Below are 115,343 nucleotides of genomic sequence, written 5' to 3'. Positions count from 1 at the left end.
GCAAAAGTAAGGTCTTTATCATCAGCTAACAGCTCTATAATACTGGCAAGCTCTTTAGTGAAATCTTTTATGGAAACTGTTTTTAGTGATAACTCAAGCCTGTCTCTGTCTAGCCTGTCCAAATCAATAATATCGTTAAATATATTACCAAGAGTAATACCACTGGCGTAAATCGTACTCACCCAAGCAAACTGCTCACTTGTCAGATCAGTATCACGTAACATTCTGCTTAGACCAACAATGCCATTAAGGGGCGTTCGCAACTCATGACTAATTGTGGCAATAAAAGCAGTTTTGTCTTTACTGGCTTTAGCCACCACATTCTCAGCCTGTTTACGCTCAGTGATATCCCGCCCAAAAGCAAGAATACCAAGGCGAGTATTGTCTGAGCTGTAGAATGGCACCTTACGCATTTCATAAAAGCGGCGGCGTCCATCAGCAAATCGCAACCATAGTTCTTCGGTAATACTGGCATTATTTTCGAGCACGTCTTGATCACTAGCAACCACTTGTCGGGCGAGTTCTTCGTCGTAAACTTGGTGGGGCGTTAAGCCAATCAACTCTTGTTCGGTTTTGCCAGTCATTTGTTCAGCAACACGATTGCAGCCGGCAAATTGCCCTTCTTGATTACGGTAATAGATTAAATCTGGAGAGGCATCGATAATCGAACGCAGTAAAGTAGATAGGCGTAATGCTTGTTGTTCTTTTTCAGATCTATCAGTGATTTCACGCTCGAGGTCAGTGAACACATTTTCTCGCTCTAACTGGGCATTTTTTCGCTGCTCAATTTCATGGTTGAGTTGCTTGATATTATTCTGCAGAGTGTGATTCAGTAACTCATCTTCCTTTCGCAATCGCTCTAACTCAGTAACCGCCTCTGCAAGACTCTCTCTGGAGCGCACCAACTGTTTAACTAGCTCGCTAAAAACCCATAATACCCAAGGCGCACTGAGTAAAGTCAGTACAATGGCAATTAAGAAGTCTTCAGTGTGAGCTTGGTCACTGAAAAACATTCTAAGAAAATAGGTGCCAGAGAAGGTGAATATTAAAGTCAAAATAACGAATAAAACACTTGTCTTTACTGCGCCAAAACGGTTGATAAGCTGAGCAATATTGATAGCCCATGGGTCAACTGAGGTCTTTTTTGTCGTCTTATTCGTCATAACGAGTGGGTCTCAAACATCTGTGGTTCTTGCCAATTCGCGACATGCTAGCAAGAATATTACAAGGATCAAAATACTAGCCCAGCATTAAACTGTAAATCTAAAGCTTCCAAAGACTATTTATTCATTTTATTTAAATATTAATTCAATGCGCACCAAGCTGTAAAATGAAAAAAACGCCTTTTTTTAACGTTTTAATAACAACTGGCACTGTTTTTAAGCTTTTATATATAGCTTATAACCAAGCCACAAAAAAATCGCACACCATTGAATTAAAAGAACTTTTGATACTTATTAGGGCCTTCGCCCTGAAAAATATAAAATACACCATATAAGAGAATTGATTTATAAAATAATCCTCGGTATTTTGTACGAACTGCTTAGTATAAATATTCGATACTTGACTGGTATCCTCAATAATAATCACGACCGGAAAATAAGTATCAGGGCATGAAGCCATCTCACGTTCATACACGTATTTAGATGTATGATTAGCAATAACAACATACAACACCCTGCCCAGTCGAAGGTTGAAGGAGTCTGCATTAATGAGTTTATATCATCCTAATGATTCAAAAGATAATTGTGGTTTTGGCCTCATCGCTCACACTAAAGGCGAGCCAAGTCATAAATTGGTCAGTACCGCAATTGAGGGGCTTGACCGCATGCAGCACCGTGGCGGTATCGCTGCTGATGGCAAAACAGGCGATGGTTGTGGTTTATTGCTGCAAAAACCCGACGCATTTTTTCGCAAAATAGCTGAACAGCAAAATTGGAAGCTAGGCAAAATGTACGGTGTTGGTGTGATTTTTCTTAACCAAGACCAAGCATTAGCTGACTTGGCCAAACAGGTCATCACTGAAGAGTTAGAAAAAGAGACGTTGGCTGTTGTTGGCTGGAGAGTTGTGCCTACAGATAACTCAGTCTTAGGTGATCTTGCGGCTTCGTGTGTGCCTCAAGTTGAACAAGTATTTGTTAATGGGCCATCAGGATGGCGCTCTCAAGATTTAGAACGCCGTTTATTTATGGCTCGCAGACGGGCAGAAAAACGTCTATCTAATGACGAAGATTTTTATATCGCAAGTTTGTCTAGTCTAGTCACAATATACAAAGGCCTAGTTATGGCCGGCGACTTACCTCGGTTTTATTTAGACTTAGCCGACGAAAACATGAAGTCAGCTATTTGTGTGTTTCATCAACGTTTTTCAACTAACACGTTGCCACGTTGGTCATTGGCTCAACCATTTCGATATTTGGCACACAATGGTGAAATTAATACCATCCGTGGTAACCGCGATTGGGCACAAGCCCGAACCGGTAAATTCAAAACACCTTTGTTACCTGATTTGGCCGATGCCGCACCTTTTGTGAATGAAGTGGGTTCTGACTCATCTTCATTAGACAATATGTTAGAGCTATTCTTAGCTGGCGGCATGGATTTATTCCGTGCAATGCGTCTATTAGTGCCACCTGCTTATCAAAACAACAAAACCATGGATGAAGATTTAAAGGCCTTTTACGAGTTCAACTCCATGCACATGGAACCTTGGGATGGCCCAGCAGGCATAGTATTGACTAATGGTCGCCATGCAGCGTGTAATCTTGACCGTAACGGACTTCGTCCCGCACGTTATGTCATAACTAAAGACGGATTGATTACTTTAGCTTCAGAAGTGGGTATTTGGGACTATAAGCAAGAGGATGTGATTGAAAAAGGTCGTGTCGGACCAGGCGAAATGTTAGCCATAGATACTGAGACGGGGAAATTGTGGCGCTCAAATGAAATAGATGATGATTTAAAAAGTCGACATCCATACAAAGAGTGGTTGGATAAAAGTATTCGGCGTTTAACACCCATTGAAGAATGTGATGCGCCTGAAATCGGCAAACGCATGTTCGATGATAATATGATGAATACTTATTTAAAACAGTTTAATTACAGTTATGAAGAACTTGAACAAGTAGTCAAGGTTTTAGCCAAAGATGGTCAAGAAGCAACAGGTTCGATGGGTGATGATACGCCTATGGCGGTTCTTTCTGGAAGAAGCCGCACTATTTACGATTATTTCAGGCAACAATTTGCTCAGGTAACGAATCCGCCTATTGATTCTTTACGTGAAAATCACGTGATGTCTCTGGCTACTTGTATTGGCCGCGAAAAGTCTGTGTTCACAGAAACATCAGGGTATGCTGATCGCGTATTGTTTGACTCACCTATCATGGTGTATACCGATCTTAAACAGTTACGTAACTACGATCCTGAACATTATTATTCTGAAGTAGTCGATCTTAATTTTCCACCAGAAGAAGGGCTTAAGGCAGCAATTAATCGAATATGTAATGAGGTAGAACACTTAGTCTCACACAAACGTGCTGCGTTTGTTATTTTATCAGACCGAGCCATTAAAACGTCACGCATACCTATACCAGCAGCCATGGCTGTGGGTGCAGTGCAGAAGCGGCTAGTAGACAAAGGCTTACGTTGCGATGCAAATATAGTAGTAGAGACAGCATCGGTCAGAGACTCACATCACTATGCGGTATTGATCGGTCTGGGTGCTACAGCAATATATCCATTCTTGGCATATGAAATTATTGAACAGATGTGTGAGTCTGGACATTTAGATATGACCCCAATGCAAGCGACTGTTAATTATCGTAAAGCGATAAACAAGGGCCTGTACAAAATTATGTCAAAGATGGGGATTTCAACTGTTGCTAGTTATCGCAGTTCGAAATTATTCGAAGCAATTGGTATTAACAGATCAGTAATGGACATGTGCTTCAAAGGCGTGCCAAGCCGTATTCAAGGTGCTGACTTTGAGGATTTCCAACAAGATCAAGTTAATTTAAATCGTGTCGCTTGGTTAAAACGTAAAAATGTAGACCACGGCGGGTTATTAAAATACGTACACGGCGGTGAATATCACTCTTACAACCCTGACGTAGTCACAACACTACAAAAAGCCGTGATAAGTGGTGATTACCAGGATTACCAAAAATTTAGCACCTTGGTAAATGAAAGACCAACTGCTTGTTTACGTGATTTATTGGCTTTATCACCTGATTCAGAAGCCATCTCGATTGATGAAGTTGAACCTGCAGAAAACTTATATCCACGCTTTGACACGGCAGCTATGTCAATTGGTTCTTTAAGTCCTGAAGCTCACGAGTCTTTAGCTATCGCTATGAACCGTTTAGGTGGTAATTCTAACTCGGGTGAAGGTGGCGAAGATCCAAAACGTTTTGGTAATGAACGTAACTCAAATATTAAACAAATCGCATCAGGTCGTTTTGGGGTAACACCGCACTATTTGGTCAATGCTAAAATCTTACAGATAAAGGTTGCACAGGGTGCTAAACCTGGTGAAGGTGGCCAATTACCGGGTGATAAGGTTAACAAGTATATTGCTGAACTACGTCATTCGGTTCCCGGAGTCACGCTAATATCTCCACCACCACATCATGACATTTATTCTATCGAAGATTTAGCTCAGCTAATTTTCGACTTGAAACAAGTGAACCCTGATGCGCTAATTTCAGTGAAGTTAGTGTCGGAGCCAGGTGTAGGTACTATCGCTTGTGGTGTTGCTAAAGCTTATGCCGATTTGATTACTATTTCGGGTTATGACGGCGGTACAGGTGCCAGTCCATTATCTTCAGTTAAATACGCAGGTAGCCCATGGGAATTAGGTCTTGCAGAAACTCAGCAAGCTTTAGTAAGCAATGGTTTACGCCATAAAGTACGAGTGCAAACAGATGGTGGTTTAAAAACCGGTTTAGATGTTGTTAAAGGTGCTATTTTGGGTGCGGAGAGCTTCGGTTTTGGTACTGGGCCAATGGTTGCTTTAGGCTGTAAATATTTACGTATTTGTCACTTGAATAATTGCGCGACAGGTATCGCTACACAAGATACGAACCTACGTGATAATTATTTCGCGGGTTTACCTAATATGGTAATGAACTACTTCAAATTTATTGCACAAGAAGTGCGTGAAATTATGGCATCAATGGGTGTACGTAAATTGGATGATCTGATTGGACGTACTGATTTATTAAAGATATTAAACGGCGTAACGGCTAAACAGAACAAGTTAGATCTCAGTCCTATTTTAGCTAAACCGTTAGCAGGCGACCACACTAAACTCTTTTGCAGTGAAGGCGCTAATTCACCTGCTGACAAAGGTGATTTAAATCAGTTGCTGTTAGCCGATTTAACAACAGCGGTGAAAAACAAAACCGGAGGAGTGTTTAATTATCCTATCCGCAATACTGACCGATCTGTTGGCGCTATTATCTCTGGTTTAATTGCCAAGCATCACGGTAATAAAGGCATGGACGAACATCCTATCAAACTTAACTTCACCGGCACTGCCGGACAGAGTTTTGGTGTCTGGAATGCTGGCGGTTTAGAAATGACCTTAGTGGGTGACGCAAACGATTACGTAGGTAAAGGTATGGCCGACGGTAAGCTGGTGATCCATCCGCCTAGAGGTGTTAGCTTTAAGTCAAATGAAAGTGTGATAGCAGGTAACACCTGTCTATATGGTGCAACTGGTGGTAAATTATTTGCTGCAGGGCTTGCTGGCGAACGCTTTGCAGTGCGTAACTCCGGTGCTATAGCCGTTGTTGAAGGCATAGGTGATAACGGTTGTGAATATATGACTGGCGGTATTGTGGCAGTGCTTGGACGCACTGGTGTAAACTTTGGCGCGGGTATGACCGGTGGTTTTGCTTATATTCTGGATGAAGAAAATGATATTGAGCATCGCGTAAATGGTGAATTAGTAGAGCTTATGTCTATCGAAGATAAAGTGATTTTGATGGAACACTTGCGAGGTTTAATTAATCAGCATTATGAAGCAACAGGCAGTGAACATGCTCACAAAATATTAAGCAACTTTGCCGCATATTTACCGAAATTCAGACTGGTTAAACCAAAAACCAGTGATGTTAAAAATTTACTTGGTCACATAAGTCGGTCTACTGCCGAACTACGTGTTCAAGTGCAATAAGGGGTATTTCATGTCTAAAAATGTATACCAATTTGTTGATGTAGAGCGTATTGATCCACCTAAAAAGCCCTCCATCCTCAGACGTGAAGAATTTGCTGAAATATATCAGCCCATGAGTGATACCCAAGTAGCAGGTCAAGCTGACCGTTGTCTTGATTGTGGTAACCCCTATTGTGAATGGAAATGCCCAGTGCATAACTTCATTCCACAATGGCTAAGCCTAGCAAATGAAGGCCGAATTTTTGAAGCTGCGGAATTATCGAGTAAAACCAATACATTACCTGAGGTATGTGGACGTGTATGCCCACAAGATAGATTGTGTGAAGGTGCCTGTACCCTAAATGATGATTTTGGTGCGGTGACTATCGGGAGTATTGAAAAATACATTACCGACACTGCCTTTAAACAAGGTTGGCGTCCGGATATGTCCAATGTTGTTAAAACCAACAAAAAAGTCGCGATTATTGGCGCAGGCCCAGCGGGATTAGGTTGTGCAGATATCCTAGTGCGTAACGGTGTAAAACCTGTTATTTTTGATAAATACGAAAAAATTGGTGGTTTATTAACGTTTGGCATTCCGTCTTTTAAGCTAGAAAAAGAAGTCATCGCACTGCGCCATGAAATCTTTGCTGAAATGGGTATGGAGTTTGTTCTAAATACCGAAATAGGCAAAGATATTCCTTTCGATGATTTATTAAAGGGTTACGACGCCGTTTTCCTAGGTATGGGTACTTACAAACCTATGCAAGGTGGTTTTGATAACGAAAAAGCACCAGGTGTATACGAAGCTCTGCCTTACCTTATTGCCAACGTTAATCGCCAATTAGGCCTAGAAAAGCTACCCGCTGACTTTATTGATATGAAAGACAAAAAAGTATTGGTGTTAGGTGGTGGTGATACCACTATGGACTGTGTCAGAACGGCCCTTCGCCAAGGTGCACCTGATGTTACTTGTGCTTATCGTCGTGATGAGGAGAGCATGCCAGGCTCACGCCGTGAAGTCGTTAACGCTCGTGAAGAAGGTGTGAATTTCAAGTTTAATCTTATGCCACTGGATATTGTGGTGGATGCAAACGGCCAAGCCATGGGTGTGAAGATGGTTAAGACCGAAATGGGTCAACCCGATGCCCAAGGCCGCCGCCGCCCAGTCATGATAGAAGGCTCTGAACACGTGCTTGAAGCTGACGCAGTAATCATTGCTTTTGGCTTCCAACCTAGTCCAGCTAGCTGGTTTGGCGATTACGGGATTATATTGGACGAGAAAGGCCGGGTACGCGCCCCGAAACATGGCAAGTTCGCATTCCAAACATCGAACCCTAAAATATTCTCTGGCGGAGATATGGTACGAGGCTCTGATTTAGTGGTGACTGCCATTGACGAAGGTCGCAACGCTGCTGAAGGTATATTGGATTATCTAGGCGTATAAGCGTTTAGATACATAAGGTAAATAGAAAGAAGGGGCTTGCGCCCCTTTTTTGATCTTAGGCGAAAAAAGTAAAAATATTTTAAACCACAGAGGACAAAGAGCGCTTCGCTACACAGAGGAACAGACTTCAAAATTCACTTTTCTTTTCCTCTGTGACCTCCTTTTCCTCGGTGGTGAGCAATCTTTTATTTCGTAATGGTCAGGATTTTCACCACTGAAAACACAGAGCGCTGCGCTACACAGAGGAACAGATTTCAAAATTCACTTTCTTTCCTCTGTGGCCTCGGCGCACTTATTGGAATCATTCAAGACCTATGTCAAAACGCTTCCTGCTGCTTTGTCCTCTGCAAATGCGACTTCAAAGTCAATTGGTCAATATTTGATGTAACAGCAAGTTATGCAGCTTGCTGTTGCAACTCTAATAATGCGTCTTCAATTTCCTGAGTAATGATAATCTCAAAATCGGTAAAGAGCGCTACAGGCTTTAAGTTTCTTCCTTCCCCTTTTTCGAGACGAACGAACCCCTTATCGCTCAGTGATTTTAAAGTATTTGAAAGGTTGGACTTTTTACGACCAGACAGTTCTGCTAGCGCAGAAACGCTGTCAGGACGTTCAGTATCGATTAGCCTTAATAGTGCTATATTGTCCGGGTTCAAAATTTGAGAGATAGCATTAAGGGAGGTATACCAAACCTTAGGCTCGTTTTCATGAGGTGTATACTTCCCCTGAACAATAGCCAGTACTCTTGTACGTATAAGTTCTTCAGACATGATGCCTATTCTTGCTTTCATCATTTTTTGCCCTCTATTGCTTCAATCGTTGTATCAATGCCACTAAAAAAATCATTCAACAAGGTTGCACAATCTTTAAATTCATAAGGTGTACCCATATCGATGGCTGACTTATGTACATGATCATAATCATACCGTTTTGCTGCGAAACCTTTCCTTTTAGCTGGCTTCACGGCATGAGCATTGTCTAACCCAAAAACACGCTTATTGTATGTGTTGTGCAGCGTGAGGTTATAGCGAATACCATGAGGTCTTTCCTTGGTTGGTTGCACTTCCCAAGCTTCTATTTTCCACCAATAAGCATCATCTCTATGAGCTTCTGTGCCGTGCAGCGCTAAAAGATTGTCTAAGCCGGTATCCAAATGACGCCTCATTTTTATGGTTATGACCAGACTATAACTATAGTTGACTTATTCGTCCAACAATAATCAGTTGTGGTAAAGAATTATTGACTCTATATTCACAATTGTTTTCTAGTGAAAGATTTGTTGCTGGTAATCACTCTAGACTAACTATTTTTACCAACCAATATCTAATAGATAAAACTACTCAGCCAATTGTTTGGCTGAGTAGTTTTCGTGTGGTGTGGTAAGTTTCGGGATTTTTCTAAGCCATAAACATTCGAAAGGAGAATGGCTTAGGCTTGCGCTCCTTTTTTGATCTTAGGTGAAAAAAGTAAAAATATTTTAAACCACAGAGGACAAAGAGCGCTTCGCTACACAGAGAAAAGATTTAGAATTTAAAAGACTCATCATATTTTTGTTTTTCCTCTGTGGCCTCATTGTCCTCGGTGGTGAGCAATCTTTTATTTTGTAACGGTAATATCTACCCACACTAATCGATGATCCGACGAACTCTGTCGGTCTTTAATTAAACGAAACAAAGGATCATCTGGTTTAGGCCAAAATACGCCACTCCCCTTCACGTTAAGTGATGTTGAAGGTAATACATAATCAGCTCGCATTGCCCATTCGGCGGTATGCCTTGCTGAATATGGGTTATCGGGCGTATGAACGCTGCTCCTTTTTAGATCTTAGACGAAAAAAGTAAAATGTTTTAAACCACAGAGGACAAAGAGCGCTTCGCTACACAGAGAAAAGATTTAGAATTTAAAAGACTCATCATATTTTTGCTTTTCCTCTGTGACCTCATTGTCCTCGGTGGTGAGTAATCTTTTATTTCGTAACGGTAATATCTACCCACACTAATCGATGATCCGACGAACTCTGTCGGTCTTTAATTAAACGAAACAAAGGATCATCTGGTTTAGGCCAAAATACGCCACTCCCCGTCACGTTAAGTGAAGTTGAAGGTAATACTTAATCAGCTCGCATTGCCCATTCGGCTGTATGCATTGCTGAATATGGGTTATCGGGCGTATGAACGCTGCTCCTTTTTAGATCTTAAACGAAAAAAGTAAAAATGTTTTAAACCACAGAGGACAAAGAGCGCTTCGCTACACAGAGGAACAGATTTCAAAATTCACTTTTATTTCCTCTGTGGCCTCAGCGCACTTATTGGAATCCTTCAAGACGGTGAGCAATCTTTTATTTTGTAACGGTAATATCTACCCACACTAATCGATGATCCGATGAACTCTGTCGGTCTTTAATTAAACGAAACAATGGTTCATCTGGTTTAGGCCAAAATACGCCACTCCCCTTCACGTTAAGTGATGTTGAAGGTAATACATAATCAGCTCGCATTGCCCATTCCGCAGTATGTTGTGCCGAATGCGGGTTATCGGGCGTCTGAACGTTGCCACCTTCACTTTGTGGCACAATTGAATCATTCACTAGCGAATGCTCAAGTAGCCCTTGTATGCCGCTCTTGATGCCATCACCTTCAACTGGTGAGGCATTTAAATCACCGGCGATAACAAAGTGCTCACCTTTAAACCCGCCTCGTTTTTGATTGTCATCGTAAATATAAGCAGATTGTTCACTGCCAGATAGGTAATCAGTCCAAAAACGTATCTCATCGTGGTTACGTTTACCATTACGATTTTCTGGACCATCAAACACGGGCGGCGTGGGATGACTGGCCAGTAAATGAATGCTGCGATTACCTACTTTGATTGGAATATCCCAGTGGGACTTAGACGACAACCGCAATATTTGCTGCGCATCTTGGTTGTAATATGGCACCCCGTTTTCGTCCTTGATAGTTGCCATTAAATTACCTGGCATATCTTTCCACAGGAAATGTTGAAAGGTTCGAATTTGGTTAAATTGAATCGGATGTTTACTTAGTACCAACATGCCATAGTGGCCTGGAAAAAAGCCGAAACCAAAGGCATCACCTTTAGTGCCAGATGCTATGCCGTCTTTATCTAGATCCAATCCAGAATCAACACCAGTATTTACCGGAGCACTATAGAAATAAGGGTAATCAATGGGCTTATTTTTATTCTGAGATTCATTTAGATAATGCGTTATAAAATTCTGAGCGTCTGTTGCTGACTGGGTTGAATAATCAAACTCATTTAAAAGAACGATGTCAGGTCTTAGCCGCTGAATAATGTCTGCAATGTTTTTAATCTGCTTATGCTCACCATTACATAAATTGCTTTGCAACTCATCTCCTAAAGGTGCCTGATCCTGTTCAACATAATTTGTGGCCTCCATACTGACATTAAACGTGGCAATTCGAATACTTTGACTATTTGACGACATGCTGAACACCGTTAATATAAAAATGAGAAATGTATACATCGTTAACCTTTTGGGCATTGCAAAAAAAAAGCCGATCATAAAGATCGGCTTTTAAAGTGACTCATAATTAACTAAATAATCATTAAAATTCGTATTTCAAACCAAATTGAATCTGCCAAACAGACTGCTGACGTACTCTTAAGTTCTGAATACTGCGGTTGCTGTTCAGATCAAAATACTCATACTGACCATCGACGATCTTAGCCGAAACAACGTCGCGCTCGTATTCATATTCAGTAACCTCAACACGACCCCAGTCAGAGTTAAGAAGGTTACCAAAGTTCTCAATATCTAAGAACAAATTGAAGGTGTGATCTTTATTAAAGGCTGGCAGTTCTTGCTTGATACGAATATCCATAATAGTTGACCAAGCAGAGTTGTCATTGTTACGTGGAGCGATGCCACCCGCATACTGTGCTAGCTCTGAACTATTAATGTAATCAAAGAACGCTTGCTGCGCAGCAGCATCACCCTCGAATGAAGTCGAAGCAAAAATCGGATCATTCGGTCCACTTGGAACATAAAGTAAGTGACCGGCGTCATCATTACGGCTTTCACGTGAACAACGACCGCCGCCTACATCAAGCAGACATGCATTGTTTTCGTTGAAAGTATAACTGTAAGGTTGACCGGTACGACGGGTCATGAACATTGATACTTTGGTTTCGTAACCAGCGATGAACTCTTTTGTCCAGTTAGCGCGGATTTTAAACAGGTGCTCAGTTTGGAAACTTGACGTTCCTACACGTGGTGATTGGCGATCAAATGCAGCAAAATCAGAGTAGTTAGATGTCGCTGTTGACGATGTGCCATATCCGATATCTTCAACATCTGAATAAGTGTAGCTAGAGAACATATCGAACTCACCGTATTCCGTATCCCAATCGTTAGTCGCTGATAGCGCGTACAACATACTATCACCACCACCGTCGAATGAGCCGACTGCGAGGGCTTCAGGTCCATCGCTACAGTCATAAACACCACGTCCATCTGGTGCGGTCGCTACAGGGTTTTCACAACGTTGGTCATACCAATAAGTCGCATTATCTAGCTTGTTGTAGAGGAAATCTGCAGATAATAACCAACCTTCGCCTACCACCGGAAGGTCGGCATAGTAAGCAGCGCCAAGACTGACCTTCATTGTGGTTGGAATTTCGAACCCTGGGGTCAGTGTGTTAACAGAACCATCTGGCGCTACGTTTGCCAGCGAATCAAGAACATCCTGCGGAATGTACTGACCCGTTGCGGCGTCAGGTGTTGTTGGAACTGTGTAAGGTCCTCTGGAACCTCCAAAATCGTCAACGTCGTCAGAAATCACACCATCGTTAGAATAGCTGTTTGAAAGCCAAACTCCAGGTGATCCACCAGAAAAGCGACCAATTCCACCACGAACAGTGATGTCATCTGTAGCCAACCACTCAAACGAAATTCGTGGAAGAAACACATCCAATCCATCGATATCCGTTGTGTTGGAGTAACCATAGCGATTTATAAAGTTTTGATTTTCTCGAATTTCACCTTCAGACTCGTACCAATCATAACGGATACCCGCATCAATACTCAGGTCTGAATTGACATCCCATGAATCCTGTATGTAAAGAGAGTTTGAATTATAACCCCAAATAGCACGCAGATCGTTTTCATCGTTGCTGACGGCATTCTGATATAATAGAGCAGAAGCGTTATTGTTGCGCAGATCATCAATACTGTCAAAAAGGTAAGAGCCTTCCGAATTTTGAGCGAACAAGTTATCTATATCCACTTCTTCTCTCTCGAAACCGCCTTTGATTATATGATCGCCGACTGCGTATGTAGCCAAAAATTTGTACTGTAAGAATTCCTGATCTAGTGAATTACCATGACGGAAACGGTCTGGGCCGATTGAAAGATAGTTTTCATCTCCATCAAGTTCACGCAAAAATACCGCAAAATTAGGAAATTCAGCACCATTTAAAGAGTCCTGACCTGTAGCTTGCGTGGTACTTGCAATCTTAATTTGGGTCGAAAAGTTTTCTGTCCAGTCAGAAAATACGTGACCAATAAAACTCTCTACTTTTTCTGAGCGGTCATACCAAGTTGAAGATGCACCGATAACATTGTCTGACGCTAAAAAGTTGTTACCGTTTTGCTCATTAATGGCGTTTCCTTCCGTCCTGAGATAGGTGAACTTTGCACGGTGATCAGCACTAATATTCCAATCTATGTTGGCAAGGATTTTTTCATCTTCGGCAGGGCCTATGTTAAAATCACCAATGTCGAAGCCCCAAAGATCCGAAACAATCTGACCAACTTGAGCCACATCGTCAAGTGTAATACCTGCTTCTTCGTTAAGCGCACCTGAACCTACTGGACCATCGTTAAGAGGAGCAACTTCCTCAAACTTGTCGTAAGCAATGAAGAAGAAAAGCTTATCTTTTATGATTGGACCACCAAGTGTTCCAACAAAAGTATCTTCTTCAAAAGTAAGATTGAAGTCGTCGTCGCCGTTTTTATCGCCACTCAATGAGTCGCTTGTATGATAATAGCCAACCGACCCTTTGAATTCGTTGGTACCAGATTTAGTAACGGCATTAATAGTACCGCCAGTAAAACCGTTATATTCAACATCAAAAGGTGCAGTCTGGACTGAAAGAGATTCGATGGCATCAAAAGAAATCGGAGAACCCTGGGTTGGATAACCATTTGCATTTAGACCAAAACGGTCGTTCAAAGCAACACCGTCTACCGTTAACGAGTTAAAGCGGCTGTTTGCACCCGCGATCGTTAATGATTTATCTCCATCACTCGAAAAGTCTACTGAAGCAAACGGATTTAGCGCAGCTGCGTCTGTGATATCGCGATCAATCGAAGTCACTTCGCCTAGTGCTTCGATACCAAGATTAGTGCTTAGCCCATCATTCGAGAAACCGGCCACTGCACTATTACTGCCAGTTATTTGAATAACTTCCGTATTGTTTGTCTCTTCTACCGTAACAGGGAGTGAAAACGCCTGATCTAGCGATAGATACAGATTATCATATTGTACAGGGGTGAATTCCCCGCCACTGATCTTAACTGAGTAAGGGCCACCAACACGCAGACCGCGCGCAGAAAACACACCACTTTCATTTGTTGTCGCAGTCGACACAGTACCAGATGGAACATGCGTAATAGTGACAGTCGCGTCAGAAAATATAGTTCCTGCTACGGTTGCAACATTACCACGGATAGAAGAGGTTGTTGATTGCGCCATAACAGCAGACGATAGTCCTACCGACATAGCGACTGCAATCGCGATGCGATTGAGTTGTGTTTTTTTAAACATTATGTGTTTCCTAAGTTTTATATGTTCTGAACGTATGGTCAGAACTGTTGTCTGTATAGAATGCCATTAGGCTCTGCCGATGGCTTGGCTGATCGATTCAAATCGATTTCTCATTCCGTTAGACGCAAGTCTAACAGATTAATTATGACACTTTTATTACGGTCGTAACAGTGTTGGTGTAAATTCATCAAACTGTCGCATTTCTTCGTCAAAATCACACAAGTTCGCAACATGTTTTAACATAAAGCTTACAAACCTGACCAAGAGGTCAAGTGTAAAAATCTACATTGTGGACTGACTTTTAGCAAGTTCACTGGTATCTTTCGTACCAATTTACTTATTTAAGAAACGGTTTGGTATGTCTACCCCTTTAGTTATTGCCATTTCAGGCGCATCTGGTTCTGGTAAGTCTTTGTTTACTGAGAATTTATTAAAAGAGTTTTCTGATGATGGCAAACCTGTACAAATTCTCAGGGAAGATCACTATTACCGCTCTCAAGATCATTTACCCATGTCTGAACGTGAAAAAAATAATTATGATCACCCAAAAGCATTTGAACATGAGTTATTAGTTGACCATTTAGAAGCATTAATAAACTGGAAAGCGATCGAATATCCTCATTATTGTTACAAGACTCATACTCGTCTCGAGCAAACGGAACACTTGATTTCAGCACCCGTCATTATCATCGAGGGAATTATGTTGTTAGCAAATGAGGCCTTGCAGCCTTTATTTGATATTAAAATATTTGTCGATACGCCCTTGGATATTTGTTTATTACGCAGAATGAAAAGAGACATTGCCGAAAGAGGCCGTACCCTAGAGTCTGTGGCTAACCAATACGAGTCAACTGTTAAACCTATGTATCACCAATTCATTTCACCCAGCCGCTTTACTGCTGATGTGATTGTCACTCAAGGCGGTAAAAACCGGATTGCACTCGATGTGATTAAATCTCATATTCAACAAAGCTTGCTGTAACTTCCAAGTGCATGCTGCTCAAATAATAATAAGAAAAAGGAAAAAGTATGGTTAGTCTAATTGGCGTTGCATTAATGCTATTTATTGCATTTCTATTTTCAGCCCACAAAAAAGCCATTAACTGGCGCACTGTGGGTGGTGCATTTGCAATTCAAGCTTCGGTAGGTGCGTTGGTATTATATTTTCCGCCTGGAAAAGAATTTTTATTAACATTAACCATTTATGTTCAAAATATTATTAATTACAGTCAGGACGGGATTAATTTTATTTTTGGTCCAATGGGCGATAAGTCCATGGGGTTTATCTTTGCCTTTAACGTGTTGCCGGTCATTGTGTTTTTCTCGTCACTGATTTCGGTTTTGTATCATCTTAAGATCATGAATATAATCATTCGCACAATAGGCGGTTTTTTACAGTTTTTCTTAAAAACCAGTCGTCCTGAATCAATGTCAGCAGCCGCTAATATTTTTGTTGGTCAAACCGAAGCGCCACTGGTCATTAAGCCTTTTATCCCGAACTTAACCCGCTCCGAGTTATTTGCAGTCATGGTAGGAGGTTTAGCTTCTATCGCAGGTTCGGTAATGGCAGGTTATGCACAGATGGGGGTGAATATCGAGTATCTTCTGGCTGCCAGTTTTATGGCAGCCCCGGGTGGTTTGTTGATGGCTAAAATTATTATTCCAGAAACGGAAAAATTTAATAATGAGCTCAGTGAACAAGAAAATAAAGACAATGAGTATGCCAACATTTTTGATGCTGCGGCCAGTGGCGCTGCATCAGGTTTACACCTAGCATTAAACGTAGGCGCGATGTTATTAGCCTTTATTGGGTTGATTGCCTTACTCAATGGTTTAATTGGTTGGGCAGGGGGATTATTTGGTACAGAAGCATTGAGTTTTCAGGTCATTCTTGGGTATCTTTTCCAGCCTATTGCTTGGGCGCTTGGAATACCTTGGGTAGAGGCGAATATTGCCGGTAGTTTTCTTGGCCAAAAAATAGTCGTTAATGAGTTTGTCGCTTACCTAGATTTCTTACAAAATCAAAACGAGTTGTCACCCCATTCTCAAGCAATAGTGATATTTGCCCTCTGCGGATTTGCAAACTTCTCGTCTATTGCAATATTAATGGGTGGCATAGGGGCATTGGCCCCAAATAGACGAAAAGAAATTGCTCAGTTAGGATTGAAAACAGTATTAGCAGCCACGTTGGCTAATTTTATGAGCGCTGCCTTAGCCGGTTTTTATCTTAGCCTTTAAACAAATTTATATTGAGAGAGAAAAATGATGGAACTAGTTGCAGTGGATTACAAAGCGCCCAATGCCGACAAACTTTTTGTAGAGTCTTTGCATAAAACTGGCTTTGGTGTCTTGAAAAACCACCCTATTAGTCAAGACAGAGTCAGTAGTATTTATGATCGCTGGCAGGCTTTTTTTAATAGCGAAGAAAAAAATCAATATTCGTTTAATAAAGAGACTCACGATGGTTTTTTTTCGACGGAAATATCTGAAACGGCAAAAGGCTTTAAGAAAAAAGATATTAAAGAATATTTTCACTTCTATCCCTGGGGACGTTGCCCAGATGCATTAAAGCAAGAAATAGCAGATTATTATCGAGACACCAATGCATTAGCTTCAGAGTTACTGGGATGGGTTGAGAAGTATTCACCACCAGAAGTGTCAGCTAAATTCACACAATCGCTGTCAAGTATGGTGACCGATAGTGAACAAACCCTGCTACGTATTTTGCATTACCCGCCTTTAGATGGCTCTGAAGAGCCAGATGCAATACGCGCTGCTGCCCATGAAGATATTAACTTGCTCACATTATTACCATCAGCCAATGAACCTGGTTTACAAGTGAAAGGTACAGATGATTCATGGATAGACGTGCCCTGCGATTTTGGTAATTTAATTGTCAATATTGGCGACATGCTTCAAGAAGCATCAGGTGGGTATTTTCCTTCAACGACTCACAGGGTTGTCAACCCACAAGGTAGCGATCAAACAAAAGCACGTGTTTCTTTACCACTGTTTTTGCATCCCAATCCGGAAGTCGTGTTGTCTGAAACATACACAGCCAAAAGTTACCTGAAAGAGCGCCTTGAAGAGTTAGGTGTCGCTTAATCTAACACCTGATAAGAATAGCCGCCTGGGAACCTAATTAGGCGGCTTGTGCAGCAAAAATGCAAAACTCATGCATGAATCAAATATTTAAAAATTACGTAGAAAGTCTAGTTTGTGTTGATACTTGTCTTCATCTTGACGATTATTCGCTTTATTTTTGGCTTGTTTAAGATATCGTTTGCTTTGTTGCAACTCACCAATTTCGAAATAGGCTCGAGCCAGTCCGAAATACACCTCATGCTTACTTCTATCTAAAGCCAAAGCTCTTCGAAAATGCCCCAAAGCTTGATCCCAATGTTCTTGCTCCATCTCTTGTTCACCTAAATTTACATGGTAATAAGGATTGCTGTTTCGCTTAGATTCAACTTTCGCCAAAATCTCCTCAGCTTCTCCTTCTCGCCCGGTAAACGTATACAAATAAGCCAAATTTTCCCAAGCAGTTAAACTATCAGAGTTCAGCCCCAATGCATGTTGGTAGGTTTTTTCAGCCTGGTTAACGTACCCACTTAATCGATACAAAATGCCAAGATTCACCCATCCTGAATCAAAATCAGGGTCAAGTAATAGAGCTTCGCGAAAATAGGCGTAAGCGTAGGTATAATCTTTTCGCAACAAAGCATCGGCACCTTTATTATTATAAAACATTGCCATTACAGCTTGTTTACTCACGATTTTTTTTGGCAGTCCACTTCTTGATGATTGGGGGTCGAAATCAACCTGAAAACTGCGCTTGTTAAGCATGAAAACACTTGGATCATGGGGAGCAAACATTTTTAAATTGATATGCCCATTTAACAAGCTAAAACCCGCCTTTCTTGTCCAAAATTCAGGGATCATAATTTCCTGAAAGTCAATGTAAAAGCCCGCTTCAGTTGCCATTGCATAAGTCATGATAGACATCGACAAACAATTTGCTGCACGAGAATGAAAGGTCTCATTGGCGGTGTTGTTGGCATCGCCCTGATAAAGTAAATTGAGATTTGAGCGATCAAAGATGCCTCGCACCAATGCTTCCATTTGATCAATTTTATTTGTCATTGGTTTAATTGTTGATTTTAAAAATGCTTTAGCTTTGTCATCTAATGTAAAAATGTCCTGTTCTGACTCTATCTGGATTTCCGAAAAACCAACAAAGCCTTGATCGTATAACAATGACTCAGATGGAGTGACATAGACGCTAGTAGACTGACATGCACAAAAAGACAAAGAGATAACGAGTATAATTAGAGCATTCTGGATACATGAAGTTAGCTGCATTGGATGCACTCCACCAGTAAATTAACATTATATTAACATAGCTGTTATAAGGAATAACTGCTAGTTAATTCAACGTAATAAACAGCGGGTTTATCCTGATTTAAGGGTTACTAACATGTCAATTTTCCCTTGGTATGCGGCCTGTTCCTGTTGAGTTCTTGATTTTTTTTTAGCAAGCTTCAAATAATGATAACTGCGTTGAATATTACCTAATTCAAAATAAGTTTTACCTAACCCAAAGAATACTTCGTGAGTACTTTTATCTAACTTTAAAGCTTGTTGATAATGCTTTAGCGCAATTCGCCATTGTTGTTTTTCAAACGCTTTATCGCCCATATTAATATGAAAAAAGGGATTATCGGCACGTTTACGTGTAACCCGATCCACAATATCGTTGGCTTTTTCATCATGGCCCATATATCGATATAAATAAGATAAATTACGCCAAGCAGTTAAGTTGTTTTTATCTTGTTTGATGGCTCGCAGGTAGGTTCTTTCAGCAAGCTCATAGTGACCTGTGAGTCGATACAAATAACCTAAGTTCGCCAGAACAGAAGACAGGTCAGGGGATTGCAAAAAAGCAGATCGAAAATAAGCATATGCTTTTACGTAGTCTTTTTTTATTAGTGCATCTGCACCTTTGTTATTATGAAACATGGCGACAACTTGATTAAGCTTAAGCAGTGTTTTAGGGAAATGCTGTCGGGTAGCTTGTGCATCAAAATCGACTTCAAAGCCTCGTGTGAAAAATTGAATATGCTCCCGACTAGAAGGGGGTAATATCTGCAAATTAATATGCCCATTTAGCAAACTTTGCCCTTCTCTCATTGTCCAGTACTCTGGAATTTCAATATCTTGAAATCGCACACTAAAACCTAGCTCCTTAGCTAAAGCATAAGTCATAATTGACATTGAAAGGCAGTTGGCAGCTCTATTGTGAAAGGTTTGATTGGCGACGGTGTTCGCTTCAGCTCGATACAATAAATTTAAATCTGAACGAGAAAAAACCTGTTGCACCAGTGCTTGAATTTGTTTTTTGGGTTTAAATACGCCTTTTATCGCTGATTTAGCAAAGGCTTTAGCTTCATCATTCAATTCGAAAATTTCTGTTTCACTTTCTACAATGACACTTTCAAATCCTGCAAACCCTTGATCATACAGCAACGTTTTATGACTAACCGATATTTTTGGAACCGCCTGACAACCAATAAACATCATAGCTATTAGTAAAATACTGAAGCGTTTCATAGCTCACCTAAAGTTGATAATAAGGTTGTCGAACTTTCAGCAATATAATGTATTATTTTTGATTTACTCGAAGTTCAAACCTTTGAGTTGTTTTATAACACTAGCAGACGTATTAGACTTAGGTTCTATTGATCTTAACTAATTGTGAATAAAGAAAACGATATGAAAATTGCTATTTTAGGTGCCATGGATGAAGAAATAACCTTGATCCGTGCATCTCTTGAGAATTGTCAAGAACAAAATTTTAATCATCTTACTGTATATATTGGCAAACTTGGTGAAGTCAATGTTGCTTTGGTCAAATGCGGAATAGGTAAAGTGGCGGCATCTGTTTCAACTAGTGTTGTGATCCATCATTTCGCTCCTGATTTTGTTATAAATACAGGTTCGGCTGGGGGTTTTTCAAGTCACCTCAACATTGGGGACATTGTTATAGCTAATGAATTACGACACCACGATGCTGACTTAACTCACTTTGGTTATGAATTAGGTCAAACCGCAGGTATGCCAGTATATTTTGAGTGTGACAAGGTTTTACTTGAGCATGCTGCTAATGCTGCAACTAGCCTAAAAGATGTACAAGTACAGCAAGGGCTCATTTGTACCGGAGATTCTTTTGTTGGAAGTGATGAAGCTGCAGCCGTTATTAGGCAAAATTTCCCCTCTGTCTGTGCGGTAGAAATGGAAGGTGTAGCCATTGCTCAGAGTTGCCATTTATTAGGCACACCATTTTTGGTCATCCGCTCACTGTCTGATATTGCTGGCAAAACATCGACGGTTTCTTTTCAAGCATACCTTGATCAAGCGGCTAAAAATTCGGCAACATTAGTGATGCAAACTATTGCAAAATTAGCCTAATGCAAAGTGTCATCAATAGCTTATTAAATGAGCAGATTTTGCCATTTTGGGTATTGTTATTGATTATTTTAGTAGAACGTTACCTACCTTGGCCTGACAAATTCCACCCAATCAGCTTTATAAAAGTCTTAGCAATGGGCATGCAGGCTAAAGTACTTTCGCCCGAGCGAAATGCTATTCAGCAGCAAAAAATATCAGGCGCTTTAGCTTGTATCGTTTTACTGCTACCTTTTTGTACTATCTTAGCGGTGTTTAAATACTTATCTGAGTATCCTATTTTTTTTGAAGGGTTAATGCTTCTTGTTGCTTTACGCTTCCAAGATATTCCTAAACAAACCCGCCGTGTCTGCGCTGCGTTATCAAAACAGCAAAAGATGTTAGCGCGACATGCACTATCACAAATAGTCAGAAGGGAAACGGAGAAAATGTCTCCATTAGGCATGGTCAAAGCCAATATCGAGTCATTACTACTACGATATAGTTATCAGTATTGTTCAGTGATTTTCTGGTATCTGCTAACAGGGGGAGTTGGCGCCCTGATCTATCGTTTAGTCTACGAATTATCTTTGTGTTGGAATACTAAATTAGCTAAGTTTAGGCATTTTGGCCAACCTGTTCGTTACGTTGTTAATATACTGCAGTGGTTACCTAGTAAGCTAGCGAGCCTGAGTGTTGTGATAGCGGTTAACATTAGCCAAGGCTCAGCTGCGATATTCCAGCGTATTAGCTATCAATGTAATCATTTATTTATTTTAAACCTGTGTGGAGCAAGTTTAGGAATAGAACTAGGTGGTCCAGCCTACTACGAACATAAAAAAGTACGCGCTAGAAAATGTGGTGGAAACAGACAAGTGATACTAGCCGATAACACCAGAGCTTTGGTTGCAATAAATCGAGCAACATGGGTATGGTTAACCTTGTATTTTTTGGGGTGTGCAGTGTCGTTTTTAATCGCTAGATGACAAAATGCTAACTTGTATTGGCTTGTCAATTGCTGCTGATCAATTGCTGTTTGTTAATTACTAATATCCTTTACAGGCTGCAACCCACTATTTACTATCAGAACTCACTCAACAAGACGGAGAATATATTGTGTTAAAACAGGTTACCTTTTGGATATTAAGCTTACTAAGTTTTTCGGCCTACTGCTCCAACGTCAGCAACATAAGCCAACAAGAATTGCTCGAAACAAATACAAATAGTGTGGTAATAGTAGACGTTCGCACACCTGAAGAATTCCAACAAGGACATGTACCGAATGCGATAAATGTTCCCTTGAGTGACATTATTGACAACCCTGCCATTTTGACCTCTTACAAGGAAAAACCCATAGTGCTTTATTGCCGTTCCGGTTACCGAGCGGGCAAAGCAGCCGAGGCTTTACAAAAAGAGGGTCACCAAAACCTTCGCCATCTTGAAGGTGATATGCAGGCTTGGTTAAAAGCAGGCTTGTCTGTAGAAAAGTAACGTTTATTAAGTAGGTAAATTCAGTTTATGGATATCACCCTCACCACGCCAGCAATGCTGTTTCCGGCCATATCGTTGTTACTGCTAGCTTATAGCAACCGTTTTTTAGCACTTGCTAGTATCATCAGAAACTTTGACATAAGTGATAGTAACGAAAATGATCAGGGACAAATCCAAAGCCTACGCGCACGCATTCAATTGATTAAAAATATGCAAGGTGCTGGCATGGGGAGCTTTTTCTTATGTGTATTATCCATGTTAGCTATTTATGCTGAATACCCAACGATAGGGAGCACAATATTCGCCGCTAGCCTAGTGTTACTCTTGTATTCACTTTGGCTGTCAGTAAGAGAAATACATATTTCTGTCGAAGCCCTAGATATGCATTTGAGTCACTTGAATTTACCCGCTAAAAAACGTTCGTGGAATAAACCCAATATCAATCGGTAAAGCTTAAGCTGCGAGCTTTCGAGTTGCGAGATTCTAGCAAAAGACAAAAAAGCAAGCTTCGCGGCGTCCACATGATAGTTTCTGTCTTGAATTTATGTTCCCCAACTATTACTGCCATTTAATTATTCAATCGCCATGGATAGGCGATTGCAATAGATATTGTTGTTTGCACAAATTAGGGATTACGCCAGTGAAAACGCAGCTGTCTTTGCTTTTCTCTGAGAACATCTCTGTGGATCAATCTTTTTCTTTAAGCTCGTCGCTCGAAGCTCGTGGCTCGAAACTTATTTAAAGGTTATGCGAGCAAATTTGCGTTTACCAATCTGCAACACCGCCTGTAAAGGTTGAGTAAACTGATGTTTAGCATTATCGACTTTGTCACCATCGATCTTAACTGCACCTTGTTTGATCATTCGCATAGCATCAGAGGTCGAGTTAACTAAACCGGCGTCTTTTAAAACATTAGCGATCATCAATCCTTCGCCAGGCAATACAAATTCAAATTCTGGCATCTCATCAGGAACAACATTTTTCTGAAAACGTTGGATGAAATCTTGATGTGCCGACTCTGCATTCTGTTCGTTATGAAATCGCGAAATTAACTCTTTCGCTAAATCTATTTTTGTGTCTCGTGGATTCGCACCCTCTGCCACTTTTTGTTTAATGGCTGCAATTTCATTTTTAGGTTTAAAGCTCAACAATTCATAATAACGCCACATTAAATCATCAGATATAGACATCACTTTGCCAAACATATCGTTTGGTGCATCGGTAATCCCAATATAATTTCCCAAAGATTTAGACATTTTTTGTACACCATCCAACCCTTCAAGTAACGGCATCATCAATACTGTTTGTTGTCTTTGACCTTCAGATTTTTGTAACTCTCTGCCCATTAACAGATTAAATCGTTGATCGGTGCCACCCAATTCAACATCGGCTTCTAATGCAACTGAGTCCCAGCCTTGCACCAGAGGATAGAGAAATTCATGGATCGCAATAGGTTGACCACCGGCATAACGTTTTTTGAAATCATCCCTTTCCAACATTCGCGCTACCGTCTGATTAGAGGCCAGTTTTATCATGCCTGCAGCACCCAATTTTTCCATCCATTGAGAATTAAAACGAATGGTGGTTTTTGCTGGGTCAAGGATTTTGAATACTTGTTCTTTATAGGTTTCAGCGTTGGCCAACACATCTTCTTTAGTCAGCGGTTTTCTGGTGACATTTTTACCGGTTGGATCACCAATCATGCCAGTAAAATCGCCAATTAAAAATATTACTTCATGACCAAGTTGCTGGAAAGTACGTAACTTGTTGATTAATACCGTATGACCTAAATGTAAGTCAGGTGCGGTAGGATCGAATCCTGCCTTAATTTTTAATGGTTTACCTTCTTTTAGTTTAGCAATAAGCTCATCTTCTAATAATATTTCTTCTGCTCCGCGCTGAATTTCAGCCATCGCACTTTGCCAATCTGACATGTTTATAACCTTGTTAAAAATCTTTTATTTATCTTATTCTTTATATTTTACTTGCCAAGCCCAAGCAATGAAAGGGATAAGGTATTTTTTACGGTAACTAAAAGTGATTACCTACAACCAATAATCGGTACAAATACCGAACTGCAACTGGAAAATCTGTTGTAATCCATATATTCTGCAGTTAAGTATCAATAATTGTGTTGTATCTGTGATTAAAAAGACCTTTAAAAATATGCCTAAACCCCACAGATGGGTGATGTCTGCGGTTGCAGGATGTATGTTGATCTTGTTTCTTTTACCTTCTGAGCCAGTCAGTGCATACAAAAACTCAGCCTCTATTTTAGAAGTCGGTAAACGTTATGCACTAGAAGTGAACTTTAATAATTTACCTGTAGAAAACATTTCTGGTCTTGAAGAAATAAATGAAGCGAAGTCAGTGGTTGTCAAAAAAGGCGATAATTTGGCCATGATATTCAAACGCAGCGGGTTGTCTCCACAGCAAACCTACCGTGTCAGCAAAGCAGGAAAACTGGCTAAAAAACTCCTGAAAATAATGCCAGGTGATGTATTAGAGTTACAGATAGATCCACAAAGCCAGTTAATCTCATTGCAGTACCCATTTTCAAGCACAGACACCTTAGTTGTTACTAAAAGTGAAGACAATACCTTTACCAGTAAAATTGAAACCATCGAAGTAGATGCCCGTCTAAATTATACTCAGGGTGATGTCACCAGCAGTTTCTGGAATGCGGGTCTGAAGGCCAATTTAACCGATAACCAAATCATGCAAGTAGCAGGTATTTTTGGTTGGGATATTGATTTTGCCTTAGGCCTTAGAGCCGGCGATAGTTTTTATGTGATGTTTGAAGAACATTATATCAATGGCGAGTTCATTGAAAATGGCGACATAGTCGCCGCGCAATTTGTCAATCATGGTGAAGCGTTTACAGCGATTCGTTATGATGATGGTAATTTTTACACTCCTGAAGGCAATAGTATGCGCAAGAGTTTTTTGCGCGCGCCAGTCAACTTTAGGTATATTAGCTCAAGTTTTAAGAAAAACCGTATTCACCCCGTAACAAAACGCTTGAAAGCACATAGAGGCGTAGACTACGCAGCTGATCGAGGTACGCCGGTTATGGCTGCTGGTGATGGCAAAGTAATAAAAGCAGCTTATGACAAATACAATGGCCACCATGTATTTATTCAACACGGTGAAAAATACGTAACCAAGTATCTACATTTTACAAAGCGCACAGTAAAAAGAGGTCAAACAGTTAAGCAAGGGCAAGTCATTGGTACTGTTGGTTCTTCAGGTCGGGTTACTGGTCCACATTTACATTATGAGTTTTTGGTCAATGGGGTGCATCGCAACCCACGCACCGTGAATTTACCAAAAGCAGAACCCATAGCAAATAAAGAAAAAGTTAAATTTACTGATATTGCTGCAATCAGATTACAGCAATTAAATAATAACAAACGTGTTATGTTAGCAATGAATTAAGGGCAGCTATGCCACATCTATATCTAGGATTGATGTCTGGAACCAGTATTGACGGGGTTGATGCAGCCCTGGTAGATTTCTCTGGTTCTCACCCTAGGCTATTAGATTATCGAACCATGCCTTTTCCATCTTCTTTATCTGATGAATTACACCAACTGAGCGCACCCAGCGATAATGAAATAGAACTACTAGGTCGTGCTGACAGGGCTGTGGCTGAGGTGTTTGCTGAGGCTTCACTGCAATTGATTAAAGACAACTATGTTCGCCCCGATCAAATCGTAGCAATTGGCTCACATGGACAAACCATTCGTCATAACCCCTTCGGTGAACATAGCTTTAGTTTGCAAATTGGTGATCCTAACACCCTAGCAACATTAACAGGCATTGACGTAATCGCCGACTTTAGGCGAAAAGACATCGCCTTAGGAGGCCAAGGTGCCCCCTTAGTACCGGCTTTTCACAAAGCCGTGTTTGCCAGCCCTAAAAAATCAAGGGTTGTGATCAATATTGGTGGTATTGCAAATATTACCTATCTACCAAAAAACGACTCTGATGACATTATTGGTTACGATACAGGCCCTGGAAATACCTTGTTAGATGTTTGGTGTAAGCTTCATACTGGGCAAAATTATGATGAAAAAGGGCAATGGGCGGCTCAGTGTTCTGCAGATCCTGAGTTGTTGCAACTTTTAAAAAAACATCCGTATTTTTCAGCGCCAGCACCCAAAAGTTGCGGCCGTGAACAATTTAACCTGCCATGGTTGCAGCAAAACCTAAGCAGTATGAGTCGCCTTATCGATCCACAGGTTGTGCAGGCAACATTAGTCATGTTGACCACCTACACAATTGCCAAGCAAGTTTTACAATTTAAAGATGTTGAGCAAGTGTATATCTGTGGTGGTGGAGCTCAAAATGAGTTTTTAGTAGAAGAACTCGAATCTGAACTACATGAATGTGAGTTATTCACCACAGATGAACTGGGCGTAGAAGCCGATGCGGTAGAAGCTATGGCGTTTGCTTGGCTCGCCTATGCACATATTAATAAAATACAAGGCAGTATTGCCAGCGTGACGGGTGCAAAACGAGGGGCAATATTAGGCACTTTTTGTCCAGGTAAAGAATCGTGATCGCGAAACGCCCGCTAGATAAAACAGACATCGCCATTTTAGCGGCCTTATACAAAGACGCCAGAATGAACAATAAAGACATAGCTGAATTGGTTGGACTGGCACCGTCTACATGTCTTGAGAGAATTAAGAAATTACAAAGCGAACAGGTGATTAAAGGCGCACAGTTAAACGTCGACTTTCAAGCCTTAGGTGGCAATATTCAAGTGATGATTTCGATTCGTCTTTCTGATCACAGTCGCCCAACAATCGATACTTTTCAAAAACAATTGGCTTTATTACCTGAAGTAATAAGCCTTTATCATATGGGTGGCGAAAACGACTTTTTACTCCATGCGAGTTTGGGTGATACAGAACATTTAAGAGATTTTGTGTTTAATGCCATTACCGCAAGAAAAGAAGTCAACCATGTTGAAACGGCTCTGATTTACGACCAAATAAACGGAACTGTTTTGCCTAAAGTTTGACTTGTACTCTTCCATTTTAAAGTGTGATCTAGTTGCGTTCTCAGCCAATTTACTTTCGGGATTTGGTCAGAACATAATTTGGATAATCAATTAGCTTTGCTTTTCTCTGTGCTCTCTGCGCCCTCTATGGTTCAAATATCTTGTTCTTTGGCTTTTCAACTACAAAAAATTTAACCACAGAGAACAAAGGAGCGTCGGGCGCCGAGCGCTGCGCTACATAGAGGGAAGAAATTAAGATGAATTGTTATTGCAGCTCGAAATATTCAGTAAAACATTTATACAGCTGAGTGCCGCTTAACACAGAGGCGGAGGGGAAATGTAAAATAGCCACCAAATCACAAGGGGCTAAGATATCTGTTGTGGCTCTATCTGTATCTAAATTATCGACATTAAGCACCCTGGCGAGTACTCCGCCTTTTTTAACTATATCACCAGGTTTGGCGATATATTCCACTATGCCACCTTGTTGGGTAAAAAGTGTCTTGTAGTTATTTAGGGTGACGGCCTTGCGTGACATCTGCTCAGGTAACGTTGAACTTTCGGGTAAACATCCCTTGGCAGTCAAATAAGTCAGAATGCTTTTAGCGTCATATTCGCCATTTTGAAAACTGATCACCTCTTGACTACCCATCTCTAAAGTAAATGCCTCAACTGCAAAATCAATCGGCTGTTGACGTTTACTACTGACTAAATCTGTTAGCAACCACCATGGGCAAAAAGTGGCTTCATCCAAGGCGCCTGAAAACACATTGGGCATAAAGATAACATGGGGAATATTAAACAAGCTAGCGGAAGCCTTAGCATATTCAGGTACGTAAATGTGCCGTGTTGATACGGGGCCATTATGCAAGTCCAGAACATAATCTGCGTCAAATGCCAATTGTTGCAGCTTTAAATTAAGGTGTTGGGCTAAACCGATACCCCAAGTTTCACTTAATCTAGCTTGTAATTGTTGTTTCATTTTTTGTCGAAAACGAGATTTTATCGACTCAGTAGACTCTTCATCATCAATGCTTTGTGCAAACTCATGGATAAAAGCATCATCATAGTAATAACCACGATTCCAATTTGTACCATTAACAGGGTCAAAACGCCCTAACGTATATTCACCTGCTTTGATGTTGGTGCCTACCGGATTACAATTGGGAACCAATAACACTTCCCCACAGATAGGCAGAGTTTTAAGCCATTGAATAAGTTGATAAATAACCACATTACCTTGAACTTCGGCACCGTGGATTGAACTCTGGATATAAACCTTTGGGCCAGGCTTCTCACCAACAAACCGATACAAAGGCACATTCATATTTCTCCCAGATGCGTTTTGGGCCACCACTAGGTGTTCTTTTAACAGCTTGTTCATGCAACTCCTGCGTCCTGTCGAAAGGCTCTAGGCTCTAAGCTCTAGACTTTGGAAAGTGAGGGGATATAGATTGACGAACCCCATTCCCCCAAAGAATAGCTTGGTTAAATAAGCTATGTAGCAGCTTTTGATCAATGTTTAGAATTTTTGAAATTCTGATCACCTTTAACCAATTCCCACTTTCAAAAGCTTTGACTAACATCAAATACACAGATAAATCATTTTGACCGCCACACAGAGCTTCTTTAACCTCATCAACTAAAGGCAACTTCTCAATCAACGACTCCATTTTTTGGTCAAGCAAGGCGTCCAACATTGAAAACAAACCCACTAAAAATGCTGTAGGTGGGTTATTGCCGATATTTTGCTCAGTACCTAATAGATCGCAAAATTTTGCTCGCACCAAAGATAAATGGAGCAACTCTAACGGTTTATCATCGTTTAAATTGGCCAAGGCCAGTAAAGCAATAAACTTCTTAATTTCTACTTCACCCATATAATTAAGAGCATGTCGTAATGAAGTGATTTTGTAGCGTTTGTTGATCGCGGGGTTATTGATAAATCGCAAAAGCATGTAAGACAAACCCACATCGTGCTCAATGACACTATTAACACTTTCTACATCGAATGACTCACTGGAACTAGCGCCCATTAATTCGACTAAGGTGAGTTTGGATGTAGGTAGATTTTTATTTGATACCGTTATTGGTCTAGCGAAGAAGTATCCTTGAAAATAATCGAAACCCATATCACTAAAAATACTGAAGCTGTCTTGTGTGTCGACTTTATCTGCAATCAGTTGCACATTCGCATCAATAAATCGATTGACATTTTTTGACAAAAAATCAAGATTTTCAAAGTTAGTATTCACTTTAAGCATATCAATAAAAGGTAGATACTCATTCCAACTTGGCTCTAGACTGGAGTCTTCCAAAACGACTTTATAACCCATTTTTTTAACATGCTTACACATATCTAAAAGTCTATTATTATCGCTGCGGTCAGCAACTAACTCCACTACCACATTTTCTGGATTAAGATAAGCTGGCAAGCCACTGAGCAGTGTCTCAGGTTGGAAATTAATAAAAGATTTTTTGCTGCAAGAGATATCATCTAAATTAAGTGTTTGATAATTTTTGGCGATGAGCTTAGTCGTTTCCGCATCTCTTTCTACACTTGGATAGCAATTATTTTTACCATCTCTAAAAAAAAGCTCATAAGCAAAAACTTCTTTGTGTCTATCTAATATTGGTTGGCGAGCTATAAAAGCAAACATATTCGTCCTGTCTAAGTATTTTCTTTTTGTGGCTATTCGCTAGGTCAATAGTAGCTGACCATGAGTATTGATTAATATGTTTTAAAGGTTGTTTTTTTGGTTATCATAGCACTAAAAAAAAAGGGGATGTATACACCACTGTTTATTAAAGTAATTTTGCAATTAATCAGCCATAGATTGTTGCATTGCGATGCCCCACTTTAATGATTCATTTTAGAAAACTTGGGGCATTTTCAAGTCTAGTGATAATTGTTTCGAAATATTGACGATTCCCTTTCAGGAGCCACTTTCAAAGGCTCTAATTAAAGTAAAGCTAAAAATTGTGTAACTATTCAGGTCGCGCAGATGAAAAGATGTCAGGAAGCCTGCCCTTGAACAATAGTCGCAACGCCTCACTTGCTGAAACATCTTGCTTGCGACAACTGGATATGTAACTGCGAAGCAAACAAAACATATCCGCACCGTTTTGACTTCTGAAACATCCCGATATTTTTTGATGTACTTTTGTCATTCGAATATCGTTTTCCCCTTGATTGTTAGTAAAGGGGACATCTTTTATTTCGATAAATCTAAGCGCATCATTTTCAAATTCTCTGAGCCGTTCAAGCAAGGCGCGCGCTTTGGTTCGTTTTAAACGACCCCGTTGTCCTGCTGGTCGGTCCTCCTCATTTGGTGGCGGACACTCCTTATCACCCTCAAAGAGTATTTCACGGTACTGTTCTCTGGCGACGCGGGCAGACTCTGGCGTTAACTTACCGTCATTATCCTTCACGTCCTGACAAAGCTTGGTCAGCAGTGCACGCATTTCATTGGCCCATTTCTGCTTGTCTTGCTCCCACGCTCTTTCCAATTCTCTCAAATGATGGGCATTGCACAGAGAATGTTCACATAGGATATATTTGTAGTAAGGTTTCCAGTGGTCATGGCACAGAATGCCCGTAAAGCATGGCAGTATCTCGGCCGCATCCATGGCCTCTTTCCCACGTTTATCGTGGGCATGGAAATACGTCCAGGTAAGTGATGAGGCACAATGTAACCAACGCCGCTTGCCGTTAATGTTGACGCCTGTTTCATCAACATGCAGCACGGGTGATGCTCGTAGTGCGGCTTTGATCCGATCCGCGGCACCTGTTTGCTCAATTAAATCTGACGCTTTTTGATTGAAGTTAAACAAGGTTCCCGCACTGATCGGAATATTGAGTTGATCGGAAAAATACTCTTCAATACGTTTATAAGGCAGCAATTGATATTGTGACAGGTAAACCGCGTGCGCTTTAATGCCATCGCCATATTGGATAGCACTGTTAACACCTTGTGGAAACTCAGCTGTGAATTTCTTGCCTGTTTCGTTGAGCAGTATTTGCGCTCTGTATTCGGTGACCATGCGTGATATTTCTATGTCAACCACTTGACGACACTGGACGCCAGCATCACGATACTTCCCAGGAGGCAATAGCGCCCTGTTTACGGGAATATCCTTGACTACATCGGGCTCTTCGAACGGGCTCAGCGTTTTACCCTCCCGCCCTTTCTGGCCGCCGGCCGGATTGTCAGATTTAGTCCTTGAATTCTTCTTTCTATCAAAATCTGTGGAGGGTGGTTTACTGCTGTTTTGGCTATTTAGTCCTAATCGATTAGCAAGCAAAGACACAACCAGCATGATCAATTCAATTGCCGCTCTTAAGGCCGGCGAAATTGATTTATCCTCTGTAAGCAACTTTTTTGTTGAATCGATCACACTGTCGATTTCAATGCCGTCAATCTTCATTGGTTAATAACTAAAGTGATATTAAGGCAAGTCTGACATCCTAGCGGGATCAGTCAATACGATCGCTGGGATCGTCAAAATATATTTTCATGAGGCTGAATAGTTACAAAATTGTTTTAATTCATTTTCATCACCACATAATGCAACCTTATTATTTATATTTATAGGTGGGTTATTAATTTAAAGTATGTACCTTGCTGACATTTCTATTAAAGGGGGTCGTTGATCCAAAATATACCTTTCAACCGTACTACAATGTATCTTAAAATCTACACCAACAACATGGAAATGTTTTTCGAACGGGTTGAAATAAATATTTAAGTCACAACCTATACACTTGGAATTTTTTCAAAAAGTAATGGTCTATTTAACGTGGCCAGATAATTCTAAATATAATGGAATCAATTTAGGTCGCAGAGCAGCTTTTTTTTTGCTAGAATCGCGAGCCAAAGTGGAATACGAGGTAACTATGAGTACAGATTTACGCGCGCTGACATTAACCGTCCCGCAGACGGGAAGTATCGAAACTTACGTTCAAGCTGTAAGTAGCATTAATATGCTTAGCGCTGAAGACGAGCGTGGATTAGCTGAACGTTTACAACAAGACGATGATTTACAAGCTGCCAGAAAGCTTATTATGTCTCACTTACGTTTTGTTGTTCACATCGCAAAATCGTATTCTGGTTATGGTTTGCCGCAAGCTGATTTGATTCAAGAAGGTAACATTGGTTTGATGAAAGCAGTGAAACGCTTTGATCCTACGGTCGGTGTTCGCTTAGTCTCTTTTGCTGTGCACTGGATAAAAGCCGAGATACATGAATTTGTATTAAAGAACTGGCGTATCGTTAAAGTTGCAACTACCAAGGCCCAACGTAAGTTGTTTTTCAACCTACGTAAGAACAAGAAGCGTCTCGGTTGGTTTACCCATGCAGAAGTTCAAAAGGTTGCAGAAACGTTGGATGTAAGCACCAAAGAAGTGTTGCAAATGGAAGCTCGTATGAGCAGTCATGATCAAGCTTTCGATTTGTCTGCTGATGATGATGAAAGTGGTAGTTTTGCACCAGTACAATTTCTTGAAGATAAAACAACAGATGTAGAATCTGATGTTATCAATGCTGACTGGGATTCGAATGCATCCGGCAGATTGTACGCTGCACTCAAAACACTTGACGACCGGAGCCAACATATCATCCAAACTCGCTGGTTGTCAGATGACAAAACAACCTTACAAGACTTAGCTGATAAGTATCAAGTATCTGCTGAGCGTGTTCGTCAAATTGAAAAGAACGCGATGAAAAAGCTACAGACTTCGATGGTTGCTTAACTGCATATTGATAAATCGACAGTTATATAAAAAGCGCGAATATCGCGCTTTTTTATTGCTCAATAATAAATTCAATCCTCAGTTTAGCTATTGGGCAATACCCAAAATACTCCAGAAAATTCAGCGACAGCGTTATCACCGTCTAAAATAGCAACATTCAGCTTAATCTGGCATTTTTTATTTTTACTCAAAGGTTCCAATTTACCACTCAGGGACTCAATATTACACAACGCTCTTGGCTGCATAGTAATAGGTTTATGATAATGAATGTTACCGTCACCTAACACAATTTCACCATCTAGCCCCTTTTCTTTAAGCTGCAAAAATATCATGCCCCAACCAGTCAATGTTGCCAGAGAAAAAATGCTGCCCGCGAACATAGTGCCATGAAGATTAATATTTTTATTCAAAGATGCCCGATTCTCAAGAGTACGTCCGGTATATTGATGTATTTTGATACCCATTTGTTTACTAATAGGGATAGTGTCATGCCAAGTGCTTTGAAGTAACTTGCACCATTTTGGATGTAACAGAATACTGCCTGGATCGGTGAGTTTTTTCACCATTTGCTGACGTTGTTGCTCTCCTAGCTCTTTGGGTGCGCCGCTTTGTGCTTTAAACCCCAAGCTGGTAAACAACGCGACAGATGCCTGGGTACTGTTGGTTACAATGCGCACCGCCCCCTCTGCTCTGGCTACTGCCTCTAAAGAGGCAACTAACATTTTTGCCAACCCCTTGCCTTGGTAGTCTTTTTTAACTGCAATATGGCGCACTTGGGCTTCTTCTGCCGAATTCATATGTACTCGGCCAACGGCAATCACATCGCCATCAGGGTTACGGATCATTCGATGTTGACTGACTTGTTCGTATTCATCTTTTTCAGAGCCTTCAGGGTATTTCCAAGGCTCTCTTAGCATTTTCCAACGAAATGCAAAATAGTCAGTAAAATCTTGTTCACTCGATGGCGTATCAATTTTATACATCTGATCAAGGCTCCCCATGTATTTATTTGGCTGAAGACAGTTAACCTCAACAGTAGCGGGCTATTAGAAACTATAAATCGGGCAGCGGCAAATTATACTTGTAGTTGAAAAGTGACGGGGCCATCATTCAACAATGAAACCTGCATGTCTGCACCAAACTCTCCTGTTTGGCAAGCCATCCCCTTGGTTTGGCAACATTCGATAAAGTATTCATATAGGGCTTCACCTAACTCAGCAGGCGCGGCACTGGAAAAACTTGGGCGATTACCACTTTGTGTATCTGCGACTAAAGTAAACTGTGAAACAATCAGCAATTCACCTTCCACTTGCCATACATTAAGATTCATTTTTCCTTGTTGATCGGAAAAAATACGATAATTCATCACTTTCTGACTCAGTTTTTGTGTCTTAAGTATATCATCACTTTTTTCAACCCCCAACAACACTAAAATGCCTTGACCAATTTCACCGATAGTATGCCCAGCTACTTCTACTTTAGCCTGTTTAACCCTTTGAATTAGGGCAATCATTGCTGCTCCAACCAAAATGTAGCCATAGATTTACTGGCGGCACATAAGGCTTGAGTAATCATTTTCTCACCCGCACTATGCCCGGATCCGGGAACGATATTAAGTTGGCTATTTTGCCACTGTTGGCTTAATGAATAAGCAGCTTCAATTTTGCATACACAGTCATACCGTCCATGAATAATAGTCGCGGGCAGATGTTGTATTTTATCAATATTTTGCAAAATAAAATTTTCAGGAATAAAACAAAGATGTTTTATGTAGTGGCATTCCAACATAGCCAAACTAATAGCTCGATGCACATCTGAAACCAGTAAGTCCTCATCAAACTGGCAATGAAGACGGCTAATTCGAGCTTCCCACAAACACCACGCCTTGATAGCCGCCATTTTTTTCACTTCGTTATTACTATTAAATATTTGGTAATAGGCATCAACGATCATTACATCGGCAGGTCTACTTTCTATTGGTGCTAGAAAGTCTTGGTAATATTCTGGGAAGAGCTGCGCAGCGCCACCTGATGCCTCTAGATACCAAGTATAATCTTGCTCTCTTGCTAGAAAAATCCCACGTAAAATAAGCCCTATAACATTTTTGGGTTGCCGAATTGCCACCAGCAAAGCCAATGTGGCCCCCCAAGAACCACCAAATAACACCCATTTTTTAATCTTGAGATGTTGCTGGATCAAAAGTACATCGTCGACCAAAGCATGACTGTTATTATTATCAAGTTCGCCAAAAGGAATGGATTTCCCACACCCTCTTTGATCAAAACCAATTATCCAGTATTTATCAGGGTCAAAAAATCGGCGGTAATCCTTTCCAATCCCAGCCCCAGGGCCCCCATGTAAGTACAACACAGGAATACCTCTGGGATTACCTGTTTGTTCCACATATAATGAATGTTCGTTCGATACGGCTAACATTTCTGATGTAAAAGCTTGAATATCGGGGAAGAGTTGAGTCATATGAATTTACATATCCCATTTGTTTATTTTTCTGTAATGATTTAATTTACTACATATACCCATGAAAAATTATTTTATTATTAACGGAGACAGAATATGTCAGGACAAGGTTCAGGTGGTAACGTATTAGCCGCAATTTGTAGTTTTTTTATTCCCGGATTAGGTCAATTGGTACAAGGTAGAATTTTAGCTGCCATTTTATTTTTTGTGTTGGTGAGTGTCAATTATTCTCTAGCCGCCACAGGAATTTTATTTTTTATGGCTATTTTCGGTTTTATTTTTCATGTCTGGGCCATCATTGATGCTGCCCGATATAAAGGTTAACGATGAAAAAAATTATATTAGTATCATTACTCATTTTCTTAGCTGGATGCCAAAGTGCATATTATGCTGCATGGGAAAAGGTGGGCGTCGAAAAACGCGATATCTTAGTTGACAGAGTAGAAGACGCAAAAGATTCTCAAGAAGATGCCCAAAAGCAATTTAGCTCAGCATTGGATGAATTTAGTCAGCTAATTAACTTTAACGGCGGCGAACTGCAAGATGTATACAGCCAACTCAAAGATGAATTTGAAGCCAGTGAAGAGTCTGCCAGCACATTATCAAACCGCATAAACAAAGTAGAGGGTGTTGCAGAGGCATTATTTGATGAATGGGAAGATGAGCTAGAAAAGTATACCAACGCCAAACTTAAGCGTGAGAGTCAGAAGCAATTAAAAGATACCCAAGGTCGCTATACTTCTTTAGTTCGTACTATGCGTAAAGCTGAGAGCACTATGGAGCCCATCTTATCTGCATTAAGAGATAATGTGCTGTATTTGAAACACAATCTAAACGCCAGTGCCATAGGCGCATTGCAAGGCGAGTTTAATGGAATAAAGAAAGAGATTAAACAGTTTGTATCAGAAATGAACAAAGCAATTGCTGAATCAAATAGCTTTATTTCTAGTATAAAAGGCCAATAATTAAGTTAGGCTCAACTGCCCCTAGGATGGCGAACTGAGTTCGTCATCCTCTTCAACAAACATGTCTTGTGCTTCATCGTTTAAAAATACTTCCAATACATGGGTCATCTCTGCCCCAATCAATACCACCACCCAAGACAAATACACCCAAACAAACAAAATTGGGATCACCGCTAAAGCACCATAAATCAGTTGATATGAAGGAAAACTTGTTACGTATAAGGCAAACGCTTTTTTGCTGGTTTCAAATAACACAGCCCCTACTAAGGCTCCAAATGCTGCATGTTTCGGATCAATTTTTTTGTTTGGCACCAACATATAGATAAGAAAGAACGCACCAACAGACGTAATAAAAGGCACTACTTTCAGTATGGTAGTCGTCACACCAAGCGTGTATTCTTCGGCTGAATTGGCCAAACTCACTAAGTAAGTACTTAATGCTACGCTTGACCCCATCAAAAGGGGGCCTAGTGTCAGCACCATCCAATAAATCGCAAAGGTAAAAATTATTGGTCTTTCACTTTGTGATTGCCAGATACTGTTAAGGGTTTTATCGATATTGGATATCAGCATCAATGCGACGACCATCAAAGACAAGATCCCGATTGCCCCCATTCCAGATGCGTTACTCACAAACTCCGTGACATAGGTTTGTACTTGCCCACCTGCATGAGGTACAAAACTACTAAAAATAAGCTCTTCAAGTTCACCTCTGGCATCGGCAAACGCAGGGAAAGCCGACAATATAGTAAAAAACACCATGATAAAAGGCACAAGAGACAACAATGATACGAAGGCTAAATGGCCTGCTGACACCGTTATTTTGTCTTGTTTACAATGTCTAACAAACAGCAAAAAGAAATTTTTTGCTGTGATTAACCCTTGTTTTAGTTTTTGAATGTCAAAAGTATTCGTTTGCATGGAACGACACCATTAGTGATTTCAGTGATTACTTGCTTTTAGTCTGCTCTAACACCCAACATATGGCAAATAGCGTAACTCAATTCACTTCGGTTAAGAGTGTAAAAATGGAATTTCCTCACTCCTTCTTTAGCTAAAACTTTGACCATATCCATAGAAATGTTAGCCCCCATCAAATTACGTGTGGTCTGATCGTCTTTATCTAAACCATCGTACATTTTATGTAACCACTGAGGCACATGTACATTGGTAAAACCAGCGAAACGTTGCAAAGTTTGATAATTGGTCACAGGCAATATTCCTGGCACAATATCTAAATCAATCCCCGCGGCCGCAGCGCGATCACGAAAACGTAAAAAGACTTCAGCATCAAAGAAAAACTGACTGATCGCTTCGGTAGCACCAGCATCGGCTTTTCGTTTTAAATTGAGTAAATCAAATTGGCTACTGGGCGCTTCTGGGTGTTTCTCAGGATAAGCGGCTACTGCAATTTCGAAGTCTGCCACCTCTTTTAGCAATGCGACTAAATCAGAGGCGTAAGACTGAGGCTTTTCAACACCTTCTGGTAAATCACCTCGCAATGCGACAATTTTTCTGATCCCGCTTTTCCAATAATCTTTGGCAATTTCAATGAGTTCTTCACGGGTTGCATCCACACAGGTCAAATGGGGCACAGCCTGAATGCCTGTCTCAGCCTGAATACGTTTCACCACATCATGGGTTCTGTCTCGTTCACCACTATTAGCACCATAAGTCACAGACATATAAGAGGGCTTTAGGGGCGCTAAACGCTCTACAGATTTCCACAACGTTTGTTCCATTGACTCGGTTTTAGGTGGAAAAAATTCAAAGGAGACATCAATCCCTTTCACCTCTGATAATGATTGATTTAATGCATCTATCCCTTGTGCGTAAGACGCCATGGGTAACTCCAAAATTTTTAGCCGTTTAGACGTCTAAAATAAACTTTGAACATAAAGACGTCAAGATGTTTAGCAGTCTATCATTGACCTTTTGCCCGTATTGTTTAGAATTTCAATGCATAAGAAAGACAAAAGATTAAAAAAATGGCTAATTTGACAAAATGGAACGGTGAATATATTCACCCTTACGCGGAACACGGTAAAAAAAGTGAGATGGTGAAAAAAGTCACAGTCTCTATACCCCTTAAAGTACTGAAAGTACTCACCGACGAGCGAACTCGCCGTCAGGTGAATAATTTGCGTCATGCAACTAATTCTGAATTATTGTGTGAAGCATTCTTACATGCTTTTACCGGTCAACCATTACCCGATGATGAAGATTTAGAAAAAGACAATACTCAGCTCATTCCCAAAGAAGCTAGAAAACTTATGATGGAGATGAGCTTAACTAAAAAAACAGAAGAAGACTAAATGCCTGAAAGTAAACCCTGAGTCACAGACGTTCATTTAAAACCTGAGAATTTTACGACTCTAAAATACCCTAGACATAATCGTATTTTCCACCTTTTTCTAAGGCCGCTTGATAAGCAGGTCTTGCATGAACTTTTTCAACAAACTGAGTAATGTTGGGAAAGGATTTGGTATTACCTCGAGCCACTGCTGCTTCAAGTGGAAAACTCATTTGTATATCCGCACCTGATAACTCTTCACCTGCGAACCAAGCGTTATGTGTTAAATGACTTTCAATGTAATCCATGTTTTTGGCTATTATCGGACCGTAATAAGCCGCCATTAATTGATCAACAATCTTATTGGCAATGATTTTAATAAAAAAGGGTTTGGCATTGGCTCTGACTCTATCCAGCACTAATTTAGCGACTAAAGGTGGCATCAGTGTGCCTTCAGCAAAGTGCAGCCAGTATGTATATTGCCTATGTACCTCAGTACCACGCTTGGGATCGGTGAGTTGCCCCTCCGTTCCCTTTTTGTAATAGGTCCCGATTAAATATTCAATTATGGCGCCAGATTCAGCCACAGTGATATCCCCATCGGTAATGATCGGGGATTTACCTAAAGGGTGAATTAATGTCAGTGTGTTAGGTGCTAAATTGGTTACGCTATCTCTTTGATAGAGCTTAACTTCGTATTCTAGATTTAGCTCTTCTAGCAGCCACAAAATGCGTTGCGAACGGGAATTATTTAAATGGTGAAGTATAATCATCTAGCTTTCCTTAATAAAATATTATGAACGTTTTATACGCTTATACCTATACCACTTTAGTTTCAAAATTTGGATGTATATGCGTACTTTTTATTCACGCCTCAACCCCACCCGTTCGCCTGCCTCTATAACTTGCTGCTTTATCCATTGCCACAATTGTGGGTTAGCCTTTTCAATAACAGCATTTTTAAGTAATATTTGGCTGACAGAAACATCGTGGTCAATCCAGCTTTGACAGCCGTTATAAAGGTTTTGTATCACAGGCATTAACCTGTCTATAGCTTTAGCAAATTGCGCCTCTGGCGTTTCAGCTTGTTCAAAGTCAATCCAGAGTTTGAGATAAGCTTTTGCTTGTTCATTAGGCAAGATAGCAAAAATTCTTTGTGCCGATACCAATTCATTTTCATAGTCATTATGGTTAGCATCATAGGCGAACTTATCACCCGTATCTATTTCTACAATGTCATGTAACAACAACATAGTGACGACTGTTAATGGGTCTGGACTTTGCTCTGCGTAGGGCAAAAGTGTTAACGACAACAAAGCAATTTGCCAACTATGTTCAGCGCTATTTTCATAACGTGATAAACCAACCGGTTTAATTTTACGTTCAACATTTTTTAATTTTTCAATTTCGACGATAAACTGGGTGATAGCTTGAAAATTTTCAGTCATTTATTGCTCTCTGAATTAGGGACAAGGAACGTATTAAAGTAAATTAAGTGAATCGAACGTTTATTTCCCAGCTGGATCTAAACTCGAAAAATATGCAGATAGATTGTCAATATCGGTATCACTTAATCCCGTGGCCATAGGTGTCATTACCATATTTTTGCGATCGCCATCACGAAATGCTTTTAACTGTATAACCAAATACTGTTCTTTCTGTCCAGCTAGGTTAGGATACATGGGGATCATAGAAATACCATTGTTTCCATGGCACGCTCCACAAGTCACAGATTTAGATTTGCCTGCTGCAATATCTGCTGCGAGTATTGGTTGCGACACTAGTCCAGCTGCAGCAAAAACAATGCTTAATATATTAATGTGAATTTTTTTCATGTTTGATCCTCAGTGTTTCACCCAAATGTATGAGTAGATAATGAATGTTATTAAATAAGCGTTTTATATGAAGTTAGAGTACTCGTTTGCTGAAGAACTTACTGCACTTGGTAGTGAAGTCAAGCCAATTAAATTGATAAACTCACGCTTAGCAGTTTTTAATCACAGTCTTGCAACAGAATTAAACCTCCCGAGTGAATGGCAACACGAAAGCCATTTATTCAACGCGATGTTCGCTAAGCATGGTGTATTGAATCACAGCTCTATGGCACTGAAAAAGCCATACGAAGATATTGACGAGTACCAAAAATTCTCTGCACTTCCCCCCGATTGGGGAAAAGAGTTAGAAATATCCTGCAGTAGTTAGGAATATCATCTTTGGATCAGCTTAGATATTTTTTCAAAAGTAGTGGCAATCACATTCAATATACGCCAACGTATATCATGCGTCATACCGTCAGGACTACCATGAAATCACTCTACTCTATTGGTTTAATGTTATGTTTTTTATGTGCTTTTTGGCACTCAAAAAACATTGCATCAGAGCAGTTAGTGATATCAAAGCAAAACTCTCATATTAATTTACTGGGTAAAATTGACTGGTTGGTGGAAGACAAAAGCTTACAGTTATCAGACATTCAACATTTACAAGATTGGCAGACCGGCTATTTGCCCAATCAAGTCAACCAAGATAAAAGCCTATGGGGGAAGTTCAACATTGTGTTTGATGACCCTGACGAGGAGCAGTATTTTTTGACAGTTGGCAATCCTCAATTGGATTATGTTGATGTTTTTTTATTGGATGAAAAAGATCGTATCTTAGGCTCTTACTTAATGGGAGGTAATCGAGATTATTCAAAACGTGCTTTAAAACACCGACTATTTATTACCCCGATCGGTGCAGAACAACAAGTGGTAACGGTTTTTATAAGAATTAACGACGATGGCCCATTAGTCTTCCCTGTAGATCTAGACAAACAATCTTCATTGGTCGAAAGAGAACAACTGCTTTTAGCAATCATTGGTTTTATTAGTGGTGGGCTTGCTTTGCTTGCCTGTTATTTTTTGATTACTTACATCTTTATGCGCAGTCCCGTGCGTTTTTGGTTTGCTCTTTCCAGTGCCGCATTTTTATTATTATTTTTAAACACCAAGGGGGTATTGGGTCAAATAACAGGTATTACTGCCTACATATCCAATCTTAGCTGTGCACTGCTTGGATTATTATTATTAACCTCAGCAAAAGTCACTTTTGCCATATTAGAAAGAGTCCCGACTGTCTGGCGATATGCTTTATATAGTTTTGGATTTATTACTCTGGGAATGACTTTCACCCCGGATAGCGGACTGCAAATAACATTTTCAGCATTGATGGCGGCTTTATCTGGGACGCTTATCGGGTTACTAGCATTTTTCTATCATAAACCTGATAAAAAAACGGCTAACTTAGTTGGTTTGTTAGGGCTTACTTTTATTGCCATAAGTGGCTTTGGACAAGTGACGTTATTTTTATCTGGTATTCCACTAACGCAAAAGATATCCCTGATATTTACTGTGTTAATTATGTTGGGCATTATGATAATCGCACTAGCCATTGAAGCTCATGAGCGCGTACTAACATACCGTCACAACATGCAACAACAACTAGCAATTAAAGATCTGCAACACTTTTATGACTTATTCAGGAATTCCGCAGAGGGGTTATATACTTCCAGTCTGGACGGTCAACTAATAAGCGTTAATCCTGCCATGTGCAGCCTGTTTGGTTATCTCGACGAAGCTGAGATGTTGAGGGAAATACATAATGCCGCTCAGTTTTATGCTACTCCTCAAGACCGTGCGATTATGCTTGGAGAGATACATAAAAGCGGTAAAGTCATTGGTAAAGAAATAAAAGGCATACGTAAAGATGGCAGTGAATTTTGGTTTGTAATCTCAGGGCAAATCAAGCGAGAGCACGAAAAACAGTACCTGTTTGGTTCAATATCAGATGTAACCGATCGAAAACAGTCAAATATTAGTCTGGAATATTTGGCCACACACGATTCACTTACGGGAGTCTACAATAGACGCGAATTTGAACGGCGACTTCAAAGTGGTTTGCTTAAAGCTCAAAATCAAAACAGTGATTTAACACTACTTTACATGGACTTAGACCAGTTTAAGGTGGTTAATGACACCTGCGGGCACAAAGCAGGCGACTTATTAATCAAGCAATTATCACAAAAACTTGATGCAGTAGTGTTGGGAAAAGGTATTTTGGCAAGACTTGGTGGTGATGAGTTTGGTGTATTACTTGAAGGGGATAATGCACAAATGGCCTACTTGCTGGCCAATAAACTGCTCAATGCTGTACAAGAATTCCGTTTCATTTGGGAAAATCGCATCTTCACATTAGGTATTAGTATTGGCCAAGTGCCTTGGCAGCCTAATATCAATTCGCCAGAGCAATTATTAAGTATGGCCGATGCGGCCTGTTATTTAGCCAAAGAGCGTGGGCGTAACCAAGTACATACTTATTCTGCGGAAGATGAGCATATGCAGCGCTATGAGTCTGAAATGTCTTGGGTGTCACATATCAATCATGCCTTGGAAAACGACAGCTTTGAGCTGTATTACCAACATTATCAAGCGCTGAGTCAACGTATAGAAGGTCATCACTATGAAATATTACTCAGAATGCGGGATCAGGAAGGCAACATTGTCCCTCCCAGTACATTTTTTCCCGCTGCCGAACGTTATAACCTCACTGCACAAATAGACCGTTGGGTAGTAGAAAATTATTTTTGCTGGTTGGCAGATAACCCCAAACATAACGCTGAACTGACGCGAGTCAGCATTAACCTAAGTGGTCACTCATTAGCAGATAAAGAGCTGAAACTATTTGTTTTAAATGCCTTTGAAAAGTACAAAATTCCTTATGCAAAAGTATGCTTCGAAATTACAGAAAGTATGGCCATTTTAAAGATGGATGAAACCTTAGAGTTTATTAATACCTTTCACAAATTGGGGTGTTTGTTTGCCTTAGATGATTTTGGTAGTGGATTTTCTTCCTATAGCTATTTAAAAAACTTGCCCGTCGATCAGGTCAAGATAGACGGTGGTTTTGTAAAAGACATCCTAGTTGACCCCGTAGACATGGCTATGGTTAATTCAATTAAAGACGTGGCCAAAGCCATGGGAATGGAGACAGTCGCCGAGTTCGTAGAATCAACGGAAATCATGGTGGAGCTGGGTAAAATGGGGGTTGATTTTGCCCAAGGATATGGTGTTGCTAAACCTAATGCACTGGCTGATTTTACTCGACATAGATAATCTCACGCTATTGTAAAAGACTGATTCATGCCCATATAGTGATTTCTTTAAGACAAGATTGTACATAAACTCGAATGTTGTAGTACGCAGTAAATGGGTATATAGCCCGTAAATTTCCCCTAATTAAGTACGTTTTACAAATTATGAAGCCTAAATCAGAGCAGTATCAATATGTTAGTTCGGCCAAATTACCTACTCATTGGGGTAAATTTCTTATTCATGGTTTTATTGATAATGAACTAGCCCAAGAACATGTCGCCCTCTCCTACGGTCAATGGGATGCAGACGATATTGTGCCTATTCGTATTCATTCTGAATGTTTAACTGGGGATGCGTTATTCAGTACTCGCTGTGATTGTGGTGCTCAACTAGAAAAGGCGTTGGAAAATATTGTTCAGCAAGGTAAAGGTGTCTTGTTGTATTTGCGTCAGGAAGGCAGGGGCATAGGGTTACTCAATAAGATCCGTGCCTATCAGTTACAAGACGAAGGCATGGATACAGTCGAAGCAAATGAACACTTGGGTTTTGATGCTGATATTAGGGATTATGGTATCTGTAAGTTGATGTTAGACAAATTGAATATCAAAAATGTCAACCTCATGACTAACAACCCCAAGAAAAGTTTAGCTCTTTCCAACATGGGAATTAACGTGGCCCAACGAACTCCCATTGATCACGGAATAACCGATGAAAATCGAAACTACATTCGCACTAAAACAGAGAAGTTAGGTCATCAGTTTGATAAGGAACTGCTTAAATAGTCAGTGAATATTCAGCCATGGTTAAGGCTGGCAAACGTATAACCTAATCTACAGTCTTAAATGTTGCCTATACTTTTCGGTAGCATTGGATTTTCGATTAAAGAAGGAAAGGGTTATGCAAAATCAAACCAAGTACCTATTCATTTATATATGTGTTTTATGCCTATTTGTAGGCAGCGTTGTGCAACTTGCTCAAGCCCAAGATGAATCAAGCTCTCAAACCTCTGAATCTATCGTGCTAGATCAAGCACAACTTGATCAAATGTTAGCGCCCATTGCCCTTTATCCTGACACGTTACTCTCACATATTTTGGTGGCATCAACCTACCCTTTAGAAGTGATTCAAGCCGCTCGTTGGCGTGCAGCAAATGCAGACTTAGATGAACAACAAGCTCTCAATGCAGTGGAAGATAAAGGTTGGGATCCCAGCATCCAAGCCTTAGTGCCGTTTAATGAACTATTACAGAAACTCAGTGCAGACTTGGACTGGCTACAATCCCTAGGTAGCGCGTTTTTAGTGAATGAACCGCAGATACTAACAAGCATTCAAAACTTACGTCAAAAAGCCTACCAACAAGGAAATTTAGCTAATAATGACTATGTAAATGTAGCCCAAGAAGAGGGTGAGATTATTATAGAAACGGTACGGGAAGAAGTAGTCTATATACCCTACTACGATACGCGCGTTGTTTATGGCAACTGGTGGTGGCACAACAATCAACCTTATTATTGGCATAGACCAGCACACAGTATTTTTAATGCTGGTTTGTATTGGAGTATAGGGTTTAACATTCGCCCCAGCTTTTATTTTGGTGGCTTTAATTGGCGTAATCGTCATGTTGTAGCTAACTATCACTACCGTAGTAATGCTAACAGATACTGGTCAAATAACCACAACAGACGTCAAGTGGTTCGGGTTAAAGAATACCCTCGCTGGAGTCATAACCAGCAACATAGACGGGGTGCACAACATCGAATTAATGGTCAGCGTATTGTGCGAACCGTTAATGGTGGCGACAAAAGACAAAGCTACCAACAGCTTGATAAGCAAAGAGTGTTAAATGTTAATGATTACTCAAAAAGACATAACAAAAGCAATGCTAAGCAGTTCAAACAAGCCTTAGGTAATCAACAACACACTGCCCGTCAAACAAAAACGGTTAAGACAGATAATACGGATGCGTTAGTGACGAATAAACAACGGATTATCAATCAAAATAAAAAGCATCAAACACAAAAAATGAACAGTAAGTATCGCCCTACCAAAACAGTTAGAGTTGAAAATAAGCAGAGAGATAGCGAATATTCACACAAAAAGGTATCGATAGGCTCGCAAAGTAACCAAGTAAAACGCTCCACAGTTAACACTCAACATAAAACGAGCAGTTTCAAACCGAATAATCAAAGTAGTCATAAAAGTAAAAACTATCGAGTTAGCTCAAATAAACAAAACAAGTCCAGGCCGATAAAAGTTTCTCGTCAAAGTAAAAGTAAAAGTAAACAAAGATAATTCGCTATTGAAAACAACAATCTGCCCACGTTATTATTCTTAAAATATAAAATGAATATGTGGACATTTTTTTGCGAACTTTGCGAATAGTAATAGATAATCTAACCCATCCCAAAGTACTAGCACTGCGCGCCAACATTTAAGTAGGTGGGTTGCCGCTCACTTACTAGAACATATTATTCGTCAAGCTAAAACCCGAGGTTTAGAGCGCTTAAGTTTAGAAACTGGCTCACAAGTCTTTTTTCAACCCGCCATTGCACTTTACAACACTTATGGTTTTGAGTTTTGTAACCCCTTTGCACACTCTAAAGATGATCATAATAGTAAATTTATGACATTGGCATTAGAGAGTGCTCACTAATTTTGGTAAAATACTGGATATGTTAAGCTTGTATAAGTTACGCAGCAGATGAATTTTAAAGGTAATCATATTTTGTCGGTCAATCAGTTTGACCGCGACGCGATTGAGAGAGTATTTAATGTAGCTCACCAAATGTTGCCCTATGCAAAGCGGAAAAAACGTACAACCGTATTAGATGGCGCTATCTTAGGTAACTTGTTCTTCGAGCCTAGTACCCGAACAAGAGTCAGTTTTGGGACCGCATTTAATTTGTTAGGGGGTGAAGTGCGGGAAACAACAGGGCTAAGTAACTCCGCTTTAGCAAAGGGGGAGTCTTTATACGACACGGCACGAGTTTTAAGTGGTTATTCCGACATCATAGCAATGCGTCACCCTGATTCTGGCTCTGTGGCAGAGTTTGCAGAAGGTAGTCGCATACCTGTAATCAACGGTGGCGATGGTGCTAATGAGCACCCCACTCAAGCATTATTAGACTTGTACACTATCCAAAAGGAATTGCTCGATCATGGAAGTAGTATTGATGGTATGCACATCGCTATGATTGGCGATTTAAAATACGGTAGAACCGTGCATTCGTTGTCAAAGTTATTATGTTTATTTAACAATGTTCGTTTTACGTTGATCTCGCCTAAAGAATTAGCCATGCCGACTGCGATTATTGATGCGATCGAGAACGCAGGTCATCAATGCAAAATTACGGATCAGTTTGAAGGCATTGTAGACGCAGATATTTGTTACCAGACACGGATTCAAGAAGAACGTTTTCCTTCTCAAGAAGAAGCCAACCAATACAGAGGAAAATTTCGTTTAAATCAACAGATTTACACCAAACATTTTCAGTCGAAGACAGTTATTATGCACCCATTACCTCGCGATTCTCGAGCAGAAGCCAATGAGCTGGATAACGATTTAAATCTTAACCCTAATCTCGCCATTTTCCGGCAAACCGATAATGGCGTTTTAGTGCGTATGGCATTATTTGCCATGACCCTTGGGGTAGAAAATATTGTTACACAGTTTGATCGAGAAGTACTTTGGCACGTAAATAGTTAGCTAATAAACAAATGACCACCAAATGATCAGTAAATAAATTCACTTAATTAAAGAAGTCACTATGCAAAAATCAAAAAGCCTTTTCGCACGCGCCAAACAACACATCCCCGGCGGCGTGAATTCCCCAGTTCGAGCCTTTAAGGCAGTGGGTGGCACACCACCTTTTATCAGCAAAGCTGATGGCCCCTATATTTTTGACGTAGACGGCAAACGTTATATCGATTACGTGCAATCTTGGGGACCTATGGTGTTAGGCCACAACAATCCTGTTATTCGTCAAGCCGTGATTGATGCAGCAGCCAATGGGTTAAGTTTTGGCGCACCGACCGAAGCAGAAGTGCTCATGGCTGAAAAAGTCAGTGAACTCGTACCGACAATGCAAGTGTTACGTATGGTGAATTCAGGCACAGAAGCAACCATGAGCGCCATACGTTTAGCCCGTGGCTTCACCAATCGCGATAAAATTTTAAAATTTGAAGGGTGTTACCATGGCCATGCCGACTCGTTACTCGTAAAAGCCGGCTCAGGTGCATTAACCTTCGGCGTACCTAGTTCACCGGGTATTCCGGCTGATTATGCTAAACATACCCTCACTGCAGATTTTAACAATCTCGACTCTGTGACTTATGCATTTGAACAACATCCTGGCGATATCGCCTGTATTATTGTTGAGCCTGTAGCAGGCAATATGAACTGCATTCCCCCTGTTGATGGTTTTTTACAAGGTCTTAGAGATATTTGTGACCAATACGGTGCTTTACTTATTTTTGATGAAGTCATGACTGGCTTTCGTGTAGCCAGAGGTGGCGCTCAAGAAAAATACAATATCAAACCCGATCTTACTTGTTTAGGCAAAGTAATCGGCGGTGGTATGCCAGTAGGCGCATTTGGTGGAAAAGCTGAAATCATGAGGCATATTTCTCCTGATGGACCGGTATATCAAGCAGGCACATTATCGGGTAACCCCGTCGCAATGGCGGCTGGTTTAGCCTCTTTAGGCGAAATTGAGAAAGAGGGTTTATACGAGCAACTCACACAAACCACGCAAACCTTAGCAGAAGGAATGAAGAAAATAGCCAACAAACATGGCATTCCAATGTCGGTTAACTATGCAGGTAGCATGTTTGGGCTGTTTTTTACTGACGTAGAACGCGTCATCAATTATCAACAAGCCACTAGTTGCAACATCGAACAATTTAATCACTTCTATCATGGTATGTTAGAAAATGGCGTATACTTTGCTCCTGCTTCATACGAAGGCGGTTTTGTATCCGCAGCACATACCGACGAAATTGTGCAACAAACATTAACCATTGCCGATAAAGTTTTGGCTAATGTTGCAGCCCGTTGCAGTTAAGCAATGATCAATTGATAATGATTTATAAACATTCTATAAATCATTATCAAGTTACAAAGAGATAAAATACACCTAATGCTTGCGCAAGTATTACAACCATTACCGCTGTTTTTATTAACTATTATTGCACTCTACACAATAGTGTTAGTTGTGCTTCTTAAAAAAACAGCGCGTCTCACTGGCAGTAATGTAACAAACATCGGAAAAGCCCAACGAATTGAACAACAAATAGCACAACTATCACAAAACGAAGTAACACTGCAACAATACAAAAACAAAGCCGACGAGGCGACACGTTTAAACCAAACCTTTCGTAAGTTTGTGCCTAAACAGTTTATTGATCACCTCGCCAAACATGGTTCAGATACCTTAGAACTTGGTCGAGCAGATGAAGATGAGTTGGCGATTTTATTTTCAGATATTCGTGGTTTTACTAGCTTATCGGAACAAATGAGTCCCCAAGAATTAATGAATTTTCTGAATTCCTACTTCTTACGCATGAACGAACCTATTCATAAAAACAATGGTTTTATCGATAAATTTATCGGTGACGCTGTCATGGCGTTATTTGATAGACCAACTGGCACCAATACTGACAAAGCTCAAGACGCTATCCGTGCGGCACTCGATTTGCGTTTTGCCATTAATCTGTATAACCAACATCGCTCAAATTGTAATTATCCGCCAGTGAATATTGGTATTGGCATCCATTTTGGCCCAGTGATTATCGGCACCGTTGGCTCAGACGACCGCATGGACACCACCGTAATAGGTGACAGCGTTAACATCGCCTTTAGACTCGAAACCCTTGCCCCAAAATACAATACCGACATCGTCATCAGCGCCCAGACTCTGCACCAAGCAGAAGCTAAAAGCTTGTTTGAATATCGTTTACTGGATTGGGTAAGAGTCAAAGGCAGAAAATCACCAATAGAAGTGTATGAAATTATCGATCACCAAGACCCTAAGGTAAAACAATTAAAATTAGCCAACGCTGCATTGATTGAACAAGGTCTGGGTTATCGAAAACAACAACAATGGCAACAGGCTATCACTCATTTCCAACAAGCTCTGAATATTTACCCTGGAGACACCCTCGCTATGCATCACTTAGAGCAATGTGCCACGTTACAAAATACCGAACTAGCTGCAGATTGGGATGGTTCGATATTGTTGTAGTACACGAGTTTAAAGAGAGTGAGTGTCTGAGCTCTCACCCCTCACCTTTATATCACCCAGTTGAAAGTAGTACTTTTGCCTTACCCATACCTCGCATCCGTTGATGGTTAGTGTGGAGTTTAAAACTATTCATCATGTGCTCGGCACCGGCCGCATAACAAAAGTATTTTTCAAATTCAGTGGTCAGACAAAGCCATTGCTCAGCGGCATGAAGGTGTAGTCTTGTTTGTGGAGCGACTTAAGTAGTTCCTGTCGAAGCGTGTGCCAATGAAAGCGCAGATCCCAGATATCGGTATTGGCGAGAAAGTTACGCCGTTGCTTACATAGCCAACGGTAGGCCATATCGAGCGTGGATGGGGTGAAAATATCGTTAAGGTTTGGCATGGTTTGAGTATAGCTGAATTGCCTGTTATGGCAGTAACCTGCCTATCGAGTCGACGGTTCGGAATGAGCGAAGCGGTCATAAGATTGAATCAATCGCGAATGGTAAGTGCATATTCCATGTCGCTCGCGCAACCATCACAGTAAATAATATCGTTTACTTGAGGTACATTTAAATACATACCGAGGAACACTTTACCGTTAGTAAACGAAAATGTTTACTCGTTATACCTCTTTAACGCTTTGGCTTCAAAAGCAGACAAAAATAAAGCCCCTTGATGCCCAACAAAAAGCCCCGCGAGGGCGAGGCTTTGGATTCAAAATAAAATGTGAACTAGTCTAATTCTACTGAGTAGTCATCAGACAATATTTCTATTTCGCCCCAATCACCTTCCAAAACATTAGCACTATTGTTTTTGGTAAATGAATCTATATTTCCCATATCTACTTCACCATTTTTATCAACAAATTGCTCAAAAGACTTATTGTGCCATGTGATTTTTCTACACCGATTAAACGACAAACTGCCTTTGCGATAGCAGTATTGCTCATCTTTTTGAGGTAGGGAATATTCGGGATGTTTTTCCGTCAACACAAATTCCATTGCAAATACTATATTATCAGCGGATTCCTTTATTCCAAGAACAAAGGAATCTTCTAGATAAATGTTTTCTAAATCGGGTATATCATAGTAATTCATTATAGATCATTCTCGATTGGCGTATGATTCTCTGGATTATTTCTTGTCACTGGTTGCCCAGCAGGATTGACTCTTTGGCCTGATGAGTCTTTTAATTCAACGTGCGGTCCATCGCTTCTGGGTGCTCGTTGACTACCACCTTTAATAGTTACACGCGCCTTCCCATTTTCGTCAACCATTTTCAATGGCCCATTTGCGCTTTGGCTTGGCTTGAAGCCAACTGACTCGGCTTTTGCTTTTATACTACTAGCAGTTGTGGAGCCATCAGTTTTAATGGAGCTTCCAACTTGTGTCGCAGCAGCAGTTGTAACAGCCGCTGCACAGGCTCCTGAAGCAGCGCAAGCAGTTGCGCCGGCAGCAGCTACAGTGCCGATAGCTGCTCCCACAGCTTGAGCACCACTAATTTCGAGCCGATCACCTGCTGTCATATTCCCATTGACCACATCCATATCTAAATGATGTGCCTCCACCATCAAGCGGGTTTCGCGACCGTCTGGGTCTATATACTTATACGGATTATTATTCGCATAAGCATAACGATTAAACGAGTGCACATCCCTAAATCCAATCGGGTCATTACTATAAAACCGCCCGATAACTGGATCATAGTATCGTGCCTGCATATACGTTAGTCCAATATTGACTCTAACTTCTCTTATTTCAGTGCTTTAATTATTGCAATGTCTGCCTTATCGATATTAATAGATCACGCAAATACAAAAATGATAGGATTTAGTCAAATGTAGGTCTAACCTGATAATTTTTAATCATCTGGTTTTGATATACTTTTACATGCTTCTCCACTTTGCTCAGGCATGAACTAAACTGTATATGAAAATAAACAGTTTAAGGGAGTTCGAACATGAACACGCCAGAAGCCAGTTTTTTAACGTGGCAACAGCAATTCAGAACGAATAAAGATTGTCTCCAGTATCTGAAGGAAATGAAGTGGCCTAATGGGTTTATGTGTCCTCAATGTGGTCACGACAATGGGATTGACCTTCACTGCCGAGAATTAACCGAATGCAGCCATTGTCATAAGCAAACATCGGTGATGTCAGGTACTTTATTTCATGGTAGTCATCTACCGTTACTCAAATGGTTTTGGGCACTGTATTTTATAGGCTCAGACAAAGGCAGTATTTCAGCGTTAAGGCTAAGCAAGCTTATTGAAGTGAATTGGAAGACTGCTCGGCTTATGTTAACGAAAGTGAGAGCGGCTATGGGACACAGGGATAGCCTCTACCGATTGTCGGGCACAATAGAGTTAGATGATGCCTTTGTTGGCGGTAAGCACAAAGGCAAGCGTGGTCGTGGAGCAGAAGGGAAAACCCCCATTATCATAGCATGTGAAAACAAGCATAAAAAGGCAGGGTTTATCGCAATGAAAGCGGTTAAAAATGTGAATTTTAAAACAGTAAAAGAATTTGTATCACATCACCTTTTAGCTAATCAGCATGTCAGAACGGATGCTTATCCTGCGTTAAATATTATAGATAAAACACAGCAACATGAGCCAAGAGTCACGCCAAGTGAAAAGGTAGACGAATGGTTGCCTTGGGTTCATATCGCGATAGGTAATTTGAAAACGTTTTTGTTGGGCACGTTTCATGGCGTTACGGGTAATTACTTACAAGAATACTTGAATGAGTTTTGTTATCGGTATAATCGCCGTTTTGTGGAAAAACAAATACCTAATCGATTGTTAAACTTGGCAATTATTCATACTCCTTTAAAATCAACCTGAGTTAAATGGAGAAGCATGTACTTTTATTATCCTAACGACACTTACAATGATTTAACAAATCATTAGTGAAAGACATTCCCTCATCTTTTCTGGGGTTCTTCTATCCTTTATCTTGTTACATGAAGAAAAAAATGAAATATTCATATATAAATTACTATAAAAACCCTAAGCAAAACAATGCTATGCACAAGGTTGCTGACGAACTTTTCCCTAAAGGTAAATGCAAGAAAGCTTTTCAATCGATCACACAATGGCCAGATTACAAGCACACCAATTTGATTTCATTAGATGATTTTGCACAGCAAATGGGCGTAGCTAAGGTTTATTACAAAGACGAATCAACACGCTTGAACCTAGGTGCTTTTAAAGCCTTAGGTGGCGCTTACGCAGTACAGTATGTATTAGAAACACGTGTTACAGCAGGCGATGATTCACCACTGACTGTGTGTACTGCAACCGATGGTAATCACGGTCGATCAGTATCTTGGGGAGCGCAACAAAAGAATATTCCTTGTCATATATTTATTCATGCAGGTGTTAGCGAAGGGCGAGCTGAAAGCTTAGCTGCTAATGGCGCAATAGTGCATCGTGTAGAGGGTAACTATGATGATTCGATTGCCGCATGTATTAAAATGGCAGAGGAGCATGACTGGCAGATAGTTTCTGATACCTCATGGGAAGGTTATCGCGAAATACCCACACAAGTAATGGCGGGTTACACCGTATTAGCCGCCGAAACGATCGAGCAATTAGAAGGACAAAAAGAAACACTGACGCATATCATTTTGCAAGCTGGTTGTGGTGGCATGGCTGGTGCGTTAATAGCTTATTTTTGGAAGTACTGGCGTGAGGATTTACCAGAAGTTATTGTGATGGAATCATATATGTCGGATTGTGTATTAGAGAGCATGCAACGTGATGAAATCTACCTGGTAGATATCGTTGATGAAACCATAATGGCTGGGCTTTCTTGTGGTGAGGTTTCTGAATTAGCCTGGCCAATATTGCGCCATGGTACTAGTCATGTTCTTACTGTGAGCGATGAAGGTGTAAAACCGATGATGCGTTTTTTGGCAGAGTCTAAAGGTGAGCGACCTAACATTGTTGGCGGTGAATGTTCAGCGTCGGGTTTAATTACTTTAAAGACAATGGTAGATAATCCTGAACTTGCCCAGTCGGCTAACATTAATGAGCACTCCGTTATTCTAATGATTGGTACTGAGGGCGCAACCGACCCAGAGTTATATAAAGAAATCATTGGCAAAGATACTCATCAATATGTTTCATAACGTCCTTTTAAAGATCATTTATATAAAGAGAGGCAATGTCAAATAAAACCCTAGGTGTCAAAAATATTAAACAGAACCTCAACACTTCACTACCACCAAGATCTCCGACCACAACTCTCGCCAGCGTGTTATTTTTTCAGTTCTATCTAAAGCTTTAGGCGAAACAACTACATTTCTCTGGACTTTATCAACTTCATTTAAATGCGTAGCATTAAGACTACCTACCGAAAAATCCTTTCCAATGTAACCAACCGCCACAACACCTTGGCAACTGGGGCACAACAGAAATGTAGCTTGTCCAAAGCCTTGTTTTTCTTCTAGGAAAGGGGAGCAAGAGGCAAGGCTAATTTGACCTAGTGGGTCTGAAAGGTAATCGATACATCGTTGCATACAATATTGGCAATCATATTTTTGCGGGGAGTAGGCAGTGATGTTTTTTGGGCTATAAAATTGAATACTGACTGAACCACACATGCATTGTCCAATATGTTTGTACAAAACTTAGTCTTTAGCTTGTTGTTTAATAAAGGTAACAGATGGTGCAAAAAAAGCACCACCAGTTTCGGCTGTAGTGAAGTCCAGTAACTTGTCGTAATTGCCATCTTCATCAGCAATCACCCGGCTTTGAAGCAGTTTAATGAAGGGTTGTGGACTATTCGCACAAGATACAAAAAACAACCCCTGAGTGGACATGTCTCCATAAGGCATATTCTGTGTGAGCATTGCGCTGGTATTTTTATTTGGGGTGGCTAATTGAGTACGGGCGGTATGCGAATCGGAAGCTAGATCGGTTCCGTCGAGTAATGTGTTGTCGGTTTTTCCTCGACCAATAATATGCTGTTGTTTAGCAAGGGGTAATAACTGCCACTTTTGCATATTGTGCTGATAACGTTGGATATGTAGGTAGCTTCCGCCAGTAAAATCAGGATCATCGTCTCCCACTATTGCGACATCAAATTTTTTCATGCCTCTGGGATTCTCAGCACCGTCAACAAAACCGGTTAAGTCTCTACCATCTAAATATCTAAATCCTCTTACCTCCTCATATAAATCTACATGGGGCTTTAACAATTGAATAATTTCAACCCCAATAGCATGACAAATATCAATCCGGTCAGCCTTAATCAGAATAAATAAGTCACCGGGAGAATTCGGGGCATTTCGGTCTTCGCAGTGTATATCAGGAAAGGGAGCGAGCTCTCTTGGGATAATATCTGGATACAGCTCATACCAATAATTGGTGCCTATGGCGAGCACACCGGACACCATAGCTTCGTAATACTCATCATCGAAATAAGATAATAAATCTAAAATCCGCACTAATTTAACGCGCATAGCTTGAGGGTCATCGTCAACTACGGTGAAAGTCAAAAACAAGGCGTGTAAATTAGGTTCGGCGCAGATACCTTTTTGGGCTTGAGTCATAGTGCTACGGCCTTGAATTTTGCAATGCTTTGATGCGCTGTTCCAATGGTGGATGGCTTGAGAAAATAGCTTGTACCTTACCCGCATTAATGGCTAACGCTGCCATTTCATCTGGTAACTCAGGCGCACCTTTAAAACTTTGCAAACGTTCAAGTGCAGCGATCATGTTTTTTCGCCCAGCTAATGTTGCACCGCCCGCGTCGGCCTTATATTCTCGGTATCGCGAAAACCACATAACAATCATAGTGGCAAATAACCCAAGCATAATCTCAGCGATAAAAGACACAATCCAAAATGCGGGTCCATGGCCACGCTCCACTCTAAATACAACACGGTCAACAACATGGCCAATGATACGTGATAAAAACACCACAAAGGTATTCACCACACCTTGAATAAGGGTCATGGTGACCATGTCACCATTTGCCACATGACTGACTTCATGGGCAAGCACCGCTTCTACTTCGTTTTTCGTCATAGAATCCAAAAGCCCAGTACTGACAGCAACTAAGGCATTATTTTTATTCCAACCTGTGGCAAAAGCATTAGGTGAGGAATGAGTAAAAATACCCACTTCTGGCATCCCAATACCTGCGGTTTTAGCCATATTTTGTACGGTGTCGACTAACCAGCGTTCAGTATGATTTTCAGCAGTTACAATGATATGTACTTGCATACTGCGCTTAGCCATAAACTTGGATAAAAACAACGAGATGAAAGCACCACTGAAACCTATCACTGCGGCATACACAAGCAAAGCGTTGAGGTTAAGGTCAACCCCGTTGTCAGCCAATAACCCTTGGATCCCAAATAGACTAAAGGTTAGCCCTAATAACGCCATAACGGCGATATTTGTACCCAAGAATAAGAGAATTCTCATTTTTTTAACATTCCCATGTAATTAGTAATTAAAACCAACATAGCGTATTGAAACTTAGTGTTTTTCTTTGCACTGTTACAGCAACCGTCATTATATATTAAGGTATGCACTTTGATTAAAAACTAATAACCCGCCGCTTGCCCATCTTTTCGACTTTCAGATGCACCGTAATATACTCCTGTTTTTGGATCACGCATAATAGCTTGATAGCCACCATAGGAACCGACTACATCACGGAGTATATGACCCTTCTTAATCAGCTCTCTCCTTACCTGAGGATCGAAGCCCGACTCTAAGCTGACATAACCACCGTCTGTCATTGACTCACCTGTCGGTTGGCTAGAGCCAGAATGTAACATCCGAGGTGCATCTCCTGCTTCTTGTAAATTCATCCCAAAATCTATCAAATTCACCACAATTTGTGCATGCATTTGCGGTTGCGTCCCCCCACCCATCACCCCAAAACTAAGCCAAGGCTGGCCATTACGCGTGATAAAAGCCGGGATAATAGTATGAAAAGGGCGTTTATTTGGCGTATAAACATTAAAGTGTCCTTTTTGTAAACTAAACAACTCGCCTCTGTCTTGAAGAATAAACCCCAACCCAGTGGGTGTCATACCCGAACCCATGCCACGGTAATTACTTTGAATAAGGGATACCATATTTCCGTCTTTATCTGCCGTAGTGAGGTAAATGGTGTCCCCTTCATTCAACCCTGCATCAACACGCTTGGCGACTTTGTTTGTATCAATTAACTTGCGGCGCTGTTGAGCATATTCTTTAGAGATTAACCAATCGACAGGAATGTCATTAAAAGCTGGATCCGCGTAATACTTCGCACGGTCTTCAAAGGCCAGTTTTTTTGCTTCGACAAAAGTATGAATATATTGCTCAGAACCAAATCCCATGCCCTCAACATCAAACTGTTCCAAGACATTCAGAATTTGTAGAGCAGCGATGCCCTGACCATTTGGTGGTAACTCCCAAACATCATACCCCTTATAATTGGTTGAAACTGGCTCGACCCACTCAGAGGTGTGACTGGCCAAGTCTTCATAACTTAAAAAACCACCTTGTTCCTTCATGTAAGCAGCGATTGAGCGTGCAATATCACCTTTATAAAAGACATCTCGGCCACCTGTTGCGATTTTTTCATAAGTGACGGCTAAGCCTTTATTTTTGAATATCTGACCTTTAACTGGCGCTTTGCCATTTGGCATATAGGTTTCTTTAAACCCCTCAAATTTGCTCAACTTAGGCACACTGCGTTGCATGTAATAAGCCACTAACTCACTAACAGGGAAACCCTTTTTTGCATATTCGATACTCGGTGAAAGAATGTTGGTCATGGGTAAACTGCCAAACTTAGTATGCAGTTCGAACCAACCATCTACCACACCGGGAACAGATACGGGCAAAGGCCCATAGGAAGGAATACTGTCTAGTCCTTGTAACTTGAAATGCTCTAAGGTGAGCGATTTTGGTGAGCGACCCGATGCATTGAGTCCATATAGTTTCTGGGTTTTTGCATCCCAAACGATGGCAAACAAATCACCACCTATACCACTGCCAGTTGGCTCAACCAGTCCTAACATAGCATTGGCGGCAATAGCCGCATCGATGGCATTACCGCCCTGCCTTAGAATTTCCAACCCCACCTGAGTCGCTAATGGCTGACTCGTCGCCACCATGGCGTTTTGAGCTATTACTTCAGAACGAGAGGCAAAAGGTTCACCCGTAATTCGGTCATAAGCATTGCTGTGCGAGCTACACAAAATCAGGGTTAACAGACTCATTATTAAAGATATTTTCATTGGCTACGGATCTAAAATTAACAATATTATTAGGATACTCCGATTTTGCTGTTCAATGCACTGACTTAAACTGTTCTACCTTGATTATTCAATGACATTGGATAATCAAGCCCCTAAATAGGGTAGTTTTAAACTTAGGAAAGGTGAGTCAACACACCTTGTTCTAGAATAAAAAAGCCCCGCGAATGCGAGGCTAATACTGTTCTAATCAATAAGTTAACTAAACGTGCTTTTTACAGCTAACTTATCTTTTGTTCGTCTCTAACGAATAACGATTAATTACGTGAAATAGTGAAGTCAGGGTAAGCTTCTAAGCCGCACTCACTCATATCTACGCCTTCGAACTCTTCTTCTTCGGTGACACGAATACCAATGACTGCTTTTAATATTGCCCACACTATAAAACTAATACCAAATACCCAAACAAATATAGTGGCAGCGCCCAGTAATTGACCACCGAAAGTAGCCGCTTCAGGATTTGTGAAAGGTACTAATAACAGACCTAACAAACCAACTACGCCATGAACAGAGATAGCACCTACTGGATCATCAATTTTCAATTTATCAAAAGCAAGGATACTAAACACAACTAATATACCACCCAAAGCACCGAACAAAGTGGCTTGGATAGGACTAGGTGTAGAAGGCTCAGCTGTAATAGCAACTAAACCTGCCAAAGCGCCATTTAAGGCCATTGTTAGGTCAGCTTTCTTAAACAAAATACGCGCTAAAATGAGAGCAGAAACTAAACCACCAGCGGCAGCAGCATTAGTATTTAAGAATACCACTGCAACAGCGTTAGCGCTTTCAACACTGGCTAATGCAAGCACTGAACCACCATTAAAACCAAACCAACCCATCCATAAGATGAAGGTACCTAAGGTTGCCATAGGTAGGTTAGCCCCAGGTATAGCATTTACTTTTCCATCTTCTGAATATTTACCTTTGCGTGAGCCTAGCAACAATACGCCAGCAAGAGCTGCAGAAGCACCAGCCATATGCACAATACCAGAGCCAGCAAAATCAGAGAAACCCATATCGCCTAAGGTATATAGACCGAATACTGAGTCGCCACCCCAAGTCCAAGACCCTGACATAGGATAAATAAATCCAGTCAGTACCACGGTAAAGGCCAAAAATGCCCAAAGTTTCATACGTTCAGCAACTGCACCAGAGACGATAGACATAGCAGTAGCCACAAATACCACTTGGAAAAAGAAGTCAGAAGCAGGTGCATATGTAGCAGCGTCTTCAGCCACACCCGTTGCACCGTCAGACATTATTCCTTCTAAGAATGGAGTAGCAGTACTTATTCCTCCATCACCCCCGTACATAATCCAATAACCACACACCATATACATAATGCAAGCAATCGCATACAACGCAACGTTCTTAGTTAAAATTTCTGTCGTATTTTTAGCACGAACTAAACCCGCTTCGAGCATAGTAAAACCAGCGGCCATCCACATTACCAGCGCGCCGCACATCAAAAAGTAAAAAGTATCTAGGGCGTAGCCCAATTCAAAAGTAATTTCCATGGTTCCTCTCCTAAAATCTAAATGGCTTCGCCATCGGTTTCGCCAGTACGAATACGAACAGCGTGCTCTAAGTCATACACGAATACTTTACCGTCACCAATTTTGCCGGTTTTAGCTGCGCCAACTATGGCTTCCACTAAACGTTCGACATGATCATCTTGGACGGCGACTTCAAGTTTCACTTTCGGAAGAAAGTCCACTTGATACTCCGCGCCACGATATAATTCAGTGTGCCCTTTTTGACGACCAAAGCCTTTCACTTCGGTAACAGTCAAACCATCGATTCCGATTTCGGAGATTGCTTCTCGCACGTCATCAAGCTTAAAAGGCTTAATGATCGCAGTAACTAATTTCATGGTGTAGCTCCCAGTTTATTGTTATGTGTTACAAGTTTCAGTGAAAGTACAACAAGACCTATGCCATATTTTTTTATCAATAAAATCAATATGTTAATCAATAAAGGTTACTAATCACTACATTTAAATGCATTTTTTTGGTGCAACAGGCAAAAATTGGATCAAGTTGGTGCGCATATTTTAAATATGTTATTTCATCAGCACAAAATCTCAGTTTGGAATAAAGATATCAGTGCGAAACGCTACGTTCTGGTTTATCCTTGTGCAATATGCACGATGGATAATAAGAAAATGCAATACGATATTTCCATTACTGAAAACATTGCCTGCATCACGATCGAGGGCAATCTTAACGCCTTAGATTTGATGTTTATGTTTCAAAGCAAAAACTACATTGATGTCATTAACCAATATAAAAAGATCCTTATAGACTACACCAACATTTCGGGCGTAGCTCTGAAGGCAGAAGATGTGATCGCAATCACTATGCTTGGGAAGATAAGTTTGGAAAATCTTGGGAAAATAACCATAGTCACGGCTGTTAATGAAAACGAACATGATGTGATGGAGAAGGTCACTAAGAATATATTTTCTGATAGCCAGTCCGACATATTTGTTACGGATTCTAAAAGCAACGCCATGAGAATATTGCATTTTAGCTAGCTAAGCTCACCGCCATCAAATGGATATAGACATCATTGCTATTTTGAACTAATCCCATAAAGGGTACTCTACTAAATCTTAAACAATCATCAAGGACATGCGCGAGCGGCAGTGCTTAAAAAAAACAAATTTCTATTTATATCAGTCACTCTGCACCTGATTGTCATGTATGTGGTTGCCCAGTCGGTTATGTTTCCTGCAGCACTCGACATGCCGCTAAAAAAGCAAGAAATTATCCAAGCAAGCTTGGTATTTGATTTGCCTCCCCTAATTCCAGAAATACCTGTTGAGGAAATGAAAGAGGACATACCCCCACCTATTGAGTTGGAAGAAAAGTCTGCTGTTGCTGAAACACCACCAGATAATCCAATTGAACCCATTTCAGAACCAGGAGTACCAGCCAGCCCACCACAAGCACAACCTTTGCCACCAAAGCGCGAAACAGAGGTACCAGAAGCAGCACCAAATAATGAAGAGAATGAAATGACGCCTAATGAACAAAGGGTAACACCCATACCTAGCTCAGAAGTCCACGCACCTGCAACAAGTATGGCAAGACGTCACCTAAACAGTTTTCAACAGCAGCAACGAAATAAGATGGCTGAACAGGCATCTCGGTATTATCAGCAACATAAAAATTCACCGGTAATCAATGCTGAAGTCAAAAATCCTTTTATGACCGAGGATGAAAAACTCAGAGACAGCATAAAACTACGCGCAGATTGCAGTAGTGCCAGCAAACAAACAGCGGCAGTATTATTAGGTTTTTTAGGGGGGCAAATTGACTGTTCAACACCTCCACCCATCAGCGGTTTCATCCAAAACAGAATCAATAAAAAATCTGATTTATCTGGAAAAAATCAGCAAAAAGAACAAAAAACGCCACAATCAGTAGTGATCAAGAAACAATCTTAGCCAAATATTTTCTCCCACAAACTTTTGGTTTATCTGACACGGTAGATAATGCAACTGTGATGGCAGGTACATTAAATATTTAACATCAAAATCATATATAACGAAACTAGTTAAAAATCCACATCACACCTTCCACCACGAATTTTTTTTCTAACTAATAATTATTTACAGAAATTAAATACTACAGACTAACTATTTTAAAAGATAATAAGCAAAAAAAAACCTTTCGAGACGTGAAAAAATTCCCTTATGTTTGAAATTGTTATATCTACTGAGTTTGCTGCAAGGATTAACAAAATAATTTGAGAGAGTTTTATGATTAATTTACCTACAAGCCTAATGCAACCACTCAGCCTAATTTATCTGGATGCAAATGCAACCACTCAAGTATTACCACAAGCTGCAACAGCGGCTTTAGCAACGATGGAAACATTCTTTGGCAACCCCAGTAGCAGTCATATTACAGGGCTTCAGGCTAAACAAATAATAGATGAAACCCGTCAACAGGCAAAAAATATTATTGGTGCTGGTGACGGTAAAGTTATCTTTACCAGTGGTGCTACAGAAGGCATTCAAACTGCTATTTTATCGGCGTTATATAATGCTAAAAAAACAATTGATAGCAGTAAAAAACATTGTCTTTTATATGGTGCAACGGAACATAAAGCAGTACCTGAGTCACTCAAGCACTGGAATGAAATTCTTGAAATAAACGCAGAGCTGAAAGCCATTCCAGTGAATGAAATCGGTCAACTTGATATGGATTTCATCGCAAAAGAGGTACCCAATGCCTTGATGATTTGTACCATGGCGGTTAATAACGAAACCGGAGTCTATCAAGACATTAACTTATTAGACCAGACCATACGTGCCAATAATAAAAATACCCTATGGATGGTAGATTGTGTTCAAGCATTAGGCAAAACAGATTTGAACCTAGCAAACACAAGTATTGACTATGCCCCCTTTAGCGGCCATAAGCTTTATGCGCCTAAAGGCATTGGTTTTATGTACGTCAAACAAAACGCGCCATTTACAGCCTTCATTGCCGGTGGCGGCCAAGAAAGTGGTTTACGCTCGGGCACTGAAAACTTACCAGGTTTAGCGGCACTAAATGTTATATTTTGTATGCTCAAAGGGGAGAGTGAAAATACGTTTACACCTTTGAAAACCCTCCACTTATTTCGTCAGCAAATTGCAGCAGCCTTAACCCAAGCATTTCCAAAAATTGTTTTTAATCATAGTTTTGAAAATTCAGTGCCAACTACCATTAACTTTGCTATCCCTGGGTTTAGCTCTAAAGAAATTATGGATTTATTCGACGCCGCGAATTTACGAGTCAGCTCAGGCTCAGCTTGTAGTTCCAAGGTCACCCGCAGTTTTGTATTAGACGCGATGAGACTTCCTGTATGGCAAAGTGAATCGGCAATTAGAATGTCTTTTGGTCCAGCGATGACACAACAGCAAATCGACGATGCTTGCATTCGAATCGTTTTTGCAGCTCAAGCATTAGGACAAAACTGCTTAACAATAGACACAAACGTCATTGCCGACAAAGCAGAACTAGAAGGTTTATTACAATTTAAAGTAGGGGGTAGCTGCAGCTGGTTATATATCGATAAAAAAACTAAATCTGCCATATTTATCGACCCGCTACCCGAGTTAACCGACCGTTTACAAATAATGTTGTCCTGTCAGGGGCTTAATTTAGTTGCCGTTATCGACACTCATGGCCATGGCGATCACCAGTCTTGTCGAGAAAGTCTTGCCGATGATTATTTTGCTCAGCAACAAACAGACGTTCTTGGATGGCCAATTAACTCAAAAACAACAACGATCCACGGTAAACACTACCCCTATATTGTCTTAGGCGATAAGTGGCTAATTAAAGTCGACACTCCTGGGCATACCAACGATAGTATTAGCCTGTTACTTTGTGATCCTGTTAATGCTTCAACAGACGAATTGGTTGTTCATTATGGGTTTTGTGGTGATTTGATCTTAATGGATAGTCTTGGTAGAACGAATTTTTCAACCAGTAGTGCAGCTGCTATGTTTACAAGTTTGCAGTTATTAAAAGCGCTTATCGGCACTGAAAGCCTAATATGCCCCAGCCATGATTATAACAATGAGTTTACCACCAGCATTACAGCAGAAATTTCACGGAACTCGTTACTTGCTCAAGTTATGGCTAACGACATAAACATCGAACAATTTTCGGTTCAAAAAACATCATTGGACACACATATTGTCGACCAATCAGGCAGTGAAATTATGTGTGGCGCTTTAATGGGTGATTACCAGAAAGTATCAGTGCGTGAATATAATAGCCGCAGTTTGGTTAAGGCTTTGGAACAACCCAATAATATTAGATTAATTGACCTTCGTGAGCCTTACGAATACGCACTTGGGCACGACAAAAATTTCGAAAACAATGTGCCATTGACGCGATTAGTAGAATTTGTTCAGCAGCATAAACATAATAAACAACAACAACTAGTCCTCATTTGTCGAAGTGGTAGCCGTTCTCAATTGGCTGCGCAAGCCCTGCTCCGCTTAGGCTTTGAACATGTCGGACACTTAAGAGGTGGCTATGCATTGCACCAATACTAAGGTGTGTTGTTTCGTGTCAAAGCAATATCTTCGGGCGATATTCATATTATGTCAAAGACTACTGATTAACACATGATAAGCGACTTAGGGTAACTGAGTGGTTTATTGTCAGTTACCCTCATCATCAGATACATCAGAAATCACATTCCCTAGCGTAAACAGCTAAAATTTCAGGGAACAACTTAAAAGAGCACATCACAATAACTAACCAAATATCTTTTCCCACAGACTTTTGGGTTTATCTGGCACTGCAGATGCGCCAAAACATTTGCTAGGCACAGGTGGTAATGCTGAGGTGATGGCCGGCACACTCAAGGTGTCAGCACACCCTGCTTTGCTTAAGTGACCTGTGGCATTATCAAAATGAGCAATGCTCAACCCGTCAGGAAAACGTCTCACCAGTGATTTTGGTTCTTGTTGTTGCTGATAACCAATAAATAACTGCATAGCGCCACTGGCCCCACTTAAATTAACCGGTTGGTTGTCATCTTTACCAATCCAGCTGGTCACAAGAATATTTTTGTCAAAACCACTAAACCAACTATCGCGATAATCATCTGTAGTACCGGTTTTACCCGCCATATTGATATCTGGAAATTTTGCTCGAAGGCCTTTTGCAGTGCCCTCCAGCGTCACTTTGTGGAGTGCATAATTCAGCAAATAAGTCGCCTGCTCATCGACTCGTTGCTCTGGGGCAACGTTAAATTTCCACAATAAATTATCATCTGCAGACATAATGGCAGTAATCGAATGCAATGGAATATAACGACCATTATTGGCAATGGTTTGATACATTTGGTTCACTTGTAGCGGCGAAAAGTTTACCGCTCCTAAAGTAAGCGCAGGGTACAAATCGAGCTCTTCTTCTACCCCTAAGCGCCAGATAGTATCGGCAATATTGCCTAATCCTAAGTTCATGCCTAACGTGACAGTTGGCACATTTAGCGACCGACTCAAGGCGGTCAATAGCGGTACTTGACCTCGGAATTTTTTATCTGAATTCTGAGGCTCCCACATTTTACCATAAGTACTTTTCAGTTTAATGGGCTCATCGGCTAAAGGTGTGGCTAAATTATAGTCTGAAGCCTGCTCTAAGGCAGTAAGATAAATAGCGGGTTTGATCAATGAACCAATAGAACGTTTAGCATCCAGCGCCCTATTAAAACCTGCATAAGCAACATTGCGCCCACCCACAATCGAACGAATTTCCCCTGAATCAATGTCGGTCACTATCATCGCCGCCTCAAAGCCACTTTTGCCTATACGCTTTTCCTGTACTACTAAGCCCTTAGAGACAGCACGCTCGGCCTTCATTTGTGCATTAGAGTCCAAAGTAGTAAACACTTTTAAACCCGACTGACGAATATCTGGGTTATCCAACACCAAACGTAGTTCACGACGTACTTGATCCATAAATGCCGGATGTTTATCTTTTTTCAGGCTCGCGCCAGTGGCCAATTTAATCGGCAGTTTAACTAAATCTTGATATTCATTGGGTGACAATTGGTTACTTTCAAACATAGAACGCAACACTATATTGCGCCTCTCTAAAGCTCGCTGCGGATGTTTACGTGGGTTGTAATAGGAAGGGCCTTTGATAATGCCTACCAATGTAGCCATTTCGTCAATGCTTAGTTCATTCAGGGGGCGGTCATAATAAAAATAACTGGCTAAACCAAATCCATACACACCAGTATCACCATTTTGACCTAAAAACACTTCGTTTAAATAAGCCTCGAGGATAACATTTTTGCTGTATCTGACTTCTATGATCAGTGCCATCATTGCTTCTTTAGCTTTACGTACTAAAGATTTTTCGCGGGTTAAAAATAGATTTTTAATCAACTGCTGGGTCAGAGTACTGCCCCCCTGTACGGTGCGCCCCGCAGAAATATTGGCCATTAGAGCCCGTAAGATTGAAAGCGGTGCCACGCCAAAATGCTGATAAAAGTCTTTATCTTCCACTGCCACTAACGCCTGAGTCAAAATAGGCGGGACATCGTTGATTTGTACTAACATCCGATCTTCCCGGCCACTACTGACTAAACGAGTGACTAGCCAAGGTTCGAGGTAAATATGCTTGATACTTTGGTGACTATTGAGGTCTTGGATCTGACTGATACGTGCATTTTTGATACTTATTTCAATGTTCCGTAAATCTTCTGTGCCATGGGAGAAATCAAATTGACGACGCTGAATACGAATACTATTCCTCAAGACTTGGTATTCCCCTGAACTATCGGCACGGGTAACCCTTCTATAACCTAATAGTTGTAATTCTTCTTCAATCTCTTTAATGCTGACTTCTTGTTTTAGACTCAAATACATCGGTCGTGCAAATATCTGTGCTGGTACTTGCCATTTATTGCCAGCAAATTTCTGGCTGATTTGTGCATCCAGATACAGGGTGTAAGCTGCAAGTACTAGGATAAATATAGACAGCAACTTACCCCAATGCCGCCAAAGCCAGCTAAAAGGATTAAGTCGTTGCCATACCGATTTCTGCGATGCATTGTTGGTTGATTTTGTTTTTACTGCTGCAGCTTTAGGTTTTCCTGCGGGGATTTTACTCATGGTTTACTGCTCATTCTTTTTTTTGTTCGCGCTGTCGCTTGGGCATTTGCCGGATCATCTGGCCAGAAATGTCGAGGATAACGACCTTTCATTTCTTTTTGTACCTCTTTATAGCTTCCTTGCCAAAATCTGGGTAAATCTTGAGTCGTTTGTATGGGTCGGCCTGCAGGAGAAAGTAACTCAACAGTAATGGGGACTTGTTGTTGTGCAACAGTTGGATGACGCTGCAAGCCATATAGTTCAGTCATACGCACCGATAACACCACACTATTGCCTGAGGTGTAAGTTAACTGAGCATTTCTACCACTAGGTAAAGCCAGTTGTTTGGGTAACTGTTTGTTCAAACTTTGTTGCTGTGCAAAGTCCAACTCATTAAGCAGTTGTTGCAGAAAATGACATTGGGTAAATTGCTGCCAAGTCAATATATCCGCAAGGTAGGGCATCAGCCATCTGTCAATTGAATTGAGCAAACCAGATCCCGAGAAATCTGGGAATGCCTTAAACGCCGAAAATGATGGGGTCCCAGCAAGACTTGCGGCCAATTGCACACGATGGATAAGTTGCTGCACTTCATCATTGAAAGGAATGTTTGCAATGCCTTTGGTCTGTATAACATCTCGCCAAATAGTCAGGATATGCTGCGCAGATGGACGTTTTATGGGTTGTTTGTGAATAATGATTTTACCCAAAGTTTGGTGCATTTCTGAGACTATTCTTTGATTTTCAGGATCCCAGTTAACTCGCTCTTTTTTCTCAATTAAGTGCTCAAAATGTTGCTCAAGTTGTAACAGGGTTAAAGACTCAGCATAACGAATTTGCGCATTGTCTTGTTGTCTATCACTGGTTTGCATATTGGCAACCGCTAACCAACTATGTGTGGTTAAAGCGTCATCTTGGTATAATACCGCGCCGCTTCCATTCACCAGCTGATAACGTTCATCTTTTCTCTGTTTGGCCAGCCATTGTGGATAGGCATAACCTACCAAAACAGCCGTATCTTCGAGGGGCCAAACTAAAAGACGACATGCCAATTTCGAATGCCACTGACGGATTGCTTGCCAGATAACATGATTTTTTTGTTGTAAAACAAAATGTAACCTAGCAGCAAGGCTTGCTCCGTTAGCCGTTCTACCCATGGGGTCTTTGTTTTCTATTAGTGCCGCTAAAGCACATGCCATACTTAAGTGTTCTGTGCTCATCTTCGCACTTTTAAGCAACATAACAGCAATACTAGGATGGCAACCTAAGCCATGGGCTTTGCGCCCTAAAGCCGTGAGTTTTTTGTTGTTATCCAATAATTCAAGCTGACTTAAAAGCGCAAAACCTTGGGATAGCTGGGCATCACTGGGATGATCTTGTAACGCAAGCGCCGACACATCTGAGCCCCATATGGCACTTTCCAAAATAAAACTGCTCATGTCACTATGCATGATCTCAGGCGTAATTTGTTTAGCTAACCTGCCGTGTTGTTCTTTACTCCATAGTCGGTAACAAGTCCCCGCGGTTAAGCGCCCTGCTCTGCCTGCTCTTTGGGTGGCGGAAGCCTGTGATATTTTTTGGCTTTGCAAGTGAGTGATACCGCGATTTAATTGAAAAATTGCTTTTTTCTCAATACCGCTATCGACGACAATTTCAATGCCCTCGATGGTTAAGCTGGTTTCAGCGATATTCGTAGCTAAGACAATTTTTCGTTTTCCTTCGGGGTTGGGTAACAAAGCTTGCTGTTGTTCATTTTTGGATAATTCAGAGAACAACTTCAACACCTCAACCTCAGTTGCAAAATGTTGACTCAAACGCTGTGCGGCTTTGTTAATGTCGGCGGCACCGGGCAAAAAAACCAAACAATCATGCTGATGTTTAGGAAAAACTTGGATGACCAAACGACAGACTTTTTCAAACAAATGTAAACTTGAATTGTCGGGATGATAAATGATATCTACAGGATAACTTTTGCCACTAGACTCTAATAATTTTGCTGCAGGCAATAACTCCCCTAGCGCTGCGACATCAAGCGTAGCCGACATCACTAATAAACGTAAATCGTCCCTAAGCGCTTGCTGCACTTCAATACACAGTGCCAGTGAAAAATCGGCATGTACGCTACGTTCATGAAACTCATCAAAAATCACTAAACCCACATCAGGTAAATCTGGCTGGTTCTGTAACATGCGGGTTAGAATGCCTTCTGTGACTATCTCTATGCGTGTGTTAGCCGATACTTTGACTTCGCCTCTAATACGATAACCTATGGTGTGTCCAACCGATTCACCTAATTGGCTAGCTAAATATGAGGCGATTGTTCTGACTGCAATTCGCCTTGGCTGTAACAGGATGATCTTTTTATCTTTAAACACATCTAATTTGAGCAGAGACAAAGGCAAACAGGTCGACTTTCCGGCTCCGGGTGGTGCCACAACAATGGCATCACCCACAAGCAGTTGTTTATGTAGCGCGGGTAAAATATGTTCGACAGGTAACAAATGAAATCTCTTTGGTTTTAAATAAAAGTTTGAGTAGAGTATCTATTCAAGATGATAACAAACATCAGGGGTGACAGTATGCGAGCATTTTTTGGTTTAGCACCCGACGTCAAAACTAAATTGGCGATAGAGGGGTGGCGAAATAAAGCATTTCCTCACTTTGAGGCATCGGTACCGGCGGCCAACTTTCATGTCACCTTAGCTTTTTTGGGGCAGATTTCGCATAAACAGCTCGATGCCTTATGTGAAGGCATCGATCAGATGGCTGAAATATACGCCTTTGATGTGTCCCTTAACCAAGTAGGTTATTGGTCAAAACCCAAAGCCCTGTGGTTAGGTTGCAAAGAGACTCAAAGTGCACATCTACAACTTGCGAAGACTCTGTCTCAAATATCTAACTCAATAGGCTTGCAATTACCTAAACAAGATTATATTGCTCACCTTACTCTTGCCAGAAAGTGCTCGGTAAACCCACCAGCAGCGTTAATTGAACCTATATTTACTTGGCGTAACGCAGAGTTTCATTTATACGAATCGGTTTCAGGTAAAAAAGGGGTGTCTTATCATATTAGACAGACTTGGCCATTGGCCAAACAATTTGCATTCAAAGCAGTCTGAGTTTGGGTACTTACTGGATAATCATTGAGTTAAAAATGTAAATGCCAAGTATTGTGTTTATTCTGAAATAGCAGTTTTTGTTCTTTACCCCATTGGCTTTAGCGGGTGACAATGGACAATAAAGAAAATCAAGGTTTTATGAGTTATGCAGCAAACGTTTAGATTAGTCATTGATTGCCCAGATCAAATAGGGTTAGTCGCAGCCGTAAGCCAGTTTTTGGCTGAACAAAATGCCACTATTGTCGAGGCTAACCATCATACTGATCAGCAAACGGGTCGCTTTTTTATGCGTCACGAGATCAAAGCCGAATCAATCACTATGAGTTTACAAAACATAAAGCAAGCTTTTGAGCCTATTGCTAAAAAATTCCAAATGCATTGGAAAATTGCTGATTCACTCAAAAAACAAAAAGTAGTGATGTTGGCTAGTCAAGAGTCTCATTGTTTGATGGATATTTTGCATCGCTGGCACAGTGGTGAATTGCATTGTGATATCCCTTGTATCATTGCCAATCATCCGCAAATGAAACAATTTGCAGACTGGCACAATATTCCTTTTCATTGGGTAGATTTTAAAGATCAACCCAAAGAAAAAGCCTTTGCTGAGGTAGAAAAACTCATCGAAGCCTATGAAGCAGATTTAACCGTGCTTGCTAGGTTTATGCAGATTATTCCTGAGCATCTTTGTAAAAAGTTAGCTGGCAAAGCAATCAATATTCACCACAGCTTTTTACCTTCTTTTGCTGGCGCAAAACCTTATTTGCAGGCTTATAACCGTGGCGTTAAGTTAATCGGAGCCACTTGTCATTATGTGACTAGCGATTTAGATGAAGGCCCAATTATTGAACAAGAAGTGATGCGTATTAGCCATAGTGATACCTCTACCGATATGGTGCGTAAGGGTAAAAACTGTGAAAAAACAGCCTTAGCTAATGGTGTGCGCTACCATTTAGAAGACCGCGTGATCATTCACAAAAGTAAAACGGTGGTGTTTGCTTGATGTCTATTTATCTTATCCGTCATGGCCAAACAAATGGCAACAGAGATAGAATTGTACAAATGCCTGATACCCCTCTTTCAGACCTTGGCCAGCAACAAGCCAAACAACTTGCTCAGACGTTTCGGAATATTTTCATAGAGAAGATAATCTGCAGTGACTACATACGCACCCAACAAACAGCGGCTCCTCTTCGTACAATAAAAAAAGTTACTTTTAGCCTACAACCGCTACTGAGGGAAAGAAGTTTTGGTGATTTACGTGGTAGGCCTTATGAAGAGATTGATGCTGATTTTTTTGCTGAAAGTTTTGCACCGCCTAATGGTGAAACCCATCAACAGTTTATAGAACGAGTCCATCTTGCGTGGAAATTTGTATTAACGACCTATCAAAATATGCAAGGAAGCCTAATTGTTATGACTCATGGCTTAGTACTGCGGGAACTGATTAAACAACACTTGATAGTGGATGACGCAACCTTGCCACTGTCAGACTTTCAAAATACATGTATTACTGAAGTAAACGGAACAGATAAAAAAACAGTTTTGCGATTGTGCGATGCACAGCATTTGTTGGATAAAAGCAGTGTATCAGGAGCTGCGGTTTAAATAGGCCTCTGCACTGTATCAAAAATACCCATTGTAACTTAAGCCAATTTTATTATTAGTAGCGCCGTTTGCAAATAACCCACTTAGGTCATTTGAAGGGCTCCATTTTTGACTTGACGCAGTCCATTCCCAATAATGATTACTAGCAAAACCATCAATACGGGTATTGACCAACCACTCGGTGTTTTTGGGTAAATTAAACTCAAATCCTTGGCTCGTTTTAAACTCAGTTTGTGATTGAGCAATCACACCAAACCCAATGTTCACATTGTGACTAAATTGATATCGAGGAATAAAAGAAAATTCTTTTACGGAAACTTTTTGATTAAAAACCCCCCAAGAATGAGCGCCTTTAGCATAACCCAAGCCCATTTCAAGCACGATATTTTCAGTTATAGGTTGGTGCAAAGCAGCTAAGTATTCTTTCTGCTGACAGCCACTAAATTTTATTGCAGACTTTATCATGTTAAATTTGACGTTCTGTGGAGCCCAAGTTTGCAACCAACTTAAGGTTGTTGCTAACGTATCTAAATTAGCAGAGCAATGGCTCGATACGAGTAAAAATGTGGCTAGTAGAACTGATTTCATTACAGACCCTCAACTTAGTTCTAACGTGGTTATACTTTAAACAATCCACACCTAATTGCCGTATACCCAACACTCACTTCGTATAATAATCCATACCAGTCTTGCAGCTCATAATATCGAAGATTTAGCTCATACTCCCTTGTACTTTGATGCCAGAACATTAAACTCTTTTGTGGTCAGATAAATTCTGACGAACTAAATCAAAACTTGGCTCCAAATAATAAAAATCATCTGGCAGGAAATTATGAAAATTAAACTAGCAACGCTATTAAGTAGTGCGGTGATAGTTGCATTAAGTGCATGTAGCGAACCCACCCTCACTAAAACCCAAGCAACAAGCACAGTATCAGAGGCAAAAGCGGAACAACAAAATCCATTATTGGCAGAATATGCAGGCCCTTATGGCGGCGTACCCGCTTTTGATAAGATGGATTTAGCAGATCTTAAACCCGCATTAGAAAAAGGTATGGCCCTGAATTTGGCTGAAATCGATGCCATAGTGAATAATCCAGAGGCGGCGAATTTTCAAAACACAGTAGTGCCTTTAGAAAAAGCCGGTAGCGCTTTAAGCAGAGTGTTTAGTTACTGGGGTATCTGGAGCTCAAATAATAATAGTCCTGAGTTTCGTGATATCCAAAAAGAAATGGTGCCAAAAATTTCTGCATTTAATTCAAGTATCACAGGTAATGAAAAACTCTTTGCGAAAGTAAAAGCGGTTTACCAGAGTGAAGAATTAAAGACCTTAACTAGCGAAGAACAACGAGTCACATGGCTTACCTATAATAGTTTTGCTCGCAACGGCGCAACACTAAAAGGCGAAGCCAAAGCCCGTTATGCTGCCATCAACCAGGAAGTAGCGGGTTTACAAACGCAATTTGCTAACAACATTTTGGCAGATGAAGAAAACTATGTGTTATTTCTAAATGACGACCAATTATCGGGCTTATCAGAGTCCTTGATTTCGGCTGCTGCGAACGCCGCAAAAGGTCTTGGTAAAGAAGGTCAATATGCCATTACCAATTCTCGCTCATCTATGGATCCATTTCTGACTTACTCTGACGAACGAGAACTAAGAGAAAAAGTATGGAAAACCTATTACAGCCGAGCGAATAACGGTGATGAATTTGATAATAACGAACTCATCAAAAAAATCCTCACTTTACGTGATGAACGTGTTGCACTGCTAGGTTACGACAATTACTCCCAATGGCGCTTAGAAGACCGCATGGCAAAAAACCCAGAAAATGCCATGGACTTAATGAAAAAAGTTTGGCCAGCAGCGATAGCACGTGTGGATCAAGAAGTGGCAGATATGCAGGCGATAGCAGATGCACAAGAGGCTAAAATTAAAATAGCCCCTTGGGATTATCGCTATTACGCCGAAAAAGTCCGCAAAGACAAATATTCTCTTGATTCTGATGAAGTAAAACAATACCTGCAATTGGATAAATTACGGGAAGCTATGTTTTATGTTGCGGGTCGATTATTTAACTTTGATTTTACCCCAGTACCTGAGGGTTCAGTGCCAGTATTCCATGAAACTGTTAAGGTTTGGGAAGTCAAAGACAAGACCTCCGGTGAACATATTGGTTTGTGGTATCTAGACCCCTTTGGCCGCAAAGGAAAACGCTCAGGCGCTTGGGCCACCACCTACCGTAGTCATACTACATTTGATGGTAAAAAAACGGTTCTTTCTTCTAACAATTCCAATTTTGTGAAGGGAGCAGATGGCGAACCTACATTGATATCTTGGAATGATGCAGAAACCTACTTCCACGAATTTGGTCATGCCTTGCACTTTTTATCTGCCACTGTCGCTTATCCCACTTCACATTCTGGCGTGCGAGATTACACTGAATTTCAATCTCAATTACTAGAGCGTTGGTTAACGACAGACGAAGTGATTAATAACTACTTGGTACATTACAAAACGGGTGAACCTATCCCTGCTGATTTAGTAGCCAAAATTAAAAAGGCAGCCACCTTTAACGAAGGCTTTAAAACAACTGAATATATGGCTTCAGCCATTATGGACTTGTTATACCACACCACAGATCCTGCCTTAATCGAACCACAGACATTTGAAAAAGAACAGCTATCGGCTCTAGGTATGCCTGAAGAAGTCGTGATGCGCCATCGCAGCACTCAGTTTGGTCACGTATTTTCAGGCGAAGGATATTCCTCTGGCTATTATGGCTACATGTGGGCTGAAGTACTTACATCTGACGCGGCAGAAGCTTTTGCTGAAGCGCCCGGTGGTTTCTACGATAAAGACGTGAGCAAAAAACTAGTTGATTACTTGTTTTCTATTCGTAATGCGATGGATCCAGCCGAAGCTTATCGTTTGTTCCGTGGCCGTGATGCTAAAGTTGAAGCGTTAATGCGGGATAGAGGTTTTCCCGTTACCAAGTAACAGGTCAACTATTATAAAACCATAGAGATCTATGGACTCCATTTACCCCTTAGGGATAGGTGTAATCAGCCCGTTAGCTTTTACAGCGGAGTCCATAGAAAAAATGACGTATAAGGGTTATAGCAAGTTCGTGCAAGAGACTAGTTTGTTTCAGCCACAATTTGCTTTAACGCCTTTTCAAAAACTTCGCTGGGCTGACCACCACTGATCAAGTGTTTATCGTTGACTATTACAGCAGGAACCGAACTCACCCCGGCTGATTGATAATGTTGTTGCTGTTTTCTCACATCCGCGGTGTATTTATCTGAGTCCAATATTTGTGTCGCCTCAGTCACATCTAATCCAATACTTTCAACCACAAATAACAATTGCTGATGATCACTAGGGTTACCATTTTGTTGAAAATACAAATCAAATAGCGCTAGTTTTAACTCAGTTTGTTTGCCTAACTCATGGGCCCAATGTAATAAACGGTGTGCATCAAATGTATTGTAAATTCGACCGCCACCACGATTGCCAAATTCATAACCCACAGACAATCCACGCTCTTTAATAGCCGCACGGTTTTGTTCGGCCTGCTGCTCGCTGATGCCATATTTTTGGGTAATATGTTCAGTGATTTCTTGACCCTCTTTGGGCATCTGAGGATTAAGTTCAAAAGGTTGCCAAGTAATTTCGGCTTGGATATCTGGGGCTAAATTGGCTAAAGCTTGATTCAATGCTTGGTAGCCGATGATGCACCAAGGGCAAGATACGTCGGATACAATGTCGATTTTTAAGTTTGTATTCATAGGGCCATCATTTTAGATATGTGTTTATGTTTGTAATCAATAGATCTGGGGGAACGATAAGTGATAGTCAAGGGCAATTGATAAAGCATTCCATTGTTGATATTCCGCAGACTCTCGATAGCCTATTGTGTGATCCTCTAACGTTTAACAATGGACCAACAAAAGGTAGCGACTTTCTGTTTCAATACTGCTGTTTCAAGGATCATACACTTAGCTTGTTATGCCTTTTTTTGAGCCTTAACAAATATCCAATAACGTAAAAAAACAAATCAAAAAAACTAGCCATTAAAAAGCCACTGACCAAGCCCCATACCAGCGCCTCTGGATTAATGAGTATCATGTAACTGTATTGTTCTAATGTTTGTTGAAAAACCTTGTTATCAGGAAAAAACAACACATGTGCGGTTCTCAGCAAAGCAGATTGATTAAGGGCTACTTGCTCTGCTTTAAGATGAGTCACACGGTTTGAAATAAAGAGAATATTAGACGCGTCGTTTTTGAAAACAGCATCGTCGCTACTTGTATAGTGACGGATCAGATTTTGAATATTACCCTCAAAATAACGATCTGCGGTTTGCTGGAAACCTGCAAAAACATCCATCGCTTCGGTTAGATGGGCGTCAATTCGCTTGGCATATTGATCCACCACAGCCGGTATTTGAATACCTATGAGTAAACCACCACAAAACAAAATAATTCTTAAATAGTCTGCACAGAGTTTTATCATTTATATACTCACAAACGGCCAGCCATACCTTTTACGCTTTGAATTGGCTTGCTGTTAAGAAGATGAGCTTCTATAGTAAACAAAAGTTCTGGGCTGAGGATATGTGTTTGTGAAATTAATTTTTAAAGTGTCTATTTTATTGATAATGGCGTCTAGCGGATTATTACAGGCGCAAGACCTACAAACTGAAACGGATGTCAGTATACAAACCTGTCCAGACGTTTTTTATACCTTGCCACTATACCCTAATGCCAAATTCTGCCAATTATTCGCTGAAGAACTGCCTGCCAGTATGTCTTATTTTGCTATCAGTGATCAGCAAACTGCAAAGGCGTTTTATATTGAAAAACTAGGTCAAGCCGAAGATGAAAAAATGCTCAAAGGCCGCATTGTACTCCAATATTCTAATGGTCAAAAAGTGGTAGTGATATCTAAGGACGGCCAAGGCAGTCAAATCGATATCCTCATAAAATCTGCTGGCTAACGTTATACCTCAGGTTGACCTAACGTTTTCTAAAGCCCTAAAATCAAAAGACTCTTTTTTATCCCGCCATTGGCACCTTTTTTGCTTATTTAAGAAAAGACTAACACTTAGTCAATTTTCTGACATTGGCTTTTGGAGATACCATGGAACTAGCAATTGTATTGATGATGTTACTGATCATCGTGGCTGTAGGCGCTATGAAACTATATGAACCGGGTTTGGCATTTCCTTTTAAAAAGAAAGGCAACTTGTTTACACCCGTTGAACGTACGTTTTTAGGACTTATTGAAGAAGCGGTAGGAAATGAATTTCGTATCTTATGCAGGGTGAAGATGAGCGACATTTTGACTATCCATCAAAACGTAGATAAGAAAACCAGCAAAAATGCAGCGTCACGGGCAGGCAGCAAACGTCTTGACTTTGTGCTTTGTTCCAAAGAAGACATGTCACCCATTATTGCTATTGATTTAGTCCACAACAATGGCAAAGATGGCTACAAAAGTCAGCGAGATTTTTATGTAAGTGGTGCCCTTGATGCGGCACATATACCCCATGTTAGGATAAAAGTGCGCTCTGGTTACAAAGCACAGGATATTAGAGAGTGTATTCAAGCTAAACTTCCTAAACCTAGGTTAAAAGATTCAAACGCACCTACACCTCAAAGGGGCGGTAAGTTGACACCAGCGTTTGCCAGACAAGCGAAACCTACAAGACCGATTCAGACTAATAAGACTGTTCCCAGTCGACCTGTTGCAGCAGCATAACTACTGCTAACTGAGTCTTAGTTTAAAGCATAAAAAAAGCCCCTTAAAGTGCTAAGGGGCTTTTTTGTAAATGCTAAATTATTAGCACTTCAATAAAAACTAACCTTTAACGAATTTAACACCCATAGCGATATCACTACGTAGGCCGTCTAACATGGCGTTTTTAGCGTTTTCTTCAAATTCACTCAACTCACCGTAAGAAAGAATTTCTTCTACGCCGTTTTTACCTAAACGTACTGGGTGAGCAAAAAACTCAGCGTCGTCACTATTGGTTTCAACGTAAGTGTATTCCACTACATTTTCGCCGCGCATCGCATCAACCAAAGATAAGCAAAATCTTGCAGCAGCATGACCCATAGATAATGTTGCTGATCCGCCACCAGCTTTAGCTTCAAGGACTTCAGTACCCGCATTTTGGATACGAGTTGTTAAACTTGCTACTTCTTCATCAGTAAACTCCACCCCTTTTACTTGTGATAAAAGAGGCAAAATAGTGGTGCCAGAGTGTCCGCCAATCACGGGAACGTGCAAGTTAGCTGGGTTTAATCCCTTTAGATTACCGACAAAAGTTTCTGAACGGATAACATCTAAAGTAGTCACACCAAACAATTTATTTCTGTTGTAAACACCTTTGGCTTTTAACGCTTCTGCCGCAATGGCAACAGTGGTATTCACTGGGTTAGTGATGATACAAGTACAAGCTTCTGGACAATTATCCGCAATGGCATCTACTAAATTTCTAACGATACCCGCATTGATATTAAACAAATCAGAACGATCCATACCTGGCTTACGAGGCACGCCAGCTGGGATTAACACAATGTCACAACCGGTCAAGGCATCAGCTAAATTATCTTTTCCGAAACCTTGTACTTTAACATCGGTAGGAATGTGGCTTAAATCGACCGCTACGCCAGGAACCACTGGAGCAACATCATACAAAGACAGCTCAGAGCCTGCTGGCAATTGAACTTTTAATAATAATGATAACGCTTGGCCGATACCACCGGCTGCACCTAATACGGCTATTTTCATGATTCTCTCCTGTGAAAAGCGTTCTACTTTGCAACTACCAAAGCTAACATGGGTTGTAAAATATATAAGATTTTAAGAACGCAGGATTATACTAGGGTCTTGCTCGATTTAATAGGCAGCTGTGTTTTATCATATACTCATCTTTGTTTATTCAGGCAAATTGCTTAAACCTATGCAATACGGCAAAATACAACTATCAACTCCATTAACGAGTTTCTTATGGCCACCACTAAACAAGACGCACTGATTAAAGCATTTAAAGACATCCTTAAAACGGAAAGTTTTGGATCCCAAGGCGACATAGTCGAAGCGCTAAAAATGCAGCAATTAGATAATATCAGTCAATCCAAAGTTTCCCGAATGTTAAGTAAATTTGGCGCAGTCCGCACTCGTAACGCCCGGGGGGATATGGTTTATTGTTTGCCTCCTGAATTAGGTATGCCCACAGCAAAGAGCCCCCTTAAACAACTGGTGCTAGATATTGTGCACAACAATGTGATGGTGATTATTCGTACCAGCCCTGGAGCAGCCCAGTTAATTGCGCGTTTATTAGACTCTTTAGGCAAAAAAGACGGCGTGTTGGGCACCATTGCCGGCGATGACACAATATTTATTGCCCCTGCCGATGTCAGTACTATCGAAGATACTCGTAAGCGAGTCGAAGCCTTATTTGAAAACGTTTGAAAATGTATAAAAAACATCTTGGCTTTGCCTTTAATATTATCGCATTGGGGCTATTTTTCCCCGGCATATTGCTGACTATGTTTTCCTTTAATATGGAAATGGCCGCCAACCTCAGCGGTTCAGCCCTGACTTCGTCGCTAATAGATAAAGAATTATCTATTATGGCCACCATTAGCGAACTATGGGAAGACCAAAGATTGCTAGTCGCTGCACTGATATTTGCATTTTCGGTGTGTATTCCACTATTAAAAACAATACTGGTTTGTTTTGCCTACTTTACTCAATCACTGCAAATTGAAAAGCGACTCATCAACTTTGTGGGCGCCATAGGCAAATGGTCAATGGCTGACGTGTTTGTGATCGCTATCTTCCTAGCAATTATGTCTACTAACCATGCCGAAACTAATACCTCAGAACAATTCAGTGTATTTGGTTTTAAGATTGCATTGGATATTAGTACTCAAACTTTATCTGCTGCTGGGGAAGGTTTTTATTACTTTACTGCATACTGTGTGCTGTCTTTAATCGGTACTCAGTTTGCAAGTTCTGCGATTAAACATAAGCTTGCCACTTAAACTAAGACATTGGCGTAAATAGTTAAATATGAAACTAATCATGACGTTAACCTGTCTTGATGAGTACTAGTGAGCATTGAGTGTCGTCTTAAATGATCCTAAATAAAATTAAACTGGTAAAAAATCATGTTGATAAAAAGGAACATCATTATGAATCAACATATATCATTTGCCCTGATTACTATTATTAGCCTTATTTTTTATGCTTGCGGAGGGAGTAGTTCCCAGCCAACAAGTGTGCCTCCCATCCCCAGTAGTTTCGAACCCACTTGGATAGCAGGGCAATTTCTTGATGATTCAACCTACAAAAATCTTTGTGCCGTCCCTAGAACAGGTCCGGATAGCAATGGCGATACCTTTTTGGACTCTCAAGGTACTAGCATGCATGAAAAGATGTGGCTCCGCTCTTGGACTAACGATACTTACCTTTGGTACAGCGAGGTAGATGACAACAACCCTGCATCATTTTTTGTTTCAAATTATTTTAGCCAGCTACAAACCAATGAGCGCACCCCATCAGGATCGTTTAAAGATAACTTCCATTTTTCCGAATCGACCGAAGACTACAATCAACGAACACAAAGCGGTGTCACCTCTGGGTATGGCATCAACTGGGAATTTGTTAGTGCCAGTTCACCTCGACGTTTAATTGTGCGCTTTACGGAGCCTAATTCCCCAGCTGCTATTGCCAGTGTTCGCAGAGGTTACGAATTGAAAACCATTGATGGTATTGATTTTGTGAACGCAACTGATCAGGCTGACGTTGACCAAATTAATGCTGCGTTGTTCCCATCTGATGCAGGGCAGACCTTTAACTTTGTGTTTACCAATCAAGCTAAAAACGAGCTATTAGATATCAACTTAACCTCACAAAATATTGAATTGCAACCCGTTCGAAACGTAAAAGTCATAGACACAGATGCAGGTCGGATGGGCTATATGCAGTTCAATTCATTTATCCGCACAGGGCAACAGGACCTGATTGACGGGTTTCAGCAATTTGTTGCTCAAGGTGTCACTGAACTGGTTATTGATCTGCGTTATAACGGCGGGGGGTTGCTTGCGATGGCTTCGCAAGTCGCTTACATGGTGGCGGGCAGTGCCCAAACTAATAATCAAACCTTTGAAACGTTACAATTCAATGATAAATATCCTAACGAAGATCCAGTCACAGGCAACACCTTACAGCCCACACCTTTTTACAGCAGAGAAATTGATTGGACTAGTAATCAGTTTACTAATAATACCTTACCATCTGTTGATTTGACCCGAGTATTTATTCTGGCAACAGACAATACCTGTTCAGCTAGCGAGGCAGTGATAAATGGCCTGCGAGGTATTGATGTTGAAGTCGTATTAATTGGCGATACCACATGTGGTAAACCCTTTGGCTTTTACCCAACAGATAATTGTAGCACGACCTACTTCACCATTCAGTTTCAAGGCGTCAATGCAAAAGGGTTTGGGGAATATTCAGAAGGTTTTATACCCACAACTAGTCCAATATTTGATGACCAATTACCGGGTTGTAAAGTAGCTGATGATTTCACTCAAGTCCTCGGCAACGAAGCTGAGTCCCTACTAGCATCAGCTATCGGTTATGCAGAAACCAGCTTATGCCCAATCCAAAATAAACCTGCGAGTAAAGCCGCAAAAATTCAAGGCACAGGTATTGCCATCAAATCACCCAATACCTTTTTAGAATCGTTAAAGATTTTAACGCCTATTAGTGAGCCACCCCCATTGTGAAAAAACACCAAGTTAAGTGTGTATTGATCATAACAATCATAGTGCTCACTAGCTGCAAAACATTTCAGGCAGAGCAGGCGCTCCCGGCATTGCTTGAACACTCATCACCTGAGATCCGTATTCTATTAGAACAAGCCATAGGCAGCTTGATGAATAGCCAACCGATAAAACTCGCAGACAATGTATTCACTCAAAAGAGTACTGTCATTGTTGAACGTAGTCAGCCTAACAACAACCAGAGAAATTTATTACATGGCAGGGATATAATGCCGGCTGATACATTTTCCTTACTTATTAAAAACAGCCAATGTTATTTGCAACATAACCAAAGCGGTCATATTAAAGTAATGAGTCTTCTGAGCTGCAAACCACAATGACTCTAGACAGCACGTCAACCAAAAGAATATAGCTGACAAGCCCCTGAATTTAAAAACGTTTACTGCTATAAAAAAAATATAGGTATCACCTTCTTCGGTATACCCACTGTCTTGATATTTTATTCACTCTATCGAGGCACCGAGTCCATGCTTATTTAAGCCAGTTTTTAAGACTTTTCACCCATTCTTACATTTCATCTGCATAGGCAATCGCTTGTGGCGTAATACCAATTGCATTAAAGATGTAGCCACTTTAGCCCATTATCTACTGCATAGATTTATCAACCGTTCTCTATCCTCAATAAAATCTTTCTAAACAAGGGTACATGACTCAACCATATCTTCGTATCCCTTAAAACAGCGGCTCGTCAAATTATGTTTCCGAAGCCATTACTGCACTTGTTCAAACGGGTTAAGCTTAGGTGAATAGGGTGTGAGTTTAATGATAGTGAGATTGTTTATTCCTTAGGCAGTATCATCTGTGTGCCAACCGGCTCCGTCCATTATCACCACCGCATGACGACCCAGATGTGTGCGTGCCGTTATTTGCTCAAGATAATGTTTCATTATTTTTTTGTTAACCTAGGGCGTGATTCACTCTTCTGTTTCTCCCGTTGCCGAGCAAACTGCCCAAACAAATAAGCGCAACTCAAATTGTAGCTGCTTTACCACTCTTCCTACATTCACGTACCTTGATTAAGCTTCTTAAAATCTCGCTGAGTGGTTAATTATCTATGCGGATTGGTATAACTCCTATGGCTACCTTCAGACCCCACAGTTAGCTTGGTGAATTACGACCGATATACTGCATCGCAGCGTTATGAACCCCTTGCCATTCGGATTATCTTTCCCTTAGCTATCTTTCAACCAGACGGGTTTGCCAGCTTCGCTGGGCAAACAAAAAAGGCGCTAACCTTGCGGATAGCGCCTTTTCAATTTTGTTTACTAAAACAATTACGCTTTAGTAATAACGTCTACTAACATCCAATTTTTGGACTTAGACAAAGGACGACATTCACGTATTACTACGTAGTCACCTTCGTTACATTGGTTAGTTTCGTCATGTGCGTGTAGCTTAGTAGTACGTTTGATGAATTTCCCATAAATTGGGTGCTTCACTTTGCGTTCTACTACAACAGTGATGGATTTCTCCATTTTGTTGCTGACCACACGACCTTGTACTGTACGACTAGTTTGTTCAGTCATCTTACGCTCCTACTGGGGCAGCAGACTTTTCAGTCAGAATGGTTTTAACACGCGCGATACTGCGACGCACTTTACGAAGACCGTCAGTTTTTTCAAGCTGACCTGTGCTCGCTTGCATACGCAAGTTAAATTGTTCACGAAGCAAACTAAGTAGCTCTGCGTTCAATTCTTCTACGCTTTTTTCTTTCAGTTCTGTGGCATTCATTACATCACCGTCCGAGTTACGAAAGTTGTTTTAAAGGGCAACTTAGAAGCAGCCAATGCAAACGCTTCACGTGCTACTTCTTCTGGAACACCTTCCATTTCGTATAACACACGACCCGGTTGAATTTGGCATACCCAGTATTCAACGTTACCTTTACCTTTACCTTGACGCACTTCTAGAGGCTTCTCAGTAATTGGCTTGTCAGGGAAAACTCGAATCCAAATTTTACCTTGACGTTTAACGGCACGTGTCATAGCACGACGAGCTGCTTCGATTTGGCGCGCAGTCATTCGACCACGTCCTACGGATTTAAGTCCGTAAGTTCCGAAACTTACACTGTCACCCGTAGCATAACCACGGTTGCGACCTTTATGCATTTTACGAAACTTCATACGTTTAGGTTGTAACATAATTAGCCCTCACGCTTAGGAGCACGGCCTTTCTTCTTAGGTGCGGCAGCGGGCTGCTCGTGAGTAAGTGGCATGCCACCTAATACTTCACCTTTGAAGATCCATACTTTAACGCCAATGATACCATATTGAGTAGCTGCTTCTGACGTTGCATAGTCGATGTCAGCACGGAAAGTGTGTAATGGAACACGACCTTCACGATACCATTCGGCACGCGCAATTTCAGCACCGCCTAAACGGCCGCTTACTTGAACTTTGATACCTTTAGCACCAATTCGCATTGCATTTTGCACTGCACGCTTCATAGCACGACGAAACATAACCCGACGTTCTAATTGGCTTGCAATACTGTCTGCAACAAGTTGTCCGTCTAATTCTGGCTTGCGTACTTCAGCAATGTTGATCTGAGCTGGCACACCGGCTAGCTTAGATACATGCTTACGTAGCTTCTCAACGTCTTCACCTTTTTTACCGATAACAACACCAGGGCGAGCAGTGTGAATAGTCACACGAATGCTTTTCGCTGGACGTTCGATAACGATTTTCGAAAGTGAAGCACTTTTAAGTGCCTTAGTCAGATACTGACGTACCTGATGATCATTAAACAGGTTATCTGCATAATCTGCAGTATTAGCGTACCAGGTAGATGTCCATGGTTTGCTGATACCCAGGCGTATACCTGTAGGATGTACCTTCTGTCCCATTACTTTCTCCTAGTTATCAGACACAACAACAGTGATGTGACTGCTACGCTTCAATATACGATCAGCACGGCCTTTGGCTCTAGGCTTAATACGCTTCATAGTTGGACCTTCGTCAACAAAGATTTTAGATACTGACAATTCGTCGATATCTGCACCTTCGTTATGTTCGGCGTTCGCAATCGCTGACTCTAATACTTTCTTGACTAGATCGGCACCTTTTTTAGGGCTGTAAGACAGCACCTCAAGGGCCTTTTCAACGTGTAAACCACGAATTTGATCTGCTACCAAGCGAGCCTTTTGAGCAGAGGTACGAGCATGACGATGTTTAGCAAAAGCTTCCATAATCTAATTCCTATCTCTTGGCTTTCTTATCCGCGACATGGCCACGGTAAGTACGCGTTGGAGCAAATTCGCCCAATTTATGGCCAACCATTTCGTCACTGACAAATACAGGGACGTGTTGACGACCGTTATGGACCGCAATGGTCAACCCAATCATATCTGGGATGATCATAGAGCGGCGAGACCAAGTCTTAATTGGTTTTTTCTCGCCCTTCTCCACTGCAGCCTCGACCTTCTTCAGCAAGTGTAGGTCAATGAATGGACCCTTCTTGAGAGAACGTGGCATGGTGAATCCTCGCTATTACTTATTACGACGACGTACGATTAATTTATCAGTACGCTTGTTACTACGTGTTTTCTTGCCCTTAGTTGGAACGCCCCAAGGTGAAACAGGATGACGGCCACCAGAGGTACGACCTTCACCACCACCATGTGGGTGATCAACAGGGTTCATGGCAACACCACGGACAGTTGGACGGATACCGCGCCATCTGTTCGCACCGGCTTTACCAAGTGAACGTAGCATGTGTTCTGCATTGCCGATTTCGCCAACAGTGGCACGACAATCTGCTAATACTCGGCGAACTTCACCAGAACGTAGACGAAGAGTTACATAACCCTCGGCACGCGCTAAGATCTGTGCGTAAGTACCTGCAGAACGAGCAATTTGGGCTCCTTTGCCAGGCTTCATTTCAATAGCGTGTACCGTAGTACCTACTGGAATGTTACGCATTGGCAAAGTATTACCTGCTTTAATTGACACATCAGAACCTGACTGGATTGCATCGCCTGCTTTAGCACCTTTAGGAGCTAAAATATAACGACGCTCACCATCTGCATATAACACCAAACAGATGTTTGCAGAACGGTTTGGATCATATTCCAAACGTTCAATTTTGGCTGGAATGCCATCTTTATTACGTTTAAAATCGATTACACGATAATGATGCTTATGGCCACCACCAATATGACGCACGGTAATGCGACCATTGTTGTTACGACCACCAGATTTGCTGTTCTTTTCAAGTAAAGGTGCATAAGGTGCGCCTTTGTGTAGATCATGGTTAATAACCTGAACTACGTGACGACGACCAGGAGAAGTCGGCTTAGCTTTTAATAATGGCATATCTAATCCTCTTCTTAGCCTTCGCTGCCAGCAAAGTCAATTTCTTGACCTTCTTTAAGCACAACGTAGGCTTTTTTCCAGTCTTTACGCTTACCAAAAGATGAACCGTGACGCTTAGTTTTACCCTTGACGTTTAAGGTACGAACAGAATCGACTTCAACTTCAAACAATTTTTCAACTGCTGCTTTGATTTCTTCTTTGTTCGCATCTTTGACTACTTTCAAAACAACAGTGTTGTTTGTCTCAGCAGCTAGCGTTGCTTTTTCAGAAACATGTGGTGCTAAAAGCACCTTAAGTAGACGCTCTTCATTTATCATGCTAGCGACTCCTCTAATTGTTTAACTGCATCAGCAGTCATCAATACTTTTTCGAATGCAATAAGACTTACTGGGTCAATACCCTGAACATCACGAACGTCAACTTTGTACAAGTTACGTGCTGATAAGAACAAGTTCTCATCAACTTCTGATGTCACAATAAGTACATCTTTAAGTTCAAGCTCTTTCAACTTAGAAATTAATTCTTTCGTTTTTGGAGTTTCAACTGCAAATTTTTCAACCACGATTAGACGGTCTTGACGTACCAACTCAGAAAGGATGCTTTGAATAGCACCGCGGTACATCTTCTTGTTAACCTTTTGGCTGTGATCCTGTGGCTTAGCTGCAAAAGTTACACCACCAGAACGCCAGATAGGACTGCGGATTGTACCGGCACGGGCACGACCTGTTCCTTTTTGACGCCAAGGCTTGGCACCACCACCGCGAACTTCAGAGCGTGTTTTTTGTGCCTTGGAACCCTGACGAGCTCCTGCACCGAATGCAACTACTACTTGATGTACTAGTGCTTCGTTAAAATCACGTCCAAAGGTTGCTTCGGATACTTCAAGAGCGCTATTTGCGTCTTTCAATACTAATTCCATCACTTAACTCCCCAGACGTTACGCTTTGATAGCAACTTTGATAATAACATCGCCACCAGGTGCACCAGGAACAGTACCTTTAACTAATAAAAGGTTGTTCTCAGTATCAACTCGGACCACATCCAAAGACTGCATAGTTACACGCTTGTTACCCATCTGACCGGCCATTTTCTTACCTTTGAAAACTTTACCAGGTGATTGGTTTTGACCAATCGAACCAGGTGCACGATGCGACAATGAGTTACCATGTGTGTTACGTTGGTGGCTAAAGTTCCAGCGCTTGATAGCACCTTGGAAACCTTTACCTTTAGAAGTACCGACAACATCAACCATTTTAGTATCAGCAAAAATCTCAACAGTAATTTCACTGCCAACTTCTATGCCTTCACCTTCATTGTTGTCTAAACGGAACTCCCATAAACCGCGGCCTGCTTCCACGCCAGCTTTAGCAAAATGTCCTGCTGCAGCTTTATTAACGCGGCTAGCTTTTTTTTCGCCAGCGGTGACTTGAAGCGCTTTATACCCGTCCGTTTCATCAGTACGTAACTGAGTCACACGATTCGGGGTGGCTTCTATAACAGTCACAGGTATTGAAACACCATCTTCAGTGAAGATGCGAGTCATACCTACTTTACGACCGATAAGACCAATCGCCATGTTAAAACCCTCTCTTGTTAGCCCAGGCTGATTTGAACATCAACACCGGCAGCCAAGTCCAATCTCATCAACGCATCTACTGTTTTATCAGTAGGTTCAATGATATCCACTAAACGTTTATGTGTACGAATTTCATACTGATCACGCGCATCTTTATTTACGTGAGGTGAAGTAAGCACTGTGTAACGCTCTTTGCGAGTAGGTAGAGGAATAGGACCGCTAACCTGTGCGCCTGTGCGCTTCGCTGTTTCAACGATTTCAGCCGTAGACTGATCGATCAACTTGTGATCAAACGCTTTCAAACGAATACGAATTCTTTGATTTGGCATCGATTAAGCTCCAACCGAAAGAACAAAAAAAATCATCCACACCATCAATAACATTGATAGGAGGATGCATGTAAACTGCTGACCCACAATTGGGGTCCTGTATTATTTTGGTTGTATATTGGACATCAGTAAAAACACCTTAATCCTAACCAAAAACACTTGCCCCGAAGAACTAGTGGCCGCGAATTATACACAAGGATAATGATATTGCAAGCCTATCTCAGGACAAAACAATAATTGTTGCCTATTTATTCTCCTCATTGACTTCGCTCTGACTGCTAACTGATACATAGCAATATTAAGTAATTGTCATTGAATAAGATAAAGATGCAACTGAAGTAATTAAATCATGACAGATGACAAAATAGTGACTCTATTAATGATAGTCATGGTCTTTGGCATATTGTTAATACTCACTGATAGTTATTTACATATATATGAACCAGGTATCTAGGCATGGGAAACAGCCATTCTTATTAGTGCAGGCTGTGTTTCATTTGGCATGATACTTTCTTCAGCCACTAAGATTTTTATTACCTTTTTACTAGTAAAACGAGAAGCTGACATCGCCAATCCAAAAACCAATCCACCTAAATAAATAGGATGTTTTATTCTCTCTTGGCTACCCATTTTTTAGAAAATTATACTATTAACCAAATTTACTCTATTAAAAGCTATTTGCTGTCTGTAGCGTGTCAGTTATAGTAGGGCCTCAATTTCAGAAAAAACAATAGCCTAGAAGTACATTAAGCAACTATATGAATTCCGAACTTAATCAAAACCACCTCGACCGCATTAACCAGTTGCTTAAAACGTATCCATCCCTTATGGATGCGTATCACAAGTTAGAACCGTTCGTCTTGGGCTTATTTGATGCAGAGCGCATGAGTATTTTTCAGCGCCGCAGACAGCACCAGGATTTGGTTGCTCGTTTTAAAACCGGTATAGAAACTCGCGAAATAAAAGTACCTATTAGCCCTATGTCTATAGCGGGATACGTTGCACTCAGTCAATTGCCCCTCATTATTGATGACCCTTACAACAAAGAAGAATTAGCCAGTATTCATAAACGCTTAAACTTTGCTGATAAATTCGACAAAGGCTCAACGTTTAAGACACGCAATATTATTTGTATTCCGATCCTCGATTCTGGCGTATTGATGGGCGTCATGCAGATCATTAATAAGAAAGATGTGTCTTTCACTGAAGACGACCTGACCCTTGCCAATGCCATCGCAGAAATAATGGGTAAGAAGTTTCGTTATGAATTAGGCGGCACCAGTCAACCTTTTGATTATTTAGTACATCGCAATCTTATTCCTGAAAAAGAACTGAAAAAACTGCAAGAAACAAGTCATGATAATAGGCAGTTAATACAACGACTAACATCTGAACACAGAGTGCCTGAAAATGACTTGGGCAATGCATTATCAGTGCATTATCAAGTACCTTACATAGCCTATTTACCTGATAAATATCATCTATTTCAAAGCGACAGTAAGCTCAATCTGTCTTACCTAAAGCGCAACTTCGTAGCCGTGTTAGCAGATGTAAAAGATAGTCCTATTGTGTTGATGGCAGAACCAAATAACGCCACTTTATTAATGGAAATTGAAAGTGCTTTAGGCATAGATAGTTATGAGATTTCTGTTAGCTTACCTAATATCATTCTACAATATTTAGGTGAAGCAGCAGGCGGCGGGTCTGGCCCCGGAGCCATGGATGAAATCCTTGACGAGATAGGCTCCAGCGCAGATGAAATTGACGATCAATCTGATGAGATGTCTGACGATGCGCCAGCGGTTGTTAGATTAGTGAGTCGTGTGTTGCATGATGCAAAACGTTTAAATGCGTCAGATATCCATGTCGATCCTGAAAAAAACGCACCCACTCGGGTGCGGATGCGAATAGATGGAGTCTGTCGGGACGTCACTCAAGTACCGGCCTCCCACCATAGTGCTGTGATTGCCCGTATCAAAATTATGTCAAATTTGAACATTGCCGAAAAGCGTGTGCCTCAAGATGGAAAATTGTCTTTTAGAATGTCGGGGCAACTCATTGAAGTACGGGTAGCCACTATTCCCACTATTGCTGGCGAAGGCGTGGTCATGCGGATATTAGCTGCAGGTGGTGCAATGCCCATGAGCAAGCTGAATTTATCACCACGAAATCACAAGAAAATCCTCGAACTGGTTCAAAAACCCCACGGTATCATATTGGTAGTAGGGCCCACTGGTTCTGGTAAAACCACAACACTGCATGCTGTATTAGGACATATCAACACCCCAGAAAAGAAAATTTGGACTGCAGAAGATCCCGTAGAGATAACCCAACCAGGCCTACAACAAGTGCAAGTCAGCGCCAAGATAGGTTTTACATTTGCCAATGCCTTGAGGGCGTTTCTACGTGCTGACCCTGACATAATACTCATTGGTGAGATGCGTGATAAAGAAACCGCTCATGCCGGCATAGAGGCATCACTTACAGGGCATCTAGTGTTTTCTACACTGCATACCAACTCAGCTCCAGAAACGATTACTCGTTTGTTAGACTTAGGACTGGATCCTGTCAATTTTTCAGACGCTTGTGTTGGAATTTTAGCACAACGTTTAATCAGAACCATCTGCCCAAATTGCAAGGAGAAGTACCCTGCCAGCGAATCCGATATCGCATTTATTAAACGTCAATATGGTCAAGAATATATCGAAGAGCTTAGTTTACCTGAACCGCTCATGTTATATAAAGGCAAAGGCTGTGATGAGTGCGGTGATACGGGTTATAGGGGAAGAACCGGTGTACATGAATTATTATCCATGACCGGGGAGTTACGCTCATTGGTATATAAAGAAGCGTCTGTACACGAAATGAAAGCCCAAGCTATGCTTGATGGAATGCGAACACTCACCCAAGATGGGATCCTAAAAGTGTTAAAAGGTGATACTGATATCCCACAAGTACAAATTATTAGCGGGACGGGTTAAGCATTTTAACCTTTACTAGCTAATCAGGTTAATAGCTCCAAGCTTAACATTTTATTTAAGATTTCCTCGCAGTGCTAAGACCTAGCCATATCAATTGTTACCTATTATGGAATGCCACGAATTGTTTATTTAAAGTTGTGGTTTGAGCAAACTCTTTCTTTGGCATGAGAATGAGTGTGGCTTATATAACTCGCAACGAACGGATAAGGAACCAGCCCATGTATAGAGCTTTAAGTTATCACTGTGTCGTCTGGTATACACAGTACTTCTATTTAGTTAAAGCATTATTCGAATGCCGATCTTGCAGATATTAACCACAGTGATAATCTATTTTATCTGAATGAGTAGTTTATAATAAATATAAAAAACATATAAAATCTAGGGAAACCAATATGATACGCAACAAAAAAGCTCTGCTGCATGCCGCAAGTTTAGCTGCACTGCTTAGTTTATCTTGTACTGCATTTAGTCAAACAGAACAGGATTTAGAACCAACGTCTACTGATAAAACACAAGACAAAAAAGACTGGGATGTGCTTAACCCTCCTTTTGACTTAGCGACTGTCTCAATCGATACAGACCAAACTACCTGGTCAAGTTTAGATGTGACCCCTGATGGCAAGCAATTTGTCTTCGACATGCTCGGGGATCTATACATCACAGATATAATGGGTGGTAAAGCCAATGCGCTAACTCAAGACTTTGCATGGAATATTCATCCTGCTGTTAGCCCCGATGGAACAAAGATAGCCTTTATCTCTGACAGAGGTGGTTTATCTAACCTTTGGGTGATGGACAAAGACGGCACCCATTTAAAACAACTCAGTACAGAAAAAAACAACTTGATCCATTCACCCAAATGGAGTCCTGATGGACAGTACATAGCGGTGAGCAAAGGTATTATGTCAAGTCGTAGCATTCCCGCTGGTGAAATTTGGCTTTACCATCATTCTGGGGGTGACGGACTGGCCATTAAAGAACGAGTCAACGGTAAAAAAGACCAAAAGAACATTGCTGATCCCGCATTTTCTCCCGATGGGAAATACCTGTATTTTACTCAAGATGTATCAAGTGGTAGTACGTTTAGTTATAACCGCGACCCTTTGAAAGGTATTTTTGCCATTACCCGATACGAATTAGCCAATGGCGAAGAAGAACGTTTTGTTAGTGGCACAGGTGGCGCGGTTGTCCCGACTCCTTCTCCAGACGGTAAACAGCTCGCTTTTATTCGTAGAGTAAAAGAAAAAACAGTACTTTTTATTAAAGACTTGGCGACGGGTATGGAGAAACCTCTGTATATGCACCTTGAACGAGACATGCAAGAAGGCTTTGGCTCAGAAGGGTATTTTGCCTACTTTGATTGGACGCCTGATTCGAAACAGATCGTTTTTTGGACCGGTGGGAAATTTCATATGTTAACCGTCAAAGACCAATCTATTGCTACCATACCCGTGAATGTCAAAGCCGAACTTAAATTCGCTGACGCTTTGCGTTTTGACGTAGATGTGGCTCCTGACAACTTCCCTATCAAAATGACACGCTGGGCACAGAAATCTCCCGATGGTAAGTCGGTATTGTTTCAAGCATTGGGCAAGATGTATGTCAAAAACATCAAAACAGGAAAAACGTCACGCCTAACAACACAAAATGACCATGATGAACTTTACCCACGCTACTCAAATGATGGCAAAAGTATTGTTTATACCACTTGGAACGATCAAGACTTGGGATCAGTCAGCATCATCAAAGCTCGAGGCGGTAAAGGTAAAAAATTAACAAAAACGCCTGGTCACTATATCGAGCCCAGTTTCTCAACTAACGGAAAGTTAGTTGTGTATGACAAAGTCACAGGTGGCTACCTGCTCAGCCCAAAATATTCGGTTGAGCCGGGTATTTATGTTATGGATGTTAAAGATGGTGAAACCAAACAAATAGCTAAATCGGGCTCCGCACCGCACTTTGCTGGTGACAATACTCGAATTTATCTAACCACATCGGTTTCAGGTAGTGATTATGACGAAACTCAATTAATCAGTGTAGATTTAAATGGCGAAGATAAACGAGAGCATTTATACGGTGCCGATAAAGTAACAGAATATCGCTTGTCCCATGACAAAAAATGGGTCGCCTTTGTGCATCAATATAATGCCTATGTCGCACCTTTTGTGGATACCGGTAAGCGGGTCAATATTGGTCCGGAAATGTCTTCATTACCGGTAAAAAAAATATCTAGTCGCGCGGGTGAATATCTCACTTGGAGTGCCGATAACCAGTCAATCAGTTGGTATCACGGTGCGACTTTTTATGAACGAAAACTAAAAGATGCCTTTGCTTTTTTTGCAGATGCACCACAAGAGTTACCAGAACCAGTAAGTGAAGGCATTGACTTATCTTTTCAACAAAAAGCAGACAAACCTTCTGGCTACAAAGCCTTAGTGGGTGGCACAGTAGTCACGATGCGCGATGCTAATAGGCAACGAGAAGTGATCGAAAATGCCGTGGTATTAATCAAAGATAATAAAATTGTGGCAGTAGGCAAATCTGAAGATGTGACTATTCCTGATGAAGCATTACTTATCGACACCAAAGGCAAAACCATATTACCGGGGCTTATCGACACTCATGCCCACGGCTCACAAGGCAGTAATGAAATTATACCCCAGCAAAACTGGAGCATGTTTTCTAACCTAGCATTTGGTGTGACGACTATTCATGACCCATCAAACGATACCACTGAGATATTTTCAGCTGCCGAGTTACAACAAGCAGGAAAAATAATCGCACCAAGAATTTACTCAACAGGAACAATATTGTATGGAGCTGAAGGACTAGGCTACAAAGCCATCATTAATAGTTATGACGATGCACTTTTCCATATACAAAGGTTAAAAGATACTGGGGCAATTTCAGTCAAAAGTTACAACCAACCCAGACGTGATACGCGCCAACAAGTATTAGCGGCAGCTAAGGAGCTTGGCATGATGGTAGTACCAGAAGGCGGTGGCAAGTTTCAGCAAAACATATCAATGTTAGTGGACGGTCATACGGGTCTTGAACATTCACTACCCATTGCCAAAGGTTATGATGATTTAACCGCTTTATGGTCAGCGACAAAATTCGGATACACCCCAACGTTTGTAGTATCTTACGGCGGCCTAATGGGCGAAGAATACTTTTACGATAGAACCGAAGTATGGAAAAACCCACGTTTAATGCGCTATACCCCAAGTTTCTTGGTAGATAGTCGTTCAATTAGACGCCCTACTGCACCGGACAATCAATACAACCATGTCGCTGTCGCTGAGTATGCTAAAACATTGCGAGACAATGGTGTAAGTGTGCATATAGGTGCACATGGTCAAAGAGAAGGGTTAGCCTCACATTGGGAATTATGGATAATGAATCAAGGTGGGTTTACTCCTTGGGAAGCGCTTCGAGGCGGCACAATTGACGGTGCGACTCACTTAGGCATGGACAAACAAATAGGCAGTATTGAAGTAGGTAAGATAGCCGATATGATGATTATAGACGGTGACGTGCTAAGTGATATTCGCCGCAGTGAATATGTTGAATATACAGTGTTAAATGGCCGCGTGTATGAAACTGCAACCATGAATGAAGTGGGTAGCAAAGAACAACGCAAACCCTTTTTCTTCGAACAAAACAATCAATTGTTTATGCCAAAGGCAACACAACAAGCAATAGACGCTAAAGCACAAAAGCATCATTGGGTGCATTAGACTTTATTCTTCACATGCCTTAACAAGTGTTTGTTAAGGCTCACTATTTTGCAAAATCACACATGAGAAATAAACACCCTCTTATATGAAAAAAAATTTAGTTTGGGATATCCCTGTAAGATTATTTCATTGGTTATTAGTGCTCAGTCTGTTTGGTCAATGGTTGACTGCTGAGGTGTTAGATAATTTCATGGATATCCATTTTTACATTGGATATTTCACTTTAGGGCTGATCATATTTAGGCTGCTTTGGGGATTTTTCGGTACAAGATACGCAAAATTTAGCAGTTTTATCGCAGGTCCAAAGGCTATTATTAGCTATTTACAGTCACTCTCGTCAAAGCAGAAAGTGTTTACTACAGGGCATAATCCTTTAGGTGGGTTGTTATTACCTGCAGTGCTTATACTGGTTGGTTTACAAGCCATTAGCGGCTTATTTACTTCTGATGAGATAGTCAGTGCAGGCCCATACTACGATAGTGCTAACGGCGCCATACAGAATTGGATGCAGTGGCTACACCACAATGTGTTTGATGTGTTAATGGGTCTGGTGGTTATTCATTTATTGGCAATAGCTTGGTACAGATGGGCTCTAAAACATGATTTAATCACACCCATGTTAACGGGTCAAAAAGTAGTTGAAGCATCGAAGGGCATCGCTCACTCCAAATTAGTTAGCGCTTTAATATTAGCCATAACAGTAGGTTTTTTTGTTTACTGGTTGGTTGCAATTAACCCTCCACCGGTAGCCGAATACTATTACTAATATAACTTACGGGCACTTGACTCACTCGTTGTAAAATGCCCGTCACTTTAGTCTTCTTTATAATTGTCGTGACAACCTTTACAACTTTTGAACACTTGCCCAATAGCTGGCTTAAACTGAGCTGTATCACCCGCTTTAGCCACTTTATTCAAATTGCTAGCAGCAGCAGTCAAAGCACTTATTTTGTCTTTAAAGTCGCCTTGATTTTCCCAAATTTTATCCAAAGCAGCAGTCTCAACATCAAATCCGCTTGTGTCGGTGGCAAAATAATCTTCTAACATCAAAGACAATTGCTCAATACGTAATGAATTGGTCTGCATCGTTGCTACATTAAATGGGATAGCACCTTTGTTCATCGCACCCAAAGCGCCCACATTGCTCTTCACCAGAGTTAAAATAGCTTGCCGAAACTCTGTTACGTCCTTAGCTTGTTTAGCTGATTTAGCGGGTTCTGCAAACACTGTAAATGTGCTCAGCATCGCTGTACCTATAATAACTGCCATAGCCTTTTTGATCATATAGCCTTCTCCAATAGTTAAAGTTGAATAAATTTAGAATGATGACAACGGTTTTTATTCTGCCATCATCACTATTTTGTGTAAACTGATCACTTGCGCTAAAAAGGATCCTTAAAGATGGCTGATAAAAATTTAGAAAAATCTTTTGCGACGTTAAAACAAACTATCCCGTTATTACTGAAGCATAAAATTTCTGCTATTCCTACCAATTATGCCCTTTGGTACACTTATGTTTCTAACGAGTCCCCTGAACTAAAAACCGCGGTTGATCATGTCTTAGATAATAATATGCAATTGTCTGAAATAAAAACCAAAGAACTTTATCGCAACTATATAGCAAAAACCAAGGAAGTCACCGCGTGGGAATTACGCCAGTCTGTGGAGGCTATGTTAATTGAGTTATCTCAATCCTTACAAGACACAAGATCTGAAACCACCAGCTTTAAAGAAACCATGGATACTTGTGTTGATGACCTATCTAAAGTTGAAAAAGAAGGTTTGTCTGTAGAAGAAGTGATGGCTTTGGTGCGTAGTTTAGTCAAAGACATATATGGACGCTCCCGTGATGTCAACTTACTACTTGCCCCTTCGCGCTAATTTTTAGCATGAATGACTCTTTTAATCGTGTATTACCGCTAGTCCGTTGTGTTGAAGGCAGTCTAAAAGTGGTTAGTTCTGACATATATTCAGGCTCTTTATTAGCGTTGGTTTTATCAACACTGGCCTCTGATGAACTCCGAACCTTATCGCCTTTAAAACACCCATTCGGATTATTATCCGTGTCCTGGTCTGGCTTTGATGAGGTAGGATAGACCGTTTTCTTCATCATTTTATGACTAGCGGGGTGGGTAAACTAGGTGTTATCCCGTGTCTTGCCTTCCACAACACCCAAACAGGCTTAAAGCCTTTGTCTTGATCGGAATTGAGCTAAACAGGGATAACGTAAAGGGTTTCATATTAAGCACTGACCTCTAAAGAAGCCGGCATTGCGCGATAGTGCTCTTGACGTGTGAGCAATACCCATATCAGCCGGGCAAGGCGGTGGGCCATCGCGACTGCTACTTTATTAAATGGTTTTGTGACGCGAAGTTTCATGGCCCATAGGGCTAACGGGTCGCTACTTTTAGGTGCACGACTGACCAGGGCTCTGGCACCGTGTATCAGTTGCTTACGCAAGTAGCGGTCGCCTCGCTTGGTGATACCGCCCATTTTACTGATGTTGCCTGAGGCGTGTTGCTTGGGCGTGAGCCCTAACCACACCGCAAATTCTTTGGAGCTACTAAACGCCTGGCCTTTGTCAATAGAGGCTAAAAACGCTGAGGCATTAATGACGCCTATGCCGGGAATACTGAGCAATATCCTACCGCTTTCACAGCCGTCGACAAATTCGGTTAACTGTTTTTCAATACGCTTCAAGCGGTTAATTGTGGTTTTATATTCACTCAACATATCAATCACCATATCTTGTAATCGGTGGCTGTATTGAGGGTTATCAATGATACTGGTTAAGCCATGTAAGAATGCTGCGTGGCCACAAGGAAATACCACCCCAAACTCACTTAATAGCCCTCTGGATTGATTACTCAACGCGACTTTGTTTTTACCAAGCCGTTCACGAATACGGTGTAAACAGCAGATTTCTTGCTGGTGCTCGGTTTTAATCGGCACAAAACGGATAAATGGACGTTGACTGGCTTCTGCTATTGCAAACGCATCATTGTGGTCATTCTTGTTGCCCCGTACAAAAGGCGTAACGTGTTGAGCAGGGATAAGCTTTACATCATGGCCTAATTTAGCCATTTCGCGGCCCCAGTAATGGGATGAATAACAGGCCTCCATCACCACCATCGTAAGCGCTTGCTGACGGATAAAGTCAAGCAACTGATCACGCTTTAAGCGCGTATTAAACTGCGGTTTCATACGCTCATTCACGCCACAAGCCTGAAATTCAGTCTTTGCTAAATCGATAGTAATTGTTCTAAGCTTCATCTTGGATGTTCCCTATGTAAATAGTCTGGTTAAAAATACTATTTTGGCGCATTGACGCCGTATTAGGGAGCGTCCATCTCATCACCCAAAACATCAGGCGCAGCACCATCAGCTTTAATGCCGCCTTAGCCGATGCACAAAACGAAATAGAGGCACTTAGAGGTCAGCTTGAAAAAAGCCAACATGACGCATTATATGATGCACTAACGGGGCTATGTAATCGACGATACTTCGATGAAGAGCTAGCTACTCAGTCTTTAAAACCTAATTTATGTTTGATGTTAGTTGATCTTGATCATTTCAAAAAAATTAATGACAACTACGGCCATGTCATGGGTGACCTAGTATTAAAAGCTACCGCAAAAAAACTCCAAGCAACATGCCGAGACGGTGCACAAGCCTTTCGCTTTGGTGGTGAAGAGTTTGCTATTATGGTACCTAACTCTAACTTTTCCAAAGCACGCAGCATGGCCGAATCGATGCGCAAAGCCATTGAAAAGATTAGCGTTAAAGACAAACGCACAGACGAAGTATTAGGCGATATTGCCGCATCAATTGGTGTTGCAGAGCTGACAAAAGGCATGAATCCGCTGGCACTTATCGAAAAAGCTGACAAGCAACTCTACGAAGCAAAACGCTTAGGTCGTAATCGTGTCATGCCAATGACGTAATCCCTAACCCAAAAACGCTATTTCTTGTGCCCTCTCAGGTTAACTAACCCAATCCGTTGAAAATTAGCTAGCGAATTGAGCTATATGTTTCATCATAATTTGGCCAATATGAGTCAACGCGAATAAGTTTTAAAATAGAGGATTTATCTCTGTTTTCTCTTCACCACTTTAAGATTAAATAGAAACAACATGCTAAAATAATCTTGGTTTTTAATTTATTGATTTATATACAAAAGAAAATCGGCATAGCGTCGAAATATCTTGTATAATCCTGCGCAATTTTTACTCATACTGAAGTTGGAATAATGACAGATTTAGCAAAGTACAGAAACATAGGTATTTTTGCCCACGTTGACGCGGGTAAAACAACTACTACAGAAAGAATCCTTAAACTTACGGGTACCATTCATAAGACCGGTGAAGTGCATGATGGTGAATCCACTACTGATTTCATGGAGCAAGAAGCCGAGCGCGGGATTACTATCCAGTCAGCAGCCGTAACCTGTTTTTGGAAAGATCACCGCTTCAACGTTATCGATACGCCTGGGCACGTAGACTTCACAGTTGAAGTATATCGTTCACTTAAAGTGTTAGACGGCGGTATCGGTGTATTTTGTGGTTCTGGTGGGGTTGAACCGCAATCAGAAACTAACTGGCGTTATGCGAATGACTCAAGAGTTGCGCGTATTATCTTCGTTAATAAATTAGACCGTATGGGTGCTGATTTTTACCGCGTTGTAGCTCAAACCAAAAAAGTATTGGGTGCTAACCCACTTATTATGGTTCTGCCAATCGGTATCGAAGATGAATTCGTTGGTGTTGTTGACCTGCTTACGCGTAAAGCCTATGTATGGGATGACACGGGTCTTCCAGAAAACTATGAAATTACTGATGTTCCTGCGGACATGGTTGATAAAGTAGAAGAATATCGTGAAATGCTTCTAGAGAATGCGCTTGAGCAAGATGACGACTTATTGATGGCTTACATGGAAGGCGAAGAGCCCTCTCTTGAAGAAATCAAACGTTGTATCCGTAAAGGCACACGCACAATGGAGTTATTCCCGACTTATTGTGGCTCTGCATTCAAAAACAAAGGCGTTCAAAATATTCTTGACGCTGTTGTTGATTACCTACCTTGTCCAACAGATGTTGATCCACAGCCTCTTACAGATGAAGAAGGTGAGCCTAATGGTAAGTTTGCAAACGTTTCTGCAGCAGAAAGCTTCAAAGCCTTAGCATTCAAAATCACCGATGACCGTTTTGGTTCGCTTACTTTCGTACGTATCTACTCAGGTACACTTAAGAAAGGCGATACCATCCTTAACGCGGCGACAGGTAAAACTGAACGTGTTGGTCGTATGTGTGAAATGCAGGCAGATGACCGTAAAGAGCTTAGTTCAGCACAAGCGGGTGATATCATCGCTATCGTTGGTATGAAAACTAACGTACAAACTGGTCATACGTTATGTGATCCAAAAGATCCTATCATCTTGGAAGCCATGGTATTCCCTGAACCCGTTATCTCTATCTCTGTTACACCAAAAGATAAAGGTTCAACTGAGAAAATGGGTATTGCTATTGGTAAAATGGTGGCAGAAGATCCCACTTTCCGTGTTGAAACTGACCAAGATTCAGGTGAAACAATCCTCTCTGGTATGGGTGAGCTTCACTTAGATATCAAGGTCGATATCCTTAAGCGTACCTACGGTGTCGAATTACTTGTAGGTGAACCTCAAGTGGCTTACCGTGAAACTATCACCCAAGAAGTTGATGATTCTTATACCCATAAGAAACAATCTGGTGGTTCTGGTCAATTCGGTAAAATCGATTATCGCATTAAGCCTGGTGAAGCAAATACTGGTTTCACTTTCACCTCGAAAGTTGTGGGTGGTAACGTTCCTAAAGAATTCTTCCCTGCGATTGAGAAAGGCTTTAAGAGCATGATGGGTACAGGTGTTCTAGCTGGCTTCCCAGTACTGGATGTTGAAGTTGAATTATACGACGGTGGATTCCACGCAGTTGATTCATCAGCAATTGCATTTGAAATTGCTGCTAAAGGCGCGTTCCGTCAATCAATCCCTAAGGCTGGTCCTCAGTTGATTGAACCCATCATGAAAGTTGACGTATTTACGCCTGACGATCACGTAGGAGATGTAATTGGTGATTTAAACCGTCGCCGTGGCATGATCAAAGACCAAGAAGCCGGTGTAACAGGTGTGCGTGTTAAAGCTGACATTCCTCTTTCTGAAATGTTCGGTTATATCGGAACATTGCGCACCATGACATCAGGCCGTGGTCAGTTCTCTATGGAGTTCTCACACTACAGCCCTTGTCCACAAAACGTGTCAGAGAAAGTTATTGCAGAAACAAAAGAGCGTAACGCTGCTGCTAAGAAGTAAGCAGCTCTAACGACTTAAAAAGCCCCATTAATAAAGATTAATGGGGCTTTTTTGATCTTATCTAGTCTTTCAGACTTGAATACTGTGGTTTGCAACCATATGGTATACTTAACTTTAGTTAAAATTATCTTGATAATACTTATTTGATAGAGATGTTTAACTGCTCTCATTAATCCCACCCAAATTTTAGGAAAAATACATGAAATTGAACTCTATTGCCTTTTTGGCAGCATCCTCTTTATTTCTAGCTGCATGTGGCAATGATAAAAAAAGCGACACTGAAACGACAATGCCGCAAGCTTCAGAGGAGACAACTGATGTCGCAACCAGTGCAGCAACAGATCCAGCTCTAGCCACTCTTGAGCAAAAACTCAGTTATATAGTCGGCACAAATTTAGCTGGCCAATTTAAGCGTGATGAGCTCACCTTTGATGTGAACGCATTTACTATGGCCGTCAATGACGTCATGGCTGGCACAGAGTCACGTTTGTCTCAGGAACAAGTTCAAGCAGCAGTCGCTGCAGTTCAGCAACAAGCTCAAGAAAAACAGCAACTTGCGCAACAGGCAGTCAGCGGTAAAAATAAAGCAGATGGCCTAGCTTATCTTGAAGCGAACGCGAAGAAAGAAGGTGTAGTCGTAACAGAAAGCGGTTTGCAATATAAAGAAGTGGTATCTGGTGAAGGCGAAATGCCAACGTCTGATAAAACAGTCGTTGTGCATTACAAAGGTACATTAACAGACGGTACAGAATTTGATAGTTCTTACAAAAGAGGCGAACCAGCTGAATTCCCAGTAACGGGTGTGATTAAAGGTTGGGTAGAAGCTTTGCAACTAATGAATGTTGGCGATACATTTGAACTAGTTATTCCTTCTGACTTGGCTTATGGACCAAAAGGCAGCGGCCAAACTATTGGCCCAGATGCGACATTATTGTTTGATGTTGAACTGATTGAAATAAAGTAATTTTGTAAATAAAAGCCTTGCAAGTTTCCTTGCAAGGCTTTGAAACTTCATCTTAGTACATTTAATTTACCAAGGTGCCTCAAGGCGGAAATTTCCAAAATCTGCTCGAGAATCAACACACCACACATTCAAACTATCAAACTATCAAACTATCAAAGTCATCAACAAACGTCCCTTCTGGTAACTGCAATACAATTGTCTCGTTAGAATAACTTCGACCATCAATACGTTCTCCTATTCCAAAAGCCGTAGAGTCAGAGAAATTTCCATTCACCCCCGCGTAAAATTTAACATTGGGTGCAGCGCCGTCGAAGTTAAACATACTGTTTTCAATTTTGCAGGTATCAAAGATGTATAGGCAGCACCCGAATTAGCCACCACACCCACTAATTGTTGCTCAAGGTCGACAGAAGAAAAATCTACAACCACTTCTGTTGCTTAATTATGCGCTTGAATGCTTATGCCATTGCCTGAGATGTCATCTTCATCTAATGTCTGTAATAAGAGGCTCATCACCAGTTGATGTGCCTGTGAGAACACATCCAACAGAGAAATCACCTCCTGACCTACTAAAGTTGGAAATACGATATCACCAATTGAAAAAACAACATTTTCACCCACAATATATAAAAACTGACTTTGCGAGTTTGTCATACCTCATTGACTGGTAGTGCTAAAAGCTAAACCTTCAACAGCTGAGTCAATAAATACGCCTTGCAAAATGATCGGAGGGGCTGAGGAGATTGGTGGTGCAGCGATTGAATCAGTCACATCTGAACCAGAACCACCACAACCGTTTAGGACGAAAATGGAAACTAGGGAACTAAAGTAGAAAATACAATTTTTTAATCGAACAAATACAGAGTTAACGCCCGCTCATAATAATGACCTTAAGTATGAGCGGGCGACGAACATAAATCCTCACAAAACGGTCACAATTTAACCTTGATGTGATTTTATTTACGAAATGAGATATTTAACGCTTAAGTAATCGGATTTTTTGTAACATGACTAAACCTAGAAGCAGCAGCCAACCCATTGCACCACCACCACCGCTAGAGTCTGAACTGCCTCCACCAGTTGGCGCATTCACTAACGTATTAAGTGTTGGATTAAGGTTAGCAGCCGTATCAGCAGACGCGTCAGTGACCACTATGTCAGAAATGACAACCAAATTATCATCGGTAATTGGCACCTCATTATCCAAATCTGTTTGTGTGTAGTTTCGAATAGGTAATTCACCAAATGCTCCACCGCCATTCAACAGAGTTAGAGCAGCAATGGCATCAACCACTTGCATTCCGTCACCAACCACATGACCAAAGACTGTGAATCCCCCAGCATTTGTGGCCACATCTAAACTATTGGCATTGTTCGATAAATTAATAAACCATTGTGAAGTAGCACTGTCTGGATTACTGGTTTTAGCCATCGCGATAGTGCCACGCATATTGGATAATTTAGGGTCATTGGCTACAGGAGTACCTGTTGAAATACTGTCTAACGAAAAACTAGTAACAGCGACAGGGCCGGTATATTGAAATCCACCGCCTTGAACTATAAAATTTGAAACAGAACGATGCACTACACTGTCTGCATAAGCCCCAGAGTTGGTATAACTCAAAAAGTTAGCCACAGTTTCGGGCGTTGTATTGTCAAATAAATTCACTTCTATAATGCCAAGTGAAGTTCGAATTTCTACGATGGTGCTTTGTACGTTTAACGACAGCAACACACATAAAGTTGAGGCAAAAACTATAAGCTTACTTTTAAAAAACATCATTAGGCAGTTCTTCTTTTGTGGGTGTTTGCAGGATAAAATGTATCCAAGATAATACCAAGCTAACACTTGCATCAATTTGTAATTGAAGCCAGTGTTAGCTTAACCAGTGGCATAAAATTAAAAAGGGACTGGGTACTCTCTAAAGACTAGACTGATGGCTTTTATAGCTTCATCTGATAATGGTGTTTCAAACGCCGCAATATTTTCTTTTAAATGCGCCATGTTGGTTGCACCAATAATAGTCGAGGTGACGCCATCAACCTGATCACACCAAGCCAGTGCCAGTTGTGAGGGTGTGAGGTCATAGCTTTTGGCCACATCCACATATCCTGCTGTGGCGGCATGAGTGGACGGCGTGTCACGAAAAATACCGTTTCTTTGCTCAAAGGTCCAACGACTCCCAGTAGGCATTTGACCATTTAGATACTTGCCACTTAACACGCCACCTGCCAAAGGTGACCAAGGCAAGTAAGCTACATTTTCACGCACACAGTTTTCAATCAAATACGGCCAATCTTTAGCATGTAACAAACTAAATTCATTTTGAATCGATACCATCCTTGGCAAAGCATGTTGCTCGCTCAATTTAAGATAAGTGTTGATCCCCCAAGGCGTATCATCTGAGAGCCCGCAAAAACGTATCTTCCCCGCTTTAACACAGCTATCTAGTGCTTGCAGAATTTCTAACATCACATTGGTTTCATGTTCAGAGTCAAAGCTGGAAAACTTTACTTTGCCAGGCCAATGTTTAGAAAAGTGGGGGGAGGTACGATTTGGCCAATGTAGTTGAAAAAGGTCGATATAATCGGTTTGTAGACGCTTCAACGAAGCATCAACAGCTTCAATCACACTCTCGCCACTAATTTTTGCACCATCACGGATATATGCCAAACCTGGCCCAGCAATTTTACTGGCCAAGATGATGTCTTTTCTGCGGTTGGGATTTTGTGCTAACCAATTACCAATAATGAGTTCGGTGTCGCCATATTTTTCTCCTGATGGGGGCACTGGGTATAACTCAGCAGTATCAATAAAATTGACGCCTTGGCTAAGGGCATACTCAATCTGCTCATTAGCCTCTTGTTGAGTGTTTTGTATACCCCATGTCATACTGCCTAAACATACTCTAGACACGTCCACGCCACTACTTCCCAGCATGCTATACTGCATATATATACTCTCTCAAAATGTATTCGTTAATGTTTAGCCAATCACGTAAGCTGTTCTTTCCGTCTGGATCTAAGATGTTCATCAAACCTTGATAATACAGACTGGGTAACTCGAGTCCATCGAATCGTTTTGCTACAGCCAATAAAAAAGGCCACCGAGGTGACCTTTTTTGCATAAGTAAACGGGTTACTTATATAATTTTAGACACTACGCCAGCACCTACAGTACGGCCACCTTCACGGATTGCGAAGCGTAAACCTTCGTCCATCGCGATTGGGTGAATTAGATCAACTACGAATTTCAAGTTGTCACCAGGCATAACCATTTCTACGCCTTCAGGAAGCTCAACAGCCCCTGTTACGTCCGTTGTACGGAAGTAAAACTGTGGACGGTATCCTTTGAAAAATGGAGTATGACGGCCGCCTTCGTCTTTACTTAGTACGTATACTTCAGCTTCAAACTTAGTGTGTGGATTGATTGAACCAGGCTTAGCCAATACTTGACCACGCTCTACGTCTTCTCGTTTAGTACCACGTAATAGGGCACCAACGTTCTCACCAGCACGACCTTCGTCAAGTAATTTACGGAACATTTCTACGCCCGTACAAACACTCTTAGTCGTATCTCTGATACCAACGATTTCTACTTCATCACCTGTCTTAACGATACCGCGCTCAACACGACCTGTTACCACAGTTCCACGACCTGAAATTGAGAAAACATCTTCAATTGGAAGTAGGAAAGGCTTGTCAATATCACGCTCTGGAAGTGGGATATAGGTGTCTAGTGCTTCAGCTAGCTCAATGATTTTTGCTTCCCAAGCTGGGTCGCCTTCAAGGGCTTTAAGTGCTGAACCTTGGATAACCGGTAAATCGTCACCTGGGAATTCGTATTCAGATAGAAGTTCACGCACTTCCATTTCTACCAATTCTAGTAATTCTTCATCGTCAACCATGTCACATTTGTTCATGAATACAACCATGAAAGGTACGCCAACCTGACGACCTAACAAGATGTGCTCACGTGTTTGTGGCATAGGACCATCTGTTGCAGCTACTACCAAAATAGCACCATCCATTTGAGCAGCACCAGTGATCATGTTTTTAACATAATCGGCGTGACCAGGACAATCTACGTGGGCATAGTGACGTGCAGGTGTATCATATTCAACGTGAGACGTTGAAATAGTGATACCACGCTCACGCTCTTCAGGAGCGTTATCGATTTGATCGAATGCTGATGCATTGCCACCATAGGTTTTAGCTAATACAGTAGTGATTGCTGCTGTTAATGTTGTTTTACCGTGGTCAACGTGGCCGATAGTACCGACGTTTACATGCGGTTTAGTTCGTTCAAATTTTGCTTTTGCCATTGTCTATTCCCCAGCAAGATACATTAAAAAAACAGTTTTTAATTGAGATGGGGAGAGAATGATGGTGCTGATAGGCAGATTCGAACTGCCGACCTCACCCTTACCAAGGGTGCGCTCTACCAACTGAGCCATATCAGCATTTCACAAAATTGGAGCGGACGGCGAGAATCGAACTCGCAGCTTTAGCTTGGAAGGCTAAGGTATTACCACTATACGACGTCCGCACAATCTACTCTCAAACCATATCAAGCAAAAAGTGGTGGAGGGGGCAGGATTCGAACCTGCGAAGGCTGAGCCGTCAGATTTACAGTCTGATCCCGTTGACCGCTTGGGTACCCCTCCAGATTGATGGTGCCGACTACCGGAGTCGAACTGGTGACCTACTGATTACAAGTCAGTTGCTCTACCAACTGAGCTAAGTCGGCTACATCAAGTGGATGCGGATATTAGAGTAATGATTCGGGTCGTGCAAGGGGGAATCTACAAAAAATTGCTTTTTTTATGCCGTTTGTTTGAATTAACTACTGAATGCGCAGTTTTCACGCTTTACGTACATAAATTAACCACCTACTTTAGTGCAAAATATCAAATGAAACGAAAAAGTCCTCTCAAAACAAGATTGGGAAAAGATAATATTTTTTTATTTTCTTTTAAAATGAGTGAATTTTGACCACCACCTGTCACTAAAACCAAATAATCCTCATATTTATTATTTAAATACTGCTCTGCCATCATGACAAATCCCGATTGGGATGCAAGGCAACCATAACTGACACAGTTTTCAGTAGTATTACCTATATCCAAAATTGCAGGTATATTGTTGTCAGCAAAGACCTGTTGGGTGTTTCTTAGTAAGCTTTCCCGCATAACCGAAAAACCCGGAGCTATCCATCCGCCTTGATGTTTGTTGTTAACGACAATGTCACATGTATTAGCTGTGCCTAAATCAATTACAGCCACAGGTAATCTGGTGATTTCACGGGCGGCCAAAATGGCTAACCATCTATCCACACCTAAAGTTTGGAATTTCTCATAAGCACATTGAATACCTAAAGCTTCAGCTTCGGTGTGTATTATCTTGCATGGCTTTTTAAAACGTTCACACAAACGCTCTAGCTCTGCCAATAGAGACAAATGTCCCACAGACGACACAAGGACCTCACTCACTGAACTAATATGTGAAGATAAATCCTCGATGTCTAAGCAGCGCTTAATATCAGATAAGTCCGAAATATCATTCACCATTATATATTTAATCTGGGAATTACCAATATCGACTAATAGAGCCTTAAATGGGTCTAACACTGACTTCACCTCCATGATAAGCCTTAATACCTTGCTCTGTTTCTAGCAAAATAGCACCGCTTGCATCGATACCTCTGTTAATCCCAGTTATAGATTGTTTGCCAATAATGAGCTTAACGGCTTGGTTTGCGTAAACGTCTAACGCTCGCCATTTACTAATAAAAGGCTCAAGCCCATTGTTTTCGAACAACATTAGGCTTTTGGTCAGTTCGCTTATCAAAGTGCCCGCCAACAAATTTCGGTTAATTAGCGGCTCAGTTAAATGCGCAAGATCAATCCATGGTTGGCCAATTTCTTCAATATTTGTTGGCAGCGCCACATTAAGTCCAACACCAATAATGGCTTGGCAGCCACTACCAATTTGCCCTTCAACCTCAATCAATACACCAGCCAACTTTTTACCTTGGGCATAGATATCATTCGGCCATTTTAATTGTATGCCTTGCACACCACATTGATTTAGAGCATCAACAATAGCCACACCCACGGCCAAACTGAGCCCGCCTAATACAGAATACCCACCAGAAAAAGACCAATGCATAGACAAATACAGGCTGGCTGCATAGGGTGAAACCCATTTACGACCGTGACGCCCTCTACCCGCAGTCTGTGCTTCCGCCAAGCAGGTGTGACCATTTTTAACAGCAACTGATAGGTCTTTTAAGTATTGATTGGTGGAACCTATAACATTCAAAACTTCAATCTCAGCATTGTGAGAAGAGATAGTTGTTTCTCTAATTTTGTCGAGGTTCAATAATGTTAAAGGTTGAGCAAGGCAATAACCTTTACCTGTAACACTATAGATATCTAACCCTAAAGAAATAAGCACTTTGATATGATTAGAAATGGCTGCTCGACTAATACCTAATTTTTTTCCTAGGGCTTCGCCCGAATGAAATTCACTATTAGCTAAAATCGAGAGCAAGCTACCACGCACTAATTCTGATGATTTACTCATAAAATAACCGGCCCCTTGTTTCCTATTAGTCTGACTTCATTCTCCATCATAATGGAAAATTCACTTAGTACGGCATCCTTGATAGCACGAGCAAGCTGTAAAAGTTGTTCACCCGTACCAGACCCATCATTGGTTAAGACTAAAGCCTGATTGGGATGACAGCCAATACCACCAATCTTTTTGCCTTTAAAACCCAACTGATCAATCAGCCAAGCTGCGGGAACTTTTACCTTATGAAGGTCCACGGGGTAACTAGGAATGGACGGCCAAGCTTGTAGCAGTTCAGTGTAATGGTCAGAGGTTATTATTGGGTTTTTAAAAAAACTACCCGCATTGCCAATTTTTGAAGGGTCAGGCAATTTATCCTTACGCACCTGAACAACTTTGTTAAATATATCAATAGCACTAGGCTCGGATAATGCTTTCAACTCGCCATAATGCATAACAGCCTTCCATTTTTTAGGGATGGCAAAAACAACACAGGTAATCACGACGTTATCTGCCAAACGGTTTTTAAATACACTGTCGCGATATGCAAATTCACAATTGCTTGAGGCCAGACTTTTATGGTTTTGTTCACCCATGTCAAAATAATCGACTTGATGAATAAATTGTTCAACCTCAACACCATAAGCACCAATATTCTGGATCGGTGCGGCACCTACAGTGCCAGGTATCAATGCTAAGTTTTCCAAGCCATAAATTTGATGTTGCATGCACCAAAGTACTAGTTGGTGCCAATTTTCAGAAGCCCCTACCTTGAGCATGTAGTGAGTATCTGTATGTTTAAGGTCGATCCCCATAAAAGCTGGCTTGATGACGGTTCCTTGGTAGTCTTCCAAAAACACCGTATTACTGCCCTCCCCGAGAATATAAAAGGCAGTATTATTTAATTGACTTAATTGAGCTTGTAGGTCGGCTGCAACGTCAATAGACATGATTGCATGAGCTGATATAGGGAAGCCAAAGGAATGTAGGGACGCTAGAGAATACACGAAAGAAACCAAGTGAAATTAGAACTCTAGTGTAATCAAGATAGAAGCTATTACCAGAAAATACCTCCTTTTAAGCTTCAAAACTTAATAGTTAATCACTTTTTTAACTGGATTTTTACCTCTACTACGTTGTGGGATTTCCCTCTTTATACTTTTTGCATCTCCAAAAACAACACCGAGTAAAGGCGCCCCAGCATCCTGAAAGCGCTGAATAGCTTCCAGTAAATCTGCACTCTCTGTCAATCCAAGATCACACAATAGAACAACAGCATCAACCACTCCAAGAGCGCTACACCATGATTTCATAACAATGTGGTAAACCGAGATTTTTTGTCAGCAATCAAATGAATAATCAACCAAAAGCCTAAACTAAAAATGCTGGATAAAATAAGTGAAAATGTCATCCCCAATAAGACTCTTGGTTTAATATGTTTATCTGGGATCTGTGCAAAATCATCCCCTGCATCTAAGTCTTGTAAAATTTCGGCTTGTTGCAAACGCGACAAAAATACGTCGTATAGCTTTTGTGTTGCCAGAGCTTTGCGTTTCAAAGAAGCTAATTTAAACTCATGGGTACCTAACGCAGTATGTTTACTTCTAGCCACCTGTAACTGCTTTTCCAATTCTCGATAACGCAGCTTGATAGTCTGATATTCTTGTTTAAAGCTATCTATAACCTTACTGAGTGTCTGATCAAAGTTAGCTTGAAGGGCGTCGACCGCACCTTGTGCTGCTATATATTTGTGATGTTTCTATTTGTAGCGTTTTGATAATTCATCAAATTCAAGCTGCTTTCTAAACAAATCCGAGTTCAAGGTTCTTAGCAAAGGGTTATTTAAAATAATGGGGACTTGCATCAATTTATCAGCATTTCCATTAGCAGCGTTTATTTGAGACATAGTAGCGGAGGTATTAGACAATATATCTTCTGCAGTTAACCTTTGCTCTATCATTTTAGAGATTTCGGTTTTAGCTAAATCGACTTGGCTCTTTAAGTCAATCAGACCATTTGTCTGCATAAATTGCTCTAATTCAGTTTCTGCACCTTCGATCTGAGAACTCAGAGTGAGAAGCTGCCCATCTAACCACTGGGTTGTTTCGTCAGCATTTTGAGTATCGGCAACTCTTTGACCCTCCAAGACTATCTTTTTAAACTCTTCCCGTGTTTGTAGTTGTAATTTTTCAACAATTTTTAGCGCAGATTGTCTAGAGCGTATTAATTCAATAAAGATATCAATTTTGTTGTTACCATTATTCGTCAAGGCACCAAAACTATTGACAATTGAAAGCGTGTCAGACTCTTGTGAGAACAGCAGGGTGCTACTAGCAGAATATATTTTAGGCATTTTTTGTACATAGCTAGTGGCCAAAAAGGTCAATATACAAATAGCCACAATAATACGAATTTTTTTCTGCCATAGAAATCCAAATAAGTCGGCTAAGTCAAAGCCTCAGAATTAGCACTAGACTTGTCCATATTTAAAACAAACACGCTTGTATAGTAACCACGTCACCTGGTAATACTTTGATGTCTTTCTCAACCTTAAGCTTAGTCTTCTCTTCCCCACGGATGATATACCAATCCGACCTAGATGCTCTGTCTTTCAGACCACCCGCGATCGCTACCGCCTGATCTTCTGTCAGCTCTAGCGAAAAGGGATAAACACCTGGCGAACGCACTTCAACACGAATATAAAATGGGCGGTACTCTTCAATTAATACTGAAACCAAAGGTTTCACCATATAACCATCTAACAGTTTTTGTTCTAATTCACTTGCGAGTTGTTTAGGCGTTTTATTTGAAACAGATAAATTACCTAATAAAGGAAAGTTCACAATGCCAGATTTATTCTGGCCCGCACAGTAAGATCAGGTTCATTATAAACAGTCACTATGATCCTATCGCCTACACCGATCATAAACTGTTCATCGGCAGCCATCATGAGGGATGAATAGAAATGAAAAAAAACGATGATTAAAAGGCGTAACGACAATTTAACTCAACCTTATTTTGAACATAATTAATGGCTAATTTAGTGCTCTTTATAATGGTATCAAGTGAATTTTCCACTATACCTGTGGTTGTAGTTTGAGAGCCTTGCAGTGTGATACTTATGTTACTCAAAGGTGTATATTCAGCATCCAGCTCAGCCAGAAAACCTTGGTTATCTGATGCCGATTGGTACATACGTTTATACCCGCCCACTAAAAAACTAAGACGAGTTTGTCCTGTCACTTGCCATTCTAACCCTAATAGAAAACGGTAAACATCATTATCCAGTTGGGAGTCATCAACAAAGTCTACGTTTTCAAATCAACACTCGTTTCAAATTGTGTAATGTCGGATAGTTTTAAACTTAGCCCTAACTCTGCTTGTCTCGTGTCAGATCGAATAAATTGGAATAGGCATTTTTGTCTGCGTAATCTTGCTCTAAATGAGAAAAACCTAGCCTTACAAACTTTCTGGATGCACCGCTATCAGAGCTATGCATACCATTGCCATATACCAATGAGGCCGCGACTTTATTGGTACTTTCACTATATCCAATTAATGATGGAGGACGAAGCTTAGAAATACTCGCTCCTAATAAATAGTCAACATCTCGGTGGATACCTTGAAGGTCAACAGTAAGCGTCTCGCTAAAGACGTCTAATCTAGACTAACATTCCACGGTAGCAGTTCTTCAACGTCAGGCTCGGGCTGACTAAATTGCTCTAGCAGATGACTGATGTAATTATACGGCGTTTGTCCATTGGCTTTTGCCGATTATACCGAATATAAAACTATAGCTAGAGGTTAGTGAGGAAGTTTAATAATTTATCGTCTGGGTCATAGTGAAGTGCACTATGCTTATTAAATGGCGTTACTTTAGCTAACGCAGCTTCCTTCAAAGCCATATGGGCATGCATGTATACTTCCGTTGTTTGTATAGACTCATGCCCAAGCCACATGGCTATTACCTTTGTATCCACACCAGCGTTAAGCAACTCCATTGCCGCAGTATGTCGAAACACGTGAGGAGTCACATGCTTTTGTTTCAAAGGTGGGCATTGAATGCACGCAGTAGCGGTATGTTTTTTTACTAAATACTGCACACTATCTGCACTAAGGCGAGTGCCGCGTATTGTTGGAAACAGTATGTCCTCTTCCATATTAGGAAGCATCAACAAACAGGTTTTCAATATACGAACAGCAGGTTTAGTTAAAGGAGTAGTTCTTCCCTTTCGGCCTTTGCCAACACATCTGACGTGCGCCGGTTGCTCAAGTACCAGAGACGCACGGTTGAGGTTTATCAGTTCAGAAAGACGCAACCCTGTCTGTAACGTTAAAAAAAGTAAAATGTGATCACGATGGCCTATCCAAGTCGTTTTATCAGGACTTGCCAGTAACGCCTCTATTTCTTTGCGTCCCAAGAAGTGGATCAGCCTCTGCTCATGTCGTTTGCTGGGAATAGCTTATACACGCTGCATTTGTGCGCTATGCACAGGCTCCTCGTACTCTAAAAAGTGAAAGAACGAATGTATAGCAGTCAGTTGTAAATTTCTGGTTCGAGCACTTATCACTCTGTGTTCCTCAAGGTCATTAAGGAATGCGCTCACTACTTCCGCATTAATATCCTCTAACAATAAAACAGATGGTGCTTTTTTGTAAACACCAATAAGTATCCCGTACACAACTTTGGCCTAGATAAGTAGACAATTTCGGTAGCAAGGTGTCTATCTTTTGGCCAGTTCTGTACCACCGCAATAATGTATTTACTACAAAGCTATGCCTAAAATCATGAAGTCGAGGCCCTGAACTTAAGTTTGGGGCGCGCAGTCCAATTTGTCGTGATAAAAGCCAAAACACGCGATAAACATATTGTGTTAGCAGGCGACCTCCGCGCTCTGCTACTAAAAAACACTCGCTGCAAGGAGGGTTAATAAGCTCATCTCGCCGTCGCGCATATTCGACTAGGACTCGTTGAGTACTTTCATGTATTGGAATGTAACGTGATTTCCCAAACTTGGTATCGCGTATTGTCAGAATACCATTTTCAAGATCTACGTCTTGCCGTTTTATGGACAACGCCTCGCTGATACGTAATCCTGTTACTGGTAGAAGCCCAAAGAGACAATGGTAAGTCCATCGCCGTAATTTATTATCAGGTTAAGTGTTAACGCGGCTTCCAGTAGGGCTTGTATTTCAGTGATAGAATAAATGTAAGGTTTAGCCGATCCGCTGTAGGGTAAAAGTCCAGCGGGCGGCGCCTCTGTGAGTATCTCCATTGCCTGCAAGTGCCGAGAAAATCCTCGCACATACGCTAGTTTAATGTCCCAACTAGCATGCTTCTCTGGCGATTGAGTTGCCCATTCAAGGGCTAACTTAGTGGTGACAAAAGCGCTTTCTTGCTGCTCCATCGAGGTAACAAAGCCTTCTAAATCTTTAGCAGGTTGATTAAACTTGTGACCTAACCCACGTCCAAGTGCAACATATTCATGTAATGTTTAATGTAAAAGAATCATTGGCCTACTCCCAGCCAAGGCATGGCTAATGTTCTTAGTCCATCGATATCCATTTTTGCATAAATACGTGTTGTGTCATGACTCTTATGGCGCAGTACTTGGCCAATGTCAGATAGTGATCCACCGGCTTGAAGCAAATTAGTGGCAAGACTGTGGCGAATAATGTGCGTTCCTTTATGCTTCACTTTTAACCCTGCTCGCTTTAGCGCTGTTTTAGCAATTTACAAGATCCCAGCAGAGCTTGCAAATGCTGAGTGCGGCGCTAGTGTACAAACAAATACCGAGCGGCTATCTGTCTTTGGACATGCGTTTTGCAGGTAACTTGACAACGCTTCTCCTACTTCAGCTAACAATGGCAAAGTAACAAGTGTGCGTCCTTTACCACGTATGTTAATGCCACTTGCATGCCAGTTAATGTCATTTAGCTTCAACAACGCTATTTCATTCGCCCTCAGTCCTAAACGGCTCAATAAGACAATTACGGCATAATCCCTTACACCAATAATGCTGTTCTTATCGCAACTGTTCAGAACTTGTGTAATTTGGTCAAATGTTAAATGTTCTGGAAGAGCGGTTAAACTCCACGCCCTAATGCTAGGCACGGTAGAAGACAAATTGTAGGTTGTATGACCCTGATGCAGAAGGTATCGAGAAAACGTTCGTAGTGTCCAGCACATATTTTTTGCTGAGCTAGAGCTTGGGTTATGTGCATGTTCAACTATGAATTGTCTTACGTCTTTTCCTCGTAAACTCGAAAAACTAGAAAAGCTAGAAACACCAAGAGAGTAATATTGGTGAAGAAACTTCCTCAATGATGTGCGATGCCTTATTACTGATGTCTTGCAAAGGCCATGATTTTGAAGCAAGTACTGCTCGAAACCGTACACAATCTGCGAAAGCTGATCCAGCACAATTGGTGCCGCTGGTTCGAGTACATTGAGCGACCTAAGCATATTGAGCATTCGATTAAGAGCTGCGTGGTCGGTTAAAAAAGGGTGTCGATGTATCTTACTAAATTGCTCATATTTGGATATTGAATCTTCATTAACATCATTCACACTTAAATGATTAACTGCTAACCATGCACTGTAATCAGCGGCAACTCTTATGTTACGTGCGCCACTTTGATAATACTAATACGTATAAATATGTGATCTAATATGTATATCATATAATCACGTTATAATTCCTTTGAATCATCATTCTGAACAGCAATTAAAAGCACTCTCTTACAAGGTTAAAGATCATCGAATGCGCATGCGTTTATTGGCTGTAGCGCATTTTAAGGCAGGTAAAAATAAAGCTGAAGTTGCCAGGACTCTGAA

108 protein-coding genes, 4 tRNA genes and 7 pseudogenes (1 of these 119 running past the window's edge) are annotated in these 115,343 nt (G+C 41.0%); 46 read left to right on the top strand and 73 right to left on the bottom strand.

Going from position 1 to position 115,343, the window contains the following annotated elements:
- On the bottom strand, positions 1-1,163 hold the 5' portion of the coding sequence (gene arcB / locus CXF95_RS04340; RefSeq protein ID WP_101197555.1) for an aerobic respiration two-component sensor histidine kinase ArcB. 1,195 nt of this gene lie to the left of the window's left edge; the window shows 1,163 of its 2,358 coding nt (coding positions 1-1,163); it begins with the start codon at positions 1,161-1,163; its stop codon lies off the left edge, out of view.
- Between the two features lie 548 nt (positions 1,164-1,711).
- Between arcB and gltB the strand changes: the two genes are divergently transcribed.
- Together gltB and CXF95_RS04325 are read left to right on the top strand one after the other, a co-directional pair.
- A complete protein-coding gene (gene gltB, locus CXF95_RS04330; RefSeq protein WP_101197553.1) occupies positions 1,712-6,178 on the top strand; it encodes a glutamate synthase large subunit in 4,467 nt (1,488 codons plus the stop codon).
- 10 nt (positions 6,179-6,188) lie between these two features.
- Positions 6,189-7,604 (top strand): FAD-dependent oxidoreductase, encoded by a 1,416-nt coding sequence (locus CXF95_RS04325; protein WP_101197552.1) that lies wholly within the window; start codon positions 6,189-6,191, stop codon positions 7,602-7,604.
- A 395-nt stretch (positions 7,605-7,999) separates the two neighbouring features.
- On the opposite strand, the gene CXF95_RS04320 is transcribed toward CXF95_RS04325, so the two are convergent.
- The 6 genes and pseudogenes from CXF95_RS04320 to CXF95_RS04295 all read right to left on the bottom strand — a co-directional run bounded on the left by CXF95_RS04320 (position 8,000) and on the right by CXF95_RS04295 (position 14,413).
- Positions 8,000-8,398: a MarR family transcriptional regulator gene (locus CXF95_RS04320; RefSeq protein WP_101197551.1), complete on the bottom strand. Its 399-nt coding sequence runs from the start codon at positions 8,396-8,398 to the stop codon at positions 8,000-8,002.
- The gene (locus CXF95_RS04315; RefSeq protein ID WP_198556499.1) at positions 8,395-8,757 is read right to left on the bottom strand and encodes a DUF6516 family protein; all 363 of its coding nucleotides are present in this window, start codon (positions 8,755-8,757) and stop codon (positions 8,395-8,397) included. Before CXF95_RS04315 ends, CXF95_RS04320 begins: the two co-directional genes overlap by 4 nt.
- Positions 8,758-9,200: 443 nt before the next feature.
- Positions 9,201-9,413, bottom strand: a pseudogene (locus CXF95_RS30340) (endonuclease/exonuclease/phosphatase family protein); the annotation flags it as partial.
- 157 nt (positions 9,414-9,570) lie between these two features.
- A pseudogene (locus tag CXF95_RS30335) lies at positions 9,571-9,783 on the bottom strand (endonuclease/exonuclease/phosphatase family protein); the annotation flags it as partial.
- 159 nt (positions 9,784-9,942) lie between these two features.
- A complete protein-coding gene (locus tag CXF95_RS04300) occupies positions 9,943-11,070 on the bottom strand; it encodes an endonuclease/exonuclease/phosphatase family protein (RefSeq protein ID WP_198556498.1) in 1,128 nt (375 codons plus the stop codon).
- A 121-nt stretch (positions 11,071-11,191) separates the two neighbouring features.
- On the bottom strand, positions 11,192-14,413 hold the full coding sequence (locus CXF95_RS04295) for a TonB-dependent receptor (RefSeq protein ID WP_101197549.1): 3,222 nt from the start codon (positions 14,411-14,413) through the stop codon (positions 11,192-11,194).
- Positions 14,414-14,771: 358 nt separating this feature from the next.
- On the opposite strand from CXF95_RS04295, the gene udk reads away from it, so the two are divergent.
- The 3 genes from udk to CXF95_RS04280 are packed head-to-tail and all read left to right on the top strand — an operon-like array spanning position 14,772 to position 17,518.
- Positions 14,772-15,395 carry a uridine kinase gene (udk, locus tag CXF95_RS04290; protein ID WP_101197548.1) on the top strand — a complete coding sequence of 208 codons (624 nt, stop codon included), beginning with the start codon at positions 14,772-14,774 and terminating at the stop codon, positions 15,393-15,395.
- A 47-nt stretch (positions 15,396-15,442) separates the two neighbouring features.
- Complete coding sequence (locus tag CXF95_RS04285; RefSeq protein ID WP_101197547.1) at positions 15,443-16,651, top strand: NupC/NupG family nucleoside CNT transporter; 1,209 nt, start codon at positions 15,443-15,445, stop codon at positions 16,649-16,651.
- Positions 16,652-16,678: 27 nt separating this feature from the next.
- The gene (locus CXF95_RS04280; protein WP_101197546.1) at positions 16,679-17,518 is read left to right on the top strand and encodes a 2OG-Fe(II) oxygenase family protein; all 840 of its coding nucleotides are present in this window, start codon (positions 16,679-16,681) and stop codon (positions 17,516-17,518) included.
- Between the two features lie 87 nt (positions 17,519-17,605).
- On the opposite strand, the gene CXF95_RS04275 is transcribed toward CXF95_RS04280, so the two are convergent.
- Positions 17,606-18,775: a tetratricopeptide repeat protein gene (locus CXF95_RS04275; protein ID WP_101197545.1), complete on the bottom strand. Its 1,170-nt coding sequence runs from the start codon at positions 18,773-18,775 to the stop codon at positions 17,606-17,608.
- 90 nt (positions 18,776-18,865) lie between these two features.
- Positions 18,866-20,023 (bottom strand): tetratricopeptide repeat protein, encoded by a 1,158-nt coding sequence (locus CXF95_RS04270; protein WP_101197544.1) that lies wholly within the window; start codon positions 20,021-20,023, stop codon positions 18,866-18,868.
- Between the two features lie 162 nt (positions 20,024-20,185).
- Between CXF95_RS04270 and CXF95_RS04265 the strand changes: the two genes are divergently transcribed.
- From CXF95_RS04265 to CXF95_RS04250, 4 genes are all read left to right on the top strand, one after another.
- A complete protein-coding gene (locus CXF95_RS04265) occupies positions 20,186-20,881 on the top strand; it encodes a 5'-methylthioadenosine/adenosylhomocysteine nucleosidase (protein WP_101197543.1) in 696 nt (231 codons plus the stop codon).
- Entirely contained in the window at positions 20,881-21,843 is a 963-nt protein-coding gene (locus tag CXF95_RS04260) for a cobalamin biosynthesis protein (RefSeq protein ID WP_101197542.1), read from the top strand. Before CXF95_RS04265 ends, CXF95_RS04260 begins: the two co-directional genes overlap by 1 nt.
- 130 nt (positions 21,844-21,973) lie before the next feature.
- Positions 21,974-22,348, top strand: a complete 375-nt coding sequence (locus CXF95_RS04255; RefSeq protein ID WP_101197541.1) for a rhodanese-like domain-containing protein — start codon at positions 21,974-21,976, stop codon at positions 22,346-22,348.
- A 27-nt stretch (positions 22,349-22,375) separates the two neighbouring features.
- The gene (locus tag CXF95_RS04250) at positions 22,376-22,798 is read left to right on the top strand and encodes a DUF2721 domain-containing protein (RefSeq protein ID WP_101197540.1); all 423 of its coding nucleotides are present in this window, start codon (positions 22,376-22,378) and stop codon (positions 22,796-22,798) included.
- Between the two features lie 284 nt (positions 22,799-23,082).
- On the opposite strand, the gene tyrS is transcribed toward CXF95_RS04250, so the two are convergent.
- Positions 23,083-24,282 carry a tyrosine--tRNA ligase gene (gene tyrS, locus CXF95_RS04245; RefSeq protein ID WP_101197539.1) on the bottom strand — a complete coding sequence of 400 codons (1,200 nt, stop codon included), beginning with the start codon at positions 24,280-24,282 and terminating at the stop codon, positions 23,083-23,085.
- A 208-nt stretch (positions 24,283-24,490) separates the two neighbouring features.
- Between tyrS and CXF95_RS04240 the strand changes: the two genes are divergently transcribed.
- From CXF95_RS04240 to CXF95_RS04230, 3 genes are read left to right on the top strand one after another with little or no spacing between them, the layout of a single operon-like run.
- Positions 24,491-25,786 (top strand): peptidoglycan DD-metalloendopeptidase family protein, encoded by a 1,296-nt coding sequence (locus CXF95_RS04240; protein WP_101197538.1) that lies wholly within the window; start codon positions 24,491-24,493, stop codon positions 25,784-25,786.
- Positions 25,787-25,794: 8 nt separating this feature from the next.
- The gene (locus CXF95_RS04235; protein ID WP_101197537.1) at positions 25,795-26,913 is read left to right on the top strand and encodes an anhydro-N-acetylmuramic acid kinase; all 1,119 of its coding nucleotides are present in this window, start codon (positions 25,795-25,797) and stop codon (positions 26,911-26,913) included.
- A complete protein-coding gene (locus CXF95_RS04230; protein WP_101197950.1) occupies positions 26,913-27,380 on the top strand; it encodes an Lrp/AsnC family transcriptional regulator in 468 nt (155 codons plus the stop codon). Before CXF95_RS04235 ends, CXF95_RS04230 begins: the two co-directional genes overlap by 1 nt.
- A 244-nt stretch (positions 27,381-27,624) precedes the next feature.
- Here the strand turns inward: CXF95_RS04230 and CXF95_RS04225 are convergent, their stop codons facing one another.
- The 3 genes from CXF95_RS04225 to CXF95_RS04215 all read right to left on the bottom strand — a co-directional run bounded on the left by CXF95_RS04225 (position 27,625) and on the right by CXF95_RS04215 (position 31,787).
- Positions 27,625-28,743: a succinylglutamate desuccinylase/aspartoacylase family protein gene (locus CXF95_RS04225; RefSeq protein WP_101197536.1), complete on the bottom strand. Its 1,119-nt coding sequence runs from the start codon at positions 28,741-28,743 to the stop codon at positions 27,625-27,627.
- Positions 28,744-28,777: 34 nt separating this feature from the next.
- On the bottom strand, positions 28,778-30,019 hold the full coding sequence (locus CXF95_RS04220; protein ID WP_101197535.1) for an EAL and HDOD domain-containing protein: 1,242 nt from the start codon (positions 30,017-30,019) through the stop codon (positions 28,778-28,780).
- Between the two features lie 328 nt (positions 30,020-30,347).
- A complete protein-coding gene (locus CXF95_RS04215; RefSeq protein ID WP_101197042.1) occupies positions 30,348-31,787 on the bottom strand; it encodes an IS66 family transposase in 1,440 nt (479 codons plus the stop codon).
- 469 nt (positions 31,788-32,256) lie between these two features.
- Here CXF95_RS04215 and rpoH point away from each other — a divergent pair, with 469 nt between their 5' ends.
- Complete coding sequence (gene rpoH, locus CXF95_RS04210) at positions 32,257-33,111, top strand: RNA polymerase sigma factor RpoH (RefSeq protein WP_101197949.1); 855 nt, start codon at positions 32,257-32,259, stop codon at positions 33,109-33,111.
- A gap of 83 nt (positions 33,112-33,194) precedes the next feature.
- On the opposite strand, the gene CXF95_RS04205 is transcribed toward rpoH, so the two are convergent.
- The 3 genes from CXF95_RS04205 to pip form a co-directional block, all read right to left on the bottom strand.
- Complete coding sequence (locus CXF95_RS04205; RefSeq protein WP_101197534.1) at positions 33,195-34,094, bottom strand: bifunctional GNAT family N-acetyltransferase/hotdog fold thioesterase; 900 nt, start codon at positions 34,092-34,094, stop codon at positions 33,195-33,197.
- 92 nt (positions 34,095-34,186) lie between these two features.
- On the bottom strand, positions 34,187-34,624 hold the full coding sequence (gene dtd, locus CXF95_RS04200) for a D-aminoacyl-tRNA deacylase (RefSeq protein WP_101197533.1): 438 nt from the start codon (positions 34,622-34,624) through the stop codon (positions 34,187-34,189).
- The gene (gene pip, locus CXF95_RS04195; protein ID WP_101197532.1) at positions 34,621-35,589 is read right to left on the bottom strand and encodes a prolyl aminopeptidase; all 969 of its coding nucleotides are present in this window, start codon (positions 35,587-35,589) and stop codon (positions 34,621-34,623) included. Before pip ends, dtd begins: the two co-directional genes overlap by 4 nt.
- A gap of 96 nt (positions 35,590-35,685) precedes the next feature.
- On the opposite strand from pip, the gene CXF95_RS04190 reads away from it, so the two are divergent.
- The gene (locus CXF95_RS04190) at positions 35,686-35,913 is read left to right on the top strand and encodes a hypothetical protein (protein WP_101197531.1); all 228 of its coding nucleotides are present in this window, start codon (positions 35,686-35,688) and stop codon (positions 35,911-35,913) included.
- 2 nt (positions 35,914-35,915) lie between these two features.
- Entirely contained in the window at positions 35,916-36,554 is a 639-nt protein-coding gene (locus tag CXF95_RS04185; RefSeq protein ID WP_101197530.1) for a DUF2959 domain-containing protein, read from the top strand.
- Positions 36,555-36,575: 21 nt separating this feature from the next.
- On the opposite strand, the gene CXF95_RS04180 is transcribed toward CXF95_RS04185, so the two are convergent.
- Both CXF95_RS04180 and metF read right to left on the bottom strand, forming a co-directional pair.
- Positions 36,576-37,475: a virulence factor BrkB family protein gene (locus CXF95_RS04180; protein WP_101197529.1), complete on the bottom strand. Its 900-nt coding sequence runs from the start codon at positions 37,473-37,475 to the stop codon at positions 36,576-36,578.
- A gap of 38 nt (positions 37,476-37,513) precedes the next feature.
- Positions 37,514-38,398 carry a methylenetetrahydrofolate reductase gene (gene metF, locus CXF95_RS04175; protein WP_101197528.1) on the bottom strand — a complete coding sequence of 295 codons (885 nt, stop codon included), beginning with the start codon at positions 38,396-38,398 and terminating at the stop codon, positions 37,514-37,516.
- Between the two features lie 153 nt (positions 38,399-38,551).
- Here metF and metJ point away from each other — a divergent pair, with 153 nt between their 5' ends.
- The gene (gene metJ / locus CXF95_RS04170) at positions 38,552-38,869 is read left to right on the top strand and encodes a met regulon transcriptional regulator MetJ (protein ID WP_198556514.1); all 318 of its coding nucleotides are present in this window, start codon (positions 38,552-38,554) and stop codon (positions 38,867-38,869) included.
- Positions 38,870-38,939: 70 nt separating this feature from the next.
- On the opposite strand, the gene CXF95_RS04165 is transcribed toward metJ, so the two are convergent.
- The 3 genes from CXF95_RS04165 to CXF95_RS04155 form a co-directional block, all read right to left on the bottom strand.
- The gene (locus CXF95_RS04165) at positions 38,940-39,620 is read right to left on the bottom strand and encodes a glutathione S-transferase (RefSeq protein ID WP_101197526.1); all 681 of its coding nucleotides are present in this window, start codon (positions 39,618-39,620) and stop codon (positions 38,940-38,942) included.
- A gap of 90 nt (positions 39,621-39,710) precedes the next feature.
- On the bottom strand, positions 39,711-40,295 hold the full coding sequence (locus tag CXF95_RS04160) for an HD family hydrolase (RefSeq protein WP_101197525.1): 585 nt from the start codon (positions 40,293-40,295) through the stop codon (positions 39,711-39,713).
- Between the two features lie 60 nt (positions 40,296-40,355).
- Entirely contained in the window at positions 40,356-40,682 is a 327-nt protein-coding gene (locus CXF95_RS04155; protein WP_101197524.1) for a cytochrome c, read from the bottom strand.
- A 67-nt stretch (positions 40,683-40,749) separates the two neighbouring features.
- Here CXF95_RS04155 and CXF95_RS04150 point away from each other — a divergent pair, with 67 nt between their 5' ends.
- The 8 genes and pseudogenes from CXF95_RS04150 (at position 40,750) to CXF95_RS04115 (ending at position 50,218) form a co-directional block, all read left to right on the top strand.
- A complete protein-coding gene (locus CXF95_RS04150) occupies positions 40,750-41,049 on the top strand; it encodes a hypothetical protein (protein ID WP_198556497.1) in 300 nt (99 codons plus the stop codon).
- A gap of 101 nt (positions 41,050-41,150) precedes the next feature.
- Positions 41,151-43,997, top strand: a complete 2,847-nt coding sequence (locus tag CXF95_RS04145) for an EAL domain-containing protein (protein ID WP_101197523.1) — start codon at positions 41,151-41,153, stop codon at positions 43,995-43,997.
- A gap of 143 nt (positions 43,998-44,140) precedes the next feature.
- A complete protein-coding gene (ribA, locus tag CXF95_RS04140) occupies positions 44,141-44,758 on the top strand; it encodes a GTP cyclohydrolase II (RefSeq protein ID WP_101197522.1) in 618 nt (205 codons plus the stop codon).
- A gap of 115 nt (positions 44,759-44,873) precedes the next feature.
- Positions 44,874-46,268: a DUF3300 domain-containing protein gene (locus CXF95_RS04135; protein ID WP_101197521.1), complete on the top strand. Its 1,395-nt coding sequence runs from the start codon at positions 44,874-44,876 to the stop codon at positions 46,266-46,268.
- A gap of 148 nt (positions 46,269-46,416) precedes the next feature.
- Positions 46,417-46,629 (top strand): annotated as a pseudogene (locus CXF95_RS31355) (GNAT family N-acetyltransferase); the annotation flags it as partial.
- 48 nt (positions 46,630-46,677) lie between these two features.
- Entirely contained in the window at positions 46,678-47,682 is a 1,005-nt protein-coding gene (locus CXF95_RS04125; RefSeq protein ID WP_101197520.1) for an aspartate carbamoyltransferase, read from the top strand.
- 61 nt (positions 47,683-47,743) lie between these two features.
- Positions 47,744-49,039 (top strand): glutamate-1-semialdehyde 2,1-aminomutase, encoded by a 1,296-nt coding sequence (hemL, locus tag CXF95_RS04120; RefSeq protein WP_101197519.1) that lies wholly within the window; start codon positions 47,744-47,746, stop codon positions 49,037-49,039.
- Between the two features lie 75 nt (positions 49,040-49,114).
- Complete coding sequence (locus tag CXF95_RS04115) at positions 49,115-50,218, top strand: adenylate/guanylate cyclase domain-containing protein (RefSeq protein WP_101197518.1); 1,104 nt, start codon at positions 49,115-49,117, stop codon at positions 50,216-50,218.
- Positions 50,219-50,270: 52 nt separating this feature from the next.
- Here CXF95_RS04115 and CXF95_RS30330 read toward each other — a convergent pair.
- From CXF95_RS30330 to CXF95_RS30325, 3 genes and pseudogenes are all read right to left on the bottom strand, one after another.
- Positions 50,271-50,420: pseudogene (locus tag CXF95_RS30330) on the bottom strand (transposase); the annotation flags it as partial.
- Positions 50,421-50,933: 513 nt separating this feature from the next.
- A complete protein-coding gene (locus CXF95_RS04105; RefSeq protein WP_101197517.1) occupies positions 50,934-51,299 on the bottom strand; it encodes a hypothetical protein in 366 nt (121 codons plus the stop codon).
- Complete coding sequence (locus CXF95_RS30325; protein WP_255418898.1) at positions 51,299-51,937, bottom strand: RHS repeat-associated core domain-containing protein; 639 nt, start codon at positions 51,935-51,937, stop codon at positions 51,299-51,301. Before CXF95_RS30325 ends, CXF95_RS04105 begins: the two co-directional genes overlap by 1 nt.
- A 224-nt stretch (positions 51,938-52,161) precedes the next feature.
- Here CXF95_RS30325 and CXF95_RS04090 point away from each other — a divergent pair, with 224 nt between their 5' ends.
- Positions 52,162-53,046 carry an IS1595 family transposase gene (locus tag CXF95_RS04090; RefSeq protein WP_101197018.1) on the top strand — a complete coding sequence of 295 codons (885 nt, stop codon included), beginning with the start codon at positions 52,162-52,164 and terminating at the stop codon, positions 53,044-53,046.
- A gap of 131 nt (positions 53,047-53,177) precedes the next feature.
- On the top strand, positions 53,178-54,335 hold the full coding sequence (locus tag CXF95_RS04085; RefSeq protein WP_157828065.1) for a diaminopropionate ammonia-lyase: 1,158 nt from the start codon (positions 53,178-53,180) through the stop codon (positions 54,333-54,335).
- Positions 54,336-54,413: 78 nt separating this feature from the next.
- Here CXF95_RS04085 and CXF95_RS04080 read toward each other — a convergent pair whose 3' ends face one another.
- The 6 genes from CXF95_RS04080 to glnK form a co-directional block, all read right to left on the bottom strand.
- On the bottom strand, positions 54,414-54,809 hold the full coding sequence (locus CXF95_RS04080) for a hypothetical protein (protein ID WP_101197515.1): 396 nt from the start codon (positions 54,807-54,809) through the stop codon (positions 54,414-54,416).
- Between the two features lie 27 nt (positions 54,810-54,836).
- Positions 54,837-55,760, bottom strand: a complete 924-nt coding sequence (locus CXF95_RS04075) for a Dyp-type peroxidase (protein ID WP_101197514.1) — start codon at positions 55,758-55,760, stop codon at positions 54,837-54,839.
- Positions 55,761-55,764: 4 nt separating this feature from the next.
- On the bottom strand, positions 55,765-56,640 hold the full coding sequence (htpX, locus tag CXF95_RS04070) for a protease HtpX (RefSeq protein WP_101197513.1): 876 nt from the start codon (positions 56,638-56,640) through the stop codon (positions 55,765-55,767).
- Positions 56,641-56,762: 122 nt separating this feature from the next.
- Entirely contained in the window at positions 56,763-58,454 is a 1,692-nt protein-coding gene (gene ggt / locus CXF95_RS04065) for a gamma-glutamyltransferase (RefSeq protein WP_101197512.1), read from the bottom strand.
- Between the two features lie 275 nt (positions 58,455-58,729).
- Positions 58,730-59,992, bottom strand: coding sequence for an ammonium transporter (locus CXF95_RS04060; RefSeq protein WP_101197511.1), 1,263 nt, complete (start codon positions 59,990-59,992; stop codon positions 58,730-58,732).
- Positions 59,993-60,009: 17 nt separating this feature from the next.
- On the bottom strand, positions 60,010-60,348 hold the full coding sequence (gene glnK, locus CXF95_RS04055; protein ID WP_007622553.1) for a P-II family nitrogen regulator: 339 nt from the start codon (positions 60,346-60,348) through the stop codon (positions 60,010-60,012).
- Between the two features lie 291 nt (positions 60,349-60,639).
- On the opposite strand from glnK, the gene CXF95_RS04050 reads away from it, so the two are divergent.
- The 3 genes from CXF95_RS04050 (at position 60,640) to CXF95_RS04040 (ending at position 64,539) form a co-directional block, all read left to right on the top strand.
- Complete coding sequence (locus CXF95_RS04050) at positions 60,640-61,011, top strand: hypothetical protein (protein WP_101197948.1); 372 nt, start codon at positions 60,640-60,642, stop codon at positions 61,009-61,011.
- Positions 61,012-61,122: 111 nt separating this feature from the next.
- Positions 61,123-61,926, top strand: a complete 804-nt coding sequence (locus CXF95_RS04045) for a hypothetical protein (protein WP_232787644.1) — start codon at positions 61,123-61,125, stop codon at positions 61,924-61,926.
- Between the two features lie 315 nt (positions 61,927-62,241).
- Positions 62,242-64,539, top strand: coding sequence for an aminotransferase class V-fold PLP-dependent enzyme (locus tag CXF95_RS04040; RefSeq protein WP_101197510.1), 2,298 nt, complete (start codon positions 62,242-62,244; stop codon positions 64,537-64,539).
- A 204-nt stretch (positions 64,540-64,743) separates the two neighbouring features.
- Here the strand turns inward: CXF95_RS04040 and mrcB are convergent, their stop codons facing one another.
- Both mrcB and hrpB read right to left on the bottom strand, forming a co-directional pair.
- Complete coding sequence (gene mrcB / locus CXF95_RS04035) at positions 64,744-67,113, bottom strand: penicillin-binding protein 1B (RefSeq protein WP_101197509.1); 2,370 nt, start codon at positions 67,111-67,113, stop codon at positions 64,744-64,746.
- A complete protein-coding gene (hrpB, locus tag CXF95_RS04030; protein ID WP_101197508.1) occupies positions 67,110-69,593 on the bottom strand; it encodes an ATP-dependent helicase HrpB in 2,484 nt (827 codons plus the stop codon). Before hrpB ends, mrcB begins: the two co-directional genes overlap by 4 nt.
- A gap of 78 nt (positions 69,594-69,671) precedes the next feature.
- Between hrpB and thpR the strand changes: the two genes are divergently transcribed.
- The 3 genes from thpR to CXF95_RS04015 all read left to right on the top strand — a co-directional run bounded on the left by thpR (position 69,672) and on the right by CXF95_RS04015 (position 71,816).
- Entirely contained in the window at positions 69,672-70,211 is a 540-nt protein-coding gene (gene thpR, locus CXF95_RS04025; RefSeq protein WP_101197507.1) for an RNA 2',3'-cyclic phosphodiesterase, read from the top strand.
- A 145-nt stretch (positions 70,212-70,356) separates the two neighbouring features.
- Positions 70,357-71,211: a formyltetrahydrofolate deformylase gene (purU, locus tag CXF95_RS04020; protein ID WP_101197506.1), complete on the top strand. Its 855-nt coding sequence runs from the start codon at positions 70,357-70,359 to the stop codon at positions 71,209-71,211.
- Positions 71,211-71,816 (top strand): histidine phosphatase family protein, encoded by a 606-nt coding sequence (locus CXF95_RS04015; RefSeq protein ID WP_101197505.1) that lies wholly within the window; start codon positions 71,211-71,213, stop codon positions 71,814-71,816. Before purU ends, CXF95_RS04015 begins: the two co-directional genes overlap by 1 nt.
- A gap of 18 nt (positions 71,817-71,834) precedes the next feature.
- Here the strand turns inward: CXF95_RS04015 and CXF95_RS04010 are convergent, their stop codons facing one another.
- Entirely contained in the window at positions 71,835-72,404 is a 570-nt protein-coding gene (locus CXF95_RS04010) for a hypothetical protein (RefSeq protein ID WP_101197504.1), read from the bottom strand.
- Positions 72,405-72,648: 244 nt separating this feature from the next.
- On the opposite strand from CXF95_RS04010, the gene CXF95_RS04005 reads away from it, so the two are divergent.
- Entirely contained in the window at positions 72,649-74,817 is a 2,169-nt protein-coding gene (locus CXF95_RS04005) for a M3 family metallopeptidase (protein WP_101197503.1), read from the top strand.
- Positions 74,818-74,957: 140 nt separating this feature from the next.
- Here CXF95_RS04005 and CXF95_RS04000 read toward each other — a convergent pair whose 3' ends face one another.
- Together CXF95_RS04000 and CXF95_RS03990 are read right to left on the bottom strand one after the other, a co-directional pair.
- Positions 74,958-75,608, bottom strand: coding sequence for a DsbA family oxidoreductase (locus CXF95_RS04000; protein ID WP_101197502.1), 651 nt, complete (start codon positions 75,606-75,608; stop codon positions 74,958-74,960).
- Positions 75,609-75,810: 202 nt separating this feature from the next.
- Complete coding sequence (locus CXF95_RS03990) at positions 75,811-76,335, bottom strand: DUF2937 family protein (RefSeq protein WP_101197501.1); 525 nt, start codon at positions 76,333-76,335, stop codon at positions 75,811-75,813.
- Between the two features lie 109 nt (positions 76,336-76,444).
- On the opposite strand from CXF95_RS03990, the gene CXF95_RS03985 reads away from it, so the two are divergent.
- Together CXF95_RS03985 and CXF95_RS03980 are read left to right on the top strand one after the other, a co-directional pair.
- Entirely contained in the window at positions 76,445-76,819 is a 375-nt protein-coding gene (locus CXF95_RS03985; protein ID WP_232787643.1) for a hypothetical protein, read from the top strand.
- A gap of 143 nt (positions 76,820-76,962) precedes the next feature.
- Entirely contained in the window at positions 76,963-77,583 is a 621-nt protein-coding gene (locus CXF95_RS03980; RefSeq protein WP_101197500.1) for a DUF2726 domain-containing protein, read from the top strand.
- Positions 77,584-77,682: 99 nt separating this feature from the next.
- On the opposite strand, the gene mdh is transcribed toward CXF95_RS03980, so the two are convergent.
- The gene (gene mdh, locus CXF95_RS03975; RefSeq protein WP_101197499.1) at positions 77,683-78,618 is read right to left on the bottom strand and encodes a malate dehydrogenase; all 936 of its coding nucleotides are present in this window, start codon (positions 78,616-78,618) and stop codon (positions 77,683-77,685) included.
- 219 nt (positions 78,619-78,837) lie between these two features.
- On the opposite strand from mdh, the gene argR reads away from it, so the two are divergent.
- The 4 genes from argR (at position 78,838) to CXF95_RS03955 (ending at position 82,003) form a co-directional block, all read left to right on the top strand.
- Positions 78,838-79,302, top strand: a complete 465-nt coding sequence (argR, locus tag CXF95_RS03970; RefSeq protein WP_101197498.1) for a transcriptional regulator ArgR — start codon at positions 78,838-78,840, stop codon at positions 79,300-79,302.
- Positions 79,303-79,304: 2 nt separating this feature from the next.
- Positions 79,305-79,877, top strand: a complete 573-nt coding sequence (locus tag CXF95_RS03965; RefSeq protein WP_101197497.1) for a paraquat-inducible protein A — start codon at positions 79,305-79,307, stop codon at positions 79,875-79,877.
- Between the two features lie 150 nt (positions 79,878-80,027).
- On the top strand, positions 80,028-81,626 hold the full coding sequence (locus tag CXF95_RS03960; RefSeq protein ID WP_101197496.1) for a S41 family peptidase: 1,599 nt from the start codon (positions 80,028-80,030) through the stop codon (positions 81,624-81,626).
- Complete coding sequence (locus tag CXF95_RS03955; RefSeq protein WP_101197495.1) at positions 81,623-82,003, top strand: hypothetical protein; 381 nt, start codon at positions 81,623-81,625, stop codon at positions 82,001-82,003. Before CXF95_RS03960 ends, CXF95_RS03955 begins: the two co-directional genes overlap by 4 nt.
- 954 nt (positions 82,004-82,957) lie before the next feature.
- Here CXF95_RS03955 and rpsQ read toward each other — a convergent pair.
- Genes rpsQ through rpsJ form a run of 11 tightly spaced genes read right to left on the bottom strand, consistent with a single transcriptional unit; the run spans position 82,958 to position 87,901 of the window.
- A complete protein-coding gene (gene rpsQ / locus CXF95_RS03950) occupies positions 82,958-83,209 on the bottom strand; it encodes a 30S ribosomal protein S17 (RefSeq protein ID WP_101197494.1) in 252 nt (83 codons plus the stop codon).
- A 1-nt stretch (position 83,210) separates the two neighbouring features.
- Complete coding sequence (gene rpmC, locus CXF95_RS03945; protein ID WP_101197493.1) at positions 83,211-83,414, bottom strand: 50S ribosomal protein L29; 204 nt, start codon at positions 83,412-83,414, stop codon at positions 83,211-83,213.
- Entirely contained in the window at positions 83,414-83,824 is a 411-nt protein-coding gene (gene rplP / locus CXF95_RS03940; RefSeq protein ID WP_101197492.1) for a 50S ribosomal protein L16, read from the bottom strand. Before rplP ends, rpmC begins: the two co-directional genes overlap by 1 nt.
- A gap of 2 nt (positions 83,825-83,826) precedes the next feature.
- Positions 83,827-84,528 carry a 30S ribosomal protein S3 gene (rpsC, locus tag CXF95_RS03935; protein ID WP_101197491.1) on the bottom strand — a complete coding sequence of 234 codons (702 nt, stop codon included), beginning with the start codon at positions 84,526-84,528 and terminating at the stop codon, positions 83,827-83,829.
- A 9-nt stretch (positions 84,529-84,537) separates the two neighbouring features.
- Entirely contained in the window at positions 84,538-84,870 is a 333-nt protein-coding gene (gene rplV, locus CXF95_RS03930; protein WP_007638048.1) for a 50S ribosomal protein L22, read from the bottom strand.
- A 10-nt stretch (positions 84,871-84,880) separates the two neighbouring features.
- A complete protein-coding gene (gene rpsS / locus CXF95_RS03925) occupies positions 84,881-85,156 on the bottom strand; it encodes a 30S ribosomal protein S19 (RefSeq protein WP_014107406.1) in 276 nt (91 codons plus the stop codon).
- 15 nt (positions 85,157-85,171) lie between these two features.
- Positions 85,172-85,996 carry a 50S ribosomal protein L2 gene (gene rplB / locus CXF95_RS03920; protein ID WP_101197490.1) on the bottom strand — a complete coding sequence of 275 codons (825 nt, stop codon included), beginning with the start codon at positions 85,994-85,996 and terminating at the stop codon, positions 85,172-85,174.
- Positions 85,997-86,010: 14 nt separating this feature from the next.
- Positions 86,011-86,313 (bottom strand): 50S ribosomal protein L23, encoded by a 303-nt coding sequence (gene rplW / locus CXF95_RS03915; RefSeq protein ID WP_101197489.1) that lies wholly within the window; start codon positions 86,311-86,313, stop codon positions 86,011-86,013.
- Positions 86,310-86,915, bottom strand: a complete 606-nt coding sequence (gene rplD / locus CXF95_RS03910; protein WP_101197488.1) for a 50S ribosomal protein L4 — start codon at positions 86,913-86,915, stop codon at positions 86,310-86,312. Before rplD ends, rplW begins: the two co-directional genes overlap by 4 nt.
- Positions 86,916-86,933: 18 nt before the next feature.
- The gene (gene rplC / locus CXF95_RS03905) at positions 86,934-87,572 is read right to left on the bottom strand and encodes a 50S ribosomal protein L3 (protein ID WP_101197487.1); all 639 of its coding nucleotides are present in this window, start codon (positions 87,570-87,572) and stop codon (positions 86,934-86,936) included.
- A 17-nt stretch (positions 87,573-87,589) separates the two neighbouring features.
- Complete coding sequence (rpsJ, locus tag CXF95_RS03900; RefSeq protein WP_006012796.1) at positions 87,590-87,901, bottom strand: 30S ribosomal protein S10; 312 nt, start codon at positions 87,899-87,901, stop codon at positions 87,590-87,592.
- 827 nt (positions 87,902-88,728) lie between these two features.
- Here rpsJ and CXF95_RS03895 point away from each other — a divergent pair.
- From CXF95_RS03895 to CXF95_RS03885, 3 genes are all read left to right on the top strand, one after another.
- Positions 88,729-90,882: an ATPase, T2SS/T4P/T4SS family gene (locus CXF95_RS03895; RefSeq protein ID WP_101197945.1), complete on the top strand. Its 2,154-nt coding sequence runs from the start codon at positions 88,729-88,731 to the stop codon at positions 90,880-90,882.
- Positions 90,883-91,274: 392 nt separating this feature from the next.
- The gene (locus tag CXF95_RS03890) at positions 91,275-94,622 is read left to right on the top strand and encodes an amidohydrolase family protein (RefSeq protein WP_101197486.1); all 3,348 of its coding nucleotides are present in this window, start codon (positions 91,275-91,277) and stop codon (positions 94,620-94,622) included.
- Positions 94,623-94,707: 85 nt separating this feature from the next.
- Positions 94,708-95,388, top strand: a complete 681-nt coding sequence (locus tag CXF95_RS03885; protein ID WP_101197485.1) for a cytochrome b/b6 domain-containing protein — start codon at positions 94,708-94,710, stop codon at positions 95,386-95,388.
- Between the two features lie 47 nt (positions 95,389-95,435).
- Here the strand turns inward: CXF95_RS03885 and CXF95_RS03880 are convergent, their stop codons facing one another.
- Positions 95,436-95,906 carry a cytochrome c gene (locus tag CXF95_RS03880; protein WP_101197484.1) on the bottom strand — a complete coding sequence of 157 codons (471 nt, stop codon included), beginning with the start codon at positions 95,904-95,906 and terminating at the stop codon, positions 95,436-95,438.
- A 117-nt stretch (positions 95,907-96,023) separates the two neighbouring features.
- Here CXF95_RS03880 and CXF95_RS03875 point away from each other — a divergent pair, with 117 nt between their 5' ends.
- Complete coding sequence (locus tag CXF95_RS03875; RefSeq protein WP_198556495.1) at positions 96,024-96,503, top strand: hypothetical protein; 480 nt, start codon at positions 96,024-96,026, stop codon at positions 96,501-96,503.
- Positions 96,504-96,863: 360 nt separating this feature from the next.
- Here CXF95_RS03875 and CXF95_RS03870 read toward each other — a convergent pair whose 3' ends face one another.
- Complete coding sequence (locus CXF95_RS03870) at positions 96,864-97,895, bottom strand: IS110 family transposase (protein WP_101197483.1); 1,032 nt, start codon at positions 97,893-97,895, stop codon at positions 96,864-96,866.
- Positions 97,896-97,915: 20 nt separating this feature from the next.
- On the opposite strand from CXF95_RS03870, the gene CXF95_RS03865 reads away from it, so the two are divergent.
- The 3 genes from CXF95_RS03865 to CXF95_RS03855 all read left to right on the top strand — a co-directional run bounded on the left by CXF95_RS03865 (position 97,916) and on the right by CXF95_RS03855 (position 101,929).
- Positions 97,916-98,566, top strand: a complete 651-nt coding sequence (locus tag CXF95_RS03865; protein ID WP_369809289.1) for a GGDEF domain-containing protein — start codon at positions 97,916-97,918, stop codon at positions 98,564-98,566.
- Between the two features lie 305 nt (positions 98,567-98,871).
- Positions 98,872-100,965 carry an elongation factor G gene (fusA, locus tag CXF95_RS03860; protein WP_101197482.1) on the top strand — a complete coding sequence of 698 codons (2,094 nt, stop codon included), beginning with the start codon at positions 98,872-98,874 and terminating at the stop codon, positions 100,963-100,965.
- A 199-nt stretch (positions 100,966-101,164) separates the two neighbouring features.
- Positions 101,165-101,929 (top strand): FKBP-type peptidyl-prolyl cis-trans isomerase, encoded by a 765-nt coding sequence (locus tag CXF95_RS03855; protein ID WP_101197481.1) that lies wholly within the window; start codon positions 101,165-101,167, stop codon positions 101,927-101,929.
- A gap of 136 nt (positions 101,930-102,065) precedes the next feature.
- Here CXF95_RS03855 and CXF95_RS03850 read toward each other — a convergent pair whose 3' ends face one another.
- The 24 genes and pseudogenes from CXF95_RS03850 to CXF95_RS03745 all read right to left on the bottom strand — a co-directional run bounded on the left by CXF95_RS03850 (position 102,066) and on the right by CXF95_RS03745 (position 114,971).
- Entirely contained in the window at positions 102,066-102,251 is a 186-nt protein-coding gene (locus CXF95_RS03850) for a hypothetical protein (RefSeq protein ID WP_101197480.1), read from the bottom strand.
- A gap of 116 nt (positions 102,252-102,367) precedes the next feature.
- Complete coding sequence (locus CXF95_RS03845) at positions 102,368-102,583, bottom strand: hypothetical protein (RefSeq protein WP_101197479.1); 216 nt, start codon at positions 102,581-102,583, stop codon at positions 102,368-102,370.
- Positions 102,584-102,905: 322 nt separating this feature from the next.
- The gene (locus CXF95_RS03840; protein ID WP_101197944.1) at positions 102,906-103,709 is read right to left on the bottom strand and encodes a peptidylprolyl isomerase; all 804 of its coding nucleotides are present in this window, start codon (positions 103,707-103,709) and stop codon (positions 102,906-102,908) included.
- Positions 103,710-103,829: 120 nt separating this feature from the next.
- Positions 103,830-104,882: an aldo/keto reductase gene (locus CXF95_RS03835; RefSeq protein ID WP_101197478.1), complete on the bottom strand. Its 1,053-nt coding sequence runs from the start codon at positions 104,880-104,882 to the stop codon at positions 103,830-103,832.
- Between the two features lie 190 nt (positions 104,883-105,072).
- The gene (gene tuf, locus CXF95_RS03830; protein WP_101197477.1) at positions 105,073-106,254 is read right to left on the bottom strand and encodes an elongation factor Tu; all 1,182 of its coding nucleotides are present in this window, start codon (positions 106,252-106,254) and stop codon (positions 105,073-105,075) included.
- A gap of 62 nt (positions 106,255-106,316) precedes the next feature.
- Positions 106,317-106,392 (bottom strand) — tRNA-Thr (locus tag CXF95_RS03825).
- A gap of 12 nt (positions 106,393-106,404) precedes the next feature.
- A tRNA-Gly gene (locus CXF95_RS03820) sits at positions 106,405-106,478 on the bottom strand.
- Between the two features lie 33 nt (positions 106,479-106,511).
- Positions 106,512-106,596, bottom strand: a tRNA-Tyr gene (locus CXF95_RS03815).
- Between the two features lie 7 nt (positions 106,597-106,603).
- A tRNA-Thr gene (locus CXF95_RS03810) sits at positions 106,604-106,679 on the bottom strand.
- Positions 106,680-106,839: 160 nt separating this feature from the next.
- Entirely contained in the window at positions 106,840-107,559 is a 720-nt protein-coding gene (locus CXF95_RS03805; RefSeq protein WP_232787641.1) for a type III pantothenate kinase, read from the bottom strand.
- Entirely contained in the window at positions 107,543-108,517 is a 975-nt protein-coding gene (gene birA, locus CXF95_RS03800; protein ID WP_101197475.1) for a bifunctional biotin--[acetyl-CoA-carboxylase] ligase/biotin operon repressor BirA, read from the bottom strand. Before birA ends, CXF95_RS03805 begins: the two co-directional genes overlap by 17 nt.
- Positions 108,514-109,512, bottom strand: a complete 999-nt coding sequence (gene murB / locus CXF95_RS03795) for a UDP-N-acetylmuramate dehydrogenase (protein WP_101197474.1) — start codon at positions 109,510-109,512, stop codon at positions 108,514-108,516. The genes birA and murB overlap by 4 nt, the downstream gene beginning before the upstream one ends.
- Positions 109,513-109,596: 84 nt before the next feature.
- Positions 109,597-109,818 carry a hypothetical protein gene (locus CXF95_RS03790; protein WP_101197473.1) on the bottom strand — a complete coding sequence of 74 codons (222 nt, stop codon included), beginning with the start codon at positions 109,816-109,818 and terminating at the stop codon, positions 109,597-109,599.
- Positions 109,815-110,117 carry a hypothetical protein gene (locus CXF95_RS03785; protein WP_157828062.1) on the bottom strand — a complete coding sequence of 101 codons (303 nt, stop codon included), beginning with the start codon at positions 110,115-110,117 and terminating at the stop codon, positions 109,815-109,817. The genes CXF95_RS03790 and CXF95_RS03785 overlap by 4 nt, the downstream gene beginning before the upstream one ends.
- Positions 110,118-110,264: 147 nt before the next feature.
- A pseudogene (locus CXF95_RS03780) lies at positions 110,265-110,948 on the bottom strand (Wzz/FepE/Etk N-terminal domain-containing protein); the annotation flags it as partial.
- Positions 110,949-110,991: 43 nt separating this feature from the next.
- Complete coding sequence (locus CXF95_RS03775) at positions 110,992-111,348, bottom strand: polysaccharide biosynthesis/export family protein (RefSeq protein ID WP_157828061.1); 357 nt, start codon at positions 111,346-111,348, stop codon at positions 110,992-110,994.
- Between the two features lie 139 nt (positions 111,349-111,487).
- Complete coding sequence (locus CXF95_RS03770; protein ID WP_157828060.1) at positions 111,488-111,748, bottom strand: hypothetical protein; 261 nt, start codon at positions 111,746-111,748, stop codon at positions 111,488-111,490.
- Positions 111,749-111,875: 127 nt separating this feature from the next.
- Positions 111,876-112,004 carry a hypothetical protein gene (locus tag CXF95_RS31095; RefSeq protein WP_255418884.1) on the bottom strand — a complete coding sequence of 43 codons (129 nt, stop codon included), beginning with the start codon at positions 112,002-112,004 and terminating at the stop codon, positions 111,876-111,878.
- Between the two features lie 158 nt (positions 112,005-112,162).
- A pseudogene (locus CXF95_RS31350) lies at positions 112,163-112,267 on the bottom strand (hypothetical protein); the annotation flags it as partial.
- Positions 112,268-112,302: 35 nt separating this feature from the next.
- Entirely contained in the window at positions 112,303-112,926 is a 624-nt protein-coding gene (locus CXF95_RS03760) for a tyrosine-type recombinase/integrase (RefSeq protein WP_232787638.1), read from the bottom strand.
- Between the two features lie 42 nt (positions 112,927-112,968).
- Complete coding sequence (locus tag CXF95_RS31345) at positions 112,969-113,187, bottom strand: site-specific integrase (RefSeq protein WP_369809280.1); 219 nt, start codon at positions 113,185-113,187, stop codon at positions 112,969-112,971.
- Positions 113,123-113,581 (bottom strand): tyrosine-type recombinase/integrase, encoded by a 459-nt coding sequence (locus CXF95_RS31340; RefSeq protein WP_369809279.1) that lies wholly within the window; start codon positions 113,579-113,581, stop codon positions 113,123-113,125. Before CXF95_RS31340 ends, CXF95_RS31345 begins: the two co-directional genes overlap by 65 nt.
- A gap of 23 nt (positions 113,582-113,604) precedes the next feature.
- Entirely contained in the window at positions 113,605-113,913 is a 309-nt protein-coding gene (locus CXF95_RS30320; protein ID WP_232787637.1) for a hypothetical protein, read from the bottom strand.
- 101 nt (positions 113,914-114,014) lie between these two features.
- Positions 114,015-114,971: pseudogene (locus CXF95_RS03745) on the bottom strand (site-specific integrase).
- Positions 114,972-115,343: the final 372 nt, after the last annotated feature.

It is taken from the genome of Paraglaciecola sp. MB-3u-78 (genome assembly GCF_002835935.1).
GTDB lineage: Bacteria > Pseudomonadota > Gammaproteobacteria > Enterobacterales > Alteromonadaceae > Paraglaciecola.
The sequence above is the reverse complement of the archived record's forward strand: the minus strand, read 5'-3'. Positions and strand labels throughout refer to the sequence as shown.

Coding starts and splice junctions, on each gene's coding strand:
- CXF95_RS04145 (WP_101197523.1), top strand. CDS start 41,151: ATGAAATCACTCTACTCTATTGGTTTAATGTTATGTTTTTTATGTGCT.
- CXF95_RS04225 (WP_101197536.1), bottom strand. CDS start 28,743: ATGAACAAGCTGTTAAAAGAACACCTAGTGGTGGCCCAAAACGCATCT.
- htpX (WP_101197513.1), bottom strand. CDS start 56,640: ATGAGAATTCTCTTATTCTTGGGTACAAATATCGCCGTTATGGCGTTA.
- thpR (WP_101197507.1), top strand. CDS start 69,672: ATGCGAGCATTTTTTGGTTTAGCACCCGACGTCAAAACTAAATTGGCG.
- CXF95_RS04280 (WP_101197546.1), top strand. CDS start 16,679: ATGGAACTAGTTGCAGTGGATTACAAAGCGCCCAATGCCGACAAACTT.
- rpsJ (WP_006012796.1), bottom strand. CDS start 87,901: ATGCCAAATCAAAGAATTCGTATTCGTTTGAAAGCGTTTGATCACAAG.
- mrcB (WP_101197509.1), bottom strand. CDS start 67,113: ATGAGTAAAATCCCCGCAGGAAAACCTAAAGCTGCAGCAGTAAAAACA.
- CXF95_RS03840 (WP_101197944.1), bottom strand. CDS start 103,709: ATGTTTTTTAAAAGTAAGCTTATAGTTTTTGCCTCAACTTTATGTGTG.
- rpoH (WP_101197949.1), top strand. CDS start 32,257: ATGAGTACAGATTTACGCGCGCTGACATTAACCGTCCCGCAGACGGGA.
- CXF95_RS04180 (WP_101197529.1), bottom strand. CDS start 37,475: ATGCAAACGAATACTTTTGACATTCAAAAACTAAAACAAGGGTTAATC.
- CXF95_RS04190 (WP_101197531.1), top strand. CDS start 35,686: ATGTCAGGACAAGGTTCAGGTGGTAACGTATTAGCCGCAATTTGTAGT.
- CXF95_RS04050 (WP_101197948.1), top strand. CDS start 60,640: ATGCAATACGATATTTCCATTACTGAAAACATTGCCTGCATCACGATC.
- mdh (WP_101197499.1), bottom strand. CDS start 78,618: ATGAAAATAGCCGTATTAGGTGCAGCCGGTGGTATCGGCCAAGCGTTA.
- CXF95_RS04075 (WP_101197514.1), bottom strand. CDS start 55,760: ATGACTCAAGCCCAAAAAGGTATCTGCGCCGAACCTAATTTACACGCC.
- CXF95_RS04275 (WP_101197545.1), bottom strand. CDS start 18,775: ATGCAGCTAACTTCATGTATCCAGAATGCTCTAATTATACTCGTTATC.
- CXF95_RS04000 (WP_101197502.1), bottom strand. CDS start 75,608: ATGAATACAAACTTAAAAATCGACATTGTATCCGACGTATCTTGCCCT.
- CXF95_RS03845 (WP_101197479.1), bottom strand. CDS start 102,583: ATGACAAACTCGCAAAGTCAGTTTTTATATATTGTGGGTGAAAATGTT.
- pip (WP_101197532.1), bottom strand. CDS start 35,589: ATGACTCAACTCTTCCCCGATATTCAAGCTTTTACATCAGAAATGTTA.
- CXF95_RS30320 (WP_232787637.1), bottom strand. CDS start 113,913: ATGGAGCAGCAAGAAAGCGCTTTTGTCACCACTAAGTTAGCCCTTGAA.
- rpsQ (WP_101197494.1), bottom strand. CDS start 83,209: ATGACTGAACAAACTAGTCGTACAGTACAAGGTCGTGTGGTCAGCAAC.
- CXF95_RS04260 (WP_101197542.1), top strand. CDS start 20,881: ATGCAAAGTGTCATCAATAGCTTATTAAATGAGCAGATTTTGCCATTT.
- CXF95_RS04125 (WP_101197520.1), top strand. CDS start 46,678: ATGAATTTTAAAGGTAATCATATTTTGTCGGTCAATCAGTTTGACCGC.
- CXF95_RS04220 (WP_101197535.1), bottom strand. CDS start 30,019: ATGTTTGCTTTTATAGCTCGCCAACCAATATTAGATAGACACAAAGAA.
- purU (WP_101197506.1), top strand. CDS start 70,357: ATGCAGCAAACGTTTAGATTAGTCATTGATTGCCCAGATCAAATAGGG.
- argR (WP_101197498.1), top strand. CDS start 78,838: ATGGCCACCACTAAACAAGACGCACTGATTAAAGCATTTAAAGACATC.
- CXF95_RS04080 (WP_101197515.1), bottom strand. CDS start 54,809: ATGTGTGGTTCAGTCAGTATTCAATTTTATAGCCCAAAAAACATCACT.
- CXF95_RS04150 (WP_198556497.1), top strand. CDS start 40,750: ATGAAGTTAGAGTACTCGTTTGCTGAAGAACTTACTGCACTTGGTAGT.
- CXF95_RS03890 (WP_101197486.1), top strand. CDS start 91,275: ATGATACGCAACAAAAAAGCTCTGCTGCATGCCGCAAGTTTAGCTGCA.
- CXF95_RS04250 (WP_101197540.1), top strand. CDS start 22,376: ATGGATATCACCCTCACCACGCCAGCAATGCTGTTTCCGGCCATATCG.
- CXF95_RS04265 (WP_101197543.1), top strand. CDS start 20,186: ATGAAAATTGCTATTTTAGGTGCCATGGATGAAGAAATAACCTTGATC.
- rplB (WP_101197490.1), bottom strand. CDS start 85,996: ATGCCATTATTAAAAGCTAAGCCGACTTCTCCTGGTCGTCGTCACGTA.
- CXF95_RS04300 (WP_198556498.1), bottom strand. CDS start 11,070: ATGTCGTCAAATAGTCAAAGTATTCGAATTGCCACGTTTAATGTCAGT.
- CXF95_RS04155 (WP_101197524.1), bottom strand. CDS start 40,682: ATGAAAAAAATTCACATTAATATATTAAGCATTGTTTTTGCTGCAGCT.
- CXF95_RS03880 (WP_101197484.1), bottom strand. CDS start 95,906: ATGATCAAAAAGGCTATGGCAGTTATTATAGGTACAGCGATGCTGAGC.
- CXF95_RS04105 (WP_101197517.1), bottom strand. CDS start 51,299: ATGAATTACTATGATATACCCGATTTAGAAAACATTTATCTAGAAGAT.
- CXF95_RS03965 (WP_101197497.1), top strand. CDS start 79,305: ATGTATAAAAAACATCTTGGCTTTGCCTTTAATATTATCGCATTGGGG.
- CXF95_RS04320 (WP_101197551.1), bottom strand. CDS start 8,398: ATGATGAAAGCAAGAATAGGCATCATGTCTGAAGAACTTATACGTACA.
- CXF95_RS03870 (WP_101197483.1), bottom strand. CDS start 97,895: ATGAAGCTTAGAACAATTACTATCGATTTAGCAAAGACTGAATTTCAG.
- tyrS (WP_101197539.1), bottom strand. CDS start 24,282: ATGTCAGATTGGCAAAGTGCGATGGCTGAAATTCAGCGCGGAGCAGAA.
- CXF95_RS03990 (WP_101197501.1), bottom strand. CDS start 76,335: ATGATAAAACTCTGTGCAGACTATTTAAGAATTATTTTGTTTTGTGGT.
- CXF95_RS04090 (WP_101197018.1), top strand. CDS start 52,162: ATGAACACGCCAGAAGCCAGTTTTTTAACGTGGCAACAGCAATTCAGA.
- ribA (WP_101197522.1), top strand. CDS start 44,141: ATGAAGCCTAAATCAGAGCAGTATCAATATGTTAGTTCGGCCAAATTA.
- rplP (WP_101197492.1), bottom strand. CDS start 83,824: ATGTTACAACCTAAACGTATGAAGTTTCGTAAAATGCATAAAGGTCGC.
- CXF95_RS31095 (WP_255418884.1), bottom strand. CDS start 112,004: ATGCATAGCTCTGATAGCGGTGCATCCAGAAAGTTTGTAAGGCTAGGT.
- rplD (WP_101197488.1), bottom strand. CDS start 86,915: ATGGAATTAGTATTGAAAGACGCAAATAGCGCTCTTGAAGTATCCGAA.
- rplW (WP_101197489.1), bottom strand. CDS start 86,313: ATGATAAATGAAGAGCGTCTACTTAAGGTGCTTTTAGCACCACATGTT.
- dtd (WP_101197533.1), bottom strand. CDS start 34,624: ATGATTGCCCTAATTCAAAGGGTTAAACAGGCTAAAGTAGAAGTAGCT.
- CXF95_RS04060 (WP_101197511.1), bottom strand. CDS start 59,992: ATGGAAATTACTTTTGAATTGGGCTACGCCCTAGATACTTTTTACTTT.
- CXF95_RS03855 (WP_101197481.1), top strand. CDS start 101,165: ATGAAATTGAACTCTATTGCCTTTTTGGCAGCATCCTCTTTATTTCTA.
- CXF95_RS04135 (WP_101197521.1), top strand. CDS start 44,874: ATGCAAAATCAAACCAAGTACCTATTCATTTATATATGTGTTTTATGC.
- CXF95_RS04160 (WP_101197525.1), bottom strand. CDS start 40,295: ATGACTGAAAATTTTCAAGCTATCACCCAGTTTATCGTCGAAATTGAA.
- CXF95_RS03835 (WP_101197478.1), bottom strand. CDS start 104,882: ATGCAGTATAGCATGCTGGGAAGTAGTGGCGTGGACGTGTCTAGAGTA.
- udk (WP_101197548.1), top strand. CDS start 14,772: ATGTCTACCCCTTTAGTTATTGCCATTTCAGGCGCATCTGGTTCTGGT.
- metF (WP_101197528.1), bottom strand. CDS start 38,398: ATGGCGTCTTACGCACAAGGGATAGATGCATTAAATCAATCATTATCA.
- fusA (WP_101197482.1), top strand. CDS start 98,872: ATGACAGATTTAGCAAAGTACAGAAACATAGGTATTTTTGCCCACGTT.
- CXF95_RS03895 (WP_101197945.1), top strand. CDS start 88,729: ATGGATGCGTATCACAAGTTAGAACCGTTCGTCTTGGGCTTATTTGAT.
- CXF95_RS04325 (WP_101197552.1), top strand. CDS start 6,189: ATGTCTAAAAATGTATACCAATTTGTTGATGTAGAGCGTATTGATCCA.
- CXF95_RS04270 (WP_101197544.1), bottom strand. CDS start 20,023: ATGAAACGCTTCAGTATTTTACTAATAGCTATGATGTTTATTGGTTGT.
- CXF95_RS04165 (WP_101197526.1), bottom strand. CDS start 39,620: ATGATTATACTTCACCATTTAAATAATTCCCGTTCGCAACGCATTTTG.
- CXF95_RS04235 (WP_101197537.1), top strand. CDS start 25,795: ATGCCACATCTATATCTAGGATTGATGTCTGGAACCAGTATTGACGGG.
- CXF95_RS04295 (WP_101197549.1), bottom strand. CDS start 14,413: ATGTTTAAAAAAACACAACTCAATCGCATCGCGATTGCAGTCGCTATG.
- CXF95_RS03850 (WP_101197480.1), bottom strand. CDS start 102,251: ATGTTTAACTTCGACGGCGCTGCACCCAATGTTAAATTTTACGCGGGG.
- rplC (WP_101197487.1), bottom strand. CDS start 87,572: ATGGCGATTGGTCTTATCGGTCGTAAAGTAGGTATGACTCGCATCTTC.
- CXF95_RS04005 (WP_101197503.1), top strand. CDS start 72,649: ATGAAAATTAAACTAGCAACGCTATTAAGTAGTGCGGTGATAGTTGCA.
- tuf (WP_101197477.1), bottom strand. CDS start 106,254: ATGGCAAAAGCAAAATTTGAACGAACTAAACCGCATGTAAACGTCGGT.
- rpmC (WP_101197493.1), bottom strand. CDS start 83,414: ATGAATGCCACAGAACTGAAAGAAAAAAGCGTAGAAGAATTGAACGCA.
- CXF95_RS03885 (WP_101197485.1), top strand. CDS start 94,708: ATGAAAAAAAATTTAGTTTGGGATATCCCTGTAAGATTATTTCATTGG.
- birA (WP_101197475.1), bottom strand. CDS start 108,517: ATGAGTAAATCATCAGAATTAGTGCGTGGTAGCTTGCTCTCGATTTTA.
- CXF95_RS03790 (WP_101197473.1), bottom strand. CDS start 109,818: ATGAAATCATGGTGTAGCGCTCTTGGAGTGGTTGATGCTGTTGTTCTA.
- CXF95_RS04085 (WP_157828065.1), top strand. CDS start 53,178: ATGAAATATTCATATATAAATTACTATAAAAACCCTAAGCAAAACAAT.
- ggt (WP_101197512.1), bottom strand. CDS start 58,454: ATGAAAATATCTTTAATAATGAGTCTGTTAACCCTGATTTTGTGTAGC.
- CXF95_RS04185 (WP_101197530.1), top strand. CDS start 35,916: ATGAAAAAAATTATATTAGTATCATTACTCATTTTCTTAGCTGGATGC.
- rpsC (WP_101197491.1), bottom strand. CDS start 84,528: ATGGGACAGAAGGTACATCCTACAGGTATACGCCTGGGTATCAGCAAA.
- gltB (WP_101197553.1), top strand. CDS start 1,712: ATGAGTTTATATCATCCTAATGATTCAAAAGATAATTGTGGTTTTGGC.
- CXF95_RS03875 (WP_198556495.1), top strand. CDS start 96,024: ATGGCTGATAAAAATTTAGAAAAATCTTTTGCGACGTTAAAACAAACT.
- CXF95_RS03960 (WP_101197496.1), top strand. CDS start 80,028: ATGAATCAACATATATCATTTGCCCTGATTACTATTATTAGCCTTATT.
- glnK (WP_007622553.1), bottom strand. CDS start 60,348: ATGAAATTAGTTACTGCGATCATTAAGCCTTTTAAGCTTGATGACGTG.
- CXF95_RS04115 (WP_101197518.1), top strand. CDS start 49,115: ATGCTTGCGCAAGTATTACAACCATTACCGCTGTTTTTATTAACTATT.
- rplV (WP_007638048.1), bottom strand. CDS start 84,870: ATGGAAGCTTTTGCTAAACATCGTCATGCTCGTACCTCTGCTCAAAAG.
- CXF95_RS04285 (WP_101197547.1), top strand. CDS start 15,443: ATGGTTAGTCTAATTGGCGTTGCATTAATGCTATTTATTGCATTTCTA.
- hemL (WP_101197519.1), top strand. CDS start 47,744: ATGCAAAAATCAAAAAGCCTTTTCGCACGCGCCAAACAACACATCCCC.
- CXF95_RS04205 (WP_101197534.1), bottom strand. CDS start 34,094: ATGTATAAAATTGATACGCCATCGAGTGAACAAGATTTTACTGACTAT.
- CXF95_RS04040 (WP_101197510.1), top strand. CDS start 62,242: ATGATTAATTTACCTACAAGCCTAATGCAACCACTCAGCCTAATTTAT.
- rpsS (WP_014107406.1), bottom strand. CDS start 85,156: ATGCCACGTTCTCTCAAGAAGGGTCCATTCATTGACCTACACTTGCTG.
- CXF95_RS04015 (WP_101197505.1), top strand. CDS start 71,211: ATGTCTATTTATCTTATCCGTCATGGCCAAACAAATGGCAACAGAGAT.
- CXF95_RS04010 (WP_101197504.1), bottom strand. CDS start 72,404: ATGAAATCAGTTCTACTAGCCACATTTTTACTCGTATCGAGCCATTGC.
- CXF95_RS04215 (WP_101197042.1), bottom strand. CDS start 31,787: ATGAAGATTGACGGCATTGAAATCGACAGTGTGATCGATTCAACAAAA.
- CXF95_RS03980 (WP_101197500.1), top strand. CDS start 76,963: ATGGAACTAGCAATTGTATTGATGATGTTACTGATCATCGTGGCTGTA.